We start from the raw sequence: 113,567 nt of genomic DNA on the forward strand, positions 1-113,567 counted from the left end.
ACGCCGACACATACCCGACTTCCTGGTGCTGCGCGAGAAGGACGTTCCGCTGGTCGTGGACGTCAAGCCGCGGCATCTGCTCACCCGGCCGAAGGTGAACTTCGCCCTCGGCTGGGCCCGCGAGGTCGTCCTGTCGCGCGGCTGGGATTTCCAGGTGTGGACCGAGCCCCCGAAGCGGAGCTGGAGAGCCTGCGGTTCCTCGCGGGCTATCGCCGCGAGTGGCTGTTCGAGGAGGACCTGCTCGCGGAGATCCGGGCGGCGGATCTGCACGGGGCGACGCTGGGGGATGCGTTCCGTGCCTTCCTCCAGCACTCGCCAGTCCGGGTGACGGGGGAAGGCGCTTCAGGACGAGGATCGGCCGCCCAGGGGGCCACGGTGCGGTCGTACGGCTCGATGCCCGTGCCCGTCACGGCCGCCCCCACAGATTCTCGGCATCCCAGTCCCGGCTCGCCTGACCGGCGAGGCGGGCCATGGCCTCCGGGGCGGGCTGCCAGTCCCGGGAGACGCGCGGAGCCTCGGCCGCGAGCCGGGTCAGCGCCCGCTCCCAGGACAGGACATCGGGGTCGTTGAGGAGCTGCTCGGCACGGCGGCTCACGATGCGACGGCGAAGGTGCTGGGCGAGGTCGGGCCGCACGTCCGGGTAGTCTCCGCTCTCCTCGCCGGGCCACGGCATCCAGGTTCGCCGGTAGACCCAGCCCTCGCAGAACATGCAGTGGGCGAGCCGGATGGCGTGCAGCGGCGCCCGCACGGCGACAGGCATCGGCAGCGGCTGATACACGGCCAGGGTGCCGCGGTGGCGGCAGTCGGGGTTGCGCCAGGTGCTCGGGCCCGCATCCATGCGCCAGAAGAGCTCCTCCAGGGGCACGGCCGGCCGCTCGGTCACCGCCAGCGGGTCCTCACACCAGGGCAGGACGTCGCGAAGCCACCACATGATCCGGCTGTTCCACAGCCGCCGCCCCAGTCGCTGCACCGCCGCCCCTCCGCCCGTGACCTGCGCCCACGGTACCGGGCAGCCTCGCTAGACGCGGATGCCGTTGCGGATCAGCAGGGCCTTGAGCTCCGGATCAGCCTGCTCATCGACGCCGCACAGCTCGCCATCGCGGAACGCCCACACGCCCCTCAGCCCGAAGTCGACCGCGACACACAGCGTCTCGCCCCGGTAGTCGAGCGCGTAGTACGTGCAGTGATCCAGCTCAGGAATCGCACGCTGCACCCGCGTGATGACGTCCACCTCGGAGGGCTCGGCAGCGCGCTGCGCAGGTACGGCGCTCGGGTCAACGAACTCGGGCCGGCAACCTCCGCATTCGAGGCGGAGTTCGCCGTCCGGGCCGGGGACCTCGAAGGGGAGCGTCTCGGGCTTGTCCTCGTTGCGGTCGCGGCGGAAGTCGACCTTGCCGCAGGCGGCGCAGGCGAGCCCGGCCTGCCTCGCGCGTCCCCTGCTCCAGTGCTCGGCCTCGTCGGGGAACTCCTTGACGCGGACCTCCATCGCCTCGAACGGCCAAGCACCGACGGGGGTCGGCCGGTAGTAACCGACTCGCATGATCGTGCTCCTCTCGGTGGTGTCGGTCAGCACAACAGGCGGCAGCCCGTTCCGGACACTCCCGCGAGGGACGTTCCCCGTTCAAGATCCGCTGATGGCGGCTCGAGGAACGCCAGCGAGTCCTCGACGTTCTCGATCGCCTTGGTACGGAGCCTCTCGATCCGCTCCGCCAGCGACCGGTACGCGGGACTCTCCGAATCCGCGAGCCGACGCCGCAGGCGCGCCTCGATGGAGTCGAGGACCTCCTGGTACACGTCATCAGATTTCGGCTCCAGCGCCTGCTGCTCGGAGAGCTTCAACTGCTCGGTGATCTTCTTCACCAGTGCCAGGCCTTGGCGAGCTCCTTTGTAACGTGGCCAGGCAGCTCACACTCGGCAGCACCACCCACCCATCCACTTAAGGTCATGGACCCGGTGGTGAGCGCACGTTGGGAAGACAATGCTTATGAGCTGGGCCGAGTCCGCGTACATGGAGGCATTTCAGCCTTCGAATGCCCAGTCCCCCCCCGCGCTCATCCATGGTGAATACAGGGCTACTTGGGCACGGCGAATGGCCGCGGGCCTTGCGTGTGTGACGCTGCGGCGCGGTGCCGTTGAACAGCACGACTCCACTTGCCGGGCCTCAGGGATGTCTTCACTTGCCTGGGCCCGTGGTGTGTCCGGCTGGTGTCACCGGGCTGCGAGGGGCAGTGCCGACTGTGGCACAGCCCCCTTGGTCATGGCCTCCAGGAACCCTGGGGGTTGCGTTCGGGCATGTGGCTGGGGTGGGCCAGTCGGCCGTTCGCCGCCTGGGCAAGCCAGGCGGCCCACCGTTCGATGAACTCGTCCAGATCCCCGAGGACGAGGGGGTGAAGGGCCAGGCCCTATCAGTCAGGGCGAGGACGGCTGGGGCCACCGTGTGGTGGTGGGGTCGCGGCGTCGTTGGATGGTGCGCCCTCGAGCCGGGCCCGGAGATGTCATGGCTGATCCTCCGGGGCCCGTGTCGTCTCGTGGAGCGAGACTCACTCTTCGTCGGTCAGGGCCTTGACAAACGACTCTTCGGAGTCCAGCGAGCGGAGCAGGGGGCCGAGGAGCCTTCGCGTCACCGTGCCCGGTGCGTCGCGCAGCTCGGCCAGGGTCACGCCAGTGCTCTCCTCGTACGTGTCGGCGCTGTACCTGTGGTTACTGGCGAAGATGGACGGCTGACTCCATCGGCGTCGGCCGCGGAGCCGGTTGGCTCCGATGGCTACCGCCCAGTTCCCGTGGTAGCCCACGTCATCGGAGATCAGGCGGATCAGCTCCAGCATGTGTCGGGTGAAGACGACGGCGGCAGCGTCGAAGATGACCTGCTCCGCATCACTTGGCGACTCGTACGGCCTGGAAATGCCCTCGGAAAGACGGGTCATGAGCAGCCGCAGCCCTCCATCCTCGAAGAGCTGAAGCTCGATGACGGACTCGTCGGAGGAACGGCCTTCCGGGGTGTAGACGCGGCCGGCTCCGAGCCCCGAGGAGCTGAGAGCCACTCCCCTCGCACGCCGGTGCCCCTGGTGGGCGGAAGACAGATCAGGGCTGAATCCCATCCCGGAAAGCGCTGCCCGGGTGCGAGGGGCTTCCAGGGCACGCTGGATCAGCGTGCGCAGGCGCTGGTTCCAGTCCAGGGCGCCGGTGATGGGCAGGCACATGTCCCGTCGTCCGGCGGTCGGCTGGGCGACCAGGAAGAGGTGGGACTGGGATCCGACGTCGCGCAGCGGGTCCTCGTCCATCTCCTTGCGCAGCAGGGTGAGGGTGTCGGCCTCGGTGTTGCGTCGCCGTGCGTGGAGTGCGACGACTTCGGCGTCGCCCATCTGGTACTTGGTCTTGTCGCCGCGGCCGAAGTAGCGGTTGTCGACCATGTGCGGTGCGACGGGGCTGGCCGGGATGTGCACGATGAGGTAGCCGGTCCCGTCGTCGGCCGCCGCGCTGATCTCCTCGGTGAGGATGGTCAGCGGCGGGTCGGGGATGCTCCGGGCCACCTGCTCGATCTTCTCCGGCAGTCCGTTCAGCGGCTGGGGGGCGAGCTCGAAGGTGCGGCTCTCCTTGTTCTCCTGGACGCCGATGATCAGGGTGCCGCCATGGACTGCGAACGAGGACAGGTCGCGTGCCAGTTCCTTGTTGTCGCCCTTGCTGTTCGGGGCCTTCTTCAGGTCCAGGTGGTGGCTTTCCTCGAACAGGCCGCCGTCGACGGCGGCCTGGAGGTCGGCCTCGGTCTTCGGCATCCACCGGGGGTTGTCGGAGGAGAGGTAGATCGATGTCACTATGGGGTCCCGCTTCCCGTGATCCAAGGCCCGGCACGGGCCGTAGCCCAGGGGGCTGAGCGCCAAGGGTACGGAGCGGGTCCGACAACGGACCTTCCGTTTCCCGGAACGCCCCGGTCCCTGACTGCATGGGTGAGTGTCATAAGTCCTCTCCCGGCTCCCGGTGTCCCGGGCGCGGTCATTCGATGGGCAGGTCGTCCCGGTAGGACCACACGCGGCCGGCGCTGAGGCTGTCGAGGTAGTCCAGCAGCGGTTCGATCTCGGGTCGGGTCGCGGTAGAAGAGGCAAGGACGGCCTTGGCCTCGGTCAGCGGCAGCAGGACCGCGCCGGTCACTTTGCCGTCCGGGTCGTGCACCGCGATCTCGCCGTCCCACTCGGTGCAGTCGAAGGTCAACACCACGGTGGAGGGGTACCTGTCGGTCGTGGTGTTGACCAGGTAGGCCAGCGGACCCACCGCCCTCAGGTTCAGGCCGGTCTCTTCCTTGACCTCGCGGACCAGAGCCTCGGTGAGGAGTTCGCCGCGCTCGACGCCGCCGCCGGGGACGGACCACATCTCCTTGCCGTCACGCTGTTCCTGGACAAGGACGATGTGGTTGCCTCGCCGCAGCAGCGCGGCAACGACCTGGACGCCGGGGCCACGTGCCGGTGCGGGAACCGGGGCGGCCGTGATGGCGGTGTCGTTGGTGGTCATGTTCGCTCCAGTTCGGTTCGCAGAGCCGCGGTGCACCCAGGGGAATTGGGTGAGGTCACGACCGTGCCAGTACAGGAAGTACGACAAGGCGATAACCAGCAGTGGAAGCCGCCGGGCTCGACGAGGGATAGGCGGTCTTGGCGCCTCTCCCCGGGATCCGGTCTGGTGAAGCCGTAGTGATCGCCGGATATGGGGTCGGGCTGGCCTCTACCCTGATGCGGTGCAGGGCGGCTGCAAGTTCCGGGGTGGTGAGGGTTGGCCGGGCTGTCGTCGGTTGGGGTGGATAGCAGGGCAGGCACGGGTTTCGTGATCATTGTGGTTCCTACGCCCGATGATCACGAGGTGGCCCGTGCCTGCTGCCATATCTTCTCCGGTCCCTGCCGTGCTGATGAGGCTGGGTCCGCTGGACGCCGGTCAGGTCGCCGATCTGCGTTCCTACCTCGATGCGGTGCCCGATCCGCGCTCGCGGCGGGGCCGTTGGTACTCACTGACCGCGATCTTGCTGGTGTGCGCCTGTGCGGCCGTGTCGGGAGCGAGGAGCATCGAGGAACTCGCCGAGTGGGGCCAGCGCGCCTCGAACGCACTCCTGGTAGTGATCGGGATCCGGCGTCACCTGCTCGGCTGGCGACGCACTCCGTCACCGGCCACGATCGGCCGGGTGCTGGGGACCGTTGACGGTGACGCCCTGGACCGGGCGGTGGGCGCCTACCTCGCCGACCGGCACCGCGTCGCCACCGAGCCGGCCCACAGGCCATCGCCCTCGGCGTCCGGGCGGCCGTGTGTGATCGCTGTCGACGGCAAGACACTCAAGGGATCAGCCCGTCTGACCGCGAAGCGCCGGCATCTGCTCTCCGCGGTCACCCACGCCCCGGTCGTCACCCTCGCGCAGGTGGAAGTGGGCGCGAAGACGAACGAAACCACACATTTCCAACCGCTCCTGGCACCGCTGGACCTGGCCGGCACCGTCGTCACCTTCGACGCGCTGCACTCGGTCAAGGCGAACGTCTCCTGGCTGGTCGAGACGAAGAAGGCCCACTACATCGCCGTGATCAAGACCAACCAGCCGACCGCCCACAGCCAGCTCGCGGACCTGCCGTGGCGCGATATTCCCGTCCAGCACACCGCCTCCACCACCGGGCACGGCAGGCGCGAGTCCCGCTCGATCAAGACCTGCGCCGTCCCGGACGAACTCGGCGGGATCTCCTTCCCCCACGGCCGCCTGGCCATCCGTGTCCACCGCCGCCGCAAGCAAACCGGCCAGCGCGAGACCCGGGAGAGCCTCTACGCCGTCACCAGCCTCGACGCCCACCAGACCGGCCCCGCCGGCCTTGCCACCGCGATCCGCGGGCACTGGGGGATCGAGAACTCCTCACACCACATCAGGGACGTCACCTTCGCCGAAGACGCCTCCACCGTCCACACCGGCACCGCACCCCGCGCCATGGCAACCCTCCGCAACCTCGCCATCGGTGTCCTGAAGACCCTCGGATCCGACAACATCGCCAAAACCACCCGAGCGATTCGAAACGAACCCGAACGAGCACTTCACATCCTGGGCATCACAACCGAACCAGACACCTACGGAACTTGATCAAGCCCTGGATGCGGTGAGCCAGTATTCAATGTCAGCCAAGGACGTAGTCGCGCTTGTGGAGCGGCTCGACGCCCACGGCGTAGATGCGTCTATCGGGGGCGGGTGGGGCGTGGATGCGCTGCTCGGGGAGCAGACGCGAGAACACTCCGACCTTGACGTATGGGCGCCGGCCGCACAGCGCAGGGTGAGCGCGGTGAACGGGTCCGCCCGCCCCTTGGCTTCAGCCATCACCGTTTCCAGGAATGCCTCCTCGGCCATCCCCGCCGGCTGGTTCACTCTGCTGAGGAGCGCGATCTGTTCCTCACCGAGGATCGCTCGCAGTCCCTGCCCCTCGTCCTGCACCGTGCCGATTCCCCCTTCATCAGGCCGTACTGGTGTGGTGAGCGCCTGCTGCGGGTGAAGATCAGCGGCGGCGGAGTTCGCCGTGCATGATGCCACTGACGAACATGTCGTACTCGGAATCCGTGAACAGATGTGCGGGTTTGTCGGGGTTCTTCGAATCGCGGAGGGCCACGATGCCGTCGTCGAGGAAGGCGACCTGGACGCAGTTGGTCCCGCCGCTGCTGAAGCTGCTGGTCTGCCACTGGGCGTCACGCAGCTGGGACTCGACCCAGGCCGGGGCGAGTTCGTTCTTGTTCATGCAAGATCCTTGGCGATGGTGGTGAGAAGTGGCAGCGACGCTTTCGGGGAGAGAGCGTCGGATTTGAGCAGGTCACTGGTGGTGCGGTACACCTCGACCGTTTCCGGCTCGTTGAGGTGGAGCGAGGCGCGCATGGACTCGATGCACACCAAGTCCCGCCCGGTCGGGAAGGACATGAGCATGAACGGCCCGTCCATCCCGGCGTGCGCGCCGGCCCGGTGCGGCAGGACCTGGATGGTGATGCTGGGAGCCGTGCGGGCGAGGTCGATCAGATGCTCTACCTGGGCGCGCATGACGGGCCGGCCGCCGACTTCCTGACGCAGGAGCCCTTCGGGAAGCACGGCCCAGATCTTCAGCGCCGGGTCACGCTCCAGCATGTTCGTCTGGTGCTCCTGGCGCATGGACACGAAGCCGTCGATGTCCTCCGGCGTCTTCCAAGCCCGGCTGCCCTCGGTCACGGCCCGGGCGTACTCCGGGGTCTGAAGCAGCCCGTGGATGGCCGCCGGGTTGAAGACGAACAGGTTGCTGGCGGTTTCCACCAGGGAGAGGTAGTCGCCGAGCGGGTCGTCGACGACACCCTGGTAGCGCTGCCACCAGTCGGCTTCCCCGGCCCGGCGGACCAGGCCGCGCAGTTCCTCGCGCAGTTCGGGGTCGATGATCTTGTATACCTCGAAAAAGTGCGGCAGCTGCTGGATCTTGAGGCCCTGCACCCCCTTCTCGATCTTGCTGACCGTGGAGAAGGACCGGTAGCCCAGATGGCTCGCCGCCTCCTCCTGCGTCCAGCCCAAGGCTTCGCGGATGCGCCTGAGTTCAGCACCCAGGCGTCGGCGCCGAGGTGTCGGCTCGACCGGCATCCCTCACCTCCTCGTCCATATCTACGCCAGACTAGCGGCTGGGCCAGTTCGTGAATATGCCAAGTCCCCGAGAGGAATGACTTTCCTCAAGGACTGCTTGTCGAAAGGGCAGTTGGCCGTCATTATCGAAGCTCGCCCAGCGGACGGTGGCGCCTCGGTTACACCGCGCCATCTCCGCCGTGGACGCACGTGCCACCTGGAGGGTCAGTGCCTGTGATGGCGGTCAGCCCAGTTCGGCAGCACCACATGGTGCTGCCCGCGATCGGTCCCGAGAGCATGGAGGGTGTCCGGGAGATCGTGCGGGTCCTCCTGCGGATGTGGCGCAAGAGCGAGCTGGAGTTCGTCACCGAGTTCGGCGTCACCGAGCTGCTGACGAATGTCCTGAAGCACACGCCGGGCGACTGCGAGCTGCTGGTGCGCGAGACGCCGGACGGCATCCTGGTCGGCGTCACTGACTTCGAGGACGCGCTGCCGACCGTGAAGGACCCCGACGGGGATGCCGAGGGTGGCCGGGGCCTGTTCCTGCTGTCCTGCCTGGCCGACGAGCTGCAGAGCCAGCCCCTGCTGTACGGGAAGCAGGTCTGGTTCCGCATCGGCCATGCCGCCGACCGGGAGGAAGGCCCATGACGGCCGCCGACGCGATGGCTCGGATCGAGTCAACTTCCTTATTGCGTACGGAAGTTCGAGCCCTCTCGTGCTTTGGTGGCACCCTCCCGCGAGATCTACAATCAGAGTCGTTTGCCCGGTTTCGGCCTCTAGCTGCCGGGCTGCACGCGGCCGTGCGCCGTGATCGCGGGCGCTGTGTCGCGTCCGGTCCTGACGAATCCAGAAGGGGCGTCCTCACTCGACTTTCGACGTTCTGACAGGCTCGGGGAGTCACGCGGCGGCGTCGGTGCTGGCCGCGGCCCATGCCTGCTGGACGGTGCGGATTTCCTGCTCGGTGGGCTGACCTGGGCGGGTGGGCATAAATCGGGCGGCGATGATCACCCGTCGGAGCTTGGCGACCATGTCGGACAGTGACGGGTCGGTCTTGGTGGTGTACCAGGGGGCGCGCTCGCGGTGCTCGGCCACGTCGCCGGGCTGGTGGCCGTGCAGTGCGTACCAGACGACCGTGATCGTGTAGCAGTACAGGGCGAAGGGCACGGTGCGTTCCACCGCGGCCCGGGTGCGGTTGTGGGCCTGGCCGGCTCCGAGCAGGCCGCGGGCCTCGGCGAAGGTGACCTCGATCGACCAGCGCCGCGCGTAACGGGTGATCAGCTCGGCCGGGCTGCTGGTCAGGTCGGTGGTGACCAGGGCCAGGTCGTAGCCGGTGTCGGTGGTGTCGTCGCGGAGCAGGATCACGCGCACGGTGCGGGTGTGGAAGGAGCCGTACCACAGGCAGGTGACCTCGGCCAGATGCACCTGCTCGGTACGTTGGTAGCGCGTGACCTGTACGGGAGCGAAGTCGGCGGTGGCCGCGAGCTGGGCGGGCGTGCCCAGTCGCGCGCCCTTGAGCGCGGGGCGCCCGCGTTTGCCGGTCCTGGGCGGGGCCTGGGCGAACAGGACCGAGGGTGCGGGCAGTCGGGTGGTGAAGGTGCAGGTCGCGGGCAGATCGCGTAAGGCTTTGCCGTGGTAGGCGGCGTCCGCGACGACATGAACGCGCCGGCCGTGGTGGCAGGCGGCCAGCAGGCGGATCATGGACGCGGCGATGTCGACTTTGCTGCCTTCCTGCCCGGGTCGCCACAGCCGGGCCATGACAGGAAGGCACACCGGCCGGGCCAGGAAGGGCAGGTCGACGACCAGGCCGATGACGACGAAGCAGGTCCCGCGCCCGACACCCCGGGGTCCGGTGGCCGCGCCGTTGTGCTGCCAGGCCGCACCGAAGACCTTCTTCCCGCGCCGCTTGAACAGCGTGTCGTCCACCGCCACCGTCAACACCGCACCTGCGGGCAGGAGTTGGCGCACGACCAGGTGGGACAGGGAGATGCCCAGGATGTCCGGGTTCCACGGGGCGCGGGAGAAGAAGGTGTGGGCGCGGTCGTGGGACCATGCGCGCGTCAACCCGACACCGGTGAGCATCCCGGTCACCGTGCACCGCCCGGTCTGCGCGATCAGACCCGTGACCAGCGCCGTGAAGGTTCGAAACGTCGGCGCGGTGAAGTTGCCCCGTACCAACTCCAGTACGGCGAACAGCGAAGCGGGCACAGTCGGCATCGCAGGTATCCCTCCCCGGGCGCGGTCGCCACACCACCGATGCTGCCGCGGCCCCGCCCACCACGGGCCCGGACACCCGGTGCCTCACCCGTCAAGGTGATAGCCACCGGGCTCCCCCGCCCCGGGGTCCGGCCTACCGGCGCGACCAGGACAACCGACGCCGCGGCTGCTCGGGGAAGGCAATGGCACAGTGGAAGCCGTCGTCACCTACGGCGCGCCGCAACGTCCGCGCCACCGCCTCGGGATCGTCATAGGGGCCGTTGACGTAGAAGGGCTTGCCATCGCGGCCGAAGCGGATCGGGCAGGGACCGGCGGGCTCACCGAGGACAGCGGCGGCGGCCTCGAAGTCCGCCTCGGGATCGAACCCGAGGCCGCGAGCGTAGGCGGCGGCACCGAACACCAGGGCGCGGGCAAGCTCGGCAGGAACCGGCACATGCCCCTCGAAGGCGCCGAAGTAAACCGCCCGGTGCCCGCTCAGTTGCCTCTCGCCCATCGGCTCCGGGGCAAGCGCGTTCTTCACCCCCAGACACCACACATCCAGCAGGAACCCGGCGACCTGCGCCTTCGCGGAGCGCGTACTGTCCGCGGCGACGAGCACGGCGACAAGGCCACGCACCTCCTCGGCGTCAGAAGCCCCAGGGTCCAAGGCCGCCCACTGCGGCGCGCCCTCAAGATCCACGCTGCGGCTCCAGCCGGCGTTCACCCAGCAACGCGGCTCGTCACGCACCGACGCCGAGACCTGCACGGCACCGTTGAGCACCCCGCCAACATCCCTGACGCCCACCCCCAACGTCCTGGCAATCGCCTTCACCGACCGACCCTGCTGGTCCAGTTGCCGTACCTGCTCTACAAGCCGCTCATCCACAGCCTCACCCTACGACCGCCGCCAAGACCGCAGGACCCAAACGCCAACAGCCACACTCGCCAGAGCGACCCGCGAAAACGTCGAAAGTCGAGTCCTCATGCCCGAGAAAGGAGCCCGTGTGACCCTCTCGCCACCAGGCCCGAACCTGTGCGCGTCCTGGGAGACGCTCGCCGACGGACTACAGGTCCAGCGCCTGGCCCTGCACCTGCCGCAGCTGCGTGAGCAACTCCTCGCACCGCCCAGCAGCATCGCCTTGTTCGCGCAGGCCCCGCCGAGCGCGCTGACCGCGTGCCCCGCCCCGCTCACCGAACCGTCGGCCGAGGCCGTGATCGACCGGGCGGGCCTTCAGCACTGGCTGCGCATGCCGGCCGAGTACGGAACGACCGACGCCGGGACGAACCCCTTGGCCGCGAGCGCCGACCAGGTCGCCGACACCCTGCTCGGGGGCGTCACCGATCCGGTCGTCCGCGCTGCGGTGGCCGCCGTGTGCACTGCGTCGGCCTGGTGGACGGGCGCGTTCGCTGTCATCCGTCACCTCGGCGTCCACCACACCTCCCTCCAGCCTGTCGTCACCGCGATCACTCTGGAGACGCTGCAGAGCGCGACGAGCATCGTGGCGCTCGGCACCGCCCAGCGGATCCTCTCCGAGCAGCTGCGGACCGCTTCGGCGGACGAGGCCGTACGCATGGCCTACTGCCGCGCGGTCACCGAGAGCATCGTCGTCGAGAGCCGGCTTCCCGGGCTGCTGGACGAGCTGGGCGAGCTGCGGCTGGTCGATCTGGTTTCGACGTCGATCCCGTGGCGTGGCCGGTTCACGAAGTACGCCGGGGGCACCGGCGCAGGGCAGGTGGAGTAACCCGATGGACCGCTACCCCTTCATTGTCGTCGAGGGCCTGGACGGCACCGGCAAGACGACCCTCCGCAAGGGCCTGTTCCGCCTCTTCGAGGGACTGTTCCGCGTCACGCCGCTCGCCGTGCTGACCACCAACTTCCTCAACCCGGCAGTCGCGCTGGACCTGGTGGAGGGCAAGTACCAGCCCACGCCTGAGAACCGGGACCGCTACCTGGCGGCACTCGCGGCGGACAAGCAGGCCACCGCCGACCGGCTGATCGCCCCCAGCCTGCTGGCCCGCCCGGTCATCGCGGACCGGTGGCTGCTGTCCGAGCTGGCCTTCTTCGCGGTCAAACACGACCGCGCCCCGAACGAGACGTACGCCCATCTCACCGAGCAGCTCCACCTGGTGCCCGACCTCACGCTCGTCCTGGACATCACACCTGAGACCGCGATGGAACGGGCTGCCGACCGCTCGGGGGACGCCACTCGCCCCGACTGGGATGTGATGGACGTTCAGGCCAAGGTCCGGGAGGTATACCAGGCGGTGGCCGACACGCCTGGCGCGTTCCCCGCCCTGGGAAGGGTCGTCCGGATCAATGCCGCGCAGGACCGCGCCACCGTCCTGCACACCGCCTGGGAGGCCCTGGCCCAGCACGGCCTGCTGCCCGACCGTGAAGGAGCCGCGTCGTGACCGCTGCCACCGAGCCTGACATAGCCCCGCTCGTCACGCGGCTCACCGCCGCGGCGGGCGCCCGCCGCCCGCTGCGGGCGATCGGCGCCGCGAGCGCGGTGGCCGCCAAGGTCGCCGTGGAGACCGGCTTCGACGCCCTGTGGGTGTCCGGCCTGGAGGTCTCCACGGCCTTGGGCCTGCCGGACGAGAACGTGCTGGGACCGCGCGACCTGGCCGACACCGTCCTCGCCCTCACGCGTACGGCGGCGCTGCCGGTGATCGTGGACATCGACAATGCCGGCGGCACCCCGGCCACGGCTCGCCGGTTCGCCGGTGACCTCACCCGCGCCGGCGCCGCCGCCCTCTGCCTGGAGGACAGCGCCTACCCCAAGGTCAACTCCTTCGCCCTGCACCGCAGTCAGGCGCTCGCTCGCATCGAGACGGTGACCGAACAGCTCTCCGCGATGCGCGACGTCGCCGGCACCCGGGTAGCCCTGATCGCGCGGACCGAGGCCCTGATCTGCGGCGCGAGCGTGACGGAGGCAGTGGAGCGGGCCGCAGCGTACGCGGCTTGCGGTGCGGACGCCGTGCTCATCCACTCCAAGGACCCCACTGGGCAGCAAGCCCTAGCCACGGCCGCCGCATGGACGGGCAAGGTGCCGCTGGTGACCGTGCCCACCGCGTTTCCGCACCTGGCCCCGGACGAGCTCGGCCTTGCCGGATTCGCCCTGGCCATCTACGCCAACCAACTCTCGCGCGCCGCGCTCGCCGCCATGCGGCGCGCCGCAGCCTCCTTCCAGACCACCGGCTCCTTCACCGCCGGCGGAACGCCACTGTCCGACGTCGCCGACCTCCTCCAGATCGCCGACCCGACCGCCCGCGCCTGCCTGTAAAAGGCGCCGGGCTCCGCTGCTCCACAAGGTTCCGCTCTGCTCCATCCCCGCACACCAGCACCCGCCGGGCAGTCAACCGCGGTGGGCTCGACGAGGGAAGGAACACCCGCGCCATGACGCCCCTGCCCCGCATCAGCGTGTCGGTCAAGGCCGCGATCGTCCACCAGGACCGCATCCTGCTCATGTCGTACGACGACCACTCCGGCTTCCACTACAACCTGCCCGGCGGCAAGGCGAAGGTGGGTGAGCCGCTGCGCGACGCAGTCGTGCGCAAGGTCAAGGAGGAGACCGGCCTGCGGGTGCGCACCTCGCGGCTGTTGTTCGTCGTCGAGTACGTCCCCGAGCAGTACAACGACGAGTTCGGCACCGTCCACAAGACCCAGCACAACTTCCTCGCCGAGCTCCTCGACGAGGACACCACCCCGCGCAAGTCCGATCCGCCCGACCCGATCCAGGTCGGCTTTGAGTGGGTGCCCCTTCAGGAGTTCGGCGGCAAGTACCTGCTGCCGCGGGTCAACCAGCAGCTGCTCGACGCGCTCGCCGGGGACCCGGCCGACCGCGACGTCCTCGTGGACCGGTGGTGACCATGCACCTCCCTCCCACCACCGAGCTGAGCCTCGCGGAACTGCACGACTGGCTCCTCGAACACCACGGCGACACCGTGGATGCCGACCGCCTGCCCGCCATCCGCACCGAACTCGAACAGCTCGCAGCCCATAACGTGCCCGGCGCCGTGATCGAACTCGGCTGCTACCAGGGCGCCATGGCGCTGTGGATGCGCGCCGTCCTCGACGCCACCGGACAGCACCAGCGGAGCGTCCACGTCTACGACTCCTTCAAGGGCCTGCCCGAACCCGGGGCGAAGGACCCGGACCTGTTCGAGACCGGGTACCTGCGCGCCGAGCCGGAACAGGTGCTCGCGCTCCACGCCCGCTGGGGCCGCACCCCGCCGGCGATCCACCCCGGATGGTTCATCGACACCCTCCCCGACCAGCTCCCGGAGCAGATCGCCTTCGCCTACCTGGACGGCGACTACTACGAATCCATCCACACCTGCCTCACCGCGTGTGTCCCGCGCATGGCCCCCGGCGGCACGCTGATCGTCGACGACTACGCCGACCTGGAGGCGAACCCGAAGGCATGGAACGGGTTGCCCGGCGTGAAGGCAGCCTGCGAGGACTACTTCCGCTCCGCTTCACCGCTTCAGGTCATCACCGGCGCCGGCGACCTGGCCTTCGGCCGCTACACCGCGCCCGCCGTCGGGACGCAGCAGTGAGCGCGGTGCGCGAGGCGCCTCTGCTCGTAAGCGTGCGGGGCGCGGCCGACACCGCGCTGTTGCGGCAGCGCCTCCCCGGCTGCGCGATCCGGGAGATCACCGCGCTCGCCACCGTGGATCCGAACCTTGCCGCCCGGGCCGAAGTGCTGGTGCTGCGGTCGGGGCACCGGCTGGGCACCGACCGCCTGAGCCAGTGGCCGGCGCTGCGGCACGTGATCCGGGCCGGCTCCGGACTGGACGGCATCGACATCGACGCCCTGGCCGCGCGGGGAATCAGCGTGCACCGCAACCCGGAGCCGGCCGCCGGCGCGGTCGCCGAATGGGCCCTGGCCGCACTGCTCGCGCTCGCTCGCCGGATCCCGTACGGGCACGCCGCCCTGCTCCAGGGGCGGCACGCGAAGCAGCACTGCCTCGCCCCGCCCGTGTCCCGGATGCGGCTGGCGATCTGAGGCGCCGGGCCGGTCGGCCGGGCCTGCGCGCACGTCCTCGCCCCATATGTCGCCGAAATCGCCTTCGCCGCCCGGCCGAGCCTGCCGGACAGCCTGCCCTCGCGCCCCGGCAGTGAACTGCCCGCCTGGGCAGACGCCCACGTCGTGGCGCTCCCGCTCACCGACGAGAACCGAGGCCGGTTCGGGACCGGGTTCCTCGCCGCGGCGCGGCGCCGGCATCCGCTGCTGATCTGCGTCGGCCGCCTCGGCACGCTCGACATCGATGCCTGTCTGCGCGCGCTTGCCGACGGTCAGTTCGGCGGTCTTGCCCTGGATCCCGTTGAGGAATCGGATCTGCCGCTGTGGCCGGCTGATGCCCTGCCCGGACCGCTGAACCTGATCGCCACCCCGCACATCGGCGCCCAGCGCAGCGACGTCCGTGCCCTCCTCGACCGCTGGGTCGCCATGACTGCCGCCGATGTCCTTGCCGGTGCAGACAGGACAGTCCGATGACCGCCGCCCCGTGGCTGGATACGCGACTGAAGGTCGCCGAGCATGCCGCCGCAGTGCTGGCAGACGAGTACGCGAGTGCCGACGTGTGGCTGGTGGGCGCGTTCGCCGAAGGTCTGGCCCACCAGCACAGTGACGTGGATCTGCTCCTGATCACCCAGAAGGCCGTCCCCGGGCCGGGCTCCCGCCTCATCCACGGCATCCGCGTCGACGTCCGGGCGGTGAGCGAGAGCACCGTGGACGACTGGCGCACGCTGCTCGACGCGTTCACCGTGACCCGCGACGGCATCGAGACGTTCCGCACCGTCCGAGCCCGGCTCAGCGACCTCACCCTCCTGCGCACGGCCCGGCCGCTCTCCACGGCACCGGACCGTGCGGCGATCCTGGTGCCCGAGCAGCGGGCGACCTATCAACGGTGGGCGCTCGCGGACCGATGCGAGGTGGCGGCGAGCCTGGCCGAGGACCTTCTCGGTCTGGCCCACAGCGGCCTGTACCCCCACGCTGACCTGGTGTGGGACCAGCTCGCCCGCGTCGTTGCCCAGGCCGAGACCGTCGCGGCCGGCGCTCCGCTGCTCGGTGAGAAATGGCTGCCGAGCCTGCTGAGCAGAGACGACGCTGAACCGTTCAGGCCCGTGCCCGCGTTGCCCGAGCCGCGGTGGCTGAGCGCCGCCGCGCACAGTCCCTTCTTCGCCTCCGTCCAGGCCCGCCTCGCCGACGCCCTGCTTGCGCTCTGGCCCACCGATGCCGAGCCGGAGCCGGTCGACGAGGCAGGGCTCGGCGGCTTCGGCTGGCTGCCGCAGCGATACAGCGACGGCTGGTTCCTGCGCCGCGGCGATGCCCGCGTCCCCCTCACCGCCGGCCGGATACGCGCCTGGCAGAAGTCCGCCGCACGGCGCGCCCGCAGCTGAACCCATCCGCCCACCCTCGACCGGGGAGGTCCCGATGCCCAGCACGCTCACCACCCCCACGACGACCGTCGGCGCCGAAGTGTGGCGGCCTCTGGAGGACACCGACCACGCCGCGGCGGTCTCCGTCGTCCTCAAGCTGCGCGGCGAGACCTGCGACGTCGACTGCCTGTACTGCTTCGAGAAACGCAAACTCGCCCCCGGCGGCGCCCAGATCACCGTCAAGCAGATACGCCGCGTCGGCCAGATCTTCGGCGAGCGGCCTCTCGCGATCGAACTGCACGGCGGGGAACCCCTGACCGTCGGCAAGGACGCCATGGCCGCGCTCCTCGACGAACTCGCCGCCCAGCCCACCGTGCACCGCGTCCACCTGCAGACCAACGGCGTGCGGCTGGACGGCGAGTGGCTCGACCTGTTCGACGCCCACTACCCGGGCCTGCACATCGGCATCTCCATGGACGGCGACGAACAGGGCAACTCCTGGCGGATCGGCTACGACGGCACCGCGATCTACCCGCACATCGTGAACGCGCTGAATCTGCTGGCCGAGCGCGGACGCACCTGCGGCATCGTCACCGTAGTCACCCCCACCGTCCTGAGCCGCGCCGCAGAGGTCATCGACCACATCGCCACCTTCGACGCAGTACGCGCCGTGCACCTCCTGCCCGCCTTCGACACCACCGTCACCGAGCCGCTCACGGCGGCCGGACGCCGTACCAGCCCCAGCCGTCTCCTCCAGGCCCGTGCGGTCGGTGCCGAGGGCGCGTCCTGGGCGATCACTCCCGTCCAGTACGCCGAGTTCGTCCTGGAGGCCGCCGCTCGCTGGATCGGCGCTGGCCACTTCCGGCGGATCAAACTCGACCCGGCCGTCGCCACGATCCGCCGGCTCAAGGGCCTGGACACCGCCCACTGCCACTTCGCCGCGCACAAGTGCTCCCACGTCTTCACCGCTTACCCCGACGGCCGTTTCGGCTCGTGCGACGAACTTCCCTGGCCCCAGGCCCACCTTCTGCCGCTCGCCGCCGCCCGCAGCGAGAGAGACGTCACCGCCGCCCAGCACGCCAACCCGCTGCTCACCGCCGGACAGGAGCTGATGACAAAGTGCCTCTCCTGCCCGTACCGGGCGGTCTGCGGCGGCGGGTGCACCGCGACCCGCTGGCGCATGGTCCAAGCGACCGGCAGCGATGACGCGTACTGCGACCACCGCGCACGCCTCATCGACGGAATGGCTCACCTGCTCGCCGCCCCGGACCACCCGGCCGACGCTCACTGCCTCCGCGCCCACTGGCGGCCCCTCGCCCCGAACGTCATGGACGACGTGGACGCCTTCCTTGCCCGCTGGGACGATCCGGCAGCTCCCCGTTCCCCGGCCCGGCTCCGGGCGAGCGACGACGGCAACATCAACGCCGTCGGCCTGCCCGGCGAGCAGGTGGCCGACGACCTCGATCCGCACCACCCCCAGTGGCGTGAGGGCATCGAGGAGCGGGTGTGGCCGCTGGTCGACACGATCACCCGCAGTTGGAAGACCGTCACCTACGACTCCTGCCAGGGACACGCCCACACCGGCACGGGCCTGGCCCCGGCCGCGTTCCGCGTCGGCCTGCTGCCGCGCACCCGCACCGAGTACGCCGCACTCGTCGCCCGACTGTGCCACACGCTCGCCGCCGCTGACGGCTATCTGCCTCCCGCCATCACGGCACATGTCGCACGCACCGACCTGACCAGTGCCCGCACCGGCCGCCGCCATCCCGTCCTCAAGTTCACCCTCACCCCGGCCCCCGGCAGCACATGGGCCGACTACTTCACCGGCCTCGACCAGGCCGTGCGCACGCTCACGCACGTTGCCCGTCACACCCCGGCGGTCACCGGATGCGCCTGCGCCCTCCGCCCGCCCCGCCCTACCCGGGAGGCACGATGATCCACATAGCGGAGACACTCACCGTCTCCAGCATCGAGGACTTCCTCACCCCCGAAGAGATCACCACCCTGATCAGCGCCGTGGATGACGCCCTCGGCGATGACGGCCTCCGCCGCTTCGATACCGGGCGCACCACCACCCTGCACTCCATCCCCGGCCACACCAGCGAGCAGGCCATGGCCGTCTACGAACCCGCCGGCCGCCTCGAAATCCACCCGCCGCCCGAGACCGCGGCGAAGGTCCTCGCCCACGCCGTCGAGCGGGCGATGCCCGCACTGCGGCGAGCCCTGCCCGCCCTGACCTCCTGCCGCGAATGGATGTACGTCGAGTACGCCCCCGGACAGCACATCACCCCGCACGTCGACGGCATCGCCCCCCACCCCGCCGACCCCGTCCGCCAGCTCGCCGGGATCAGCGTCGTCCTCGAACATGCTGAAGACGGCGGGGATTTCTTCGTCGAAACCGCCTCCCACCCCGCCCTGTGGAGCGACCAGCACGGCGGCGACGGCTACGACCCGGCCATGGCGTTCACCCACGACGGAGCCGACCACTCCGCCGACTGGTTCCGCACCATGCCGCGCACCCGCTGGAGCGTGCACCCCGCCCCCGGCACCGCGCTGTTGTACGGATCCCAGGTCACCCACGGCACCAAGCCCGTCCACGCGGGGCGCGAACGCAAGTTCATCAGCTGGCTGATCAGCGAAGCCTGACCGGCCATGTCCCCGCCCATCCGCAGCCCACCCCTCGCGGTCGGCACCCGAACCAGACCCTGCAACCCACGGAGGAAGAGATGACGACCGATGCGTGCGGCGAGTTCCTCGCCGCGGTGGACCAGCTGCGCGACGACGGTGGCACCGTGCGCCTGACCGCCCACACCTCCAGCGTCTCCGCTGACGCCTGGAGCGCCCCGGCCACCGGCGCAGAATCGGCGCCGACCACCCCGGAGGCGGACAGCACCAACTGATCGGGCTGGGCCATCCGGCCTGCCCCACGTCACAGCCCCGGTGCCGGCGCCCCACGGCCCGGCACCGGGGCCCGCTGCCAAGGAGCCTCCCTACATGAACGACATCGCCGCCGCCCTCGACCTGGACGCCATCACCACCCACCGCCGCGAACGCACCGCCGCCGCGCTAACCCTGCTCCACCCCGGTTCCGTCCCGCCGCCGGACGACGAGGCACTGCCCCTGACCTACGCCCTGGCACACCACCGGCTCCAAGGCGCCGAGAACGCCGCCCGCCGCCGCGACACCACCACACTCGACTGGTACCGCAACGCCGCCGGGCCCGCCCTGGCCCGCCTGGCCCACTCCTCCCGCCTCGGCCCTCGCATCGTGATCGCCCCGAATGAGGACGAGATGATCCGCGGCCCGCACTCCGACACCCCGTACTACCTCCTCGGCCCCGACACGACCGGCGCCGCCGAGTCCCTGGCCGTGCTGGCCGACGATGCCTTCGGCCACATCGCCGCCACCGGCCTCGACGCTCTCGTCGCAGCGCACGCCGCCGTGATCTGCCTGACCGGCCGCCGCCGTCCCGACCAGACCCTGCGCAGCTTCGCCATCACCCGCCTGCCGGCGACCGTCTTCACCGACCACACCGGTGACGCTGCCGTGCTGGGCCGCGACCTCGTCCACGAAGCCGCCCACAACTGGCTCAACGACGCCCTCGCCGCGCTCCACATCACGATCCCCGACGACGAGACGTACTTCTCCCCGTGGCGCGGCACCCAGCGGCCCGCGTACGGGTTCCTCCACGCCTGCTTCGCCTTCCCCCTCACGATGATCTACGCCGCCCGGGCCCGGCCCGGCGCCACCATGGCCACAACCGCCGTCCTCGCCGACCACGAACGCCAACAGCGGCCCCAACTGGCCGCCGCCCAGGACGACTTCACCCGCGCCGTGAAGTTGATTCCCGACCCCGGGCTGCGTGAACGGCTCGACACCGTCTTCCAGCACGCCCGCACACTCTGAACCACCCGCAGACCGCAGAGACTTCAAGAATCTTCTGGCGCACACCCAGCCTGCCGCTACCGTCGAGGCCGGCAGCTTCACCACATCAGGAGCCCGACGTTGGAGAGCTTCTTCACCCCCAAGTCGATCTGGCAGGAAGGAGGTTGCCGATCGAGCCGACACCTCGGCGTCGACGCCTGGATGCTGAACTCCGGCGTATCCGCGAAGCCTTGAGCTGGACCCAGGAGGAGGCAGCGAGCCGTCTCGACTCCCACCCCGTGTCACAGCCTGGCTGGCTGGCTGATCATCCTGGCACCGCGGCGCAGCTGGCATGGCCCGTAGCGGTGATGGTGGCCGGATCGTGCAGACTTCTGCTGCCATCGAAAGTGGTTGCCGGTTCTACGTCGCGGGCCAGGCGTACTCGCTGTAGGGGATACCGGTGGCGATGTGCCGCAGCGCGACCGCGAGGTACGGCGGCATTGGCTCGGGCAGCGCCGCTGTCTTGTGCCAATCCCAGCCCTCACACTTGTCTGGCTCGGGGTTGCCGATCTCGCCGTGCCACCGCTCTGTCTCGAAGAAGAATGCGATCCGCTGGTCACCGGCGTGCGTCGATACGTGGTGCATCAGGTGCACGAACCGGACGTCGGCCGGGTCGACGGCGGCGCCGGTCTCCTCGGCGAACTCGCGGGCGGCCGCCACGGCGGCGGGCTCCCCCTCCTCCAAGAGCCCGGCGGGCACCTGGAACATGCCCGGGAAGACGCGCTGTGTCTCCACGCGGCGACTCATGAGGATCTCGTCCCCCCGGCGGACGATCAGGTGCACGTCCGCGTAGTGCGCGGCGTAGGAGTAGCCGGACGGGGCGGTCTTCTGCGGCATCAACTTCCCTCCCCGTTCTGCAGGATCTCGACCCACGGGTGCGGCCCGTACACGACAGAAAGCGCCTCGGCCAGCCACGCCCGCGCCTCCCGGCCGAGGTGAGGCAGTACCTCGGCGAAATCCTGCGCGTCCTTCGGCCGAGGAGCCTTCGCCTTGTAGAACAGTTGGACCTCCGGCGCCAGGAACGGCGTACCGTCAGCGGCTGTTGCCCCGAGCCGCTCCACAGGCCGCCGGACCCGGCCGTCGCGGCGGGACACCCAGGTCTCGCCTTCGGCCTCGTCGAGCATCACCTGAATCCGCCACGGCGCACCCGGACCGGGCCGGCACCACACGTCGTGCACGCCGACCGGCAGCAGCTCTCCGGACAGCCACCGGCGCAAAGAGCCCGGCGGGTCCGCAGCCCACCACTCCCACTCGGTGAGGACCTCTTGAACCGCGAGCTGGTCTTGGCGCAGCAGCAGGACGTCGATGTCGTCGTGCTCCCGAAACGGCCGGCCCACAGCGAGTTCCACGGCGTAGCCGCCCGCAACCCACCAAGGGCAGGGCGTCTTCGAGAACAAGGCGACGACTTCGGCTAAGCCGGCGGGCTCCCAGTCCAGCCCGGGCTGTCCCTCCCGCATCACCGTGCCCTTCCCGTGCAACCTCGCCCCGCGTGGATGCAAAACCCTACTGCTCGGCCGCCAATGACACGCCGAGCTCCGCACAACGCCCGGGAAACCAGATGCCCCGCCTCGCCTCCGGCTCTTACCCTCCGGTCATGTCGACACCGAGCCCTGTTCAGACAGCGTCCGAGATCGTCACCTACTACGCCGCCGAGTACGACGAAGCCGACCGGCTCCACACCACCGCCACCGGCCGCCTCGAACTCCTCCGCACCCGCGAACTCCTCCGCCGCCACCTCCCGACCGCTCCCGCGCGGGTGCTCGACGTCGGCGGCGGTCCCGGCACCCACGCCCGATGGCTCATCAAGGACGGCCACACCGTCCACCTGATCGACCCTGTCCCCCGCCACCTCGACCAGGCCGCCATCCACGCCCCCGGATGCACCACCGAACTCGGCGACGCCCGACACCTCACCGCCACCACCGACTCCTACGGCGCCGTCCTGCTGCTCGGGCCGCTCTACCACCTCACCACCCGCGCCGACCGCGTCCGCGCCCTCGAAGAAGCCGCCAGAGCGGCGAAGCCCGGAGCCCTGGTCGCAGCCGCCGGCATCAGCCGCTACAGCCTCCTGCAGGACTACACCGTGCACGCCGAGCTCACCCCCGAACTCCTCCACGGCGAAGTCGCCACCGTCCTGCGCAGCGGCTCATACGACGGCAGCCGCGGCTTCACCACCGCCCATTTCCACACCGCCGCCGAACTCGCGGCCGAGGCCGCCGACGCCGGCCTGACCGACATCACCGTGACCGGCATCGAAGGCCCCGGCTGGGCCTACCTCCGCGCCGCCGAACGCACCGCCGGCACAGCCCTCCACGACTCGCCGCTGTTGCACGGCGCACTCGAGACGGCGCGGCTTGCCGACGAGCATCCTGAGTTCGCTGACGCATCCGCGCACCTGTTCGTCACCGGACGGGCCGCAGGATGAACCACCCACGGGGCGACCAGGGCTGCCGCCCCGGAAGGGCTGGCGCGTGCTCGATGGCGGCCTGGGCGGAGGTGAGCAGCTTGACGGCGGTGGTGTGGTCGCCGTCGGCGGCTGTCGCGCGGGCGTAAGTGTTGCGGTAGTACGCGAGCGCCTTGGGGTTGGTCAGCTTCCTGCCTCGCTGCTCGCAGACTTCGGCGAGCCGTACGGCGGTGGGGATGTGACCGAGGTCGATGGCCTGGTCCGCGCAGCCCGCGCAGGGCGGTGGCGGCGAGCCGGTAGCTGTGCAGGTGTACGGGTTCAAACCGGGTCCGGCAAAGATGTCAAGAGCGAGGCTGGTAGCCATCGTGGTCCGGTCGGCTCGCTGACCACGTCGGTCGGGCGCCGAGGGGACTATCCGCCACGGCCCTCGGCCGTGGCCTGCCGAACCGGTTCCGTGCTCCGCGGGCTGCCGTGGTGGCAGCGGTCACACAGCGTGCGGACCCCGGCGCCCCTGGGTGCCCACTCCGCTGCCGCCCGTGCGGCCGGTGCCCCGGCCGGCGAGCGGGGAGCCGGTCTGCGAGGTCTGCCATCGCCCGCTCGCCGAGCCCCTGGTGCGCTACGGGCGGCACATCCTGTGCTGATGAAAGCCGGTCAGCTCTGCTCGCGCTCCTCATTCACCAGCTCGTCGCACAGCTTCGTCAGCTCCCACGCGTGCTTCTGGAGCGCCTCCATGACCTTGACCAGCTTCTTCTCCCGCTTCGCACCGGACGCCGTGCCGTCCCGGTCGACGACGATCTCGCCAATGAAGTGCGAGAGGTGGTTCAGCACAGGGGCGGTCAGGCGGAGCTGGCTGATCGCATCGAGGTCCCGCCCGGCCACCGGCCCGGATTTCGTCGGGTAGCCGTTGGGCCGCCGCTCCGTCGTCCGGGTCTGGGTCAGCCGCAGCGAGGCGGCCACCAGCCGGGCCATCTGGACACTCTGCGGCCCCACCACCGAGGCCTCGGCATCGACCGGTCCGGGCGGGGCGTCCCCGGGGAAGCCCACGACACTCGCCCCGAGCAGCTTCAGGATCTCCTCGGTGCACCGCTTGGGCCGGGCGATGCCCTTCTCATCCAGCGGCAGCATGTCGAAGGTGTCGCGCTCGAATGCGCTCATCGTGTACGGCGTGAAGTGGCGTACGACGGTCACAGGGGGGCCGAACTCCCGCACACAGGCCCGCACCAGGCTCTCCGCCACGTTGATCAGACCCGCACCCAGCTGAAGGTCGGTGGCGATCACCAGATGCCCGCCGTCGTTCGTCGGCCACACCCGCAGCCGCACGTGGGTACGGTGGCCGTTGATGTCCGGGAAGTGCCAGGAGTGATCATCACGGATGGGGGACAGCCGCGTCGGGGTGGGCAGGTCGGGCACCAGCGGTCCTCTCGTCGTAGAGCAGGCAGACGCCCCCACCAGGCAACGTTCGCCCTGTTGTGAGGCGCTCAGTCGATCGGCAGTCCCAGGGCCCTGAGCGTCCCCGGGGAGACGTCCGCGCCGTCGAGGGCGTTGACGAGGCGGAGTGCCAGTTCCGCGATCACCAGGTCCTGCGGAACGTCGGGGACCGGTTCGCCGATGTCCCGCAAGAATGCAGCGACCCGGTCCCAGGAGTAGAGCACCGTCCCTTCACCGGATTCGGGTTCGGGGAAGCCCTGGTCCTGGGACATCTGAGCCAGCGACTGCGCGCCGTGTCCGCTGCGCTGAGCGGCTTCGTCGAGTGTCACGGTGTCGGGCAGGGTGACGCCGACGGCGTGGAGCCCATCGATGAGCCGGATGCGCTGTACGGCTTGGGCAACAGCGTCCAGGAGGGTCGGAGCCTCGATATCGCAGGCCAGCTCCCGCAGCATGGCTGAGTCCGCGCACTGCGGGTGAGCGTCAGGATCTTCTGGGGCGAGCGTGTAAGAGATCGCCCCGTCCGCGAGGGCATCGCAGTGATCGAACGCGTCAGCCTGCTCACGGGTGAGCGGCTGCTTGAGAAGAATGCTGAAACTCCACTCCATTTCGTACCTCCCTAGTGCGTGTGGGCTTTGACGAAGCGGTCGATTTTCTTCGCCTCGTTACCGGGGTTCTTGGGCGTGCCGGAGACAGCAAGGCGCGCTCCGCACGAGCAGCAGACGACCCATCCCCATCGGTGGCCATTCTTGTCTGGCACGACTGTGCAGCCGGCCCGCTTGGCGCGGTCAAGCGCACTTGCAACATCCGCGTTTTGGTGCCGTCCTTTGGAAACCACGCGCTGACCGTACCGGTGATCCTGCTCATGCCAGCGGGATCAGGTCACAGTCACGCCAGAGAAGAGAAGTTGACCGCTGCAGTCCTGCAGACCGGGCGGGTGGTCGCTATCCGGACGGCGCGTTGGGCCTCGGGGTGCCGCGGTCGGGTCACGTGACAGTGAATGCCGGCGCTGGTGCCACCTCCTGCCCTGCTGTAGGTCCCCCTCATTCGTGTGTTACTGCTGGCGGCCCGCGCCTGGCTGCTGCCTTCCAGCCGCCGCGACGAGGCCCGGCAACCGCCACAGGTTGCCGAGCTTCCGTGCCTTAGTCAGTCAACGAGGTAGTGGGCTTCGATGTAGGCGACGGTGGAGTCATACGGCTCCCCCACCGGCTTCAGCATGTACCGGCGGAAGACCGCGGCGGTGGCACGACGGACGCCTCGGTTGCGGGCGTCGGCGTTGTCCCATGACCGGGCGAGTGTGCGGGTGACCACCTGGTCGATCTCCTCGGCCAGGTTCCGCTCCGTGACGGTAAGGCCGGACGGTGCGTGGTCGTGGATGATCCGCGACAGGACGCCCACGTGGTCGTTGTCCAGCACAACGACAGCTTCATCGGGGTGCTTCTCGGCGTCCACGATGGCGCGGGCGACACGGAGAGCCTCAGACAGGAAGTCCAGTGCATCTTGGGAGTTCTGGATGATCCGGTCCCGCAGCTGCCTGATCCGCTCCGCCAGAGCGGTGTACTTCGCCGACCCCGGTTCGACGCCCCTTTCGAGGGCAGCCTTGATCTGGTCCAGGATCTCTGCCGCGGACGGGGGCGCCTCGTCCGAGCCGTCGTCCTTGTCGGGCTTGGGGCGGACGAGGGCCAGCAGCTCCTTGAGGATGGAGATGCCCTGGGCGTCCAGGACGAGGGCTTCCTCCTGGGAGGCTGCCACAGAGAAGGAGTGCACGTGAGCGTTGATTATCTCCAGGACCATGGGCCCTAGTTCGCCTAGCCGTTCCTTCCTTTCCTCGTCGGAGGACTTCTTGAACAGGGTCGTGTACACGGATCCGAACAGCCCGAAGCCATCTCGGTACTTGGCGACCCGCTTGTCGGTGTTGATGAGCGGGTACAGGCGGGCCAGGAGCCGGTAGTCCTTGGTGAACACCTCGGCCGCGCCGGGGCTGGCGTCCAGGAAGATGTTGATGGCTCGCACAGACTCGTATCCGTGGACGGTGAGGTCCAGACCGTCCACGTCGGCGAGGAGGTCTTCGATGCGGGCGAAGGTGGTGCGGAACTCGGCGACCAGCTCGGTCAGGTCGGTGACAAACCCGCCGCCCTTGGCGGCTCCCTTTGCGGTGGGGTCGACGACGGCTCGCTGGACCTCTTCGGCCAGGCCGATGTAGTCCACGACCACGCCATCGGTCTTCACGAACCCGGTCGGGGACACCCAGGTGCGGTTCGGGCGGGTGATCGTCTGGAACAGGTTGTGGGCCTTCAGTGGCTTGTCCAGGTAGAGGACGCCCTCGTTGGGGGCGTCGAACCCGGTCATCAGCTTCGCGGTCACCACCAGGAAGCACAGCGGATCGTCCGGGGTGAGAAACCGCCGCTTCTGCTTCTCCTCGTCGACCTCCGAGAGCTGGTACGGCCGCATGGCGGTGTCTTCGTCCTTGGAATCCTTGACGTGGATGTTCACCTCGGCGGTGATCCGCTCGTGCTTCCCGACCTCGGCGAGCACCTGTGACGCCTCGAACCCGGCCAGCAGCTCGTTGATCTTGTCCGTGTACGCCACGGCCAGCTCACGGTTGTAGGCGACGACCTGGGCCTTGAGGCCGTTGCGGTAGGCGCTGGCCAGGTAGTGGTCCACGATGTCCTGGCAGACCGTGTGGATGCGGTTGGGGTTGGCGAACACCGAGGTGAGACGCCCGAACTTGCGGGACAGGGCCTCGCGGTCGGGGTCGTCGAGGTCGAATTCATCGGCGAACTGGTCGAACTCGGCCTGCAGCGCCTGGTCGTTTATCTCGAAGGTGACCGGGTGCGGGTCCAATATGACCGGGACGGTCGCCTCGTCCAGCAGAGACCGGGACACCGAGTACCGGTGCAGCACCCTGTCCGGGTCTCTCTCCTCGCCGAAGAGTGCGAAGGTGTCGGTGGCGAGGTTCCTGACGGGGGTGCCGGTCATGCCGAAGAACTTCGCGTGCGGCAACGCTGCGCGCATCTGCCCGGCCAGGGACTTCGACTTGGCGGACTGAGTGCGGTGCGCCTCGTCAACCAGCACGATGATGTTGCCCCGGGGCGACAGGTTCTTGCCGGCGTCGGCGAATTTATGGACGGTCGTGGAGATGACGCCGCGCACGTCATCGGCCAGCAGGGAGCGCAGTTGCTGGCTGGTGGCGGGCTTGTGGAAGTAGGCGTCCCCCATCGCGGAGGTGAACACCCCTGAGGTCTGTCGGACGAGGTCGGTCCGGTCCGAGAGCAGGATGATGGTGGGCGACTCGGTGCGGGTGTCGGTCAGCAGCAGCGCGGCGGCGAACACCATCAGCAGTGTCTTCCCGGACCCCTGGTGATGCCAGATCAGGCCCTTCGACCCGCCCTCCAGGACCCGCTCGTGGATCAGGTGCGCGGCCTCCATCTGCGGGTAGCGGGGCAGGTACTTCATGTCCGCCCCATCCCCGGAGGTGTCGAAGAGGGCGAAGTTGGCGAGCATGTCCAGGATCGTGGCCGGGTTTAGCAGCAGCTCGACGGAGCGCCGCACGTCGGCCTGCCCGGACAGGTTCTCGTCGTCGGCGGTGGACCGGAACGGCTGCCACAGGTTCACGGGCGCGCCAGCGGCACCGAAGCGCAGCTTCAGCCCGTCGGAGGCGACGGCGAAGACGTTGGGGGTGAAGAACCACGGGTATTTGTTGGCGGCCGGGCGCTCGAAGTCGATGACCTTCAGGGCGTGCCACACGCCGTCGGCGTCCCGGAACTCCTTGTGCCCGCGCAGCAGGTTCACCACCAGCTCGTTGGCCCGCACCAGCCCGCCTTCGACGGCATTGACCGTGGCGACGATCTCCTCGACAACCGCGTCCACGTCGAACCCGGCGATCACCCCGGGGTTTAACCGGACCATGGCGTCCCGCAGCTGGCTGGCGATCACCGTCTGCGTCATCTCACGCGGCAACGATCTGCCCGCGGTGAAGCCCCAGCCCATCGGGAGAGACCACTGGATCATCAGGTTCTGGAACTCCCGCTCGCGAATGCCCTTCGCCACGGCTCAGACCTCCAACTCGGCGGACTCAATATCGATAGTGCGGTCCAGCAGACCCGACAGCAACCTCGCCCGGACTTTACGGAGACGGGCGGCCTCTGCGCGGATCGCAGCGACCTGCCCCTCGATTGCGTCTAGGGCGTCCGCTGCCTGCTCCTGCTCAGGCCGGGACGGGATGGGAAGCATCAACGACAGAAGCTGGTCGGGATTGAGGCGCTTACGGCGCTGCACGGTCCCGACGACCCGACTCTGCATTTCAGCCCACAATCGAGGTGTCCGGCAGACGTGCTTCATCCACGCTGGGGCAACGTCAGCGGAGAGAGTGAAGGTCGGGAACTCGTTGCTCGCCACGAAGCCTTCGAACTCGGCAGGGACCACCGTAATCGGCCCCTCCCAAGCAGTCAGCTTCCGCATTACCACCTGGTTCTCCCGAAGGACGTTCATCGCGGTGTACTCGGCATCAGCCCCGTCGAACGCGTCTTTGTCAACAAGCCCCTTGCCAGCATTGAGCACTCCAGCAAGGTGGTAAGTCGTCCCTGATTCCATTGGGGTCCGCACAACGTCGAGGTGCATCACGTCTCCGAGGGACCGGGACACTGCCTCGTCGCCCTCAGCGGTGCACCAGAGCAGAGGCGCAGCCGCCCGGTACACACCCTCCAGGGCCTCTGCTTCGTCGTCGAGTGCGGCGATCTGGTCGTCGACCGCACTGACAACTTCGACGATCCGCTCTTGCACCCGCTGAGGGGGCACTGGAATCTCGATCAGGCTGAGGCTCGCACCCGAGATCCGCACGACCTTCGTTTCGGATACGTACTTGACCTTCTGTGAATGGAACAGGGATGACGCGAAGAAGTACGAGACGTACGCAGGATCGAATCCGTGACGGAAGATATAGCAGTCATCGTGAACTGCAACGTCGTCGTCGCCCAGCCATGCAACCGCCTTTCCGACGTCATCAACGTTCTCGCTGGTCGCGGCGATGACCAGATCTCCGGGGTGAGCAAGGCGCATTCGCGCACGAGAATCTTCGGCCAGGAACGTGAGTGGATCCCTCGCGATAGCCCCAAAGTTAGTGTGAATCTGCGCGTAGTGAATACAGCCGAGCCCAGATTCCACGTAGTCGTTCTTCGTGAAACGACGACCGCGGACCAGTTCTCCAACTTCGGCGAGCGCCTTCTGGGCCCACTCCGACTGCTCACTCATCAAAGCCCTCGATTCCGGCGGACGCGAGGACCGTGAGCATCCGCTGCTCGACCTTCTGGCGTTCGGCGCGAGCAATGTTGTAGGCGTCGATGAGGGTGCCCAGGTCTTCCTGCTCGGCAGCGACATGTTTGATGTACCTGCCGATGTTGAGGTCGTACCCGTTCGCCACGATCTCCGACAGTGGAGCAAATCGTGCGGCCAGGCCGCCGGGGTCGACCGGATGGCCGTCGGCATCGAAGGTGGAGTGGTAGGCGGTCACCACGTTGGCGATGTCAGCGTCGGTGAGGATATTTCGGTTGGTGGCCTTAGCGAAGCGCGTGGAGGCGTCGATGAACAGCACGCCACCCTGCCGCTCTGGGGCCTTGGTGCCGGGAGCGCGGAAAACCACGACGCAGGTCGGGATAGTGGTGCTGTAGAAGAGGTTGGGCGGCAGCCCGATGACGGCTTCGAGGAGGTCGTCATCCAGGACACTGCGTCGGATGGCTCCTTCTTCGCCGCCGCGGAAGAGTACCCCGTGGGGTAGAACGACGCCGGCTCGGCCCTTCTTCGGGGCCATGCTGGCGATCATGTGCTGCACGAACGCCCAGTCGGCTGACTTCGCCGGCGCGGTGCCGCCGATGGCGCGGGGGTCGCTGGTCCAGGGCTTCCACTTCAGGCTGTAGGGCGGGTTGGCGAGGATCACATCGAACTGCGCGATGGACCCGTCAGGCTTCTTGAAGCGCGGGTCCTTCAGGGTGTCGCCGACCTCGACTTTGAACTGGGTGAGGTTGTGCATGAAGAGGTTCATGCGGGCCACACCAGCGGTGTCCTGTACGGCCTCCTGTCCATAGAGTTTGAGCGTGTAGCCACGACCGCCGTGGGCCTTCAGGAGGTTCGCGGAGGCGATGAGCATGCCGCCCGATCCGCAGGTTGGGTCGTACACCGACTCGAAGCCCTTGGGGTCCAGGACCTCGACGATCAGCTCGACGACCTCGCGCGGAGTGAAGAACTGGCCGGCGCGGGTGCCGGATCCGTCGGAGAACCGCTTCAGCAGGTACTCGTACGCCCCACCGAGCACGTCGTGGGACATGTTGCCCTCGTGCATCTTCGGGGTGCGATCCATCGTCTGCATGACCGCCGCCAACACCTCGCCCGACAGCACCTCTTCGGAGGTCCAGGTCATGGACCCGAACAGGCGGGAGAACTTGTCAGGGTTGGCCGTCTCGATCGCCTGCAGAGAGGCGCGGACCCGCTGGCCGAGGCCGGGCTGGGTGATGGTGCCGAGGATGGACGACCAGGATGCGCGACGCTCTTGGACGGTTCCGGGGTGGATGAACGGAATCTCGAACGACTGGTAGTCGCGGTACTCGATCTCGCGGGCTTCCTCGGCAGCGAGCCCGTCCAGAAGGTCCTTGTTCTCGGTGAGGAACTCCTGGTGGTGGTGCTCCCAGGTGTCCGACAGGTACTTCCAGAACATCAGCGGGAAGACGACCGAGGAGTACTGCGCTTCGGGCATCGCCACGCGCAGCTCGTCGGCGGCGTCCCACAACCGGTTCTCGATCTCCTGCTGGGTCACTGCCATCAGTCGGGGGTGTCCTTGCTCGTCAAAGGGTGGCGACCCGAAGGGCCGTGGTGTTCCTGCTGGTCACCCTATTTCGGGCGCGCCCCGCATGTACACGCTGGGCGTGTCCTGCCGGCTTGAACACACGCGGGGCGTTCGACACCCGCCTCGATCAGGCTGGTCGAAACCAGCCGCACCGGCTCGCCGCCGACAAGCAACTCCTTGGTGCGGTTGCTGGCTTCATGGTGACCTCCAGGCGCGGGCATACCCAATCCCTCACTATAGAAAGCGACTTCCGCGAACAACCTGCAGGTCGCCAACCTACGCGCCGCCACTGACATTGACAGGCCCACACAAACGGGTGAAACAGCTGAGCGGCGCCTGGAGCGCGGCTGCCGTGGTGCTGCGGCCGAGCCGGGACCAGGCTGGGTGACCGGTCGGGTAACGGGGCGCAGGCCGCGTGCGGCGAGCACCTGGTCCGCGTCGGCCAGCTCATCCCGGCTCTGCTGGACCCTGGAGAGCAGGCTTCGTTGGTTGTCGCTGGTAGTGGAGTCCGGGCGCGCGGTCGAGGTCGAGGACGAAGCCGTCTGCTGCTGGCTCTTCGCCGTCTGCTGGGGTGGTGGGGAGTGTGAGGGTGCAGGCGAGTGCGGTGTACGTCGTGGGTCCAGTGCGGGTGAGGCGGTCGCGGGTGCCCCGGTGCCACAGGTAGAGGGAGCCCGCGCTGTACGTAAGGCGGACGGTGCCGGGTACGTCCTGGCAGACGTACGTGCCCAGTGGGGTGTGCGGCGTGTCGCTGTCGGGGCGGTCCACGGGGATGGATTGTGGTGCGGGGCGGTGCTGCAGGGCTCGGGACAGGGTCTCACGTGGGTCGGCTTCGGGGTGACGGCCGAGTTCGGCGAGTGCGGTGGCCGTGACGTGGTCGGCCGCGATACCGGTGTGGTTGGACAGGCAGATGACGCGGAGTCCTGAGCTTGTGAGGTGGGTGGCGGCGGAGAACCCATGTTCGTGGCCGTAGTGGAAGACGGCGGTGCGGTCGGTGCGCGGGTCGGCGTACAGGCCGGCGCCGTACGTGAACGGATGGTGATCGCTGGGGCGGTAGCTGAGGTGCTGCTCGAACGGGAGGGTGGCGATGGCGGGTTGACATGCGTGCCAGAGGTGGTCGAGCCAGCGGTCGAGGTCGGAGGCGGTGCACCAGAGGGAGCCGGGGCCGGGCAGCGTGACCGGGCGCTGCTGGTGGAGCAGCCAGCCGGACATGGTCGGCTGGTAGCTGGCGGCGGCACCAGGGATGACCTCGCGCGGATCGGTCTTGAAGCGGGTGGAGGCCATGCCGAGCGGGGTGAAGACCTGCTGGTCGGCGATCTCGTGGAGACCGGTTCCGTGGACGTGCTTGAGGATTTCGCTGAGCAGGAGGTAGCCGGTGTTGCTGTAGAGGAAGCGGCCGGGTTCGACGGCGCGGTGCTGTTGGCGGCAGGCCAGTTGCAGCAGGTCGTCGGCGGTGTAGTGGTCGAGGTCGCGGAAGCCGGCGAGGGAGAGCAGGGATTCGGCGTCGCGGATGCCGCCGCGATGCTGGATCAGTTCGCTGACGGTCACGCCGGGGATGCGGAAGCGCGGCAGGATGTCGCTGACCGGCCGATTCAGGTCGAGGAGGTGGTCGCGAGCGCCGCGTACGCCCGCCGCCATCGTGTCGGCGCGGTGCTGACCGTCAACGAGTACCTGACCGAGCTCGCCGCGCATCTCTGCGCCGAGCTGGGGGTGCCCGGCAACGAGCCGGGCCGGGCACGGGCGGCCCGGGACAAGGCCGTCATGAGCGAGGCGTTCGTGGCGGCCGGGGTGCGCACCCCGTACACCGTTCTCGTCCGCGACTATGCCGGTCTGCGGGCCGCCCTGGCGGACCCGAGGCTCGGTTTCCCATGCGTGCTCAAGCCTCTGTCCGGGGCAGGCTCCGCAGGCGTCACGGTGGTGAGCGGCCCAGCCGGTGCGGCCGAGGCCACCCGCGTCGCCCGCGAGGCGGTCGGCATGTACGGAAGCGGCGGCGACCCGGGCGTCCTGGTCCAGGCGTTCGCCGTCGGGGCGGAGTACAGCGTCGAGTCCCTCACCCAGGACGGCACCACGACGCATCTTGCCGTGCCCCGGAAGCAGGTGACCGGCGGCGCTAAGAGGGTCGAGACGGGGCACAGCCTGCCTGTCTCCCTGCCCCCGGCCGTAGTGGCGGCCGTGTACCGGGAGTGGGAGGCGGCCATCCGGGCGGCCGGTATCCGGCACGGGGCCTCGCACACCGAGGTCATCGTCGGCGGGGACGGGCGGTGCACGGTCATCGAGGTCGGCGCCCGCCTCGCCGCCGGACACATCGGAGTCCTGATCCAACACGCCCTGGGCATCGACGTGTGGGCGGCGCTGCTCGATGTCGCCCTCGGCCGGCCTGCCGCGCTCGCCCCCGCCGCCTGCGGATACGCGACCGTGCGGTTCGTGATCAGCCCGCGCGCCGGGCGGCTGGCCTCCGTCACGGGTTTCCGAAGACGGGGCCGGGTGTCCCGTTCGTCCGCTGGCGGGCAGCGATCGGCGGCCTCGTCCACGAGCCGGGCGCCAACGGCCACCGGCTGGGGGCGTTCGTGGTCACCGGCCCAGAGGCCGCCGAGGTCGAGGAGCGGGCCGACGCACTCCTGCGGCGGGTCCGCATCCACGTCGAACCAGCCCCAGAGAACCCCGGTCAGGTCAGGCCGGAGAGCACCTCGGCCATTGCGCCGTAGCTCTCGCGGACCGCGTCCGCCTTGCCCAGCCGGTGGCGTTCGAGTCGGATCGCGCCCAAGTGCCGGGCCTCGTAGACCCGCGCCCGCCACACCGCTGCGGGCGAGCGGTCCAGCGCACCGTAGGGCTCCCAGAACACCATCCGCTCATCGTCCTTGGCCGTAGCCATGCGGATGGTCCAGTCAGCGGCCGGGTCACCAAATGAGGTGCGGTCGAAGTCCATGACGCCGGTGATCACCGGCTCGGGCGCTGCCGAGCCCAACAGGGCGTTGATCGTCCACAGATCTCCGGTCAGCAGCCTCGGCTCGACGACTTCGTCCAGCACACTGCGGTCGTGTGCTGCCGCCGCGGCGACCTTCCGTACGTCGGCCGCGTCCAGGCCGACGCCGTCCAGGTCGGCGGCGATCTCCTCCAGCGACGTGATCACCGCCTCGCTCCACGTCCCGTACCCCGGGCCGCCGACTGGACCGAAGTACGCGCCGCGCACGTCGTGCACGGAGCGGGTAATGGCGCCCATCTGCCGGAAGAACGTCGGCCACGCGGTACGCGGGTACGTCCCCAGGTGCTCCGGAGCCGGGACGCCGTCCCGGTACGTCTGGATCATCCAGTCCCGGCCGATCACCTCGTGCGACCAGTCCGCCGCGATCACTCGTGGCATCAGCGGCGCGATCACTGCCAGCCAGGGCACGGAGGCGTATTCGTTGCGCATCAACTGCTGCTCGGAACGGAACTGACGGCCCGGCTCCGGCGCCACCCGCAGGATCACCGGCCGGTCCTGGCCAGCCAGCTCGACCTTGTACGTGCTGTTGTACATGCCCATGCCCAACTCGACGGCGGACAGCGGGCGGCTCTCGGATCCGAAGGCCCGGTCGCACACCGACGTGATCTCCTCGGGGTCCAGCGACTGCTGGAACGCTCCGGCGGCACGCCTGACCGGACGGAACTCCATGAGACTCCTCGGAACTCGTGTGCGGACACCAACGCAGAGCGGCACCGCCCGGTCAGTACGAGGACGCTCCGGCTTGGCGCCTTGGCACGGCCCTGGACCGTACCCCAGCGATGCTATCGAGGGGTGCGGCGCCAGAGCCTCAGCCGCAGCGACAGGGAAGCTCCCCGGAATTGAAGATCCCGAAGTGCCCTCAACGCCGGGGTTGTGTCAACTACATGAGCCGTACGGCGCCATGAGGCTCGCACTGTGCGGCAGCTGCCGCACAGTGCGAGCCTCAGCGATCTGTCGACGCAGCCGCTCGATTTCGTCGTGCTCGGCGGCGAGCCGAGAGATGCCCAGAACCTTGCACTCGGTGAGCTCGTCGATCTCTTGATCGCGGGCGAGGACACGCACCCTCAAGTTGGCGACCTCGGCCTTGAGTCGCTCGATCTGTGCGTCGCGTGGGTTCGGTCACGTATTTCAGAGTGGCACCCGCAGGTCGCCCCGGAGGGCAACACCTGGCGATGCTCGGGCGTCCGACTGCGTGCTGCGCTCGATGACCGTCCCCCTCGCCCGCGCCGGGTGACGACGGCTCTTCTGCCGCATCAGCGCCGGTGCATGCCCGCTGTCCCTAGCACTTGCGGTGGCCGTGTGCGGAGGGGGGCAGGGCCATGTCCAGCAGGGTGTCGATGGTCTTGCCGTCGAGGCCGCTGTCCAGGTGGAAGGACCGGCGGAGCAGGCTGCCGACCTTGGCGGGAGACAGGCCCAGGCGTACGCGGGCCTTGAGGCAGATCGCCCCGAGGAGGTTCGCGCTGTCGCCGGGCCGGTGCTGGAGGTACCAGGTCAGCAGCTTCACCGAGCCGCCGGACAGGTCGGACAGAGTGATCTCCTCCAGGTTTTCGCCCTCGCTGCCCCTTCGTTCGACGACGTCCTCGGCCAGACGGCCCAGGATGGCCTCGACCAGCACGTCACGCACGGGTCCATGAGGGACGAGGCCCTGGTTACTGCCGTACATGAGGGCGGCTGCCGCGTCCCACGCGAGGTCATCGGCAACGTTCTGCGCCACGTCGCCTTTCATGTAGGGGCGTTTGCCTCTGCCCGGCTGCGGTTCTGTCAGGGTTTCGTGGAAGACGCGGCGCAGCCGGTTGTGGTCGGCCACGAGACCGGCGGGCTGGGCGGTGTCGTACACGGTGGTCGACGACAGCAGGGCTTCGGGGCCGTGTTTCCGGCGGTAGTTTTCGACCCAGTCCTGTGCGACCGGCACGGACCACCGCATGCTGCCGCCGGACTCGTCCTGTGGTTCGGGCAGCTCGTTGCGCCCTGAGCTGTACTTGGGGTCGGGCAGGTCGTCGGTGCTGATGGCCGCGATCTTCGCCAGCCCCGCCGTGTCGATCAGGCTGTCCAGTTCGGGTGCATGAAGGTCGACGATGCAGGCGCCGAGCGGCAGCACGCCCGGCTGGGACGCGCGGAGTTGCGCCCACAGGGCCAGGTGGTTCTTCCAGTTGGGCACGGGCTGATCGCTTGCGGTGAAGCTGGCGATCTTCAGGATGCTGGCGCTGTCGGGGTTGCTGGTGGAGTCCAGCAGGTCGGCCGCGGTGATCGTGGTCGGGTTGTCGACGGGCCGGGCGTCGTTGCGCTCGAAGGCCCAGTCCCATACTTGCCCGGGACGGTGCCAGCGTTCACCGTTCCACCAGTAGCCACCGTGCCGGTGGAGGAAGCCTTCGCGGCCGTGCAGCCAGTCGTGGTGCAGGTCGCTCTGGTCGCCGTCGTGGATGAGCAGCACAGTGCGGCCGTAGGGCGGGTGGTGGAACACGGCCCAGGCAAAGGAGGGGTTCTTGGGCTCGGTGGTGAACGCGACCCATCCTCCGTCGGGTGTGCGGTCGGCCCGGCCCCAGAGCCCTTCGCCTTGATTGCGGCCGGTGCGTTCGATCGCGTCGGGGTTGTCCAGGGGTAAGCGGCCGTCGTTGATGAACGGCAGGCCCGGGACGGGGTGGTCGGTGCTGGTGCCGTTGGCCACCGGGCGTATGCGGTACACGGCGGTTTCCCCCTCTGTGTGGCGGTGGTTGATCGGGATGAGGGAACGCTAGGAGCGTGTCTCAGTAACCGGCAACCCGCCTGCGGTTCGTGATTATTCATACGGGATGATCACGGTATGCGTGGTGGCGAGGGGCTGTTCGAGGTCGAGCCGGTCGGGAAGAAGCGGCCGCAGGGTCAGCTGGCGGCGGTGGACAAGACGTTTCGGCCCTTCGATCCGCATCAGGTCCTGCTGCTGCCGCCGTCGCTGGACGACTGGCTGCCCGAGGGCCACCTGGCCCGGTTCGTCGCCGACCTGGTCGATGAGGTGCTCGACCTCGGACCGGTCCTGGCGGACTACACCGAAAAGCGCGGCTACCCGCCCTACGATCCGCGGCTGATGGTACGACTGCTGATCTACGGCTACACCACCGGCGTCCGCTCCTCCCGGGCGATCGAGCGCCGCCTGGCCGACGATGTCGCGTTCCGGTTCCTGGCCGCCGGCCAGGAACCGGACTTCCGCTCGATCGCCCGCTTCCGCCGCCGCCACCTCGACGCGCTGGCCGGTCTGTTCACCCAGTCCCTGCACCTCGCACAGACACTCGGCATGGTCAAGATGGGACGCGTCGCGCTGGACGGCACGAAACTGGAGGCCAGCGCCTCCAAACACAAGGCGATGAGCTACGGCCGCCTGGTCGACAAGGAAGAGCGGATAGAGGCCGAGATCGCCGCTCTGGAAGCGAAGGCCCACGCCCTGCTGACCGACGCCGAGGCCGCCGACGAAGCCGAGGACGACACCTTCGGCGTGGACGGCAAGGAGGCGGACCTGCCCGCCGAGCTGGACCGGCGTGAGAAACGCCTGGCGAAGCTGCAGGCCGCCCGCGCGCAGATCGAGGCCGAGGCCGCCGCCAAGGCCCGCGCCCACGCCGAGGACAAGGAACGCCGCCGTCAGGAACGTGCCGCCAGCAGCGACGAGCAGGCCGTCACCGACGCCGGGGAAGCGGCCGCCGCCAAGGCCCGTCCCAAGCCCAAAGCCCAGGCCAACTTCACCGACCCCGACTCGCGGATCATGAAGAACAGCGACGGCGCCTACATCCAGGCCTACAACGCCCAGGCCGTCGTCGACGAAGAACACCAGGTCATCACCGCCGCCGACGTGACGACCAACCCCTCCGACGCACTGAACTACACCACGATGCTCGACCAGTCCGCCCACAACACCGGCATCCACCCCAAGCAGGCCCTGGTCGACGCCGGGTACTGCTCCGAGACCAACCTCGAAGCCGCGAACGAGCGCCAACTGGCCTGCGGCACCGACACCTTCATGGCCACCGGCCGACTCGCCCACGACGAGCAGGTCCCGCCCGCTCCACGCGGACGCATCCCCAAGGACGCCACGCTGAAGGAGCGCATGGCCCGCAAACTGCGGACCAAACCCGGCCGGAAGGCATACAGCCGCCGCAAAGCCATCGTCGAACCTGTCTTCGGACAGGTCATGACCTGCCAGAACGGCCGCCAGCTCCTCCTGCGTGGCGAGGACGGCGCCCGCGGTGAGTGGCGACTGCTCGCCGCCTGCCACAACCTCCGCAAGATCTTCCGACACTCCGGGCTCGCCGCCCAGGCCGGCTGACCAGCCAGGCCCCCCGGCCCACGCCACAGGCCCTACCAGCCGAACAACAGCCGGGAAGGACCCAACCACGGCCTCACAGGTGCACACGAAACGGCCGCGACCGATCCCATCGATCACGGCCAGCGAGCCCCTTGCTCGTTACCGAGACACGCTCCTAGCCCGCGGGCGAGCCGGATATGCCTCGTGGGACAGTCCCGTACGTTCCCGGCGGTGATCCTGGCCGATTTCGCTGCGTGGCGCGCGCCGAGTCTGGATCATGAGGGTGTGGAGGACTGGTCCGACTGCTTCGACCCTGACGAGTTGCGCATCCGTCTCGATGTGGCTCTGGAGGAGAACGCAGAGCTGCGCGAGGAGGTCGGTCGGCTGAGCGCGGACAACGCGCGCCTGCGCAGCCTTCTGGGCCTCGGTGTCCGAAGCGGTGCCTCGTCGATGCCGCCCGTTGCCGAGCCTGTGGCGCCGGTGCCCGTCAGCGGGGTCGGCGGGCTGCCGTATGCGGATGCCTCGTCGAGCGCCGAGGCGAAGATCGCCTTGTTCCGGGCCTTGTTCGCCGGCCGGGAGGACGTGTACGCGCGCAGGTGGGTGAGCGCGAAGTCCGGTCGGACCGGTTGGAGCCCGGCCGAGGACGACCCGTTCGACAGGAACAAGGACGATGCGGACCGGGTGTTCTGGCCGCTGACCGAGGAAACGGTCTACCGCCACCTCGATCCGTCCCGGCAGGGCCGCAGCGAGCTGCACATCGGCCTGTACCCGCTGCTGGCCGACGACACCTGCAGCCTGGTCGCGTGCGACTTCGACGGCAAGGACGGCAGCGACTGGCGCGCGGATGCCGCCGAATACGCCACGGCCTGCGAGCAGGCGGGCGTTCCCGCCCTGCTGGAGATCTCCCGTTCGGGTAAGGGCGCGCACGTGTGGACGTTCTTCACCGCTCCCGTCGCCGCCACCACCGCCCGCGCGCTGGGCATGGCGCTGGTGCGCCGGGCGATCGACGCCCGCGGCCAGATGGCTCTGTCCAGCTACGACCGTCTCTTTCCCGCCCAGGACTTCCTGCCGACCAAGGCCAAGGGCAGCTTCCAGTTCGGCAGCCTGATCGCGCTCCCGCTGCACGGCGCCTCCCGTGCCCAGGGAACCACTGTCTTCGTGGACCCCAGTACCTGGGCGCCCTACCCGGACCAGTTCGCCCACCTCTCGCGCACCGAACGTCTCACGCCGGCCGAGGTCGAGACGCTCGTCGACAAGCTCGGCCCGGTCAAGGCCGGACCGTCGGCGACCGCGCCCGAGCTCGGGCCCAGGCCTCGCAGGAAGGCCCTGGGCAAGGCGCCGGCCGTGGTGCCCGCGCGGCTGTCCGCGATGCTGGCGATCTCCACGGCCGGGCTGCCTCCCCAGCTGCTCGCGGCACTCAAGCACACGGCGTCATTCCACAACCCGGAGTTCTACCGCAAACAGAATCAGCGCTTCTCCACCTGGAATACACCGCGTCTCGTCTGCGGCTTCGACGGCACCGACCCGGACTGGCTCAAGTTGCCGCGCGGCCTGGCGGATGAGGCCGCACAGTTGGTCGCCGCCGCTGGCGGCACGCTCACCATCACCAGCGAACTGCCCGAACATCCCTCGATCGACGCACAGTTCACCGGCGAGCTGACCGAAGTCCAGCAACAGGCCGTTCAAGAGGTGGCCGCGCATCCCACCGGGGTCCTCGTGGCGCCTCCCGGCGCCGGAAAAACGGTCATGGCCTGCGCTTTGATCGCCCACCACCACATGCCGACAGCAGTGATCGTCAACCGCAGCGAGCTGCTGGACCAGTGGAAGCAACGCCTGACCGCCTTCCTCGACCTCGGCGGCCACCAGGTCGGCTCGCTCGGCGGAGGCAAGGACCGGCGCGGGCACGTCGTCGACCTGATCATGCTCCAGACCCTGTCCCACCGGGATGCCCCCACCGACCTGCTGGACGGATATGGCCTGGTCATCGTGGACGAGTGCCACGCCGTGGGGGCGCCGGGCGCCGAAGCCGCGATCCGCAGGGCGAAAGCCGGACGCTGGGTCGGCCTGTCCGCGACCCCCTACCGTGCAGACCAGATGGACCCGGTAATCACGATGCAGTGCGGCCCAATCCGCCACGAGATCGAAGACGCCAGCACCTTCGCCAAGCACCTCGTCGTGCACCCCACCACGTTCACCACCGACGAGCCCGGCAACGACGGCGCCTCCTTCCAGGCCATCTACACCGAACTCGCCCACCACGCCGACCGCAACGCCCAGATCGCCACGGACATCGCCGACGCCGCCCGGCGCGGCCGGTGCAGCCTGGCCCTGACCAACAGGGTGGAACACCTCCACCAGCTGGCCGAGGCCCTGAAGCCGCACGGCGTCGAGCCCCTGCTACTCCACGGCGGCCTGCCGGCAGCCGAACGAGCACGCGTCCGTGCCGCCCTGGCCCAGGACGACGCCAGACCGCTGGTCCTCCTGGCAATCGACAAGCTCGTCGGGGAGGGCTTCGACCAGCCTCGCCTCGACACCCTTTTCCTCACCAGCCCCATCTCCTTCAAAGGACGCGTCATCCAGCAGGTCGGCCGCATCATGCGCAACACCGAGGCGAGCAAATCCCACGTCGAAGCCCACGACTACCTCGACGCCGACGTCCCGCAACTGGAACGCATGCACCACCGGCGCCGCCGCATCCTCGAGCGCCGTGGCTTCACCACGACGCCGCCGGCGAAGCTGCCGCAGCCGCCGAGAACGCCGCGGCCGGTCGCGCAGACCACCGCGGCAACCGCCCGTACCACACCGGCCGTCGCTGACGTCCGGGCCTGGGCCCGCGACCAGGGCATCGACGTCCCGTCACGCGGCAAACTGGGTCTTCGAGGTTAGGCGGGGTTGAGGTGTCCGCGGGCTCGGCGGGTGGTGACGCAGCGTGTGCGTAGGCGCTGGCTGTCGGCATTGCGGAAGCCGAATGCGTTGCGGGCGACGAGCTTGATGACGCGGTTGATGCCTTCGCTCTTGGCGTTGCTGTGGCCGGTGTCGATGAACCCGGCGATCTCGGGCCACCAGCGGTCGACGGTGGTGGCGAGGGTGCAGGCTTCGGGGATGTCTGAGTCCGCGCACCAGGTGAGGAACTTCCATCGGGCGTGGCCTACTTCTTCGCGGTCGGCGCCGGTTCGGGCCAGGGCGAGGAGGGTGCGCAGGCTCTCCTTGGCGATCCAGGCGGTCAGCAGCGTCTGCCCGATCGGCCCCTCGTCCAGCAGCGCGTTCCACATCGTGGCGAACTGCTGGTCGGTGAGGTCCTCACGGTTGCGCAGCAGCCGTCGACGGGCCTTCCATTCCGGGTCGGTGGCGCGTCCACGCCGGCCCCGGATCTCGGCGGTGGTGCGACGCCGTACAGCAGAGAGCATCTTGTTCGCGAGCTGGACGATGTGGAAGTGGTCAACGACCACGATGGCATCGGGCAGGCCGGTGCGGATCGCGGCCCGGTAGGTGGCTGACATGTCGATGGCGACGTAGCGGATGTTCTTTCTCCACTCCAAAGGGGTGGTGGACAGCCAGGCCAGGACGTCGGCGGCGGCACGGCCCTCGACCTGCCCGAGCAGGCCACCGGCCCCGAGCGCGTCGACGAACCCGGTGTGCCACCTCTCGCGCACCAGGTGCCACTTGCCGGTGTCCGCATCCTGTTCCCAGCGCGGCCGTCCGCGCCGGGTCTCGTCGACGCCCAGCACCTCCACTTCCGGCAGCGGCGCCTCGGTGACCTCGCGGGCGGCCGCGCGGAAGGCGTCCATCACCGTCGGCCAGGACACGTGCAGGTCACGGGCGGCCTGGACCACGGTGGAAGCAGCATCCCGCACCCGCAGGGCGGCAGCCCGGCGCAGCCGGCCGGTGATCCGGGCCCCGGCCGGTATCTGCCGAACCTGCTCGGTGAACGACTTCCGCTCGCATCCGGACTCCCGGCAATACCAACGCCGCTTGCACCACACGAACTCCAATCCCCGTTCTCCGTAAGGAAGATCACGTGGACGGGTGTACACGAGGCCCTTCACATGTGACGCGAACACGCCGCAGGAGGGACAGGCCCGGGCGGCTTCGTCCGCTGTGGTCAGATGCACCCGCCGGGTGCCGTCCATCAGCCGCTCAACGCTCTCGACGGCAAGGCCGTCCAAGTCGAGCAGCACCGCCGTATCGTTGTCCAAGCCCGTGGTTTCTGGTGATCAAACTGCCGGAGAACAGTCATGATCGCCGATGACCACGGACGCCCTGCACCCACGAGCCGACCACCCCCACGCTCACCCTCCGTGAGAACCCCGGAGGACGAAGGCTCACCCACCCCGCCTAACTTCGAAGACCCGGCAAACTCCGCCAGGAGATCTGGGATGCCTGGCACACCGCTCACCCCGAACAGACGCACACCGCCGCCTCCGCTCAGTGACCCACCCGTGCACATAGGCGGGACAACTACCGGTGACGGGCGATCACAAAAGCGTGCGCCGACCAACGGAGCTACCTCGAGGCCACCACCTGGGGCACGCGCCGGCCCAGCCCGAAAGGCGTCTTCTTACCGTCGAGGACTCCGGCCTGGCTGAGCTGGCGCATCACGGCGCACAGCACCGACCGCGTCACATCGGATGGCCACAAGGAGGGCTGGCCCCAGAACTGCCGCCAGCTCGGACCATGCCCGTGCGCGTCGCGGAAGGCATCGAGCCACCCCAGGGCCCGCTCACGCCACACAGGATCACCGGTCAACCGTGCGGCACTCTCCTGCACCATCTTGCTGGACCTCCACCACACCCAAGGGTGTGCCTCGGGCCCGAGAACTTTCGCGAGGATCTCCAGCCCTACATCGGCAGTGATCTCCGGGCAGAGCGGGCAGTCCACCACAGCCGCGATGGACGCCTGGACGCTCGCCGCTCGGAACCTGTCAAAGCGATCAAGGCAGGTAGATCGTTTTAACGCTGTGCTGGGATCAGTGGGCCGTCTGGTGCCGGCTGGTTGATCCAGGCCGCTGCGGGGACCTTCGGGGGCTCCGGTGGCTTGCGGACGAAGCGTTCGGGGTGCTTCGCGTAGACCGCCTGGAGGACGTCGGCACGCATCTCGCGGAGCTGCTCGGCGAGACCGAAGTGCACGTCGTAGGGCGTGTGCAGGCCGATTCCGGAGTGCCGATGCTCCTCGTTGTACCAGGTGAAGAAGTGGGTGCACCACGCCCGGGCGTCCTCGAGGGATCCGAAACGCTCGGGAAAGTCGTGCCGGTATTTCAGGGTCTTGTACTGGCTCTCGCTGTACGGGTTGTCGTTCGACGTCTTCGGCCGCGAATGCGACTTGGTGACGCCGAGACCGGCCATCATCTGGGCAACGTTCTGCGCGACCATCGGGGACCCGCGGTCCGAGTGGATCGTCAACTGCCCCGTTTCAATGCCGTACTTGGCGATCGACTCGGACAGGAACCGCTCGGCGAGGTCCTTGTTCTCGTGGGCGGCGATCATCCAGCCGACCGTGTAGCGGCTGAAGATGTCGATGACCGTGTAGAGGCAGTAGTAGACGCCCTTGACCGGCCCCTTCAGCTTCGTGATGTCCCAACTCCACACCCGGTTCGGGCCCTCGGCGACCAGCTCGGGAACGGTCCGGGGCGGGTGGACGGCCTGGCGGCGGCGTTCACGGACCTCGCCGTGCCGTCGCAGGAGCCGGTACATCGTCGACTCCGAGCACAGGTAGACACCCCGGTCCAGGAGCACCGCGTAGATCTCGGCGGGCGCCATGTCGGCGAACTCCGGGGAATGGAGCACATCGAGGACCCGTATCTCCTCCTCGGGCGCGAGAGCGCGGGGGTGTCGGCGCCGTTCTGGCCGCGGCTTGGCCGGGGCGGGGCTTCGGCGGTGTCGGCGGTAGTAGGTGGCACGGCTCACGCCGAGCGCGGCGCATGCCTGGACGCGTCCGACCAGCCCGGTGAGCTCTTCAAGAGCCTGGTTGCGGGCGGTGTTGAACGCCACGGCCGCGAACTGGGCCCCGGTCACCGGTTCTTCTCGCCGTTCCTGTTCGGGGCGCTGTCCGTGGCGAACTGGTCGAGCAGCGCGGAGAGTTTTCCCTGGACCTCGATGACGGTGCGGGCCTTCGCGAGGTCGGCTTCCAGGCGGGCCTTCTCCGCCTTCAGCTTCGCGATCTCCTTGTCCCTCGGGTCCGCCTTCGGCCGTCCGGCCGACGCGGCGAGCGCGTCCCGGGCGCCCTTGTCCCGTTGCTGCCGCCACGTCGTGATCAACGACGAGTACAGACCCTCCCGCCGCAGCAGAGCGCCCTTGTCCTTCTTGTCCAACGTCTCGTACTCCGCGAGGATTCTCGCCTTGTACTCCGCGGTATACCGGCGCGGACCGGTCGAACGGGCTTCTACCTGCGGATCAGGGGTCCCGTGGTCATTCGTGCTGGCCACCCGGGCACTACTCCTTCTCCGCCCTCGACTCAATGAATCATCCAGTATGCCTGACTCGATCTACTTTGACAGAGAGGGGCTCGGTCCTGACGAGCGGCCACGCGGCTCTTCGCCGCAGACTTGGTCATGATGTCACCTTTCCGGCTGGAGCCAGGGAGCCTCAAGACGGCACGCGGCAGCCCCGGGGCTCCACTTCGCGCGGCGGCAAGCGGCGCCACGGCACCGAGGGACGGGCCTGGCGCGGCGGCAGTGTTTCGCCGTTTCTGACCGGATCTGGGGAAGGCATCACACACCCCGAGTGGATGAAGATGTTCTGGCAGACCCGCAAACTCGCCAGGACCACCGCGATCGGTGAACTGCGCCTGTCACACCTCAAACTCGAGCAACGCCACATCCGCGGACGCGCGCTCGACGCCATTGAGTCACAGGCCACACGAGCGGACTCCTCGCGAGCGCCAGCCCCGCCTACTTTTCCTTAAACGGGACGAGCCAGGCGTTAAAGGATAAGCGGGAAGCTTACTCCCTCAAGTGATCCGACGAGCTGACTGACAGGAAGAGGGTGCTGGTTGGGGGTGTCCGTCAAATGGCGGACACCCCCAACCCGTCCTTCACCTACTCAGTCGGCATGCTGCCCGGCTCACTGCCGCCAGGATCAGTCTCAGACGCCGACTGGCCATCCCCGGCATCGTCGCGAACGTCGTTCTGCCGCTGCCGCCCCTCGATGATCTGGAGCGCGAGCGACCCAGCGCCCGCGAGGGCAGAGATGGCGTTCAAAATGTCGTCGAGATTCAACCTCGGTCCTCAGGGTCGAGCAGGACCATCCCGCCGTTACACGGTCAGGCGCCCTCCACACCCTCCGGCTTGATGCAGCCGGCGGCGGCCCTGCACAGTAACTGCACGAGGGACCGCACATCCTGGCGCTCGCGGGACACGAGGCTCCGAGCGCAACAGCCCGCCCGGTGAACGGCACGGCCGGAGCGGCACATCCCGCTCCACGGCATACGAAGTCCGGACATCCGCTGCAGCCTCAAGACAGTCGGCAAGCGTGTCCAGGAGCATGTTCCACGCGATTGGCTCGACACCGAGCAAGGCGAGAACACGCAGGCGATCAAGCACACGCGCTGCCTCGGCCAGCGAGCTTTCACTGCCGCCGGCTCGGCCGACTAGGTCGCTGGGAGTCATCTCGCGCAGTTCGTCAAGGGAGATCTCGTCCAGCGCGCCCACAACCCACAGAGGAATGCGGGCTGACCTGAGCACCCGCGCGATGCGGTGATGGCCCTTCCCCCAAGCCTTCTGCCTGGCACTGAGTTCACTCATGACATCCGTGAGCCGCCAGAGGTGGACCATCCACTCCATCGGCATACCGAGGGCCAGAGCACGAACCGTGACGGCTTCGTCAGCCCTGTCCTCCTCAGCCAGTTTGTCTTCGGCCACAACCAGGAAGTCAGCGTTACTGCGGCACATTTCGGCGAACCTGGAGTCCTGCACGCATCTCGCCATGGACCGCAGCAGACGTGCCTGCTCCCGAGGACCTCGATGGACCACCGGGTGCTTGGCGAAGCTGTCATACCTGACGAAGTGGGGGTGCATGACAGTGCACCTCGCCCGCCAGACATTGTCGGCCACGTCCTGGGGCACGGCGGCCATCAGCCTCTGAGCCTCGGCCACCGAAAAGGAGAGCGCGAGGCCGCCTCTCGTCGCGAGACTCCCCCCGAATGGCTGCACACTGACACTCTATCGGCTGTCACGGCACGGGCCTTACTTCAGTGCCGGAGGCCGGGCCACCCATTTGGCTGGCACTCCGCTCGGCCTCCCCGGCGGGCCGCCCTCAGCAGGAAGGCCCGCCCCGCCTACACGTCTTCGTCCAGTTCGCTGCCGGGCGGAAGCTGGGACAGCTGACCGGCCACCTCGATGAGCCGATAGCGCCGTTGGCTTCGTTTGCCCGCGACATTGCGCAGGACGAAGCTCTCCAGCGCGACATCGACCTCCTGGTCCAGGTGCTCTTTCACCACGCCGACCAGGGACTCGTCGACGAAGCCATGGATCTCGGCACCCGCTGGAGTCTCGAAATAGAAGATCTGCCGTCGCGTTCGCAGGCCGTCGAGACGGCCCTGCATCCGGATGATCTCCCGCTCTTCGCGGATGATCTGAAGGCGGTCGCGAAGCGACTCAGCCTGGACTGCGGACAGACTCGAAACGATGCGTTCGCCTGTTCCCCGCTGCACCACCAGGCTGATGTCGAGGTGCGGATTCGGCAGCTTGAAGATCAGGTCGGAGACTGCCCGACGCACCACTGGCGAGGCGCTGAACAACGAGTCCAGCGACTCTTCGTCCTCTGGACCTTCAGGCAGGGCACGGACCAGTTCCACCGCACCGATCTCAGCCCAGGAGACGCCTGCCGGAGCCAGCCGGTCTCGGTCGTCATCGGCCGCTGGAGCATGAGGCTGCAGGTCGACGATGATCGAGCCAGCGGTGGAGGCCGCGACATCGAGCCGGGCGACTTCAAAGTCCAGCGGCAGCAACTTGACGACGTCTGCAACGCGGGCACGCCGGGCTTTGGCGAGCCGCGCCACAGCCTTCTGCACCCGCTGAAGGAAGTCGCCCACCTCGCTGGCGGCGATGAGACCGCCGTTATCGGGATTGGCAAGCCGGAAGTTGAGACCAGGACCGGCAGCGCTCTCCAGCAAGCCGAGGCCGCTGAACTTCTCAGCCGAAGCCTGCAGACCAGCCCGGGCGAGCCGGGACAGCGGATCACCGCCCTCGGTCGTCCGAAGGGCCCGAACATACGTGTCGCGAAGATCGTTACTCACCAGCTCACCTCCAGATATCCCTTGATCGCCCCGGGGATCGGTTGCCCGTCAGGCCCCTTCACCTTGGACCAGGTCGCATCCCAATACTCCTCCTGCTCGGGAATGCCGGCGACCACGGGGAAGCTGTCGATCAGACCTCCCATGGGCTGGACACGGTTGGCCCAGCCCCGTGGTTGCCCGATCTGCACACCCTGAAGCGTGAACAGAGGGATGAGCCGTTCATGATCCTTGTCTGACAGCGGCAGCGTCGAGTCGATGAGCACCGCAAGATCCAGATCATCTGGCGGCGCCGCCTTATGGGAGCAGAAGCCACCATCCACCCAGAACGTTCCCCGCTCAAGGACATCGCCGACCATGTCGGCATACAGCTCGAAGGCGCGAAAGATGCGCCTTCGATGATCAGCATGCGGAGCCTGCACCACAAAGATCTCTTGGATCTCAGCCATCGTCGCAGCGTGACGACCAGGCGGCAAAAGGCCACTTTCCGTGAGCGCTGGAATCACAATCCCCCCTCGCGTCGGCCCCCACCGACTCATTCCCCAAGCTCAGGCCGCCACCATATCCACACCACCTCGCGCCGGAAATAGAAACTTCACTCTCAGAGGGGACACATGGAGCCGCATTCCCTCCGGCCTCCCTGGTTCCAGACCTGCCGCATGCTGGCCCCCAGAAGCTCCCCGAGGCCCACCACCGACTCACTTATAGCTTCCTCAGTGCTGCCAGACCTCTTCGTACGTCTCGGTCTGCTCTGGCGGGTGACGGCGGGCCACGGGGTCACCGTGGGACGGCAGTAGGTGTCCCGCAGTTCCAGTACCCGGCCGTGCGCCTCCCCGTCCACCACACTCCCGGCACGGATCCGCTCCAAGTCCGCCCCGGAACTGTCGTACAGCACATGAAAAGCCCGCCCCGAACACGCCACCTCGGGGTTCCGATGTATTGCGGTGACCAGGGACGATGAGGGGCTGCTCGATGGCGGATTCCACGCCATGAGTGATCATCTTCCGGGTCCGCGGGCGGACTTCGCCCGATCCGGGGGTTTGCCAGCCGGCCGGGCATGACCGCCTCGCGGTGGAGCCAGGCTCCCGCTCGTGACCGCACCCGATGATGTCCACCACCTGCTGACCGGCGCAGGCCAGGTCCTCGACGACCTGCGCCACCAGGAAAAAGACCTGGAAGAACGCCTCGCCGCGGTGCGCGAGCGGCTGTCGGCCGGACAGGCAGTCCCGGCCCCGGTCGAGCGCTGGCGCTCCCTGTCCGCCGGACCGGTCGTGTCCGCACCGGTCGCTGACGGCCCGGTCGCGGACGCCGACGGGACGCAGCCACCGATGATCGAGCGAGTCGCGCTGCTGCCGGCCCAGGACCCGGCCCGTGCCTGGAGCCCGGAGCAGGTCCACCAGGCCCTTGAAGCGCCGGTGGCCAGCGTGTGCTTCGGCATGTCCCGGCTGGAAAAGCGCGGCCGTCTGGTCCGTGTGGACCACGGCGCCTACCGCGCGGCCCCGTCGGCCGGGCGGGGGTGAACCACCCGTGCTGGACTGGCAGTTCGTCCCAGAACCGGGTGTGTTCGGCTGGCGCACTGGTGTCCGCTACCGCATCGACGCCTACACCCCCACCGCCGCGGATGCCGGCCAGGCACTGCTGCGGGAGCGGATCGCCACCACGCTACGCAAGACCATCGCGCGCGCCGACCCGCTAGTTGCGCCCATCGCCCGCATCCTGGCCGCCGCCTTGTGGCAGGCCGCCGTCTTCGCCGACAGCCACGACCCGGGCCGGGGCGAGCAGGTGTGGATGTCCCCGCAGCCACGCTCCGGCCCTCCGCCCAGGGACGACACACCGCGTTCAGCAAGGACCGTTTCCCGTCCCGACCATGCGACACCTGCCGAGCGCCCCAGCAGCTCACAGACTGCAGCTGCGGCCGCTGTGGCCCTCCGTCCGATCCCCGCACTGGCCATCCACGCCGGGGGCACCGTCGCCCCTTCGATCGCCGCACACCGCGCAGGACTGGCTCGCAAGGCGGCAGCCGGTGCCGAGCAGGCACCGCGCTGGGCCCACTGCGGCTGCGAACCAGGAGGCGCTGGTGGGCGGGGATGCCGACTCCCGGGAACATGCAGCGGGTGCGGGCGAAGCAGATGGAGTAGGCCGCGGCGAGGAAGGCGCTGAAGGCCCAGCGGCGTGAGGAGAACGAGCGGAACCGGCTGGCCAAGGAAGCGTCTCCGAGGTGACTCATCAGTACACGAACGAGACTCGACGGGGACACCGATAAGACGCCGACTGATGCCGGTATACCTCCCAGAGCCCCGCGCACGTCCTCACGGTGTCTCGTGCGCGCCCCGGCAGTGTCGCACTGGCGTCGCACACAGAGCCTTCGGAGGACTCACCTGTGCAGGGATGTCGGGTGGCGTCTCCCAGGAGACACGACCGGGGCACCACAGGGGCGCCGTTCGCACTTCGCTGTGCCTCTTCTGGAAGGGCCCGGCTGGCGCTTCCGCCGGAGGAGCGGCTGGTGGCGCGGGCCGCGAGTATCGAGGCGAAGTGGGTCATGCAGCCCGCGGAGGTCTCGGCCGAGGAGGTCAAGGCCGCGCAGCGGGCCGCGATGAATCGCATCGAGGTGGTGGAGGCCGTCCGGGAGATCACCGTGGAGGTGCCGGGCCGCCAGGGCTTGCCGGGATTGCGGTCCGCAGGGGTCGGCACCCGCGGCACCTTCTTCAGACGGGGCACCTGGGTGAAGCGGCGGGTGTGGTAGGCGGAGGCGACACGACTGGTCGCCACGTGGCGGCCCCCGGTGCCCGCGGCGGGTCAGAAGGAGCCGGGCTCGATGATCTCCTCGCCCTCGTCGTGAGGGGGCTCAAAGCGGGCGTAGAAGTCCTCCAGCGCCGATTCCGAGACGGTCAGCACGTTGGCGTCCTTCCGCTCGTTGCGCTCGGCAAGGCGCCGCAGCAACTCATTGCGGGGGACGAGGAAGTACAGCAGCCGCGGGCTTCCGCCGGCCTCCTCGACGAGCTTCTTCCACTCGTCGCGGGCGGCACGCGTCCACAGTCCGTGGTCCAGCACCACGTCCTGCCCGGCGGCGACCCGCTCGACCAGCTCCTCGCGGACCTCGGCGACCACCGGGGTCTCCAGGGCGAAGTAGTCCCGCTCCGGGTAGTCCACGCCGTAGCGGCCGTGCCGGGCGTGCACCCGCTCGTCCACGGACAGCCGCACCGCCCCGGACGGCTCCAGCCGCCGCCTGGTGTACGTGGTCTTGCCCGACCCGGTCAGCCCGACCAGCAGATACACCACCGGCCCGCTCTGGCGGCCTGCCGCCTTCACCCCTGCTCCTCCTCACCCGCTGGGACTCCCTCCGCCCAGCCTGCCACCCTCCGCCCCGCCGCGCGGCCGATCCGGCCGCACCTTCACCCGGGAGGTCAGCCGTGATCCCCTGGGTCCTCAGACCTGTCGGTGCTCAGCCTTGCCGAGCGCCGACAGCACGCGCGTTGGATTCCCGATCAGGTCGAGCAGGGCGCTGGTCCGACGCGCCCACCGAGCTGGATCGTCGCCCTCGGCGAACGCTGCGGTCGACTTGAATTGATCCCGGAGGTTGACAGGGCGGCTGCAAGTTCCGGGGTGGTGAGGGTTGGCCGGGCTGTCGTCGGTTGGGGTGGATAGCAGGGCAGGCACGGGTTTCGTGATCATTGTGGTTCCTACGCCCGATGATCACGAGGTGGCCCGTGCCTGCTGCCATATCTTCTCCGGTCCCTGCCGTGCTGATGAGGCTGGGTCCGCTGGACGCCGGTCAGGTCGCCGATCTGCGTTCCTACCTCGATGCGGTGCCCGATCCGCGCTCGCGGCGGGGCCGTTGGTACTCACTGACCGCGATCTTGCTGGTGTGCGCCTGTGCGGCCGTGTCGGGAGCGAGGAGCATCGAGGAACTCGCCGAGTGGGGCCAGCGCGCCTCGAACGCACTCCTGGTAGTGATCGGGATCCGGCGTCACCTGCTCGGCTGGCGACGCACTCCGTCACCGGCCACGATCGGCCGGGTGCTGGGGACCGTTGACGGTGACGCCCTGGACCGGGCGGTGGGCGCCTACCTCGCCGACCGGCACCGCGTCGCCACCGAGCCGGCCCACAGGCCATCGCCCTCGGCGTCCGGGCGGCCGTGTGTGATCGCTGTCGACGGCAAGACACTCAAGGGATCAGCCCGTCTGACCGCGAAGCGCCGGCATCTGCTCTCCGCGGTCACCCACGCCCCGGTCGTCACCCTCGCGCAGGTGGAAGTGGGCGCGAAGACGAACGAAACCACACATTTCCAACCGCTCCTGGCACCGCTGGACCTGGCCGGCACCGTCGTCACCTTCGACGCGCTGCACTCGGTCAAGGCGAACGTCTCCTGGCTGGTCGAGACGAAGAAGGCCCACTACATCGCCGTGATCAAGACCAACCAGCCGACCGCCCACAGCCAGCTCGCGGACCTGCCGTGGCGCGATATTCCCGTCCAGCACACCGCCTCCACCACCGGGCACGGCAGGCGCGAGTCCCGCTCGATCAAGACCTGCGCCGTCCCGGACGAACTCGGCGGGATCTCCTTCCCCCACGGCCGCCTGGCCATCCGTGTCCACCGCCGCCGCAAGCAAACCGGCCAGCGCGAGACCCGGGAGAGCCTCTACGCCGTCACCAGCCTCGACGCCCACCAGACCGGCCCCGCCGGCCTTGCCACCGCGATCCGCGGGCACTGGGGGATCGAGAACTCCTCACACCACATCAGGGACGTCACCTTCGCCGAAGACGCCTCCACCGTCCACACCGGCACCGCACCCCGCGCCATGGCAACCCTCCGCAACCTCGCCATCGGCGTCCTGAAGACCCTCGGATCCGACAACATCGCCAAAACCACCCGAGCGATTCGAAACGAACCCGAACGAGCACTCCACATCCTGGGCATCACAACCGAACCAGACACCTACGGAACTTGATCAAGCCCTGGGAGGTTGACCGGCAGGCGGCCAGCCAGCGCCGCCGCGAGCTCACGGCCCAGGACAGCTCGCGGCGAGGCCGGCCGTATGAAGCGGGCCAGCTTGCCGGTCGCCGAGACGGGGGCGTCGGAAGCGGTCTCGAGGGCCGCGACGGCCTCTCTCACCCAGTCGGCGTCCCAGGCATCCGGGAGCGGAACTGTGACCTGCTGAACGCCGGCGATCGCTTCCCGCCCCAGCGCCAGGGAGAGCCCGCCGGGGTCCTCGTGGTAGTTGAGGTAGCGGGCACCGTCGACGCCTGGAGGGCAGACCTGGTCGAGGACGACGTCGCCGACGAAGTCGCTGGGATCGATGAGCCAGCCCTCGCGAACCACGACGGACGGATTCAGATGGACTCGGTACAGGTAAAATTGGTTGCGGTCGGCCTGGTCGCGGATCCGCCTGAGCATGTTGTGGACCGCGGCCTCGTACGTGCCGATGTGGAGCGCCTTCGCCCGCTGGCGTGCGGCCCAGGCGGCCACAGGCTCGTCGCCGCCCATCATCCTGCGGGTCTCGGGCGCGAGGACGGCGGCCGGATCGAAGTCCCTCGTCGGCCAGTCCGGCTGCGTGCTCGTGTGGTACCAGGAGACGGTCGCAACCCGGTCGTCGTCGAGCGCCGGGTCGTCGGGATCGACCGTCACCCGGGGCGCGTCCTCGTGCTCGCACGTCAGGCCGCAGCCGGGGCACTTCTCTCCGCCCTGCTCCCATCGGTCGATCCAGTCCAGATCGACGACGAGGCGACGGTCGCAGCCGCCGCACAGCATCAGCCGGTCGCGCGAGAAGTCGATCAGTCGTTCCATGGCTCCATTCTCCGGGAGCGCTCCGCGGGGCCGGCCAGACCCGGCACATGTCGAGCGGACGACCTGTCGTCGTTGGTGCTCGCGCTGCTCACCCGCCGCGTCGCCGCAGCACACCCCACGCCGACAAGGACAAGGCCCCATCATCTCCAGGCGCGCTTTCCGACGACGCCTCCTCTGCCATACGAGAGGCTGAACAGCACGTCCGCCACTGCTGGCAGCAGCTCCAATCACGGGTCGACCCGCCCGAGTGACCTGAGTGAGACAAAGAGGTAGCCAGCGTGGCGATCTGACCAGACCTGACGGGGTACCCCGCGGAGTCGTCCGGACGGATCTCCGAGAACGTCAACGTCCCGTTTGCCCGCCCTGTTAAGGGGGTGGGTCTGGGGTCACTGGGTCGTGCTCGGGATGCCCAAGACGTCGTACAGGTGCTGGCCGTGAGCCCACTTCTTCAGTTCGGGACGGCCCATGAGGATGAGGTCGTGGTGCGCGGCGAAGTCGATCGCAGGCTGGGTGAAGCCGTTGAGTCCGATCATGATCGGCACATCGGCTCCATGATGAAGGCGGGCCGTTCCGTTGAATTTCTGCACGTGCCCCGAGCCGACCGGCGCCGCGTACTGCTTGCATTGCAAGATCAGGAGCCGGTCGTCGTGGTTCCGGGCGCTGACGTCCACCCCAAGGTCGCCGGCTCCTCCCACCCGCCGTGTGCTGCGGAACCCGTCACGGGCCAGAAGATCGGCGCACGCCTGCTCGAAGCCCGCCGCGCTCATCGCGGCCAGCTGCTTCATCTTGAAGGTCAGCACATCCGGATCTACCGCCTCCCTCGGCGGAGAGCTGGAGGCGTAGTCCTCGTCCTGATCGACGTAGGCGTACGTGTCGGCGCTGAACAGGAACGAGAGCAGCTTCGCGAGGAGGATGAGCGAGGCTAGTGCGCCGACGACGATGAAGCCGGTCCACCAGGGATGATCGGCGATCAGCCCCCACAGATCCACGGTGATCCACCGGCTGACGTCTTCCGTGAGCCACTCCCACAGCATCTTGCCGATCGCCAGCGCGAGGACGGCGTACAGCAGGAACTTCAGCAGCGGGTCGAGGGACCCGTCTTCGTCGAACACCGCACCTCCAGAACGTCGATGATGGGGAAGTGCCTGTCAGGCAGCACGCTTGAACCGGCCGCGACGGGCGTGTGCCGGGAGCCCGATGAGCTCGTGCAGCGCCGTACCGGTCTCCGCCCAGCGCCGAAGCTTGTCCCGGTCGACCCAGTGGACGCTGTGCCGGTGGCCCCAGGCCATGACGTCTCGGGTGAAGGCGCCGTTGGTGACGACGACAGCGTGATCGGCTCGGTGGGCCGGTCCCGCCGTCCCCTTCACCGCGTACATGACCGAGGGCCCCACTTTCCCGCCTACGTGTGTGTGCGGGGGCTGCATCCGTCGGGCCGGGCGCGGCGGCCAGCGCGTGACGGAGAGGGATGCGCTCATCCTCGGGCGGTGATGCGCTCGCCGAGTTCGGCAGCGGCCGGGCTGTCGGGAAGGCCGGGCAGACGGGCGGCGATGTTGGTCAGTCCGTCGTTGATGCGGACGGACTGTACGCCGTCGGCGCAGTCGAAGAACTCGCTCCAGGTCGCCAGAGCCTGGGCAATGTTGCCGCGCTTGAGCTGGACGTGGCCGAGGTCAGCGAGCACGATCGCCCGGGTGCGTTTGCGGTCGAGGCCGTGGATGTCGAGCGCCAGGTGCAGGTGTTCCTCAGCGGCGGCGAGGCTACCCATCTGCGCATGGATCATGCCGGCCTCATGGGCCCACCGGCCGTGGCTGTAGTGGCTGGCCCACGACTGGCCCGGCTGGGTGGGGGCGCGCTCGATTGCGGTCTGGGCGAAGGTCAGTAGCTTCGCGGCGGTGGTGTGGTCGCCGTCGGCGGCTGCCGCGCGAGCGAACGTGTTGCGGTAATACGCCAGCGCCTTGGGGTTGGTCAGCTTCCGGCCGCGCTGTTCGCATGCCTCGGCGAGCCGTACGGCCGTGGGGATGTGGCCGAGGTCGATGGCCTGGTCCGCGCAGGACGGTGGCGGCGAGTTCGTTCTCGCCGGCCTCGGCGGCGAGCCGGTAGCTGTAGAGGTTGTACTGCTGGCTCAGGCCGTGGTTGCCCTCATCTCGGGCCATCCAGCCGATCAGGTGCACGAGCTCGCTGGTGGCGGCGAACAGCTCACGGCCGACTTTGTCGGCGTAGCGGCCGTCCAGCCAGCGCTTGACGTCGATGGTGAGGTAGCGGACGGCCAGGGCGTGCCCGCCACCGAGTTCGGAGGCGACGTCGCCCAGGGTGGTGGTCATGGTGCGGACGGCCGCCACCTCGCCCATGCCCACCGCGACGGGGCCGGGCCGGTTCGCGCGGCGGGTGACTGCCTCGGCGTCGGGCAGGTCGAGTGCGGCAAGCCCGACGGCAGCGGACGCTGTGAGGAACTGCCGTCGGTCCAACACGTCCCTGCCTCCCAAGCACATGACTGAGGCCACGGTATCGGCGAACGGCGCCTCATTCTCCCCGGATAGATCAAGCTGGAGGACCTGTTCGATGAACGGGAGCCATTCCGTGGGCACCCGTCGCTCGGTCTCCCACCGGTAGACCTGCTGCCGGTCGAGAAACCCGGCCTTCCCCCAGCGCGCCACCGACAGCTCGTCTGCGAGCTTCGCCTGGCTGCACCTGGGGCGTCTGGCTTGGCGTGCCGCGCGGATGCGCTCCCCGAGAGTCATGTCCGGCCGATCGTTGGTCCTGGTTCACAACGGGCCTACAACTGGCAGACATTGTGGCAGCTGTCCACGCTGCGCGTCTGCATGTTGACTCATCGTCATGGGGGCTTCCGGCAATGCCAACGGCGAGGACCAATCAACCGGGCCTCTCCAGCGCCCTGCTACCCGCACCCCTTCTTCTCCCGCGGTCGGCGGGAGGAGCGTCACATCAGGCACCACCTCACTGCGAGGAGTCACTGCTGTGGTTGAAACCAGGTACGTAGAAATCCCGCCGCCCGCCAGTCCGCTGGACCTGGGCCGTCCTCACTTCGTGGGGATCTGCGGGGCAGGCATGTCCGCGCTGGCCCACCTGCTCGCCGGCCGCGGCGCGCAGGTCACCGGCTCGGATCTGCGGATGGGCGAGGCTGCGGCCGCGCTGGAGGAGGCGGGCTGCCGGGTGCACTTCGGGCACGACGCCGCGAACACCGCCGGGGCGTCGGTGGTCGTGTGGTCCAGCGTCATCGACGCCGCCAACCCGGAGATCGTCGCGGCGCGGGCGGCAGGTGTGCCCGTGGCGCACCGCTCCCACGTCCTGGCGCAGCTCGTGGTCGAGGCGGACCGGTCGGTGGTCGTGGCCGGGACGGCACGGGAAGTCGACGGCCACAATGATGCTGGCCGACGCCGTGGGGCATCTGCTCCCGTCGTGGGTGGCCGGTGCCACGCCCGTCGGCTCCGTCAACGGGCACACCGATTCGAGCCTCCTGATCGCGGAAGGCGACGAGTCCGACCGGAGCGTGGCGCAGTACCGGCCGGACGTCGCGGTCGTGCTCAACGCCGACGACGACCACCCCGAGACCTTCGCCGGTACCGGGGACGTGGTGGGGACGCTGACGGACTTCGCGGTCGGCGCCAAGGCCCTGGTGGTGTGCGCCGACGACGCCGGGGCCCGCAAGGTGACCAGCCGGGTCCGCAGCCACGGCGGCGTGCAGGTGGTGACCTTCGGCGAGACTGCCGGCGCCGACGTCAGGCTGCTGTCCGCGGAGCCTTCTCAGAAAGGCAGCGCGGTCACCGTGCTCGACCTGGACGGCACGCGGGTGTCGTGGACGGTGCGCACTCCCGGCCGTCCGGCGGTGCTCGCGTCGCTCGCCGCGTACACGGCGGGCCGGGTCCTGGGCGAGCGGCCCGAGTCGCTGGCGGCTGGACTGTCTGGCTTCCGGGGTGTGCGGCGCCGGATGCAGCTGGTCGGCGAGCGGCGGGGCGTGCGGGTGGTGGACTCCTTCGCCCACCACCCCACCGCGATCGCCGCGGACATCACCACCGCGCGCGAGCTGGCCGGAGGCCGGGTGATCGTCGCGTTCGAGCCGTGCGGGTCGACGCGGGTGCGGGTCCTGGGGGCGCGGATGGGCGTGGCGCTCGCGGCCGCGGACGAGGTGGTGCTCCTGCCCGTCCGCGACGCCGTGCCCTCGTCGGCCAGCCTGGCGTCCCGGGGCGCGATGGAGGAAGCGGCCGTGGGGGCCGGAGCTCGCGTCCGCCAGGTCGGCGGCCTGGCCGAGGCCGCGGATGTGGTCGCCGCCCTCGCCGCGCCGGGTGACGTGGTCCTGACGATGGGCGTGGGCGAGGTGGCCGGTCTGGGGGCGTTGCTGCTGGCGCCAGCGGACCGGCCCCTTACCTTCGTCTAGCGGTCTCCGGCCATGGTGTCGGGCTGGGCCAGGCGTACCGCCGTGTGCTCCAGCTCGACACTGTGGGAGCCCTTGACCAGGACGATGTCCCCCGGCTGGATCAGGTCGTTGGCCAGGGTCAGGGCGTGGTCCCGGTCGTCGGCGCCGACGACCTTCAGCGGCGGGTTGTCCTGCTGGGCAGCCTCGGCCATGGCCCGCGCGTCGTCGCCACCGACCGCGATCAGCACGTCGATGCCGGCGGTGGCGACGAGACGGCCGACCTGCCGGTGCTCCTCGGCGCCGTCGGCACCGAGCTCCTTCATCTCGCCGAGGACGGCGATGGTCCGGCGGCCGTCCTTCATGGCCGCAAGGGCCGTGAAGGCTGCCTTCATCGAATCGGGGTTCGCGTTGAAGGCGTCGTTGATGATCCGGATCCCGTCGGGCCGGTCGGTGACCTCCATGCGCCCGGATGCGACCAGGACCGCGCGGGACAGCGCGGCCGCCGTCTTCTCCACGTCGGCGCCCAGCCCGATCGCGACGGCGGCGGCAGCCAGTGCGTTCGACACGTGGTGCACGCCGTGAAGGGAGAGAGCGACTCGCGCCTTGGTGCCGGCTGCCGCAAGGGTGAACGAGGCCCGGCCGGAGGCGTCGACGGTGACGGCCAGGGCCCGGACGTCGGCGTCGTTGTCGACACCGAAGGTCAGCACCCGGGCGGAGGTACGGGAGGCCATGGCGGCGACCAGCGGGTCGTCAGCGTTGAGGATCGCCAGGCCGGCCGTAGGGAGCGCCTCGACGAGCTCGCCCTTGGCCTGCGCGATCTGCTCTCGGCCGCCGAACTCGCCGACGTGGGCGGTTCCCACGTTGAGGACCAGGCCGACCGACGGCGGGGCGATGCGGGTCAGGTGGGTGATGTGGCCGATGCCGCGGGCGCCCATCTCGAGCACGATGTAGCGCACGCCCTGATCCAGGTGGGTCACGGCCAGCGGCATGCCGATCTCGCCGTTGAACGACTTGACCGTGGCGATCGTCGGGCCGAGCTCGGGGAGGACCTGCGCGATCAGGTCCTTGGTGCTGGTCTTGCCGGCCGAGCCGGTCAGCCCGATCACCGTCGCCTCGGGCACGGCGGCCAGCACGGTGCGGGCCAGGGCGGCGAGGGCGTCCAGCACGTCCTCGACGACCACGGCCGGGACGCCGACGGGCCGGGCGGCGAGGACCGCCACCGCCCCGGCTTTCACGGCGTTCGCCGCGAAGGCGTGCCCGTCGGTGTGCTCACCGGGAAGCGCAGCAAAGAGACCACCGGGCTCGATCGTGCGGGAGTCGACGACGGCGGGCGCGGTCATCAGCACGGACGGGTTCGGCACGTCGCACAGGCGTCCGCCGACGGCGGCCGCGACGGCTTCGAGCGAAAGGGGGATCACGAAACGCACTCCGAATCAGCAGGGCTTGCCCGGCACGGCCAAGCGCCCGCCGGTTCAGTCCATCCGACCGTAGCGCCTGCAAGTGCCGGCGCATCTGAGACCGGCCACAGCCCCGAGGAACAGGAGTACAACCTGATGACGATGCAGTCTCTTCAGCCCGGCCGGATCGCCGTCGTCTCCGGCGGCAGGTCCACCGAGCGGGAGCGGTCCTTGATGTCCGGCCGCGCCGCCCTGGAGTCCCTTGACCGGCAGGGCTACACCACGGCGTTTCTCGACTCCGCCGACAAGGACTTCACTGACCAGATCCGGGGCGCGGATGTGGCCTTCCTGGCCATCGCCGGGCAGTACGCCGAGGACGGCAAGCTCCAGGGGTTACTGGAATGCCTGAACATCCCCTACACCGGCTCCGGTGTGGCGGCCTCCGCCGTCGGAATGCACAAGGTCCGCGCCAAGACCCTCGCTGCGGCCGCCGGGGTGGCAGTCCTGCCCAGCGTCACCCTCCCGGCTCGCGACGGTGACGTGAGCACGCAGGCCATCACCGGCATGATCTCGTTCCCGCTGATCCTCAAGCCGCTGTCCGAAGGCGGCTCGATCGGGATGACGGTCTGCCGCGACACCGACCAGCTCACCGCCGCCCTGCGCACGATCGACCCGGCCGACGGCTGGTTCGCCGAGCCGTTCACCACCGGCACCCCGGTGAGCTGCGGGGTCCTGGAGATCGACGGCTTGCCCGTCGCCCTGCCGCCGTTGTCGACGATCCCCTCCGACGCCGACTTCTACGACTACGCCACCAAGCGGGACAAGACCAAGTACCGCTATGAGTGCCCGGCCGACCTCCCCGACTCCGCCCTCGAAGCGATCACTACCGCCTCGCTCACCGCGCACGACGCCCTGGGCTGCTCGGGCTACTCCCGATCCGACTTCATCGTCTCCCCGGACGGCCGCCCGGTCTGGCTGGAGATCAACACCCTGCCCGGCCTCTCGCACACCGGGAACCTCGCCACCATGGCGGCTGCGGCGAACATCGACTACGACCAGCTCATCCACCTGATCCTCGCCACCGCCACGACCAGCGGGGGGTACCGGCCGTGACCGAGCTGACCGCCCGCGACGTCCAGGACGCCGCCGCCAACCTCGAGCCGGTCGCCGCCCGCACCCCGGCCCTCTCCGCGCTCTCCCTCGACCAGGCTGCCGGCTGGCCGGTCGTGTGCAAGGCCGAGAGCCTCCAGCGCACCGGATCCTTCAAGTTCCGCGGCGCCTACCACCACGCCTCCTCCCTCCCCGCCAAGGAACGCGCCCGCGGCCTGGTCGGCGCCTCCTCCGGAAACCACGCTCAGGCTCTCGCGCTTGCTGGCAGACTCCTCGAAGTGCCGGCCACCGTCGTCATCCCCGCTGACGCCCCGGCCCCGAAGGTCGAAGGCATCCGCGCGCTGGGCGGCAGGGTCGTCACCTACCACCGGGACTCCGAGAACCGGGACGCCCTCGTGGCCGAGATCGCCGCCCGTGACGGACTGGCCGTGGTCCCCTCGGCGAACTCCCGGCACATCATGGCCGGCGCCGGGACCGCCGCCCTGGAACTGCTCACCGACCACCCCGAGATCGAGACTCTCGTCGTGCCGGTCGGCGGCGGCGGCCTCGCCGCCGGGACCGCCACGATCGCCAAGCACCTCTACCCCGGTATCAAGGTCATCGGCGTGGAACCGGAGGAAGGCGCCGACACCCTGTTGTCGATGCGCTGTGGTCAGCGCATCGCCCTGCCCGAGGTCCCGGCAACCATCGCCGATGGCCTGGGGCACACCAGCCCCTCACCGATGACGTGGGCCGTGAACTCCCGGCTGCTCGACGCCGTCGTGACGGTGACCGACCTGGACATCACCACCGCCATGGCCTTCGCTTTCCGGCACCTGAAGGTCGTAGCCGAACCGAGTGGCGCTTGCGTCCTGGCCGCCGTCCTCGCCGGCCACGTCCCCCACGAGTCGGGGATGATCGGGGTGGTGATCTCTGGCGGCGGCGTGGACCTGCCCACCTTCCACCGGCTGATCAGCCAGGCCACCCACCGGAAGGAACCCTTACGTGTCTGACCACCAGTTCGACACCGTCACGCAGTACGCCAGCCCGGATCTGATCGCCGCCTTCGCCTAAGAGGGCCGCGCTCACGACGACGATCCCCGCTGGGCCGAGTCGGGCGCCCCCGACCTCGAGACCTACGGCCGGTGGTCCGGCCACATGTGCGGCATCGCCTGCCTGCGCATGGCACTCCTCGCCCGTACCGGCAACGCGCCCACCATGTTCGAGCTCCTCGACGGCGCCCGGAAATACGGGGCGTACACCGAGGACGCGGACACCGACGCGATCCGCGGCCTGATCTACGCCCCGTTCGTCCAGTACGTGCGCGATGTCCACCCCCTTGACGCCGAGGTGCACCGCACCCTGACCGTGCCCGACCTCCTCGCCCTGCTCGACGACGGGCGCATCGTGATGGCCTCCGTACACAAGGAGATCCGCCGCCCCGAGAATCCCGCCCCCGGCAAGGGTGGCCACCTCGTGCTCGTCACCGGCCGCCAAGGCGACACAGTGCACTTCCGCAACCCGTCCGGCCACACCCCCCAGGCCCGTGCTGCGAGCCTGCCCGTCGCCACGTTCGCCGACTTCTTCGGCGGCCGGGGAGCGTCCTTGACCTGACGCTGCAAAGGCCGCTCCGGGCCGAGCCCGACGCGCAATGACAGGGCGGTGGGCGTCCATGCGAGGCGGCAGCCCTCGCGGGTCGGCAGGCCCTACACGCGACACAGAGCGTCTGTTCGGGTGAGTCTGGGCACCGCCAGGAGTTGTTCACGAGGGGCTGGACGTTGTGCTGTGCGTGAGCAGCTGCATGTGCGACTTCGGCGTCATCACGGGACCGGCGGGAAGGGCGGCCGGTTTCCTGCACCGCATGCAGGCCCGGGCCGCCAACGGTAGGAACCCTCCGCGTAACGACGGCACCTGCCGGGATGTGCTGGACATCCTGTCCGGCCAACTCCATGGCAGCGGACCGGTCCCGTTCGGGTTCGTCCACTGGGCCGATGGATTGGGTGTGCCTGTCGCCCGTTTGCGCGCGGTGGTCGCATGGCTGGTTGAGCACGAGTTCCTGGCGCTGCGTGCTCCCGCTCACCTGTCCCCTCCAGGCTTGAGGCACAACCCGTCCGGGTGAACCCCTGGCGGTGTCGTCCGTCTTGTCCCGTGAGGACGCTGGATGATGGGCGGGCATGGCCCGAGGCGGGCCACGTTCCGACCGCCGCCCGATCCGGCGTACAGGAACGCAAGGAGCGTGGCATTGCACCGGCCTGTACCACCGTGATCACACCCAGCAGATCGTCAGTGTTCGTAGGCGTGCCGGGATCGGGCAGGGGCACGTCAGGAAGGCACTGTCGTGAGCAGCCGCTCCTCGTGGGAGTCCCGCAAGTTGCGCTACTGGGCCGAGTGCAGTGGGCAGTCCCGCCGCGCCGGCCTTCGCACCAGCCACCCGGCACCCCCGGCCTCGCCCGCGCAGATGCGGCTGGAGAGCTACGTCCTCGAGGAACTGGGCACCTCTCCGGACCTGTGCGCACACCCCTTCGGCATTGCTTCACTGACCGGTTCCAGCACTTCCCTCACCCTGCACCTCGACCCTTACATGGGCCAGGCGCGCTACTCCTTCCCTGAGCACTGTCTGAGCCGTCTGCTGCCCGCAACTCCCGCACCGGGAAACGGGAACGATGTACCCGGGATTCCCGGCCTGCGGATGAGCGGCATCGAGGCCGGCGGCCGACAACTGCACCTGCACATGGTGAAAGACTCCGGGCCAGAGGCGACGCTCGTACTCGCTCTGCCCCGCGGGCTGAAAGAGAGCTGGGCCGATGTCGAACGCCGAAACCGGCACTGGCGCGAAGGCAACGGACAGCGACCGCTGTGGACGGCCCCGCGCCTCGATCCCGTGGAATGCGACTACCTCAACGCCTGTCCCAGTCGCGAAAGCACGCGAGCCACACGGGCCGCGGTGGGCAGCGCTCTGCTCCGGCGTATCGCGCTCTTCCACACCGTCACCGCCTTCTACCGCGTCCAGTGCTGGGACGACGGCGACAGCTGGAAGATCGACGCCCGCACCGGCCACCCCCGGGCCCTGTGGCACGACCAGCTCCTTCAGCGGCTGTGCCACCCACGATGGGGACTACCGGCACGCGTGGCCCACCGGTTCTGCCACTGCGCTGAACCAGACGCCCCCTACCAGTGGAACCACACCTGCGCCTTCTACTTCGACGGCCACACCACCGGCAAGGACGACCCCCTCTACCTCCGCGTCCACGCCAGCCCCGAAGGGCGCGACTACGACCGGCAGATCGCAACACTTCGCCAGGTCGGAGCACCAGAAGACTGGATGGCCCGCGCCTTTCCCCGGCGGGCAGTCCAGCACCACGACCAGCACTATCAAGCGGGACTGTTGCAATAACAGACCCGCCTGCCCCGACCGAGAGAGGGTCGCGCATGACTGGACCGGACCTGCCACCGCCAGCAGCCCCCATGACCGCAGAAGCCCTACTCTCCCGCTGGCCCACCGCCGCGCAGAAAGTTGAACTCCTCCACGGCGTGCTCGTCTTCACCGGCGACTTCGACGAGCGTGACCTGGAGACGGCAAGGCGCACCTACCCAAGCCGTCGCCCGGTGCTGAACGCCGATGGCGGCCTGGAGGTACATCCGGCCGGGTCGGGAGCCATCACACCGCTCGTTAGCCGGGCAGCCGGAGTTTCCGAGCCGGAGGGCGACGTGTGAACGGCCGCTTCATCCCGGCCACCGGCAGGCACGCCGATCGCCGTCGTCGTCACCCGCGACTGCGGTCTACGCCCCCGCGACGGCCGGCGTCACCGGCGGCCAAGGCCCACTTCACCGAGGCCTGCCGACCTTCGTCGACAGCCTGCGCGCCCTCACCCACCCCGTCGCTGTCGGCATCGGCGTCTCCACTCCAGCGCAGGCGGCCCTCGTCGGCTCCTATGCCGACGCGGTCATCGTCGGATCCGCATTCATCCGCGCCATCGAGGCCACCCGCGGGCCGGCCGGCGCCCACCAGGCCGCCGTCCTTGCCCAGCGCCTCGCCGACGGGCTGCGCCGAGCCGTGCCTACTGCGGCCCGAACTGACCCCAGCCGGGTCGGCTCGGCGACGGGTGACCTGTCGGTTAGCCTCGCGCTTTCACGAGTGGACCTGTCCATGCCTTGATCAAATAAGCAGAGAGTGCTTGACCTGCAACGATGGGACTTGTCTAGGGTCCTGTTGGCTGCACGGAAAGAAGCACTCTCCAGGTGAGCAAGCGTATCGGGTTGTACCCGCGTGTCCGCGTCGAGGGCGGTGGCGGTGGGGTGGTCTCGCAGGCCGGGGCGGTGCTGCTGGTCGAGTCGGTCCGCAAGTCCGGCCTGGACACCGCGATATCGGCGGCGCTGGCGCCGTGGCGCAAGCCGCGGACAGTGCACGACCCGGGCAAGGTCCTGCTGGATGTCGCGCTCGCGACGGCTCTGGGCGGGGACTGCCTCGCCGATGTCGCCATGTTGCGGTCCGAGCCCGACGTGTTCGGCCCGGTGGCATCCGATCCCACGGTCTCCCGGCTCATCGACGTCCTCGCCGCAGCCGGGCCGAAGGCGCTCACCGCGATCCGGTCGGCGCGGGCAGAAGTACGGTCGCGGGTCTGGGAACTGGCCGGGGTGAGAAGTCCGGCCGCCGACGGTCACGTGATCGTGGACATCGACGGCGTGCTGGTCCTCGCGCACTCCGAGAAGCAGGACGCCACCGCGACCTGGAAGAAAACCTTCGGTCATCATCCGCTCGTCGCGTTCGTCGACCACGGCCAGGCCGGTTCCGGAGAGCCGGTCGCCGCGCTGCTGCGGCCCGGCAACGCCGGCTCCAACACCGCGAGCGATCACATCGAAACAGCCCAACTCGCCCTGGCCCAACTCCCCAAGCACCTGCGGCGGGGCCGGAAGACGCTGATCCGCACCGACTCCGCCGGCGGGACCCATGCCTTCCTCGACTGGCTCTCCCGCCGGGGCCGGTGGCTGTCGTATTCCGTCGGAATGACCATTACCGACGCCATCCACCAGGCCGTCCTGAAGATTCCGAAGAAGGCATGGACCAGGGCTTGATCAAGTTCCGTAGGTGTCTGGTTCGGTTGTGATGCCCAGGATGTGGAGTGCTCGTTCGGGTTCGTTTCGAATCGCTCGGGTGGTTTTGGCGATGTTGTCGGATCCGAGGGTCTTCAGGACGCCGATGGCGAGGTTGCGGAGGGTTGCCATGGCGCGGGGTGCGGTGCCGGTGTGGACGGTGGAGGCGTCTTCGGCGAAGGTGACGTCCCTGATGTGGTGTGAGGAGTTCTCGATCCCCCAGTGCCCGCGGATCGCGGTGGCAAGGCCGGCGGGGCCGGTCTGGTGGGCGTCGAGGCTGGTGACGGCGTAGAGGCTCTCCCGGGTCTCGCGCTGGCCGGTTTGCTTGCGGCGGCGGTGGACACGGATGGCCAGGCGGCCGTGGGGGAAGGAGATCCCGCCGAGTTCGTCCGGGACGGCGCAGGTCTTGATCGAGCGGGACTCGCGCCTGCCGTGCCCGGTGGTGGAGGCGGTGTGCTGGACGGGAATATCGCGCCACGGCAGGTCCGCGAGCTGGCTGTGGGCGGTCGGCTGGTTGGTCTTGATCACGGCGATGTAGTGGGCCTTCTTCGTCTCGACCAGCCAGGAGACGTTCGCCTTGACCGAGTGCAGCGCGTCGAAGGTGACGACGGTGCCGGCCAGGTCCAGCGGTGCCAGGAGCGGTTGGAAATGTGTGGTTTCGTTCGTCTTCGCGCCCACTTCCACCTGCGCGAGGGTGACGACCGGGGCGTGGGTGACCGCGGAGAGCAGATGCCGGCGCTTCGCGGTCAGACGGGCTGATCCCTTGAGTGTCTTGCCGTCGACAGCGATCACACACGGCCGCCCGGACGCCGAGGGCGATGGCCTGTGGGCCGGCTCGGTGGCGACGCGGTGCCGGTCGGCGAGGTAGGCGCCCACCGCCCGGTCCAGGGCGTCACCGTCAACGGTCCCCAGCACCCGGCCGATCGTGGCCGGTGACGGAGTGCGTCGCCAGCCGAGCAGGTGACGCCGGATCCCGATCACTACCAGGAGTGCGTTCGAGGCGCGCTGGCCCCACTCGGCGAGTTCCTCGATGCTCCTCGCTCCCGACACGGCCGCACAGGCGCACACCAGCAAGATCGCGGTCAGTGAGTACCAACGGCCCCGCCGCGAGCGCGGATCGGGCACCGCATCGAGGTAGGAACGCAGATCGGCGACCTGACCGGCGTCCAGCGGACCCAGCCTCATCAGCACGGCAGGGACCGGAGAAGATATTGCAGCAGGCACGGGCCACCTCGTGATCATCGGGCGTAGGAACCACAATGATCACGAAACCCGTGCCTGCCCTGCTATCCACCCCAACCGACGACAGCCCGGCCAACCCTCACCACCCCGGAACTTGCAGCCGCCCTGGGCATGGACGCCGGGCTACGACGCCGACGGCACCGAGCGGCCCGGCGCCTGGGTCGCGGAGATCACCGACATCCCCGACCTGAGCACGTGGCCCAAGGGTATGCGGCTGATCGTCCGCAAAGAACGACCGCACCCCGGCGCCCAGTTGCGATTCACCGACCTCGACGGACTACGACTCACCTGCTTCGCGACCAACACCCAAGGCGGCCAGCTCGCCGACCTGGAACTACGTCACCGCCGCCGGGCCCGCTGCGAGGACCGCATCCGAAACGCCCGCGACACCGGCCTGCGCAACCTGCCCCTGCACGACACCGCCCAGAACCGGATCTGGCTGGAGATCGTCCAGATCGCACTCGACCTCCTCGTCTGGATGCCGATGCTCGCCCTGACTGCAGAAAGCCGCCGCTGGGAGCCCAAACGGCTTCGCCTGCGCCTGTTCTCTGCCGCCGCTCAGCTGGTCACCACCGGCCGCCGCCGCTGGCTCCGCTTCACCGCCCGATGGCCCTGGACGGATGTGATCACCCACGCGGTCCAGCGACTCGCAGCCCTGCCGAACCCCGGCTGACCAGTGACTCCGACCGTCCCGACGAGCCACAGCAACATCCCGGAGCCGTGGAACCCCGGCGCCCACCCGACGCGACAGCCGGGCCGCCAACCTGCCCCAGCCCACGAAATTCCGCACCTCGCAAGCACAGAGTCCCCGTCAGCGAACCGACGAGGACTCATGAACGATCGAGGTTAGTAGCGCTTTCCGGGCATCCCTCCACGTACCGGCATGGTTCATCAGGCGTTTCGAAGCGCTCCTGCGGGAAAGTTGTAGCTACCAGGAAGTAGGCCTCTAAGGTTCCGCCCAGCACACCAACTTGTTAACCCGCTCGTGGACGAGCACACACAGGAGCGGACCGCATGCTCGCGATGCGACCAGCCACACCAGAGGACCGACGCGCCCTCGAGGCCATGATCCAGGCCCGCTCCGAATGGATGAAGAGCAAGCAGCTGTCGAACTGGTCCAGCTGGGGACAGCACGTTCAAGATCTTGCCGGCAACTGCACTCGGCGGGACGGCGATATGTGGGTGCTGGTAGAGGACCACCGCCGCATCATCGGCTGCACCACGATCCTCCGGACTGCGGCTCCCTGGGCCTGGACGACCGCTGAAGCTGAGGAGACCTCCTTCTACCTCAACGGAACGGTCACGGACCCCGCCGAACGCCACCGCAAACTCGGAACCCTCATCGCCGATTGGGCCGTCGACCGTGCGGCCCGCGAGAACATCAGCTGGGTACGACGGGACTGCACTTCACCAGCCCTCGCCGCCTACTACGAGAAACAGGAATTCACCCTCGTACGTGAGGTCTCTACACCCGGCGGACGTACCTCATACGCCTTCGAGCGGAAGTCCGAGCGAGTGACGTCCCTCGCCGGATGGCTCATCACGGGCGAGTCGCCTACCGCAATTTCCAGAAGACGGGGAGATAGCCTCGCAGGAACTGCGAGATCGAATGCCGCCGAGGCCCGACGATTCCTCTCACGCTCCCTCCGCGGATCAGCCAAGACGCCCGTGCCGATTAATTGATGACTGCGTTGCGCCGCAGACCACTGGCCGAGGAACTGAGAGAAATTCTCTGCACTCACATTGTCGCCTGGTGCGACTACCCGCTACAAGCAGCGACCGGGCCGTCCCCAACGGCCCTGGGGACGGCCCGGTCGCTTGAGCACGTCGGGACGGGTTAGAGATCGAGCAGGAAGTCGAAGTCCGTGTCCTTCGCACCAAGCAGCCAGGCCTTCGCCTCAGCAGGAGTGAATACCTGGGGCAGCCGCCCCGGGTTCTGCGAGTCGCCGATCAGAACGTATCCGTCCTGGACGGCAACCTGGACGCAGTTCCCGCCGCCGCCGCTGTACTGGGACACCGTCCATTCGATCGACGCCAGGTCGAATGAGGACGGGTCCGGCTTCGATGTCACTGTTCTAGCTCCTTGATTCTTTTCTCGAGGCGCATGCGCGTCTCTGTGGGGTCCAGCGCCCGCTCCCACAAGTTGGTGAAAGCTGCGGTGTAGCGCTGTACGTCTTCATCACCATCGAAGTACACCGAACTGACCATGGTCTCCACCCACACAACCTGACGGGCAGCTTCGGGAAAGCCCATGAGGACGAACGCGCCTGCAGATCCCGGATGCAGGCCGATCAGGTCCGGCAGGATGCGGATGGTGTTGCGATGTTCCTCGGACTCAGCGCGGATCCGCTCCAACTGGCGTCTCAACACTGACCGGTCGCCGATGGTGTCGCGGAACGCGCTCTCGTCCACGAGAGCGCGAAAGTCCTTCGGTGCACCACCTCGGACCTGCTGCTGTCGGTCCATGCGAACGTCAACGAGGGCCTTCACCTCTGCAGGACGCAATTCGGGCCGCATCCGGCTGATGACGATCCGGGCGTAGTCCTCGATCTGGAACAGTCCCGGCCACACGTCGCGCTCATAGTTCCAGAGCTCAGCAGCGCGTCGCTCCATCTTCAGGAAGCCCTCGAACTGCATGGGGCCAAGGAGGTTGGCGTTCCTCCGCCACAGTGCGGGGCGCGGACGGCCGGCCGGCGTGGTGTCTGCGTTCAGGAGAGCCTGAATTTCAGAGCTCTCCGTGGCGCTGGCCTGATAGCACTCGAGCAGCGCCTCGACGAGATCGCGGGTGACACGGCGGCGCTGTCCCCGCTCCAATCGGCTCAGACCGCTGTTGTCGATCTTGACACCGCGTCGATGCAGCACTTCGTGGCCCGCGACGTCCCCTTGGGTGAGGCCGCGTCGCTCGCGCAACTCCTCAAGGCGCAGGCCGACTTCGCTGAGGGTCAACGACCACGGCGTCTTCGCTTCTGGCATGGTGGCCAGTCTGACGGCTCACCGGGCTGCCTACAAGCAATATGGTCGAGCAATTTGCTCGACCATATTGCTAAGCGCTCACCCGAGGGAGCATCCTAGCCAGGGTCACGAAGTGTGCAGCACCTGTCGCCATGCGTGGAGACCGTCCCGCTGCTCTGCTGCCCGTACACGCCCAGGGAGGGGCCGCCGCGATGCGTCGGACGCTGTTCAGCCTCCTGTTGAAAGACCGCGACCTACTCGGCTGGGAAGCGTTCTGCATCCACTTCACCGCCACTGGCCGGGAGCTCGCCCCCGAGAAGGGCAACCGTCGACTCGCCACGGCCAGCGTCGGGCGCACGACGTTCGACAGATGGGCCTCGGGCACCTGGTACGGCCGGCCCCGCGGCGAAGCGGCGCAGATCCTGGAGCGCATGTTCGGGCACACCGTCGAAGAACTCTTCAGCCCGGCACCCCACGCGAGCGAGCCAGCTGGGGGGCTGGAGTCGGTCCCCGCACGGATCGGTTCGCGCTGGCCCACGTCCAACTTGCTGCTCCCCGCTGGCGGTCCGGCGGGCATCTGGGAAATCGCTGGACGCCAACGTCTGGATGGCACCAGCGCCGCGGTGCACCTTCTTCCCGCCGTCAGGCGAGGCGACGAGGCCGACGTTCGTGACTTGAGCCAGGACGGGCTGTACCAGCTGGAGCGGTTCTTACGGCCGGCGCGCCGCGGGTTTCTTGTAGGTGTCGAAGAACGTCAAGACGACTTCAACCTGTACGTCCGCGACGCCATAGCTGCTCGCAGGCCCGCGCTGCCGGGACCGCCAGCTGTGGGAGGTTTGTCGATTCCCTCGGCTTACCTCCTGGACGACCTCACCTATGGCATCCTCTGGGCGCTCCTCCAGCTCGATGACGGCCTCTTGTCCGATGATCAGACGCTTGACGCCGAGCAGCACCTCCTTGACACCTACCTGTCCCTGCCCCGATCAGCGCCGAGCCAGCTGCTCGTCGACCTGACCGCCGTCGGCAGCAGTTGGATGGGATCCGCCTTCTGCGCCCGACACATCGAGCAGGAGCTAGCCGATGCGAACACGGTCCCGATCTTCTGGACGCGTGAGCAGAGCGGCGAAGAGGCGGCCTGCTGGCTGTTCTTCAAGCACAAACTCGACTACCTCCAATCCCTCGAACGTTTCCACGGGACCGCAGCGCAGACCGTCCGGGTCTTCTGTCTGCCCGAGACCGAGGTGGCGCGGTCTGAGACATACGAGAAGGTCTTGCTGCTGTTGGCGATCGCCCTCATGGAGCGCTGCGGCATCCGGGCCAGGGTGGTGCCGAACCCGGAGTACTCGGAGGTGGACGGAGTGGCCCTGATCCCCGGCCAGCGAGCCGTCGTTGCCAACTGGGTGCGGGTCCCTGGCGGAGCGCTGTGGGCTGCTGGCAGCACCTCGGCCCGAGGAGAGCTGCGCACGTACGCCACCGCTTTCGCTGACGCGCAGGAAGCCGACGTTCTGGTGGGCGAGGACTCGGAGACGCGTCTGCGATCACTAGCGGGCTACCTGGGCCTGGATTGGCGCTGGTTGACTGCCCGGTGCCGTGCTCTGGGCGAGTACGGCGTCGCCGGTCTCGTTCGCCCCCGCAGCCGTCTGCTGACCGTCGAAGCGCTGGATGAGACCCTGCTTTTTCTCGGCAAGCTCTCCTCGTCCCGATGAACCCGTCCGCGTTATCACCCCGCTGGAAAGGTCTTCCGTGCTCTCCGCTGATCGTGCCCCGAACAGCACCGTTCTGGTACTCACCCTGGGCGGCACCATCGCCATGACGCGCACCGCTGCGGCAGCCGGCGTCACACCGACCCTGACCGGCTCAGACCTGGTTAGCGCTGTGCCCGGGCTCCAAGACGTAGCCGAGGCAACCGTGGAGGACTTCCGGCAGATGCCGGGTGCCTCCCTGGACGTCGACGACATCGTCAGCCTCGTGGGTCGACTGCAACAGGCCGACGGCGAGGGGGTCGACGGCGTCGTGGTGACTCAAGGAACCGACACCCTTGAGGAGACCGCGTTCCTAACCAACCTCTACTACCAAGGCACCACGCCGGTGGTCTTCACGGGCGCGATGCGCAATGCCGCGACGGCGGGAGCGGACGGCCCAGCGAATCTTCTCGCAGCCGTCCAGACCGCCGTGAGTGCGGAGGCTCGGGGAACGGGTGTCCTCGTCGTCCTGGGCGACGAAATTCATGCCGCCCGCCACGTTCGAAAGATGCACACGACCAGCCCTGGAGCCTTCAATTCCCCGGGCACCGGGCCGCTCGGACACGTCGTGGAAGGGGCAGCGCGGTTCCACCGCTCGCTGAGTCCGACTGCACCCGTACCGCTGCCCATCGGCGGCCTGCCGCAGGTGGAGATCGTTGCCGCGTCGTTGGGCAGCAGCGGGACGTTGCTGGAGGGTCTGGCGGACAAAGTCGCCGGCCTGGTGGTGGCCGCGTTCGGCGCCGGCCACGTCCCCGAGACGTGGTGCAGTCGGCTGGAAGCGCTGGCAGCCGTGATGCCCGTCGTGCTCGCATCGCGTATCGGCACCGGCCCCGTCCTCACCTCGACCTATGCCTTCCCCGGCTCCGAGAGCGACTTGCTGGCCCGCGGCTTGATCAGTGCGGGCGCACTCGACCCATATAAGGCCCGTCTGCTCCTCATCGCCCACGTGGCCGCAGGCACGCCCCACCCAGAGATCGCAAAGGCGTTCCTCGACTACTCCTGACTCGCTCCCGACCAGCCAAAGGACGACTCTGACCATGCGCTACGCCCAGGTCCACACCGGCAGGCAGTTCATGCTTGCCCTCGACCACGGGGAAGACCTCCTGGACGGCCTCACCGAGTTCTGCACTGATCGGGGCATCCGAGCCGGGTACATCCCCACATTCGTCGGCGGTCTCCGCTCGGCCCGGCTGGTCGGTTCTTGCGAACCCCTCGCCGATCCCGAAGCCCCCTTGTGGGAGGAGATCCGGGTTGAGACGCTCGAAGCACTCGGCGGCGGAACGCTCGCATGGGACACGGAGAAGGACTGCCTGGCCCCTCACATCCACGTCGCGGCCGGCATCAAGGGGAAGTCGGCCGAGGGGCGAGTGTCGCACCTACTCGGCGCGAAAGTGCAGTTCATCTGCGAGATTCCGATCATCGAAGTCACCGGAGCCGCCGAGGGACCGGCGTTGACACGACAACGAAGCGCAGAGCTGTATGACGTACCCCTCCTCGGCTTCGGCACCGGAAGCTGAGGGCGGATGACGATGCGCAGGGTGATCCGCTTCCCGGAGGTGGTCGAGGCCCACCGCATGCGCATCTACGAGACGTTCACGCTCCACTTCGAGCGGGCGGCGAAGGAGGCGGCCCGACTCGACGGCAATCCCTCCCTCGCTTCCGTGTACGTCTCGCGGTCCACATGGGATCGCTGGATGGTTGGGGACATCAAGGGGCTGCCCCGGCAGGCGACATGCCGAGTTCTAGAGCACCTCTTCCAGCAGTCGGCCGAGCACTTGTTCGGTCCACTGGCGCCGGAAGCCGGACCACAGGTCCATGTCGGAGCGGCCGCGCCGACGGGGATCCACCTGGCGGCGTCGCCGCACCTAGCCGCCATGAATTCCTTCCGGCTCGCGGACCGCCAGCTCGGCGGCGGCCACGTCTACCGGTCCGTGGTGCACTACCTCAATACAGTCATCGCCCCGAGCCTCTTCAGCGCAGCGGACAGTCGCGAAGACGGCGAGAGCGCATTCGGTGCAGCGGTCGTACTCACGGAGATGGCAGCCTGGATGGCCCACGACGCCGGGCGGGACGACATGGCATCTGGACATTTTGACCGCGCCCTACGGCTGGCGCAGAGCCTTACCGACGTGACCGCGGGCGCGAACGTACTGGCCGGCATGAGCCACCTGGCCCTGCAGACCGATCAGATCGACGCCGCCGCAGAGCTTGCCCGCAGCGGGCTCGCTCGCCTCGCCACTGGCTCGCCAGTGCCCACCCTTGCCGCTCGTCTCTACGCCATGGAGGCGAGAGCCCTCGCTCAACTCAACGCCGAACGTGAGGCGCAGCGGAAACTAGACAGTGCACGCGAAGCCCTAGGAGCGTGTCTCGGTAACGAGCAAGGGGCTCGCTGGCCGTGATCGATGGGATCGGTCGCGGCCGTTTCGTGTGCACCTGTGAGGCCGTGGTTGGGTCCTTCCCGGCTGTTGTTCGGCTGGTAGGGCCTGTGGCGTGGGCCGGGGGCCTGGCTGGTCAGCCGGCCTGGGCGGCGAGCCCGGAGTGTCGGAAGATCTTGCGGAGGTTGTGGCAGGCGGCGAGCAGTCGCCACTCACCGCGGGCGCCGTCCTCGCCACGCAGGAGGAGCTGGCGGCCGTTCTGGCAGGTCATGACCTGTCCGAAGACAGGTTCGACGATGGCTTTGCGGCGGCTGTATGCCTTCCGGCCGGGTTTGGTCCGCAGTTTGCGGGCCATGCGCTCCTTCAGCGTGGCGTCCTTGGGGATGCGTCCGCGTGGAGCGGGCGGGACCTGCTCGTCGTGGGCGAGTCGGCCGGTGGCCATGAAGGTGTCGGTGCCGCAGGCCAGTTGGCGCTCGTTCGCGGCTTCGAGGTTGGTCTCGGAGCAGTACCCGGCGTCGACCAGGGCCTGCTTGGGGTGGATGCCGGTGTTGTGGGCGGACTGGTCGAGCATCGTGGTGTAGTTCAGTGCGTCGGAGGGGTTGGTCGTCACGTCGGCGGCGGTGATGACCTGGTGTTCTTCGTCGACGACGGCCTGGGCGTTGTAGGCCTGGATGTAGGCGCCGTCGCTGTTCTTCATGATCCGCGAGTCGGGGTCGGTGAAGTTGGCCTGGGCTTTGGGCTTGGGACGGGCCTTGGCGGCGGCCGCTTCCCCGGCGTCGGTGACGGCCTGCTCGTCGCTGCTGGCGGCACGTTCCTGACGGCGGCGTTCCTTGTCCTCGGCGTGGGCGCGGGCCTTGGCGGCGGCCTCGGCCTCGATCTGCGCGCGGGCGGCCTGCAGCTTCGCCAGGCGTTTCTCACGCCGGTCCAGCTCGGCGGGCAGGTCCGCCTCCTTGCCGTCCACGCCGAAGGTGTCGTCCTCGGCTTCGTCGGCGGCCTCGGCGTCGGTCAGCAGGGCGTGGGCCTTCGCTTCCAGAGCGGCGATCTCGGCCTCTATCCGCTCTTCCTTGTCGACCAGGCGGCCGTAGCTCATCGCCTTGTGTTTGGAGGCGCTGGCCTCCAGTTTCGTGCCGTCCAGCGCGACGCGTCCCATCTTGACCATGCCGAGTGTCTGTGCGAGGTGCAGGGACTGGGTGAACAGACCGGCCAGCGCGTCGAGGTGGCGGCGGCGGAAGCGGGCGATCGAGCGGAAGTCCGGTTCCTGGCCGGCGGCCAGGAACCGGAACGCGACATCGTCGGCCAGGCGGCGCTCGATCGCCCGGGAGGAGCGGACGCCGGTGGTGTAGCCGTAGATCAGCAGTCGTACCATCAGCCGCGGATCGTAGGGCGGGTAGCCGCGCTTTTCGGTGTAGTCCGCCAGGACCGGTCCGAGGTCGAGCACCTCATCGACCAGGTCGGCGACGAACCGGGCCAGGTGGCCCTCGGGCAGCCAGTCGTCCAGCGACGGCGGCAGCAGCAGGACCTGATGCGGATCGAAGGGCCGAAACGTCTTGTCCACCGCCGCCAGCTGACCCTGCGGCCGCTTCTTCCCGACCGGCTCGACCTCGAACAGCCCCTCGCCACCACGCATACCGTGATCATCCCGTATGAATAATCACGAACCGCAGGCGGGTTGCCGGTTACTGAGACACGCTCCTAGCTCTCGCACACACCGTGCCCGCGCCCCAGTGGGTGGCGCCGTTCGACGAAGCCGCGCTTGCCAGTGAGGCCGCCTCCGTACTCCTGGATCTCGGCGCGCTCAAGGCGGCAGCCAAGGAGGCGCAGCGCGCCCTGGCGCTACGGGACGCGAGCCGGGTCCGCAGCAGGGCTTTCGGTCAGGTCACGCTGGCTCGAGTCCTGCTCTCACAAGGGCAGCTGGACGCGGCGTGCTCGGTAGGCATGGATCTGCTGAGCGCCTGCCAGTCGGTGACGTCACTGCGACTGAGCAGGCAACTCGACGCTCTGCAAGCCGATTTCGACCTGCACCGGCAGGCGCCCGAGGTCCGTGAGCTCCTGTCGCAGATGACCGCCTCGGCCCAGCACCGTAGATTGCTGCTCAGCAGTCTTGTGCTCCCGGAAGGTCCGCAGTGAACCATGCACCCATGCCGGGTGATCCCGGCCGTGACGCCTATCTGGCCGAGGGAAACGCACAGCAGGCTCGGAAACGGGCCGCCGCCGACGCCCTGATCCGAGACGAGGGCGGGAGGTTGCTTCTGGTGAACCCGACCTACAAGGACGGGTGGGATCTTCCCGGTGGCATGGCCGAGGGCAACGAAGCACCCGAGGACGCCGTTCGTCGGGAACTCCGCGAAGAGCTCGGTCTCACAGTGGCCGGCCTGCGGTTCCTGTGTGTCGACTGGGTCGAACCCCACGGACCGTGGGACGACCTTCTCGGCTTCGTCTTCGACGCCGGTGTCCTGTCACCACAGCAGGCCGCCGAACTGAAGCCCAGCGATGAAGAGATTGCGGAGCACCGCTTCTTCGAGGTCTCAGAAGCCCTGCCGCTGCTACCGGACCGCCAGCGGGCTCGGGCTGCCCAGGCCTGGGCGGTTCTTGGCGACGGCGTCCCGCGCTACCTCCGCAACGGAATTGCTCTCTGAGCAGTGCGTCAGGCTACTCGGCCGGTCACACGTTGACCTCCACGGACGGGGCGCGACCCTCGGGCTGGATCAGCATGCTCCGGATGCGGGAGAAGACTCCGCCGATTTCCGCGAGCTCGTGCTCGGACAACGGCTGGCCGAGGAAGTGGTGGCCGTTCACGGCCGTCTGGTCGTCGCTGACGCCGACGACCGCCACAGCGTTCTGCACCTGCTGAAGGAGGAACCGCACGGCCACTCGGGCCAGAGCATCAGGGGACGATCCGAACTGGCCTGCCAGCTCTGCGAGGCCGTGAGTGATCGCTGACGCCATCGCTTGCGCGCAGTTGACCGCCGAGCCGCCCCAAGCAGCCACAGCGCGGTCTGTGCGGCCCCCGGCCAACGCACCATGGGCCAGCGGCGAGGCAATCACCAAGCCGACACCGCGGCGCGCGGTGAAGGCGCCGAGGTCCTCCCCCTCACCAAGGTCGGCCAGCGGCAGCAGGCCACTAGCCTGCGTCCAGACCACGTCCGGGCGGATCCGGTCGAACAGGTCCAGGAAGCGTCGCACCGAGCGGACCGAGGAGCGGAAGCCCGGGCCACGCAGACCGACAGCGCGGATTTGGCCGAGGTCGCGCAGCGCCCGCATCTGCTCGATGACCGGGTCGAGGTATCGGTCCCCGAGACCGAAGTCGTATGACTCAAGGGTGTAGAGGGCCAACTCGTCCAGGTACAGATTCTCCAAAGTCTGTTCCAGCTGGTGCCGGACCCGCGGTCCGGCATAGGGATGAGGAGCGGAGCCCTGGACCCGGCCGACCTTGCTGGCGACCTGAACCTTCGGGCCCCGATACTCCTTCAAGACTTTGCCTATGAGCCTCTCGGCGTGGCCGCACCGGTGACTGTCAGCCGTGTCGAACAGCGGCGCCTCAACCTCACCAGCGCCGGCCTCCAGGGCGCGGCGCAGCCCGTCGAGCAGTCGTGCGTCGTCTGGTTGGACGGCGCTGGGCGACCAGCGAGAGGATCCGCTGCTAACGCCCAGCGGGAGCACCGTCAGGTCCCGGGCCAGACGGCGGGGTGCGAGGTCGCTCGGTGTCATCGGTCAGCGTCTCCCGCTCGGTAGAGGAAGACCGCGATCACGCGCTTCCCCATGCTGTCGCCCTGGACTCCCCAGGCGCTCGCCAGTACATCCACCAGAAACAGGCCTCTCCCGCCTTCGTCGTCCTCATCGGCAGCCGGGGGTTTCCCGGGCACCGCCGCTGTGTCCTCACCGCCGTCCCGGACCTGGACAGTCACTCCCCAGTCGTACACGTCGAGGGAGATGTCGAGGGCCGCTCCAGCGTGCTCGAGGGCGTTGCCCACCAACTCGTCGGCCACCAGGACCACGTCGTCCGTGTACGTGTCGTCAGCTCGCCCCGCCAGAGCCTCGCGGACTATGCGGCGGGCGGCGCTCTGCGGGGCGTCAAGGCCGCAGAGGTCGATCGCAGCGTGTGTAGCGGGGCTGCCGCCGTCGCGGCCTTGGCCACATGGCAAGGCAGTGCTGGTGGAACCAAGCACGGGGATCACTCCTCGCTGCATTCACGATGCCCGGGGGCACGGACTGGCAAGTCCTGCTGAATACCGTGGCCCAAGTCGCCGCGCAGGCGATAGCGAAACCCGTCCCCACTTCTCCCCACTTCTCCGGCTCCCCCGCCTACTTCCGAAGTGGGAGGAGGCACCAATGTGGATGACGTCGTACAGAAGAGCGAGATTCACGCACTCCTCTTGTGCTGCGATCCGTCGATAAGGACGTCACCGCCATCCGTCCGGCGGGCGACTGGAGGCGGGAAGCGTGAAGAAAACCGCTCCTACCTGGCCTAATGCCGAGCATTCGGATCTGATGTCCGATCATCCCGTTCGCTCGCCGCTATCACTGGTGACGAATTCCCGTCAAGCACTTCCAGAGAAGTGGGGTGAAGTGGGCTAGCAAGTCGATCTTCAGCCACAAGGGTTCCGAGACCAGCATCACCACCGGAAGCGGTGACCGACTTCCACCCGATTGTCCGTTCCTCGATGGGGGCCGAGTGGAAATCAAGCCCGTTCTCCGCACGGCCGAAGTGGGGAGAAGTGGGGGCCGTTTTCGCTACCGGAACTTGCCAATGAGCGGCAACGCTATTCGCAGTTCTTCCGCCTCGCTGCCCACGGAAAGGTAGTCGTGATCACTCTCGTCCCGCCGGTCGTTGGCGCCCAGTTCGATGGCGAAGTCCGCGCGGCCAGCTCGGCAGGCCGACGGCTTGCGTCTCGGCTGCTTCGCCTCGGACGCCCCCTACGCGGCGGCGGCGACATCGTTGCCCCCCTGATCCACCAGGTGCTGGGAGACCCGTCCCAACCTCTTCCCCGTTGCCAGGGCGAGGTCGACCAGATGGTGGCCGTATTCCGTGAGCATCTGCCGGCGCTGGCGCTGGCAGCGGGCGGGCCGCGTCGGCTCGCGCTCCTCGCCAGCGCCGCCCCGTCCGACTACATGGGCTCGCGGGTGCACCTGATCCTGCTGGCCGAGACCGCACAACACCTCATAGCAGGCGCCAAGGCAGAGGCGAAGTCCGCAGTCGACCACCCCACGAGCGGGGCGCGCGCCGCCGCACGGCAGTACACCCCCGTGAACGCCGTACGCCAGCGCCCGCCCTCGGGCTCCGAGTCCTATTCCGAAGGCACCCGGTGTCACCCCGTCACCGCAGCCTCCGGAAGACCGGAGCGAGGCGCAGGGCCGTAGTGCTGCTGCCTCCCGGCTGCCGTGGTGAGTGCTCTCCCACGGCAGCCGGTCCCTCTGCCGGATAGCCAATCGTTCATCCCCCAATGCCGATTCTTCCGAGGACTCACCATGTGCCAGCACAAGCCCACCTGTCCCTCCGCCGAGGCCGCGGACCGCGAGGCCGCCGTCGTGGTCGCGGCCCACCCGGAACAGGGCTGGTTGTGCAACGGTGTCCTCCTCTTCGAAGACACCGGCGAGATCCTTCCCAACGGCAAGATCGTCGCTCCGCACCGGTTGACGAGCGCCGCAGCATGAACAGGACCCAGCACGAACAAGGGGGTCTTCCGGTGCCGTACATCGCCGCGTGGAGCGGGGAAAATCACCGGACTCCCGCCGTGGTACGTCACCCGAGCGGGCGAGGTATCGGCTTCGCGGACGAGATGCCTTACGACCGCGACGCGGACGGGGTGCTGTGGGTCAGGCAGTCCATCGCCCCCGGATCGGGCCGAGCGCTGTTCCCGAAGGTCCACGTGCTTCGCCAACGGCGTGCGGTGAGCCGGATGCTGTGCCAAGTCTGCGGCGCCGACACCCTGGAGCAGGATCCGGAGCGGCAACTCTTCGTTCTCAAGCAAGTCGGTCAGCCGGTGGCTGAGGGGGAGCTGACCACCGCTGCCCCAGTCTGCCCACCGTGTGCGCTCATCGCGGTCAAGCACTGCCCGCACCTGCGCGAACACGTGGCCGCCTGGGTCGAACGGCCGCTGGCCTGGGGTGTCGCCGGCATCCTCTACGACCCGCGGACACTGCTCATGGTCCCTGGCAAGGACCTCGTCAAGGTCTCCTACGAAGACCCCGCACTCCCCTGGCTGCTGGCGAGTCGTCAAGTGCTGTCGCTCCAGGGCTGCACCGCCGTCGATCTGAACGACCTTCGAGCGAAGGCTGTGGCTCGATGAACTCAGTGCTGCCGGCCGCGGCCGCTCGAAGCCGGCCCCGCCCTCCGCGCCTTCAGGTTTGTCGTTCGCGCGGTTCGTGGCACTGAGCGAGCCGCTCCCGTACCCGCCCCTGTTCCCCACCTTGCCTCGCAAGGCCTCGGGAGCACCCGCACCTATCGAGACGGATATTCCATGGCTGGGCGTATCGAGGACTACGCACTCATCGGAGACATGCAGACGGCCGCCCTGATCTGCCGGGACGGAAGCATCGACTGGCTCTGCTTGCCGCGCTTCGACTCCTCCTCTGTTTTCACCCGCCTCCTGGGAACCGGGGATCACGGCTACTGGCAGATCGGCCCCGCCCGCCCCGACGGCGCCCCGGCCCCGAATGCGGACCGACGCGGCTACCGCGGCGACTCACTCATCCTCGAATCCGAGTGGGACACCCCGACCGGCACCATCCGTGTCACTGACCTCATGCCTCCCCGTGACGGCCACAGCCCGCAGCTCATCCGGATCGTCGAAGGAATCAGCGGCACGGTTGAAGTCGCATCCGCCTGGTGCCCGCGCTTCGGATACGGAAAGCACCGGCCCTGGATCTACGAACATCAGGGCCGCACCGTTGCCATCGACGGGCCGGACGCCCTCTGGCTGGACGCCACGGTGGACACTGTCCAAAAGGAAGACGCCCTGGTCAGCCACTTCACCGTCAGCGCCGGCGATACGGTGAATTTCGCCCTCAGCTGGCACTCCTCCCACCACCTCACGACACCGGAAATCCCGGACACCTCGGCTGCGTTGGAGGCCACCGAAGAGTTCTGGCGGGAGTGGGTGGCGCGGTGCACCTACGACGGCCCGTACCGTGATGCGGTCGTCCGCTCTTTGATCACGCTGAAGGCCATGACGTACGCGCCGACCGGCGCGATCGTCGCCGCCGTGACCACCTCTCTCCCCGAGACGATCGGCGGCGTACGCAACTGGGACTACCGCTACACCTGGCTCCGCGACGCTTCGGTCACCCTGTCCGCCTTGCTGCGTACCGGCTACCGCGAGGAGGCCGAGGCGTGGCGGCAGTGGCTTCGGCGGGCCGTGGCCGGCAACCCTGACGACATTCAGATCATGTACTCGATTCTGGGCGAGCGGAATTTGCCCGAGCGGGAGTTGCCCTGGCTGCCCGGGTACGAGGGCTCCACGCCGGTTCGAGTAGGCAACGACGCTGCCGACCAACTCCAGCTCGATGTTCCCGGCGAGGTCATCGACACGCTGTATCTGGCCCATGTGCACGGCATCGCTCGGTGCGAGCGCACCGCGACCCTGCACCTCGGGCTCGTCGACTACCTCAAGCGGCGCTGGCAGGAGCCGGACGACGGCATCTGGGAAGTGCGCGGCGGACGACGCCACTTCGTGCACTCCAAGATCATGGCCTGGGTCGCGGTCGACCGCACGGTGCGCCTGGTGGAGGCTGGCGTCCTCGACGCTGACCTGGCCGAACTGGCCGAGCTCCGCGACGCCATCCACGCCGAGGTGTGCCAGAAGGGCTACGACTCCGAGCGGAACACGTTCACCCAGTCCTATGGATCCACCGAATTGGACGCGGCCCTGCTGCTGCTCCCGCGCACCGGGTTCCTCCCGCCGGACGACCCGCGGGTTATCGGCACGGTCGCCGCGGTACGCGGCGAGCTCTCGACGGACGATGGCCTGGTCCACCGCTATCCGACCGACGGCAACCAGGTGGGAGTCGACGGCCTTGCCGGTGACGAGGGGAGCTTCCTGCTCTGCTCCTTCTGGATGGTCGACGCCCTCGCGCTCACCGGCCAGCTGGAGGAAGCGCGGGCCCTGTTCGAGCAGCTGCTCGCGCTGTGCAATGACGTCGGCCTGCTCGCCGAGGAGTACGACGTGGCGTCCGGCCGCCAGCTGGGGAATTTCCCCCAGGCCTTCTCGATGATCGGCCTGATCGAGAGTGCCGTCCTGATGAGCGAGCTGGAGCGGACGGCTAGGCCGGTGATCGCCGCATGAACACGGTGCCCGCGATCGCGGACCTCTTCCCGGACACGATCACCGCCGACGCCCCGGTCGCTGTCGAGATCGGCCGCGACTGTGACACCGCGGCGATGCCCGAGCTGGCGGCACGCCGGATTCTCTCCCTGCTGGGTCACATCAACCCGCACCCGGTGGGCGCCGCGATGGCCCGCGGGAACGAGTGGGTACTGATCCTGCCGCCCCATTCCGGCCGCGGTATGTGCTGGCCCTGGCCGGTGGACCACCGCGACAGCGGAGTTCTGGCCGTGCCCCCGCTGAGCTCCGGCCCGGCCGAGGATCTCCACTGGGCCCGACTCGGCAACAACGAGGGCCGCGTCTACTCCGCCCCCCTGCCGCTGTATGCGTCCCTGCCGCTGCTCACGGCTCTTCGCCCGCAGCCTGAAGCGGGCCGCTTCGGCCTTGCCCCCGCCCGTTCACAGTCGACCCCCACTTCGCGCGAGGACCTCTCATGCTCGATTCGCTGGTGACCGCGACCGCACTGCTTGGTGGCGGATTCGCCACCACATCGGTGGGCCTCATAGTGCAGGCCCGCAGAAAGCGGGCCCTGGCCGCCCGGGTCACACCCCTGGAAGCCCAGCGGGATTCCGCGCTCGCATACGCCGGCGCGTTGGAGGCGGAGTCGAAGCATTTCGCTGAGGTGCGGATGCCCGCGTTGGTGGACGCCCTCGCCCGCGGACACCGTGGCGTGCCGGTGCCCGGACTCAGCCAGGAGCGTCTCGCCGGCAGTCCCATCGACCACGGCCATCAGACCGTGATGGGGCTGCTCCAGGAGGCCCTCACGGTCACCCGCGATCAGATCGGGCTCTCCGCGCGGTCCTCAGTGCGGGACATCATCGACGAGGCGCAGACGCACCTGCACCGCTGCCAGCTGAACGTCGTCGAAGAGATGGACCGCTACCCCCAAGGCACGACGTACCACCAGAGCCTGATGGGCTTCGACCACCTGGTCACCCAGGCCCTGCACACCCTCCAGCGCACGCGCATCCTGGCCGGCTCGTGGCCCGGTCTGCAGCGTGCGGACTGCACCTTCGGCGAGGTCGTCGAATCCGCGCGGGGACGGATCAACGCCTATCTGCGGGTGAGTTACACCTACGAGCCCGGCAGCGGCGAGACCTGGCTCGAAGGCCGTGTCGTCGAGCCGGTCACGGTGGCGCTCACCGAGCTGCTGTCCAACGCCACCGCGTACTCCGACGGCAAGGTCTTCGTCGAAGTGCAGGCGTTCCAGACGGGATTCTGCATCGTCGTCGACGACGGCGGCCTGAACATGAACGCCTATCAGCGTGAGGAGGCCGCCCGGAAGTTGTCGCGGCACACCGTGCTGGACGTGACGACTCTGCAGGACACACGCCAGCTCGGATTCGCCGTCATCGGCCGCCTCGCCGGCGAGTACGGCTTCGCCGCCGATGTCACCAGTACGTCCCCGTACGGCGGCGTGCGGGCCGTCCTTCGCATCCCGCGGGAACTCTTCGGACACGGTCCGACCGCAGAGGAGACCCAGGCGGAGCGCCGAGCAGCGGCCTCTCGGACCACAGGGCACGCCTCGGCCTCACCGACCGAGGCTCCCCCGGAAGGGGACCAGGCCGACCGACGGGGCGAGCCGTCGGACGGAAGTGTCCTGCCGCAGCGGCGCAGGCGCTCGCCCCGTCCCACGGCCCCCGTAGCCACCGGCGCGCCAGCGCCTGCCGAGGACCCCGAGGCGTTCACGCAGGGCTTTGCCCACCTGGCGGAAACCATCCGCGACCACGAGTCCAGCCCGACCGAAGGAGAGCAGTTCCGTGCCTGACCAGCAGCCCACCGCCGACACCCACGACATGTCCTGGGTCCTCAACCGACTCGCGGAGGAGAAGGGCGTTCTGCACGCCGTCCTCTTCAGCTCCGACGGCATGGTGCTGGCCCACTCGGACGGCGTCCACCGCGATGTGGCCGACCGCGCTGGGGCCAGCTCCTCGAGCATCTTCTCCCTCGGCCGGTCCATCGCAGAGCTCGCCGAAGCGAACGAGGACGAGAACACCCCCCGCAAGGTCATCATCGACCTGCCGAACCGCTGCATCCTCGTCTTCGGAGCCGGGCACAACACCGCGCTGGCTGTATCCGTCACCGCGGAGATGACCGCGCCCGAAGTGGCCGTCGCCTCCGGGGCGACGATCAAGGCCATCAAGGGCCTGGCTCCCGCGCTGTCCGCCCGGGAGCGGACAGCGTACGGAACGTCGTGACCCCCCGCGGCCGGCGGCGCGCCGGGATGGTGCGGCCCTACACCCCGACCGGGGGAAGGGCCGCGCCCACCCGCCGCACCCTGGACCTGGCCACTCTCCTGATCGCCGACCCGGACAAGCCACTGCACGGCCTGGACGCCCACTCCCGCCGGCTGATGCAGCACTGCCTGCCCGGAGTGCTGTCGCTGGCCGAGGTCAGCGCCGACCTGCAACTCCCGGCCGCTGTGACGAAGGTGCTGGTCTCCTCCCTCGTCGACAGCAGCCACCTCGTCAGCCGTGACCCCGTACCCGCCGCTCAGCAGCACGACAGACAGCTGCTGGAGAGGATCCGCGATGCGCTCATCAACCTCTGAGGGCAACTACCTGGCGCCCGGTGTCAGCCACTCGGTGAAGATCGTCGTGCTCGGCCCCTTCGCCGTCGGCAAGACCACGTTCGTCGGTGCGGTCTCCGAGATCAGGCCCACGTCAACCGAGGAACGGATGACGAAAGCCGGCGAGATCGTAGACACACTGCGGGGGTTGTCGGACAAGAACACCACCACGGTCGCGCTCGACTTCGGCCGCCTGACCCTGACCGACGACATCGTGCTCTACATGTTCGGCGGCCCCGGTCAGCCGCGGTTCGACTACATGATCGACGAGCTGATGCAGGGCGCCCTCGGCGGCGTCGTCCTGGTCGACACGGCGCGTATCACCGAGTCCTGGGACGCCATGGGGCGCATGGAAGAAGCCGATCTGCCCTACGTGGTCGCGGTCAATACCTTCGCGGCCTCCCCCCGCTACAGCGAAGCCGAACTGCGCAAGGCCCTGGACCTCCACCCGTCCACGCCCCTCATCGAGTGCGACGTACGGGAAAAGAGCTCGGCGAAGTCTCCGCTGATAGCACTCGTCTCCCACCTGCTGTCCCGTCCCAGCCTGGAGCCCGCCTCATGACATCGCCGCCCCCGCTCTCCGCGAGCGGCTGCCCCATGCTGCACGGGGCCGCTTTCGCCGCCCAGCCCCAAGCCACCTACGACCAACTGCGCAGCCAGGGACCCGTCGGCTGGGCCGAAATCGCCCCCACCGTCCACGCCCTGGTCGTCACGCAGCACCGCGCCGCCGTCACCCTCCTGAACGACACGCGCACGTACTCCAAGGACTCCCGCCGCTGGGCAGCCCTGGCCAACGGCGAAGTTCCGGGCGACAGCCCCGTGCTGGGCATGATGGCCTGGCGTCCCTCGGTCCTCTACACCGACGACCAGGAGCACGCCCGCCTGCGCTGGGCGATGGACGACTGCATCGCCCGCATCAGCCCCCACTGGCTCAGGGAGATCACTCAACGCAGCGCCCTGACTCTGATCGCCCGGATCATCGGGGACGGCCAGGCCGACATCATGAGCGACTTCGCCGACATCCTCCCCATGCTGGTGTTCGCCGAACTCCTCGGATGCCCGCCCGAGAAGTCCACCCGCATGGTGCGCGCGTGCCAGGACCTCATCAGCGCCGGCCCCGAAGCGGCCCAGGGCGCAGCCGACTTCGCAGGACTCCTGTACGAGCTCATCCAGATTCGCCGCGCCCAGCCCGGCCAGGACCTCACCTCCTGGATGATCAACCACGCCGCCGCCCTGACGGACGAGGAAGCACTCAACCAGCTGTTCTGCGCCGTCGGCGCCGGCATCATCCCCGCCGCCGCGTGCACCGCCTGGACCCTTCACCTGCTCCTGCGCGACGACGACTACGCCGGCAACCTCGCCGCCGGAACTCTCACCGTGCGCCGCGCCCTGGAGAAGGCACTGTGGCAGCGCCCGCCGATGGCGAACTTCTCCGTCCACTTCGCCCGCCACGACACCTACCTCCACGGGGCGTACGTGCAGGCAGGGACCCCTGTTCTCATCTCCCACGCGGCAGCGAACACCGACCCGGCGCTCCCCGACGGCCTCGGGTACGACAACCGCAGCCACCTCGCCTGGTCGGCGGGCCCGCACCGCTGCCCCGCGATCTCCCAGGCGACCACGATCGTCCAGACCGGTGTCGAGACCGTTCTGGACCAGCTCTGGGACATGGAGCTGATCTCCACCGACCCGGAACCCCTTCTGCGGCACGGCCCTTTCCACCAGTGCCCGCAGACGATGCCCGTCAGGTTCCGGCCCAAGTCGCAAGACCGTCTTCCCACCGCCGCTCTCGCAGGAGGTTCCTCGTGACCAGCACCCCCGCCCGGACCGCGACCGTGACACTCGACAGCAGCGGCGGCCGCCGCCTGTTCGCCCAGGCCGACGAGCTTCGGGCGGCCGGCCCGGCCGTCCGGGTCCGCATGCCGGAAGATGTCCCCGCCTGGTCGGTCACCCGCGGAGACGTCGCCAAGCGGCTCCTGACCCATCCCCATGTCTCCAAGGACGCCCGCAAGTCCTGGCCCTCCCACACCCCGGGTTCCATACCGTGGCTCTACGCCTGGGTCGACGTCGTCTCGATGTTCACCTCCGACGGCGACGACCACAAACGCCTGCGCCAACTGGTCAGCCGCGCCTTCACCCCCGGGCGGGTCGAAGCGATGCGCCCGGTCCTCCAGGCCATCGTCACCGACCTCCTCGACACCCTGGCCCACCAGGACGAGACCGCGCCCGTCGATCTGCGCACCCACTTCTCCTACCGGGTGCCCACACGCCTGATCTGCGACCTCTTCGGAGTTCCCGCCGATCAGCGCCCCGAGATGCTCCGCGTCATCGACTCCGTCCTCGCCACCGACGTCACTGCGGAGCAGGCCGAAGCGACCAAGCACGACCTCTACCAGGCCATGCAGACACTCATCGACGTCAAACGGGCCACCCCCGGCGAGGACATGACCAGCCTGCTGCTGGCCGCCCATGAGGAAGACGGTGACCGGCTCAGCCACATCGAGCTGATCTCGACCCTGATCCTGATGATCGGGGCGGGCAGCGAGACCGCCGTCGCCCTCATCAACGCCGCCGTACGCGAGCTCCTCAACCACCCGGACCAGCTGGCGACCGTTCTGGCCGACCCCCGGCGCTGGCGCGACGTCATCGAGGAAGCCCTCCGCCTCCACCCGCCGATCATGCACCTGCCCCTGCGCTACGCCACCAAGGACATCGACCTCGGCGAGGGCGTCATCATCAAGGAAGGCGACGCCATCCTGATCGGCTTCGGCGCCCACGGCCGCGACCCGGGCGTCCACGACGATCCCGAGGCCTTCCGCATCGACCGGGACGACAAGGACCACATGGCCTTCGGCCACGGCATCCACTACTGCCTGGGTGCCCCGCTGGCCAAGCTCGAAGCCGAGGTAGCGCTCCCGGCCCTGTTCGAGCGGTTCCCCCAGATCGCCCTGGCCTGCAAGGTCGAGGACCTCGAGCCGCAGCGCTCCTTCATCGGCACCGACGTCACCGCGCTGCCCGTCGTGCTGCACGCCTCGGCGTAGAAGCGGCGCCGCTACCGCGTCGGCGGAGACAGTGCTTGCCGTCCCCGCCGGCGCACCTCCACCACCCCGCGTTCGTCACACAACATCGCCGACCCAGGACTCCACATGACCACCGCCCTGCCCGCCACGACCCTCACTGCTGACCAGCGGCGCGTCGCCGCGCGACTCGTCTACGGCGTGTCCAACAAGGCGATCGCCAGCCAGGTCTGCCTGTCCGTGGATGGCGTGGCCAGCCACCTCGGTGCGGCCCGCAAGAAGATGGGCTGCCCGGGATCTTCGCGCGCCGTCCTCGTCCACACCCTTCTCGCCGCCCGGGAGGTTCCCCCACCGGCCGGCAGCGGGACGGTTCCGGCGTTCACCAAGCACGAAGTGACGGTCATACGGGCCATCGCCAAGCACACCCTCAACGCCGACATCGGGAATGCCATCGGTGTGCCGGCCGACGACGTGCGCGCCGAAATCGACGCCACCGTGGACAAAGGGAACGCCCGCAACGCAACCCACCTGGTCGGGCTGGCACACACGTGGGGCATTCTCGGCACCTCGGACACTCAGCCCGAGACCGAAGCAACGGCTACGGCGGAGCCCGCCCGATGAGCGCCCAGGGCAGCTTCCATGACGGCGACCGGCGACAATCTCCGACGGGCCGTAGGCCCACGGCGCCCGTATACGAGGTGCTGCCGATCAACACCGACGCCGCTCGCGCTGAAGCCGCGGCCCTGGCCACAGACCGCGCCCACCTGCTCGCTGGACAAGGCATAACCGTCTCCGCCGATCGCGCCAATGCCCTTCTCCGGGAAGCCGGCGCCCTTGGGTTCTACGAGGGCGGCATCCTCGTCGGCGCTCTTGTCCTGCACAGAGATCCGGATATGCGGCACTGGGGCGCCGACGGCCGCGATCCGGGACTTCTGGTCTCCCTTGACCCGGTGACGGCCGGGTCGAGCCAGGTCGGACGGATGATGACCCTGTGGCTTGCCGATTACGCGGCCAACAGCCGGCTGATGTGGATCTGGTGCGATGTTCCGTGCCAGCCCGGAGCCGCCGATGAGGCAGCCCAGTGGTTACTGAAGTACCTGTGCGACCTCGGGTGGGAGACCCGATCGCCGACCAGTCGGAGTCCGACCGGTGAACGCGTCGTCCGTCTGCGGCTGCGCGCCCACGCCAGACCCGCGCTGACAGAGGCGATCTCCGATCCGCACGCAGTCGGGCCCCCGGCGGTGAAGGCGCTATGACGGCGCTTCACCTCGTCCGCCCAAACCCGCTCCGAGAACCTCCACGCGCTGTCGATGCTGCGCTCCTGCAGCCCCGATCCCACAAGGACACATTGATGCGCTTGACGTCCTCCCCGTACGAATCCCCGTCCCTCACCTTGCCGCCGTGGGTACCGCCGCCTGGCGGCCTACGTACCTGGGGGTGCGGCGAGCACTTCGACGCCGTACGGCTCCCGGCAACCCTCGCACCTCCGCTGATCGCCTTACTACAGGCCGCCGGTGGGCACGGGCCGGTGCTCGCCGACCCCTACAGCGGCAGCTGGCACATCCTCCTCGACCCCGACACCGTCCGCCCCGGGCCGTGGGCCCGTCACGGGATACGCCTTCTGCGGCCCGGCACCCGCCTCACGATCCCCGCCGCACAAGTCACCGCCGGCACCGACCTGCACTGGCACACCCCGCCCGGCGCCGGCTACACCCACGCCGAGCTGCTCAACGGCGCGCTCACCGCTCCGTCCGGCCTCACCAGCACCCCGCGCCGCGCCGCCCCGCGCCCCAGGGCCAGCCGGTGACCAACAACGCCTCCATAGGCGCACCCGGCACCCTCCTCGGGCCTGCGCCAAGCCCTCATTCCGCCGGAAGCTCCGTGCACCCCACCACACCTCCGTACCTGATCCGTCACCTGGACGGACGTACCGAATACGAAGTGCTCAGCGCCCAGGTCATGACTTGGCGCCGAGAGCGCGAGCTGCCCGCGGAGAGCGCCCGGCCGATACTCGATTCCTTGCGCGACGAGCGCGAGATGGCCGTCCTTGTAGACACCGACGACAACGCCTTCGTCGCCTGCCTCCAACTCGATCGGACCGCTCTGGCCGCGCCGCCGTGGACGGACTCCGACACCGCTCAGCCGACACTGGCGTTGTCCTGCGCCGCTGCCGCCCCAGGCGTCGGCTACAGGATCGGCTGGCTCCTGACGATCTGGGCCCGCCATTACGCCGCCCTGTGTGACTACACCCGGGTGGCGTGCACCGTCCCCCTTCGCCACCACCGTGACTCCGCCGGCGAGCGCCTCATCGGTCATCTGGTGGACGAGTGCGGGTGGAACCGTCACCGGTCGGCGGGCCCGCCCGACGGACTGGTCGTCCTGCTGACCGCAGATGCGTGCCGCGCGGACAGTCTCGACGCCTTCATCACCACGGAGATCCCCGTACTGCCCGCAGTGTCCGCGGAGAAGGAGCCCGCTTCATGAGCAAGGTGACCCTGCCGGACAGGCCGAAAGACGGTCGGGCACTGCGGCGGCACGGCGCGGCCGTCCACTCCAGAGGGGGCGGTGCCGTGAAGACCCGGTTCTCCCTGAGCGGTGACCTCTGGCTACGGGTGTCGCTGCAGCTGACACGTCTTCTGCTCACGGTCCGCGTGCCGCCCCCGGGCTTCCGCGACATAGGGCCCTTCGCCAGCTTCAACACCCCCTCATCCCCCACCATGGCTCCGCCTGCGCGGGCTCAGTGCCGCCACGGGCAGACTGGCAACACAAAGCGCGGCCGTTGGTCGGCAGGACCCTCCAGGCCGGTGACACCGTGAGCGAGCCGTACGAGTCGAGCCCGAGTCACGCCGCGTTCGCTGCCGAACTGCTGAGCCGCGTGGAAATCACCAGAGAGCAGTGGCGCACGCCCGGGCCGGAACGCGTCCGCATGGCAGCAGATGCCCTCGCGGCCACCCAGAAGGCGCAGCAGGACAACGCCGTGGCGCTGCACCGCATCGTGGAGAGTCTCAGGCAGTGGCCGGGGCGCCGGACGGTGGGCCAGAACGCGTGCCAGGCGGCCGTGAGTATCGCGGTCCACTGCGACCACGATCCGGCTTTTCAGCAGAGGCTTCTGCGACTGCTCCAAGTGGCCGTAACAGCGGGTGAAGCCACTCGTGCCCAGCTGGCTCACCTGCACGACCGCTGCCTCGTCAACGCCAGGCAGCCCCAGCTGTACGGCACCCAGCACTGGTACCGCTCTGATGGGCAGCTCCAGCCGCACCCGATCGCCGACCTCGCGCAGCTCGACACCCGAAGGGCCGGCGCTGACCTGCCTCCCTACGCCGAGCAGGCCCGGCACCTCCGCGAGCGCCACGGGCCGCTCGGCTCCTTATCGACCTCCGCTACAGCGGACCCGATCCCCTTCTCCTTGCCCGAGAGGTGCGCGGCATGAACGAATCGATCACCGTTCTGAACTGGAATCTGGAGAAGGGCATCAACCTGGAGGCGGGCGCCCGCTGGGTCCAGGAGCAGCGCCCTGACATCTTCTTCCAACAGGAAGTCCAACCGGACCAGCTCGCCCGGGTGTCGGAACTCCTGGACATGGACGGCCATATCGCTGTCCCGCGACCCGGCAGCTCCAACGACAACGCGATCTTCGTCCGCCGCGATGGACCGCTGGTGTGCACGGAGGAATACCCGCAGGCATGGGCACCCTGGCACGCGCCGGCGAACCTCGCCGTCCGCCTCCGCGACGCTGACGGCACCCTCAGCCCCCGGCAGATCAGCGCCGTCAGCATGCACACCTGCTACTGGTCGCCCGAGCACCGCCTGACCGAGTCCCGCTGGTGCACCACTCTCGCCAAACCCGGCTGGCTGGCCATGATCTTCGGCGACTGGAACAGCTATCGCGTCGGCACGGACATCCGCTGGGACGACTACACCGACCAAGCCTTCGTCGCCAACCGCACCTACGACTGCGCCGGCCGGCGGCACACAGACGTGCGCCCCGACCGTGAACTGCTGGCGGCCGGCTACGTCGAGATGGCACGCCACGCCGCCGAGCACCTCGATCAGCCCGAAGCTCTGGCCCCCAGCTCCGGCTACCGCGACCACCCCGGCCGACCGAAAGGCCCCAGGTACTGCATCGACCGCGGATACCTCAGCGCGGAACTCGCCCCAGCCCTGACCAGCTTCACCGTCTGCGACAGCCCTGAATTGCGCCGGCTGTCCGACCACCTGCCTCTGCGTGCCGAGTTCGACTTCGCGCAGATGCGCACCATCCTGCACCGGTCTGCAGCGATGTATCAGCCGCACGACAACCGGCACGCCGCGTCGGTCCGCGGCCGCCACCCGGCGGCTGCCGGCGGTGCGGCATGACCATCACCGTGCGGCTGGGTACGTACAACCTGCTCAATGGCGGCGGTGAACGCTGGCGCGCCCAGGCGGAGTTCCTGCGGGCGCAGAACCTGGACGTCCTGTGCCTGCAGGAGGCGAAGAGGTGGGACGAGGGCGGCTACGCCCGCATGCTCGGCTTCGCCGAACTTCTTGGAATGCAGGCGCAGTTCGCCCCGTCGAATAGCCACAACTGCCACCTGGTCACGCTCTACCGGTGGCCCCGCGTGCGGTGCACGGCGTTCCACCCCGATGTCGCAGAAGGCACCTTCCACCACGTCGTCTCGCGGGCCCACCTCACCGTGGATGGCCGCGAACTCACCGTACTCAACACTCACCTGGCGCCCTTCAGCGGCAGCAGCCGCTCCCGCGAAGCCGACTGGCTGACCGAGTACGGCGCCGCCGGCCGGCGCGTCGTCCTGGCCGGAGACCTGAACGTCCAAGGTGTCGTCGACGAGGAGCTGGAGGACTGGGGAGTCATTCCGGCCGAACTGCACTCCCGCCACCGGTCGCAACTGGCCGACGGCAGCTACGGCGGCAGTGACCGCCTGGCGATGGCCAAGCTCGTGCACGCAGGCTTCATCGATCCTGTCGCGGCGCTCGGCATCCCGGTGCCACGCACGGCCGGCTACTGGAGCGACGCCGAGCGGTGGGACCACCGCTCGGATCACATCCTCCTCGCGCCGGACCTCGCTCCTGCCCTCACCGGGTGCGAGGTCCCCGATACCGAGGAAGCCCGGGGCCTGAGCGACCACCTGCCGTTCATCGTCACGCTCGAACTGCCCCAGGCGGATGCAGCTCTCACCCCCGACCGGTGAACCGCGCCGCCGCGCCCGTCCACCGTCGAGACCGTCAGCAAGGAGAACCAACACGTGACCGATGAACTGCGCGTCGTCTGTTGGAACATCGAGCACAACGGCCGCGGCCCGAGCGGAGGCGACGACCACCGCGACCTGGCCCGCGACATCCTCGCCGCCATCGAACCGCACATCGTGCTGCGCCAGGAGCTGACAGGCGCGTGGGACCGGGGGAAGGCCGACCTGTACGCCGAGGCCAACCGGCTCGGCGGCCTCACGCCGTTTATGGCCGCGCCACGCGAGGGGCGCAGCCGCAACCCCGTCGGCGTGATGGTCGATCCCGCCCTGTTCCTCGTCGACGGCGAGTTCGAGCACGACCTGGCGTGGAAGCCGATCTGCAATCCCCGTGTCCGCCTCAAGGGGTGTCCGAAGTCACTGGATCTGGCGTCGGCCCACCTGTGCCACTTCGACCCGGACATGCGCGCGACCGAGGCGAGGCGGCTCACCACGCTCGCCGACCACGGCCGGAGCGCCCTCGTCGGGATGGACGCCAACAGCTACCCGCACCAGACGGCGCTGGAGTCCGTGGCGCTCCCGGACTGGGACAAAGTCGCGGACCGCGTCCACTACCAGCACCGCACCATCGAGCGCGACGGCTGCCGCGTCTCGGACACCCGGCCGGATGAGATCCTCTCCGGCGGCGATCCGGTCTTCACCGATCTCGGCCTGCACGCCGCCACCACCCTCGGCCGGCCCGGCGCGCTCGCGGCGACGGCGAGTCTGAAGCGCACCGACCAGGGGGCGGCTCAGCGCATCGACCGCATGTACTGCACCCCCGATCTCGCCCCGGCCCTCATCGGCTTCGACGTCCTGGCGACCGACGAGGTGCGGGAGGTGTCCGACCACGCCCTGCTCGTCGCGCGGTTCGACCTCAACGTCCTCCGCCAGGTCCTCACGCCTGCCCGCTGACACTTCTATCTCTGGGGGAAATCTCCATGCTCATCAACGCGGCGATCTGCAACTTCGAGAACAACGGCGGCGGCGACCGCGCACTGTGGCAGCGGATGCACGACAAGTTGGCGTCGCTCGACCTGCATCTGCTCCTGCGGCAGGAGGTGTGGAACGCGCAGGACGACGGCAACGCGCTCGCAGACGCGGCCGAAGCCGTGCTCGGCATGGCCGGACTGATCGGCCCCGAGTGCTGCACCGCCCTCTACCACGACACCAACCTCTTCACCCCCGTCGGCGAGTTCCCGAAGACCGGCCCCATGTGGGTGCTCCCGCCGACCGTGCGCAGCCTGCAGCTCGCTGGCACAGCCCCTGGCGCGGTCCCGTTGATCGTGGGCTCGTACCACCTCAACTACGGCTCCACCACCACGCGCCTGTCGGAGGCCGAGCGGCTGACCCAGTGGAACGACAGATGGGTCAAGGTCGATGGCCGGCGCGTCCACTACCCGGCGCTGCTCGGCGGCGACAACAACAGCTACCCCGTGCCCGGCACCCCGGGGGATCCGGCCCTGCCCGTCCTGGAGGAGATCCCCGACAAGCCCCACCGGGCGCACCGCTCCTACATCGGACTGGACAACGTGCGCCGGATGGACGACCGACCGGACGACACCCTGCGCACCGCCGGCCTCCAGGACGTCGCCCGCCACCTCGCCACCACCGCGGGCAACACCGCCGCAGTCGCGCCGACGGTCGACGCCTACGAAACGCACGGGCCGGACTCGCGCATCGACCGGATCTACGCCAGCAAGCAGCTCCTGCCTGCCGTGCGCGAGGTCGAGGTCATCAATATGAAGGGCTTATCCGACCACCACACGGTCGTGGTGCGCCTGGACCGGGACACCCTCACCAACATCCTCAACAACCCGATCAGCCGCACGGCATGACCGAAGGCCACGGCGGAAGGCACACGCTCCGCATGCCCCGCTCCCTGGTCGCGCGCATTGCCGCGCCGCTCTGCCGTCCCTCGCCCCAGGGGTGTGCCGAGGACTACACCTGGTTCCGGCAGCGCCTTGCCGAACCGGACCTCCTCGACTGCGCGGTCGCTGTGAAGGTGGACGGCGACGTGCTCCTCGCGGTGCCCGTCGGCGGCACCCGCAGGGGTGGCTACCTGTCCGTGGGCACCGTGACCGACGCCGTGCGTGTCTGGGCGGCCCTTCGGGGTCGACCTGGCTTTCCGCGTATCCGGCTCGGCCTGTCGGTCTACTTCGACACCTGTCACACCGTCGACTGGGGCCCTCGACAGCCCTGGGACGACGCAGAGCGCGGCAAGTACTTCGGGTACGCGCCGTCCGCCATCCACGCCTTTCTCCGTCACGTCTCGATATACGACCAGCATCCCGAGCCCGCAACGGGCGAGACGGACCCGATCGGTGGGCGGACCGGGCAGCAGGATCCGCTGCTGTCGGCGACCCGGGGCACCTGGCCGGCGATCGGCACTCCTTCACCTCTCGTCATCCGCCGTATCTCGAAGGACCAGCGATGACCGTCAGCCGGACAACGCTGGTCCTGGAGAGCGTCGGCCCACAGGCCCGCCGAAGCCGCAGCAAGCCGAGGCACCCGGGCGCACGGGGCCCAGCCGTCGACGCTCCGGTTCTCTTCCTGTCCCCACCGGGATGGGCGGCGCGACGATGAGTCCGAGATCGGAGCGCAACGAGGTCTTACTCAAGCACCTTGAGATGCTGGACTGGTCGATGAGCGGCTTCGCCCGCCGGATCGGCGCACGGTGCGAAGCGATCCGTCTGCCCTATTCGGTGGTCACGAGCACCGTCTCGCGGTGGTGCAAGGGCGCGACGCCCGGCGACGACCTGGCAGCCGCCGCATGTTACGTGCTGTCGGCAGCGCTGAACCGGGTCGTGACGCCGGAGAGCTTGGGCTGGCCGTCTGACACCGGCCTGGTCGCGGCACAGTCGTTGGAGTACTTGGACGTCCCCCACGCCGTGCGCATGCTCTCCAAGCTGTGGGCCTTGGATGCCATGCGCAGGCGCAACGTGGTCAAGAGCGCGTTCTCTCCGAGCGTGTTCGGTCCTGCGTCGCGGGAGGCACTCGTGATGCCGGCGGACGCCGTTATCGGTGGCCAGGGACGGCACAAGGTCACGGCGGCGGACATCGACCTGCTTGACGAGCAGACCAGGTTGTACGGAAGGCTGGACTCGCAGCACGGCGGGGGCAAGTTCCGCGGGGTGTTCGCGTCGATGATGGACACGCACGCCACGCCGATGTTGAACGGGAGCTTCTCCGCGCGGACCGGGCGCCGGCTGTACGGCAGCGTGGTGGACGCGGTACTCGCGATGGCGTCGATGGCCTACGACGACCAGCTCCCCGGCCTGGCCCAGCGATACGACCTTCAGGCGATGCGGCTCGCCCAGGCGATCGGCGACCGCGCCCGCATCACCCGGGTCCACATCCACCAAGCCCGACTGGCTGCAACCCAGGGCGGGCGGGCCGACGTCCTCGCGCACGCCCGCAGTGCTGTCCTGGCGGCCGAGGGGACGCCTCCCCTCGTCAGGGCCTACGCGTGCGTGACCGAAGCGCGAGCATGGGCGCTGAACGAGCAGACAGACCATGTCGTGGCTGCGGTGAAGCGTGCCCGCGAGTTCTTCGCCCGCGCTCAGAGCAGCACCGGCCCGACCTGGCTGGAGTGGTTCGACCTGCGCGAGTTGGAGGGGCAGGCGGCATGGGCATTCGCTGTGGCAGGGCTGGCCGAACAGGGGGTACAGGCCCTGAAGGAGGCGTCGGCCCTTCCGTCGGACCGGACACGGGACACGGTTGAACTCCTGATCACCGAGGCCGAGCTGGCCCGGCTGCGCGGCGACTCGGCTGAGCACGCGACTGCCTCGAAGCGCGCCTCCCAGGCGTCCCAGCACCTGATGAGCCGGCGGCTCTCCGAACGTCTCGACCACTTGAAGGCAGGCGAGCCGCTACGCGGCTTCTGACCTGTGCTGTACGCATCCGAGGCCAGAGGCCGCCACGTCGTGCTCTGACCCGGCTGCGAAACCCGCCTGCCCTGGGCGTCTGTCAGCTTGTCGGGAACAGGCTCCGGTAAATCCAGTGGGCCCTGAAGGGACCGCCGTGGTGCGGGGATTCCAGGGAGCCGTGGTGGCCTTCTCCATTCGGGGTGTGCAGTGCGGCACTGAGTTGATAGTCCGGATGAACCCCGTCGTCGCTGAGAGCGGCCGCGAAAGTGAGTTCCAGGACGTCTCCAGGAGCGACGGGCCTGGGGCTGTCGAAGAGCGGCAGGTAGATGGTGGCCCAGTTCGTCTTCATGTGCAGGGCATCCAGTGGCTCTTCGTCCGGCAGGCACCAGAGATTGAGCCATGTGAGCACGCCGTCCACGCGGCCGGGCCGCGTGATGACCAAGCGCGTTGTCCTGCGCTGCTCCGTCCGCAGATCGCCGTTGAAGTCGAGCACCTCGACGGGCACGCCTTCGGAGAGCAGCGCCCCGATAGAGGGGTTTTCGACCCTGAGCCGCACGTCGAAGGGCGTGCCGTGCCAGTCGAAGATGCTCCGTAGGTACGGAAGGGATGCCTCGGCGAACGCCACCGGCTGCTCGGGAAGCAGATCGGACAGGCAGGCTGCTGCGGCCAGGGTCTCCGCGCGGTGGGGCACCACGAGTCCCCCGGGCGCCAAGAGGCGGCTCCGGGCATCGGTCAGGACGGCCGCCGCGCCTTCGGCGCCCGCCAGGGAGCCGATGATCTCCGCGACGCAGACATCGGCTCTGGGCGCGAACTGGAGGTTGGTCGACTGGCCGTGCAGGAGCGTGATCCGGTCCTGTGGGTCGAAGGCCGACAGGTTTGCCGCCGCCTTGTGGAACGCGTCCTCAATGACCTCGATGGCCACAGCGTGCCGGGCGCCCGCCTGGACTCCTTCGCGCGCCCAGAGAAGGTCTTGTCCAGTCCCGATGTCCAATATGCGCCTGTTGGGGGCGAGGTGGGACAGTGCCGTGCGGAAGCGCTTGTTGCGTTCGTCGTCGGTGGTCATGGTCGTGTAGAGGAACGGGTCGTAGATGGGGTACTCCCCCACGCTCGGCCACAGGGCGGGACGTCCTTCCTGCTCGGGTTCGGGGTCCACGCTCACGCGTACGGGGCGCCCGTGTGTCTCGATTTGGTGGATGTTGTGCATGGTCGGCCTTTCACGGTGGTGCTCAGCAGGGTTCGGTCTGGCGCCCGCAGGAGCTGTCGGGCCTGGTCTGCGTGTCCGAGTGCTGGCGGGAGGCTCAGCCGCTCGCATCGTCGGGCCAGGTGATCTTGACCGTGGTGTCGAGCGGAGGCCGTTCAGCGGAAGTGCCGGGCGTACAGCGGGTGCCGACGTACAGCCAGCCCAGCAGCTGCTCCCCATCGGCGACGCCGAGGTACTTGCGGACCTGGGGGGCCTGGATTGCGGACCCGGTGCGCCAGATCGATGCCCAGCCGTGGCTGTGCAGGAGCAGCGACAGCATGGTGACCATGCCGGTGGTGGCGGCCAGCTGCTCCCAGTCGGGAACCTTCGGATGGTCGGGTACAGGGCAGTGCACGATCGACAGGAGCAGCGGGGCGCGTAGAGGCTTCGCGGCGGCGCGCCGGGCCTGCTCCGGCGCGGCGGCTTCGCCGAGCACCTCACCGAGTCGGGCCCGCTCGTCGCCGGTCACCGCGATCAGCCGCCATGGGTGGAGTCGCCCGTGGTCGGGTGCGGTGGCCGCGGCCTGGACGAGGCGCTCCAGGTCGTGGCGGCCGGGCGCGGGCTCGGTCAAGCGGGGGGTACTGCGCCGACTGAGGACGGCTTCCAGAACCGGGTTCGGAGGCGGGGTCATCCCGTGGCCTCTCGGGCGGGGTCACGCTCGGATTCGGCGTGCGGGGACGGGGTCATCCTCGGGTCGTCGCCGGCAACGCGCCTGAGTATCGGGGCGGTGGCTGCGGTGGTGATGACGGTCATGACCACCAGGAGGGTGAACAGGGGCTCGCTGATGACGCCGATCTGGATGCCGATGCCGAGCACGACGAGTTCGGTCAGGCCGCGGCAGTTCATGAGCGTGCCGACGGCGGCCGACCAGCGCCAGTCGAAGCCGGTGAGCCGCGCTGCGCCGGCAGCGCCGCCCCATTTGCCGATGACGGCGATGCCCAGGATCGCCGCTCCCCAGCCCCACTGTCCGGCCGGCAGTGTGGAGAGGTCGGTGTGCAGGCCGGTGTCGACGAAGAACAGCGGCAGCAAGAGGGGAAGGACGACAGCGCGGATGCGGGCGGCGCTGCGCTCGACGGCCCGGAGGCCCCGGGGCGCGCATGCGCCGAACAGGAAGGCGCCGAAGGCGGGGTGCACGCCGATCTGGTCGGTGGTGTAGGCGCTGAGGCACAGTCCGGCGAAAAGCAGGACCAGGACGAGGTCGTCGGAAGTGCGGCCGGCGCGTTCGAGCAGGGCGCGCAGTGCCGGGCGCAGGGCGGTGAGGCCGGCGGCGAAGGCAGCGGTCAGGGCGAGGGTGGTCAGGGCCGACAGGGCGGTGCCGGAGGTGGACAGGGCGACGACCGCGGTGAGCAGGCACCAGGCGAGAGCGTCGTCGGTGGCGGCGCAGGCCAGGGCGAAGGCACCCAGGGGCGTGGTCTCCATGCCTCTGTCAGCGAGGATCCGTGCGAGGACCGGGAAGGCCGTGATGCTCACGGCGACGGCGACGAACAGGGTGAACGGCAGCCGGCCGACCCCGTCGGGGGCGAAGTGCGGGTAGAGCGCCGCGGCCAGGCCGGCGCCGAGGGCCATGGGGAGCAGGACGCCGCTGAGGCTGACGGCGGCGACCGCGCCTCGGCTGGTGCCCAGGGTACGGAGGTCGAGTTCCAGTCCGATCAGGAAGAGGAACGTTAAAAGGCCCAGGTTGCCCAGGGCGGAGGTGATGGGCAGGACCGAGGGCGGCAAGAGATGGTGCTGGACGCTGGGGGCGAGCCAGCCGAGCAGCGAGGGTCCGAGCAGGATCCCGGCCAGGACTTCGCCGATGACCGGCGGCTGGCCGAATAGCCGTACGGCGCTCCCGCCTACCTGGCAGGCGAGGACCACGACCGGGACGGCGAGGAGCACGGGCAGCAGCGAATCGGACACGGCAGCTCCGGGAGTCGGGGCGGATGGCCGCGCGGCGGGACGGCAGGCGGGCGCCGGGCGGGGGATGGAGTGGATCAGGCGCGGGTCAGCGGCAAAGTGGTGCAGCGAAGCGAGCCGGGGATGCGGGTGACCTCGGAGTAGTCGACGGCCAGGACCTCGAGTCCGCGGCCAGCGAGCTGCGCGGCGATGCGGTCGCTGCCGACGGCGATGATCACGGTTCCCGGCGCGAGCGCCAGGACGTTGGCCTGCACAGCACGGGCTTCGTCGTCGTGGACGTCGATGAGGTCGAAGTGCTGCTCGAACCAGCGCAGTTCGGCGGGCGGGAAGACGGCGCGGTGGATGAGGGCGGTGTCGGGGGCGACGATGGTGAAGTGGTCGTCCAGGTGGACGATGCCGTCGACGGCGAAGCGGACCGGGCGCACTTCGCGGGCGACGCCGTGGTGGGACAGAGCCTGTTGCAGCGCCGTGACGCCCTTGGGGGATGTCTCCTCACCGAGGCCGACCAGGACGGTGTCGGTGTGGAGGATGACGTCACCGCCCTCGATGGTGCCCTCGTCGAGATGAACGACGTGCGGGGCCTCGGTCATGAGCGCGGTGAGCGCGTCAGCCTCCGGGAGGCGGTGAACCGAGTTCAGGCGTGCCATGACCAGGACGTGGTCGATGACGAAGGCGATGTCGCGGGGGTAGTGCTGGACCGGGCAGCCCGGCGCCGCGTCGAGGAGGGTCACCTCCGTGCCGCGGCTGCGCAGCAGGTCGATCAGGGTGTCCTGCTGGGCGCGGACGGTGGCCGGGTCGTACGGCCTCCAGGAACTGGTGGTCTTCTGGCGGGCCAGGACGGGATGGACGTCGGGACCGTCGAGGTCGGGGGTGACATCGCCGGCGTAACGCAGAGCGACGTGGCGCAGGGCGCCGTACTCGCTGGTGGCGTGCGGGATGAGCACGATGAGCCCTCCTGGGTCTGGTGCTGGGCGGGTCGAACGGCGAGACGGACGCGGCGCAGACGAGCCCAGGAGGGGCGGGGTCCGGGGGCCGGCAGGTCAGGCTGCCGGCCCCCGGAGGTCTCGCGGGTGTCAGCCGACGGGGCTCTTCTTCTGGGTGTCTGGGACCTGGGGCAGCCAGCGCACGTTGTTGTCGCGGAAGGACTGGTTGACGGGGACGAGGTCGGCTCCGCTGGTGTTGTCCAGGGCCGTGACGACGATGCCGAGCTCGGGGACGTCGCTGTCGATCGCCGCGAGGCGGCTGCCGCAGTCCGGGCAGAATCCGCGCTTGGCCTCGCCCGGGAACGTCTCGAACCAGGTCGGCTCGACCCCGTTGGTCCAGGTGACACCGTCCGGAGCGAAGCCGGCCCACCACATCATCGGCCCGCCTCCGAGCTTCTGGCAGTGCGGGCAGCTGCACGTGTGCGGGTAGACGGCCGGCCCCTTGACGGTGAAGCGGATCCGTCCGCACAGGCATCCGCCGGAGCGCTCCTGGGCTGCGGCGACGATGTCGGGGGTGGCGTTCATCAGTTCATCTCCGAGGCACGGTGGGCGAGTTGAGCCCACCAGTGTGTCATTCCCTCTGCGATCGTGAGGAAGCCGTCGAGGGCCTGGGGCAGGTCGATGTGGAAGAGTTCACTCTCTCTGATGAATCGCGCCAGACCTTCGATGTGGGCAGCCTCGACGCTCAGCCCGCCGACCTGGGCGGCCTCGTGTTCGTCGTCGAGGTGGAGCTCGTAGTAGTAGTGCAGGGCCTTGAGCTCGCTGCCGCTGCCCTGACCGGTCAGCACGCCGTAGCGGTTAGTGATGTCGCGCAGGATCTCGGTCTCGGCGATCGCCACGGCCTCGGTCGCATAGTAGGCGCCCGCGATGTGGCTGGGCATGTGCGAGCCGACCATCCACTGGTGGAGGTTGACCAGCGTCTCGGTCTCGCGGGCGGGCACGTGGCCGTTGACGAGGAGTCCGAGATCGGACAGGAGCGCGTTGGTGTAGAGGACGTAGTGCGCGGGGACCTTGCCGCGCTCGCCGCCCTCTTCCAGGTGGTTGCGGCGCAGCTCGTGCGCGAGTTCGGGGCAGAACCCCTCCACGCTGGTGGCGGCCGCCTTGAGGTACTGCGCGTTGTAGCGGGCGAAGACGCTCAGCTCTTCGATGTACATCCGGGCCTGGCGCTCGTTGAGGTCGGCCGCGCCGACCTTCTCGGCGATCTTCCCGTACGTCCAGTCGACCATCGGCGTCAGGTGCGCGGTGACCAGGGCGTTGCCGGAGGTGAACTTGCCCAGCAGGGTGCCGTTGACGGCGCTCTGCGTCTCGGGGTTGGCCTTGATGTACGCCTGGATGAGGCTGTTGTCGGGGGTCATTTCTTGGTGTCCTCCGTGTCGGCGGGGCGGGGCGACAGCTGCAGGCCGCCGGTGGCTCCCAGGGCCCGGACGGCCGCGAGGAGTTCGGGGTTGTCAGGCAGAGCGATCGTGTCGCCGTCGTTGAGCGCGGCGACGGTGTCCCGGTCCAGGGCCGCGTCATCGAGGGCGATGCCCGTCTGATGGCCGCGCAGCAGGACCTGCCGGGTGTCGTCGCCGCTGTCGAGGGTGGTCACCTGGTAGGGGGCGATCAGCGTGATCTCGGCGCCGGGCGTCACCTGCTCGGGGTCGAAGGCGTCCGCGGCTTCCTGGCGGGCGAGGTCACCTTCGACGAGTTCCCAGCCGCCGTTGCTGAGCAGCGTGGCCCACCGCTGCTCGGCGTGCTGGCGGGCCTCGCCGCCGACGCGGTCGACGGCGAGGAGCAGCAGTTCGCGGCCGACGCCGGACAGCCGGTCGGCGACGGCGTCGAGCCCAACCGCCGTGTCCGCCATCGCGGAGGGCTCGTTGAGCGGGTCGTCGGGTCCCTCGCCGGCCAGCGCGGCGAGCACGTCCGGGATGATGCGGCTCTGCAGGATCTGCGCGTACGGGTAGGTGTAGAGCGGCATGGCCACCGAGACGGAGAAGGTGTCCTGGGTGCCGACGTGGAAGACCCGGCGGGGCAGGAACAGGGCGTCGCCCGGCTCCAGGAGGAAGTGCTCGGCCTCTTCCAGCAGCGCCTGGTAGTCGCCGAGGGTGGCCTTTTTGCCGCCAGTGAGCTTCTCGTACTGCTCGGCGGGCCAGCAGTAGAAGTTCTTGGCGTTGGGGCCGAGGTGGACGAGGAAGGCGTCCTCGTAGCCCTCGTGGATGCCGAACGCGGTCCCGCTGTAGTTGCCGGCGAAGGCGACCTGTTCGGCGCCGCCCAGGGGCAGGCCCCACCCGTCGATGACGCTCTTGAGGAAGGTGCCGAGGCCGGCGGCGAGGGCGGGGCTGATGGTCTCCAGGTTGTTGATGACCAGGGAGAACCGCTCGGCGGCGGCGACATCTTGCATCCACGGCACGAAGACGTCCACGCCCTCGTCCCAGGAGGGGGCGGTCAGTGCTTGGGCCAGGAGGTCGTCGCGGCGGTCCTCGCCGACGTAGACGCGCGCGTGCGCCTTGATGTCGGCGCTGGCGGCGTGGGCCCGGCGGATGGCCTCGAATCCCGCCAGGACGTCGTCCGGTCCGGCTGCGGCCGCGGGGATGATGCCCTTGAACAGGTAGGGCGTGGTCCGTCCGGTGGTGTGCTCGGGGAAGGTGCCGGTCCAGAATGCCTGGTCGGGGGGCCAGGGGTAGGTGCTGTTCATCAAGGGTCTCCTGATGTTCGGGCGGCGCGGGGCAAGGGGCCCGGGTGGCCGGGCGGCGGGATCAGGTGAGGTAGTCCTCGGGGCCGCCGCGGCGGACGGTGTCGAGCGTGAAGCAGTGGAAGCCGCCGCCGAACAGGCGCCGGTGGCGGTGGCGGACCGGGATCACGGTGAAGCCGCGGCGCTCCAGGACGGCGATCAGCTCCGGGTAGAGGGAGTTGACGACGACGGTGTTCTCGTCGACGGACAGCAGGTTGATGTCCATGTACCGGCTGCCGATGGGGATGACGAAGCCGAGGTCGCTGTAGTCCGGGAAGTTGCGGTCGTCGGTCTCGGGGGCGTAGATCACGTCCCAGGACTGCATGGCCTCGGGGAGAAATTTCAGGTACTCCGGTGAGCGCAGCAGCATCAGGCCGGGGCGCAGCGGGACCAGAACGCTGTCGATGTGGTTGTCCGCCATGGCGTCCAGGCGGTGGAATCGCAGGTCGCGCAGGTTGTCCCGGAGCCAGCGCAGGGCGAGTTCGTGGTTGAGGTTGGCGACGTTGACCAGGACGTCGCGGCCCAGGCGCATGCACTGCGCGCCGTCGAAGACCATCTCCAGGCCCAGGCCCTCGATCGTGCCGGCCATCTCGCCTTCGGTGGCGCGGGCGACGTCCAAGCCCTGGCGGGTGAAGTAGCCGGTGTCGAGGGAGTCACGGGTCAGGGCGGGCCGGGGCATGCTCAGCCAGTTCGCACCCCCGGCCTGGTAGTAGCGGTAGAAGGCCGGCTTGAGCAGGTCGTTCTCGAAGATGCGGGCGCGGACGTGGGGCGCAGTCTCCACGATGGTGTTGCCCAGGACGATGCTCTGGTCGCGGACGTTGAGCGGCGGGGTGGCCCTCGCGTCCCAGTGCGGGGAGCGGATGTCGACGTCCTTGCCCGGGGCCGCGGGCCGCAGAACGTTCACCCCGCATCCGGTCAGGGCATCGGCCAGGCCGGCGATGTCCTCGTTGAGCTCGTCAAGGAGTTGCGGGGGGATCGGCAGGAGTTCCTCCCCCGACGGGCTGGCATGCCCGTCGAGGGCGGGGGCGACGTTGTCGTAGAAGAACAGCCGCCACGAGGTGTCGGTGTGGTGGGCGTTGTAGTGATCAGCGCGGCCGAGGACCACTTCTTCAAGTCGGGTGAACTCGTCGAAGCTGTTCAGGGCCGGCGGGGCAGGGGCGGTCTGGGGCATGGCGGGCCGCCTCCTCGGCGGCGGGCGACGGCGCGCCCCTGCCTCCGGCGCGCGGGTGCGCGCTGGGAGGGGCGGTGCCGTACGGGGGTTCGGCGGGCGGGTTCAGGGTGCGGTCAGGCGGCCGAGGGGTGCCGGTGCGGGGTGCAGGCGGCGCTGGCGGTGGCGAGCCGGGCGATGATGTCCTCGATCACGCACGGCTGGTCGGGAGTGGAGCGCCGGCGGAAGAAGTAGCCGGAGCACCAGGGCACTTCCTCCCACCGCTGTAGACGCTCCGAGGTGAGGGCGCGGGCCTCGGGCAGGCGCCGCCAGGGGATCTGCGGACACCAGTGGTGGACGGGGTGGTACATGTCGTCGAGATGGCCGCCGAGCAGGTGCCGGGTGAGCCAGTGCGAGCTCCAGCCGCGGGTCTGCAGGAGGATGTCGTCGTTCTCGATCAGCCCGGCGTGGTTGCCCAGATCAGTGATCCACGTGACGACCGGCCGCACCAAGACGAGCGGGAGCAGCCAGTAGAGCAGGAGGTACGGCACGCCGCCCACGGGCCACAGTGCGGCGACGACGGCCGCCCAGATCAGGGCACGGGCGGCCAGCGCTCGCCACGCCTCCCCCGGCGCGCGGGTGACCAGGGTCAGCACGGCGGTCTTCGGCAGGCGCCACATGGCGTTGCGCACGATGACCCGCAGGACGAACGCGCGCCGGCTGGGCGCCCGGCCGGCGGCACGGATGTTGCCCGCGAGGTAGGACTGGAACATCGGATCGTCGTCGGAGCCGAGCTTGGCGTGGTGCACATAGTGGCTGCTGCGGTACGGCGCGAAGCCCTCACCGAGTAGCCCGGTCAGCAGGTATCCGATGACCCGGTTGCCGCGGCGGGTGACCATGAGCTTGGAGTGCACGCACTCGTGCCCGAGGTTGGACAGGTGGCGCTGGCGCACGCCGATGTAGCAGACGGCGATCAGCGGGCCGACGACGTGGCCGACGAGATGCCCGGCGATCGCTGCGGCGGCGATCGCGACAAGGTCCCAGGCGACATCCCACAGACCGATCGTCGGGCGTCCGCAGAGCTTCTCCAGGTCGGTGATGAGCTGCTGGCCGAGGGCCTTACGCACGGGGCCGGAGGCTCCGGTGCCGTTGCGGGTCCTGCTGGCGGGGCTGCCCATCAGGTCCTCCAGTCGATGTGGTGCGGGGTGGGAATGTGCCGTGCTCCGGCGCGCCCGCGGCTGGGCAGCGCACTGGCGGGCGCACTGTTGGCGGGCGCGCCGGAGGACGACGGAAGGGTGGTTCAGCCGCGGATCAGGCGGCGGTGAGGGCGCTGTCCGGGCGCATGCCGGCCTTGAGGTCGGTGGCGTCGGGACGCATCCCGAGCTTCAGCTCCGGGGCGTCGGGGCGCATGCCGGTCTTGAGGTCGGTGGCGTCGGGACGCATCCCGAGCTTGAGGGCGCCCGCGTCGGGACGCATGCCGAGCTTCAGGTCGGTGGCGTCGGGACGCATGCCGGCCTTCAGGTCCGGGGCGTCCGGGCGCATGCCGGCCTTCAGGCCGGTGTCCGGGGTCATTGCGGCGGTAGCGGTCATGGAGGTTCTCCCTCTTCGGTCGCGGGTGACCCCGCGAGTCCGTGTGATCGGCTGATGGAGCTGCCGGGCCGCGGTCGGGTGAGGTGCTGAACCGTCGGCTCGGACGTCATGGGCGCGAGCGCCCGCCGGTGGAAAGTCGCGCCGGAGCACGTCCGCTCCATCCGTGGATGAGCGTTGGATGAGCGTTGCGGTACGTGGTCGCGCTGGGCGCTTGGCCAGTCACGCTAGGGCTGCGCCGGAGGCAGCCGCAACGGCTATGGGCGTTGCGGCGGTTGCACGGGACCGTTGCGTGACCGTTGCGCGTCCATGCCACCTGAGCTGCGGAAACGCCGAAGTCTCGTCCTGGAACAGTGGCGGATCGGGGCCGTCGGGCGCTGCGATGCCAGCAGAAGGGCTTCTGCTGCGCGCGTCGCCGCGGCTAGGAGCGTGTCTCGGTAACGAGCAAGGGGCTCGCTGGCCGTGATCGATGGGATCGGTCGCGGCCGTTTCGTGTGCACCTGTGAGGCCGTGGTTGGGTCCTTCCCGGCTGTTGTTCGGCTGGTAGGGCCTGTGGCGTGGGCCGGGGGGCCTGGCTGGTCAGCCGGCCTGGGCGGCGAGCCCGGAGTGTCGGAAGATCTTGCGGAGGTTGTGGCAGGCGGCGAGCAGTCGCCACTCACCGCGGGCGCCGTCCTCGCCACGCAGGAGGAGCTGGCGGCCGTTCTGGCAGGTCATGACCTGTCCGAAGACAGGTTCGACGATGGCTTTGCGGCGGCTGTATGCCTTCCGGCCGGGTTTGGTCCGCAGTTTGCGGGCCATGCGCTCCTTCAGCGTGGCGTCCTTGGGGATGCGTCCGCGTGGAGCGGGCGGGACCTGCTCGTCGTGGGCGAGTCGGCCGGTGGCCATGAAGGTGTCGGTGCCGCAGGCCAGTTGGCGCTCGTTCGCGGCTTCGAGGTTGGTCTCGGAGCAGTACCCGGCGTCGACCAGGGCCTGCTTGGGGTGGATGCCGGTGTTGTGGGCGGACTGGTCGAGCATCGTGGTGTAGTTCAGTGCGTCGGAGGGGTTGGTCGTCACGTCGGCGGCGGTGATGACCTGGTGTTCTTCGTCGACGACGGCCTGGGCGTTGTAGGCCTGGATGTAGGCGCCGTCGCTGTTCTTCATGATCCGCGAGTCGGGGTCGGTGAAGTTGGCCTGGGCTTTGGGCTTGGGACGGGCCTTGGCGGCGGCCGCTTCCCCGGCGTCGGTGACGGCCTGCTCGTCGCTGCTGGCGGCACGTTCCTGACGGCGGCGTTCCTTGTCCTCGGCGTGGGCGCGGGCCTTGGCGGCGGCCTCGGCCTCGATCTGCGCGCGGGCGGCCTGCAGCTTCGCCAGGCGTTTCTCACGCCGGTCCAGCTCGGCGGGCAGGTCCGCCTCCTTGCCGTCCACGCCGAAGGTGTCGTCCTCGGCTTCGTCGGCGGCCTCGGCGTCGGTCAGCAGGGCGTGGGCCTTCGCTTCCAGAGCGGCGATCTCGGCCTCTATCCGCTCTTCCTTGTCGACCAGGCGGCCGTAGCTCATCGCCTTGTGTTTGGAGGCGCTGGCCTCCAGTTTCGTGCCGTCCAGCGCGACGCGTCCCATCTTGACCATGCCGAGTGTCTGTGCGAGGTGCAGGGACTGGGTGAACAGACCGGCCAGCGCGTCGAGGTGGCGGCGGCGGAAGCGGGCGATCGAGCGGAAGTCCGGTTCCTGGCCGGCGGCCAGGAACCGGAACGCGACATCGTCGGCCAGGCGGCGCTCGATCGCCCGGGAGGAGCGGACGCCGGTGGTGTAGCCGTAGATCAGCAGTCGTACCATCAGCCGCGGATCGTAGGGCGGGTAGCCGCGCTTTTCGGTGTAGTCCGCCAGGACCGGTCCGAGGTCGAGCACCTCATCGACCAGGTCGGCGACGAACCGGGCCAGGTGGCCCTCGGGCAGCCAGTCGTCCAGCGACGGCGGCAGCAGCAGGACCTGATGCGGATCGAAGGGCCGAAACGTCTTGTCCACCGCCGCCAGCTGACCCTGCGGCCGCTTCTTCCCGACCGGCTCGACCTCGAACAGCCCCTCGCCACCACGCATACCGTGATCATCCCGTATGAATAATCACGAACCGCAGGCGGGTTGCCGGTTACTGAGACACGCTCCTAGCTTGTGGGACCGCCGAGGAGCCGTGCACGAGGACGCCGTGGCGACCGGATTCCCTCCATTTGCCGTTGAAAACAGAGGCCTTGAGGAGCACACGTGCTCAACCCCGTTGTGATGAAGTCCGACCTGCTGTTCAGCCTGCGTGACACGCTGCGCTCAGAGACGTTCGTCGAGGTGGTCACCCCTACGGTGCGCAGAGCCGACCTCGGCCCGGGACGTCGCGTGCCGGTCGATCTCGACGGGGGCCGCTTCCTGCGGGCGATGATCGGCCCGGCGCTGCGCGTGAACATGGAGCACCACCGGCGGGTCTTCGAAATCGGTCAGTGCTTCCGGCCCGAGAAGCCGGACGAGCTGCACGCGCCCGAGTTCCAGATGCTCGACCTCTACGCCGCCGACGAGAATTTCGAGTTCCTGTTCGCGCTGGCCGAGCGCCTGGTCGTCCCGCACATCCGTTACACCCCCGAGCGGGTCTCTGTCGCCGGCCACATCCATGACGTCTTCGGCATCGACCTGCGCCGCGAGCCCCTCGGCGATCTGCCCGCACAGATGGCCGCCCACCTGGACATGGGTACCGAGGTGCCGTTCAAGACGGTGCTCGGCCGGTTCGTGGAGCGCGAACTGGAGACCCAGAGCACGGGTGCCGCACTGTTCCTGACCGAGTACCCGATCGGCGGGGACGAGCCGTGCGCCCGTCTCACACCGGGCACGACCGCCGTCCTCAACCGTTTCGAGGTCCTGATCGACGGCCTCGAAGTCGTGCACGGCTACGAGGACGAGCCCGACCGGGCCGCGTTCGTCGAGCGGGCCCGTGCGGTGGACCTGTACGACGACGAGCAGGCCCTGGCGTGGAAGGCGATCGACGCCGGGCAAGCGCCGGCCCACAGCGTCGGGCTCGGCATCGGCATCGAGCGGCTGTGTATGGCCGCCTCCGGCATCAAGGACATCAGCGTCTTCCAGCAGTCGGCCCAGTTCTGACCGCCACCCTTCCGAAAGGAGCCGCGATGTCCTTGTCGCTGCGCCCGCTCGACGACAGCGGCTTCGGCGCCGTCGTCGACTGCAACCTCGCGACCGAAGCCGAAGGACTCGCGCCCCAGCTGGCGCGAGCCCTGCACCAGCACAGGCTGCTGGTCGTGCCCCGCCAGCACCTGACCCACGCCGATCTCCTGACCGTCGCCTCCTGCTTCGGAACGGTGGACACGAGCATCGACCGTCGCTATGCCGTCGGCGGCTTTCCCGGGCTGACCGTCATCAGCAACATCGTCGAGGACGGCGAGTACGTCGGCATCTACGACGGGGACGACGAGGAGGAATGGCACGCCGACAACAGCTTCAAGCCACAGCTGACCGCCGTGACGCTGCTGTACTCGGTCATCACCCCCGAGGAAGGCGGCGAGACCCGCTTCGCCGACGCGACCCGCGCCTACACCGGCCTCCCCCCGGCGGCACGGCAGCGGATCGAGAAGATGCGCGCGGTGCACTCCATCCAGCAGCTCGGCGCGTTGCAGAGCCAGGCCAGCGGCGGGCAGTCGTCGGCCGCGGCCGGGAGCCTCGCCGGCCAGCCAGAGGTCGAGCACCCGCTCGCCCTGACCCATCCGGTCACCGGAGCCCGCTCACTGCTGCTCGGCTCCATGGTGATCCGCTGCGTCACCGGACTCTCCGATCAGGACAGCCGCGCCCTGATCGACGACCTGCTGGAGCACACGACCAGAGCGCCGTACCACTACAGCCATCGCTGGAGTCAGGGCGACCTCGTCGTGTGGGACAACCTCGCCACCCTCCACACCGCATCCCCGTGCGACAGCTCCCGCCACCCCCGCCTGCTGTATCGCGCTGCCGTTCGACAGCATGCCGCTTCCCGTGGCTCCGAGGGATGACCGGCGGCGAGAACACGCTGTCTGCGCTCGTCGCCAGCCCTAGTGTTTGCCCATGACCGCGAAGGCCGTGAAGGTGCCCCTGAAGGAAACCGCCCTCAACCTCGAGCGCATCACCCAGATCGGACACCAAGTGCACGGCGTGTGCCCAGACTTCGACGCCGGCGCCTTCGTACAGGACGTGATGTCCGACCTGCCCGCACTGGAGCTGAGAGACCGGATTTCTCGGACCAGCCAGGCACTGCACACCCACCTTCCGGTCACCGGCACCGAAGCCCTCGACGTCCTGCTGCGCTCGCTGCCGCCGACTCCCGAAGCCGCCGGCATCACAAACGACTTCGGGTGGCACACCTACTCCCCGCACTCCGACTTCGTCGCGCGCTACCTGCGCACCGGCGAGTACCTGGACCAAGCCCTCGACGCCCTCGCGCGCTTCACCCGGTACTTCTCGGCAGAGGTCGCCGTGCGGGACTTCCTCAACGACTTCCCCGACGAGACGATGAAGGCCGTTGACGCGTGGTCCCGCGACGAGGACCACCGGACCCGCCGGCTCGCGAGTGAAGCCACCCGCCCCCTCCTGCACTGCGCGCCCCGCATCTCCCTGCCCGACGATGCGGCGCTCCCTGTGCTCGACCGGCTCTACGCCGATTCCAGCACCTACGTCCGTACCTCCGTCGCCAACCACCTCCACGACCTCGCCGGCACGCAGCCCGAACTCGTCCTGGCCACCCTCGGGCGGTGGAAGGACACCGCCAGCGCCACCGACCGGCACTTCGCCTTCATCGCCAGGACGGCCCTGCGGAGCAGGCTCAAGAAGGGCTCGCCGGACGCCTACGCCTTCCTCGGCTACCCGCACGACGCACCTCTCGAGCTGACACCCCTCGTCCTGGAACGTACCGAGTTGGCCGACGGCGACGTGCTGACCTTCTCCGCCGCCCTCACCGCCACCGTGGCCGTCCCGGTGGATGTCATGTTCGTGATTTCCTCCACCACCCCCACCGGCAAGCCGCGCGAGAAGGTCTACTTCCTCAACCGCAACACCGTCCAGCCCGGTCGGCCGCTCCTTCTGGCCAAGCCGCACAAGCTGCGTTCGACGGCCACAACGAAGATCACTCCCGGCCCGTACACCGTCGCGATCCAGGTCAACGGCCGCCGCTTTCCCGTCGCGCCGTTCACGGTCGTCGCGGCATGATCCGCGACCGGCCTTCTACCTGATCTGAGCGCTCTCCACCAGGGCCGTGCCTCGTCCTCGCCACGGCCCGGTCAGCCATGCCCCACACCGGATCCCCGGCCAGCACGGCAATCCCCCGAAGGAGTGAGCCGACTGCGTCGAACAGATTTCAAGGGCCGCCGCCGCACCCTGCCCGCCCCAACAGCCCGATCAGAACGTGTGTTCACGAAATGAGCCGTGACGGAGCCCGATCCGACGCGTTCTTAGAGCACCAGTGCCACTTCCCCGCCCAGATGGAGGACATCATGAATCCCGCCCCCACCCCCGTGCATCAGCCCTCCGGAATCGAACGACGGCCCACCCCCGTGACGGTGCGCCGTGTTGACGACACCCGCTGCTCAGCACGTCTGGATACGAGGTGGGCGGCATGAGTGAGTCGACCGATGAAACCGCCGAGACCGTCCCGGGGCCGCGCCCCACCCCCCTTCCGCCCGCCCCGCCGGCCGCGTCACCGCAAGCCGCGCCGGGCGCCGGCGCGGAGCAGCCCTCCCCCGCCCCGGAGATGCGGTACGTGGACCTGACCGGCAGCCGCGAGGCGGCCGGCCGCTCCATCCGGATGCGGGACATGGCCCGGCGCCTGCCCCAGCTGGTGCGGCGTTCGCTGGCACTGGCCTGGCGCGTTGACCGGAAGGCCACCACCGGTCTCCTGCTGTGCCAGACGGTCGCCGGCGTCATGCAGGCCCTGGGCCTCATCGCGATCAGCGGAACCCTCACCGCACTGCTGACCAGCGCCGACGTCTACCACCGGCTCCTCCAGGCATGGCCGTCCGTAGCCCTGCTGGCGGCTGCGACCGGGGTGCGGGCGCTGCTGGGCATCACCGTCAGCTGGCTCTCCTCCCGACTGGGCCCGCTCATGTCGCGCGAAGCCGAGCAGATGCTGCTCACCGGCTGTGCCGAGGTGGAGCTCTCCGCCTACGACGACCCCGACTTCAACCGCGACCGCGAAGCCGCCGACCGCGGAGCACAGGTCACCGGCGACCTGGTCAACGAGGGCCAGGACCTTATCGCCTCGGCGGCCTCCTTCCTCGCCGGGGCCATCGTGCTGGCCGGGGTGAGCTGGGTGCTGCTTCCCCTTCTGGTCGTGGCCAGCCTGCCGCAGGCCCTCGCCCAGGTCAGCGCCGCCCGGGTCCGCTACCTGGCGAACCTCCGCAGCAACGGCGACAACCGCATGCTGTCGGTGCTGCGTTGGCACATCTTCACCCGCGAGGCAGCCGACCAGATCCGTGCCGGCACCATGGCCGATTTCCTGTCCGGCCGGTACCGGCAGACGGTCGCCCGGATCAACCGCGAAGACCGGACCGCGGCCGACCAGGGCGCCCGCATGTCGCTGTTCGGCGCGCTGTGCGGCGGCCTCGGATCGGCTGTCGTGTGGGCGGCGGTGGTGTGGCTGCTGGCCACCGGCCGCATCAGCGTCGGCCACGCCGGCACGGCCGTCTTCGCTCTGCAGACGGTGGGCCAGTCGGTACGCGGGCTGGTCGCCGTCGGGGCCCGTGCCGTGCGTACCGGCCTCTACATGGACGACTGGACCCGGTTCCTCGACTTGGCCGGCGGCTACACCATGCGCCGCGGCGAGCACCGGCCAGCGCCACCAAACGAGATCAAGATCAAGTCGGTCTCGCACCGCTACGCCGGGAAGGACCAGGACGCGTTGTCCGACGTCTCGCTCACGCTGCGCCGGGGCGAGGTCACAGCACTGGTCGGCTTCAACGGATCGGGGAAATCAACGCTGCCGAAGCTGGTCAGCGGCCTGTACCTGCCCACTGGAGGACAGGTGCTGTGGGACGGCGTCCCCACCGACGACGCCGACCCGCAGGCACTGTGGCAGCAGGTGGCCCTGGTGCCGCAGGACTACGCGCACTGGCCGCTGACGGTCCGCGAGAATGTCACCCAGGGGCAGCCCACGGCCCGCGGTGACGCGGCGGTCCTCGAAGCCTGTGAGGCCTCCGACGCGGACGAGGTCGTCGACAAGCTCGGCGCCGGCCTGGACACGCTCCTGGCCCGCGAGTGGCTGAACGGCGAGGAACTGAGCGGCGGCCAGTGGCAGCGCATCGCGCTCGCCCGGGCATTCTTCCGCGAGGCAGGGCTCCTGGTCCTCGACGAGCCGACCGCCAACCTCGACCCTCGCGCCGAATACAGAATCTTCCAGCGGCTGCGGGACCTGGCCCAGGACCGGGTGGTGTTGCTGGTCACGCATCGCATCACCAACGTCGCCGTGGCCGACCGGATCGTTGTCCTCGACGAGGGCAGAGTCGTGCAGGAGGGCACCTACAAGGACCTCGCCGCCCAAGAAGGCGGCCTGTTCCAGCAGTTGCTGTCCTACCAGGTCACCTCGGAGCCGGACGGCGAGAAGCACGGAACCCGCGCGTGAAGGGCCCCGACACCACTTCACCAGCTCCGCCCGGGCGCACGGCCCCCGCTGACCCGCCCACCCTCGACCCATCCACCAGCCCTTCCATGCTTCTCCGAGGTGTTGACGTGCCGATCACCCGCTCCCACATCCGCGCGACCCTCG

At 69.1% G+C, this 113,567-nt stretch carries 109 protein-coding genes and 9 pseudogenes (2 of these 118 running past the window's edge); 68 read left to right on the top strand and 50 right to left on the bottom strand.

Annotated features, from left to right (window positions below):
- On the top strand, positions 1–328 hold the 3' portion of the coding sequence (locus tag OHB41_RS09455; protein ID WP_266697421.1) for a TnsA endonuclease N-terminal domain-containing protein. The gene continues 56 nt to the left of window position 1, outside the view; the window shows 328 of its 384 coding nt (coding positions 57–384); its start codon lies beyond the left edge, outside the window; the stop codon is at positions 326–328.
- A gap of 78 nt (positions 329–406) precedes the next feature.
- Here the strand turns inward: OHB41_RS09455 and OHB41_RS09460 are convergent, their stop codons facing one another.
- The 5 genes from OHB41_RS09460 to OHB41_RS09480 form a co-directional block, all read right to left on the bottom strand.
- Entirely contained in the window at positions 407–970 is a 564-nt protein-coding gene (locus OHB41_RS09460; protein WP_266697422.1) for a hypothetical protein, read from the bottom strand.
- 48 nt (positions 971–1,018) lie between these two features.
- Positions 1,019–1,540: a hypothetical protein gene (locus tag OHB41_RS09465; protein WP_266697423.1), complete on the bottom strand. Its 522-nt coding sequence runs from the start codon at positions 1,538–1,540 to the stop codon at positions 1,019–1,021.
- A 26-nt stretch (positions 1,541–1,566) separates the two neighbouring features.
- Positions 1,567–1,860 carry a hypothetical protein gene (locus tag OHB41_RS09470; RefSeq protein ID WP_266697424.1) on the bottom strand — a complete coding sequence of 98 codons (294 nt, stop codon included), beginning with the start codon at positions 1,858–1,860 and terminating at the stop codon, positions 1,567–1,569.
- 680 nt (positions 1,861–2,540) lie between these two features.
- Positions 2,541–3,812: an AlbA family DNA-binding domain-containing protein gene (locus OHB41_RS09475; protein WP_266697425.1), complete on the bottom strand. Its 1,272-nt coding sequence runs from the start codon at positions 3,810–3,812 to the stop codon at positions 2,541–2,543.
- A gap of 178 nt (positions 3,813–3,990) precedes the next feature.
- Complete coding sequence (locus OHB41_RS09480) at positions 3,991–4,503, bottom strand: NUDIX domain-containing protein (protein WP_266697426.1); 513 nt, start codon at positions 4,501–4,503, stop codon at positions 3,991–3,993.
- A gap of 388 nt (positions 4,504–4,891) precedes the next feature.
- Between OHB41_RS09480 and OHB41_RS09485 the strand changes: the two genes are divergently transcribed.
- Positions 4,892–6,094: an ISAs1 family transposase gene (locus OHB41_RS09485; protein WP_266705556.1), complete on the top strand. Its 1,203-nt coding sequence runs from the start codon at positions 4,892–4,894 to the stop codon at positions 6,092–6,094.
- 94 nt (positions 6,095–6,188) lie between these two features.
- Positions 6,189–6,497 (top strand): nucleotidyltransferase domain-containing protein, encoded by a 309-nt coding sequence (locus OHB41_RS09490; protein ID WP_526025038.1) that lies wholly within the window; start codon positions 6,189–6,191, stop codon positions 6,495–6,497.
- 3 nt (positions 6,498–6,500) lie between these two features.
- On the opposite strand, the gene OHB41_RS09495 is transcribed toward OHB41_RS09490, so the two are convergent.
- Together OHB41_RS09495 and OHB41_RS09500 are read right to left on the bottom strand one after the other, a co-directional pair.
- Positions 6,501–6,737 carry a DUF397 domain-containing protein gene (locus OHB41_RS09495; protein WP_266697427.1) on the bottom strand — a complete coding sequence of 79 codons (237 nt, stop codon included), beginning with the start codon at positions 6,735–6,737 and terminating at the stop codon, positions 6,501–6,503.
- Positions 6,734–7,591 carry a helix-turn-helix domain-containing protein gene (locus OHB41_RS09500; protein WP_266697428.1) on the bottom strand — a complete coding sequence of 286 codons (858 nt, stop codon included), beginning with the start codon at positions 7,589–7,591 and terminating at the stop codon, positions 6,734–6,736. Before OHB41_RS09500 ends, OHB41_RS09495 begins: the two co-directional genes overlap by 4 nt.
- A 216-nt stretch (positions 7,592–7,807) precedes the next feature.
- Here OHB41_RS09500 and OHB41_RS09505 point away from each other — a divergent pair, with 216 nt between their 5' ends.
- Positions 7,808–8,218, top strand: coding sequence for an ATP-binding protein (locus OHB41_RS09505; protein WP_266697429.1), 411 nt, complete (start codon positions 7,808–7,810; stop codon positions 8,216–8,218).
- A 249-nt stretch (positions 8,219–8,467) separates the two neighbouring features.
- Here OHB41_RS09505 and OHB41_RS09510 read toward each other — a convergent pair whose 3' ends face one another.
- Together OHB41_RS09510 and OHB41_RS09515 are read right to left on the bottom strand one after the other, a co-directional pair.
- On the bottom strand, positions 8,468–9,784 hold the full coding sequence (locus OHB41_RS09510) for an IS701 family transposase (protein WP_266697430.1): 1,317 nt from the start codon (positions 9,782–9,784) through the stop codon (positions 8,468–8,470).
- A 133-nt stretch (positions 9,785–9,917) separates the two neighbouring features.
- Positions 9,918–10,649, bottom strand: coding sequence for a hypothetical protein (locus OHB41_RS09515; RefSeq protein WP_266697431.1), 732 nt, complete (start codon positions 10,647–10,649; stop codon positions 9,918–9,920).
- A 118-nt stretch (positions 10,650–10,767) separates the two neighbouring features.
- Between OHB41_RS09515 and OHB41_RS09520 the strand changes: the two genes are divergently transcribed.
- The 12 genes and pseudogenes from OHB41_RS09520 (at position 10,768) to OHB41_RS09575 (ending at position 20,054) form a co-directional block, all read left to right on the top strand.
- Complete coding sequence (locus OHB41_RS09520; protein WP_266697432.1) at positions 10,768–11,505, top strand: hypothetical protein; 738 nt, start codon at positions 10,768–10,770, stop codon at positions 11,503–11,505.
- A gap of 4 nt (positions 11,506–11,509) precedes the next feature.
- Positions 11,510–12,175, top strand: coding sequence for a dTMP kinase (locus OHB41_RS09525; protein WP_266697433.1), 666 nt, complete (start codon positions 11,510–11,512; stop codon positions 12,173–12,175).
- Positions 12,172–13,047: an isocitrate lyase/phosphoenolpyruvate mutase family protein gene (locus OHB41_RS09530; RefSeq protein ID WP_266697434.1), complete on the top strand. Its 876-nt coding sequence runs from the start codon at positions 12,172–12,174 to the stop codon at positions 13,045–13,047. The genes OHB41_RS09525 and OHB41_RS09530 overlap by 4 nt, the downstream gene beginning before the upstream one ends.
- A gap of 113 nt (positions 13,048–13,160) precedes the next feature.
- Positions 13,161–13,631, top strand: a complete 471-nt coding sequence (locus OHB41_RS09535) for an NUDIX domain-containing protein (protein ID WP_266697435.1) — start codon at positions 13,161–13,163, stop codon at positions 13,629–13,631.
- Positions 13,632–13,633: 2 nt separating this feature from the next.
- Positions 13,634–14,323 carry a TylF/MycF/NovP-related O-methyltransferase gene (locus OHB41_RS09540; RefSeq protein ID WP_266705757.1) on the top strand — a complete coding sequence of 230 codons (690 nt, stop codon included), beginning with the start codon at positions 13,634–13,636 and terminating at the stop codon, positions 14,321–14,323.
- 5 nt (positions 14,324–14,328) lie between these two features.
- Positions 14,329–14,772 carry a Rossmann-fold NAD(P)-binding domain-containing protein gene (locus tag OHB41_RS09545; RefSeq protein ID WP_266697436.1) on the top strand — a complete coding sequence of 148 codons (444 nt, stop codon included), beginning with the start codon at positions 14,329–14,331 and terminating at the stop codon, positions 14,770–14,772.
- Between the two features lie 12 nt (positions 14,773–14,784).
- Positions 14,785–15,264, top strand: a pseudogene (locus tag OHB41_RS09550) (NAD(P)-dependent oxidoreductase); the annotation flags it as partial.
- On the top strand, positions 15,261–16,169 hold the full coding sequence (locus tag OHB41_RS09555; protein WP_266697437.1) for a nucleotidyltransferase domain-containing protein: 909 nt from the start codon (positions 15,261–15,263) through the stop codon (positions 16,167–16,169). The pseudogene OHB41_RS09550 and the gene OHB41_RS09555, both read left to right, overlap by 4 nt.
- Before the next feature lie 34 nt (positions 16,170–16,203).
- Entirely contained in the window at positions 16,204–18,084 is a 1,881-nt protein-coding gene (locus OHB41_RS09560) for a radical SAM/SPASM domain-containing protein (protein WP_266697438.1), read from the top strand.
- The gene (locus OHB41_RS09565) at positions 18,081–18,794 is read left to right on the top strand and encodes a 2OG-Fe(II) oxygenase (protein ID WP_266697439.1); all 714 of its coding nucleotides are present in this window, start codon (positions 18,081–18,083) and stop codon (positions 18,792–18,794) included. The genes OHB41_RS09560 and OHB41_RS09565 overlap by 4 nt, the downstream gene beginning before the upstream one ends.
- An 80-nt stretch (positions 18,795–18,874) precedes the next feature.
- Entirely contained in the window at positions 18,875–19,048 is a 174-nt protein-coding gene (locus OHB41_RS09570) for a hypothetical protein (RefSeq protein ID WP_266697440.1), read from the top strand.
- Positions 19,049–19,142: 94 nt separating this feature from the next.
- The gene (locus OHB41_RS09575; RefSeq protein WP_266697441.1) at positions 19,143–20,054 is read left to right on the top strand and encodes an aKG-HExxH-type peptide beta-hydroxylase; all 912 of its coding nucleotides are present in this window, start codon (positions 19,143–19,145) and stop codon (positions 20,052–20,054) included.
- A gap of 378 nt (positions 20,055–20,432) precedes the next feature.
- Here the strand turns inward: OHB41_RS09575 and OHB41_RS09580 are convergent, their stop codons facing one another.
- Together OHB41_RS09580 and OHB41_RS09585 are read right to left on the bottom strand one after the other, a co-directional pair.
- Positions 20,433–20,909: an NUDIX domain-containing protein gene (locus OHB41_RS09580; RefSeq protein ID WP_266697442.1), complete on the bottom strand. Its 477-nt coding sequence runs from the start codon at positions 20,907–20,909 to the stop codon at positions 20,433–20,435.
- Positions 20,909–21,529 (bottom strand): nucleotidyltransferase domain-containing protein, encoded by a 621-nt coding sequence (locus OHB41_RS09585; protein ID WP_266697443.1) that lies wholly within the window; start codon positions 21,527–21,529, stop codon positions 20,909–20,911. Before OHB41_RS09585 ends, OHB41_RS09580 begins: the two co-directional genes overlap by 1 nt.
- A gap of 137 nt (positions 21,530–21,666) precedes the next feature.
- Between OHB41_RS09585 and OHB41_RS09590 the strand changes: the two genes are divergently transcribed.
- Complete coding sequence (locus tag OHB41_RS09590; protein ID WP_266697444.1) at positions 21,667–22,497, top strand: class I SAM-dependent methyltransferase; 831 nt, start codon at positions 21,667–21,669, stop codon at positions 22,495–22,497.
- Here OHB41_RS09590 and OHB41_RS09595 read toward each other — a convergent pair.
- The 7 genes from OHB41_RS09595 to OHB41_RS09625 all read right to left on the bottom strand — a co-directional run bounded on the left by OHB41_RS09595 (position 22,475) and on the right by OHB41_RS09625 (position 32,425).
- A complete protein-coding gene (locus tag OHB41_RS09595) occupies positions 22,475–22,840 on the bottom strand; it encodes a hypothetical protein (protein ID WP_526024904.1) in 366 nt (121 codons plus the stop codon). The genes OHB41_RS09590 and OHB41_RS09595 overlap by 23 nt on opposite strands.
- Positions 22,841–23,127: 287 nt before the next feature.
- Positions 23,128–23,886 (bottom strand): hypothetical protein, encoded by a 759-nt coding sequence (locus OHB41_RS09600; protein ID WP_103544542.1) that lies wholly within the window; start codon positions 23,884–23,886, stop codon positions 23,128–23,130.
- 68 nt (positions 23,887–23,954) lie between these two features.
- Positions 23,955–24,509, bottom strand: coding sequence for a hypothetical protein (locus OHB41_RS09605; RefSeq protein WP_266697445.1), 555 nt, complete (start codon positions 24,507–24,509; stop codon positions 23,955–23,957).
- A gap of 538 nt (positions 24,510–25,047) precedes the next feature.
- Entirely contained in the window at positions 25,048–27,951 is a 2,904-nt protein-coding gene (locus OHB41_RS09610) for a type I restriction endonuclease subunit R (RefSeq protein ID WP_266697446.1), read from the bottom strand.
- A gap of 3 nt (positions 27,952–27,954) precedes the next feature.
- Entirely contained in the window at positions 27,955–29,151 is a 1,197-nt protein-coding gene (locus OHB41_RS09615; protein ID WP_266697447.1) for a restriction endonuclease subunit S, read from the bottom strand.
- Positions 29,144–30,712 (bottom strand): type I restriction-modification system subunit M, encoded by a 1,569-nt coding sequence (locus OHB41_RS09620; protein WP_266697448.1) that lies wholly within the window; start codon positions 30,710–30,712, stop codon positions 29,144–29,146. The genes OHB41_RS09615 and OHB41_RS09620 overlap by 8 nt, the downstream gene beginning before the upstream one ends.
- Before the next feature lie 471 nt (positions 30,713–31,183).
- Positions 31,184–32,425 carry a serine hydrolase domain-containing protein gene (locus OHB41_RS09625; protein ID WP_353962917.1) on the bottom strand — a complete coding sequence of 414 codons (1,242 nt, stop codon included), beginning with the start codon at positions 32,423–32,425 and terminating at the stop codon, positions 31,184–31,186.
- 69 nt (positions 32,426–32,494) lie between these two features.
- Here OHB41_RS09625 and OHB41_RS52295 point away from each other — a divergent pair.
- Both OHB41_RS52295 and OHB41_RS52300 read left to right on the top strand, forming a co-directional pair.
- Positions 32,495–32,977 (top strand): annotated as a pseudogene (locus OHB41_RS52295) (ATP-grasp domain-containing protein); the annotation flags it as partial.
- Positions 32,978–33,075: 98 nt separating this feature from the next.
- The gene (locus OHB41_RS52300; protein ID WP_181007543.1) at positions 33,076–33,438 is read left to right on the top strand and encodes a hypothetical protein; all 363 of its coding nucleotides are present in this window, start codon (positions 33,076–33,078) and stop codon (positions 33,436–33,438) included.
- Here the strand turns inward: OHB41_RS52300 and OHB41_RS09630 are convergent.
- The 3 genes from OHB41_RS09630 to OHB41_RS09640 all read right to left on the bottom strand — a co-directional run bounded on the left by OHB41_RS09630 (position 33,399) and on the right by OHB41_RS09640 (position 36,399).
- Positions 33,399–34,385 carry a phosphotransferase family protein gene (locus OHB41_RS09630; protein WP_266697450.1) on the bottom strand — a complete coding sequence of 329 codons (987 nt, stop codon included), beginning with the start codon at positions 34,383–34,385 and terminating at the stop codon, positions 33,399–33,401. The genes OHB41_RS52300 and OHB41_RS09630 overlap by 40 nt on opposite strands.
- Positions 34,386–34,592: 207 nt before the next feature.
- Positions 34,593–34,784, bottom strand: a complete 192-nt coding sequence (locus OHB41_RS09635) for a hypothetical protein (RefSeq protein ID WP_266697451.1) — start codon at positions 34,782–34,784, stop codon at positions 34,593–34,595.
- Between the two features lie 211 nt (positions 34,785–34,995).
- A complete protein-coding gene (locus OHB41_RS09640; protein WP_266697452.1) occupies positions 34,996–36,399 on the bottom strand; it encodes a hypothetical protein in 1,404 nt (467 codons plus the stop codon).
- Between the two features lie 189 nt (positions 36,400–36,588).
- Between OHB41_RS09640 and OHB41_RS09645 the strand changes: the two genes are divergently transcribed.
- Complete coding sequence (locus OHB41_RS09645; protein WP_526025027.1) at positions 36,589–38,007, top strand: IS1182 family transposase; 1,419 nt, start codon at positions 36,589–36,591, stop codon at positions 38,005–38,007.
- 264 nt (positions 38,008–38,271) lie between these two features.
- On the top strand, positions 38,272–40,872 hold the full coding sequence (locus OHB41_RS09650) for a DEAD/DEAH box helicase (RefSeq protein WP_266697453.1): 2,601 nt from the start codon (positions 38,272–38,274) through the stop codon (positions 40,870–40,872).
- Here OHB41_RS09650 and OHB41_RS09655 read toward each other — a convergent pair.
- From OHB41_RS09655 to OHB41_RS09680, 5 genes and pseudogenes are all read right to left on the bottom strand, one after another.
- Positions 40,869–42,182 carry an ISL3 family transposase gene (locus tag OHB41_RS09655; protein WP_266696430.1) on the bottom strand — a complete coding sequence of 438 codons (1,314 nt, stop codon included), beginning with the start codon at positions 42,180–42,182 and terminating at the stop codon, positions 40,869–40,871. The two genes, OHB41_RS09650 and OHB41_RS09655, sit on opposite strands and share 4 nt — an antisense overlap.
- Positions 42,183–42,935: 753 nt before the next feature.
- A pseudogene (locus tag OHB41_RS09660) lies at positions 42,936–44,407 on the bottom strand (IS3 family transposase).
- A 612-nt stretch (positions 44,408–45,019) separates the two neighbouring features.
- On the bottom strand, positions 45,020–45,199 hold the full coding sequence (locus OHB41_RS09670) for a hypothetical protein (RefSeq protein WP_266697456.1): 180 nt from the start codon (positions 45,197–45,199) through the stop codon (positions 45,020–45,022).
- 1,058 nt (positions 45,200–46,257) lie between these two features.
- The gene (locus OHB41_RS09675; RefSeq protein ID WP_266697457.1) at positions 46,258–47,217 is read right to left on the bottom strand and encodes a hypothetical protein; all 960 of its coding nucleotides are present in this window, start codon (positions 47,215–47,217) and stop codon (positions 46,258–46,260) included.
- A complete protein-coding gene (locus OHB41_RS09680) occupies positions 47,214–47,753 on the bottom strand; it encodes a DUF6932 family protein (protein WP_526024905.1) in 540 nt (179 codons plus the stop codon). The genes OHB41_RS09675 and OHB41_RS09680 overlap by 4 nt, the downstream gene beginning before the upstream one ends.
- Positions 47,754–48,305: 552 nt before the next feature.
- On the opposite strand from OHB41_RS09680, the gene OHB41_RS09685 reads away from it, so the two are divergent.
- Both OHB41_RS09685 and OHB41_RS09690 read left to right on the top strand, forming a co-directional pair.
- The gene (locus tag OHB41_RS09685; protein WP_266697459.1) at positions 48,306–48,734 is read left to right on the top strand and encodes a hypothetical protein; all 429 of its coding nucleotides are present in this window, start codon (positions 48,306–48,308) and stop codon (positions 48,732–48,734) included.
- A gap of 983 nt (positions 48,735–49,717) precedes the next feature.
- Positions 49,718–49,957, top strand: coding sequence for a hypothetical protein (locus OHB41_RS09690; protein WP_266697460.1), 240 nt, complete (start codon positions 49,718–49,720; stop codon positions 49,955–49,957).
- Between the two features lie 53 nt (positions 49,958–50,010).
- On the opposite strand, the gene OHB41_RS09695 is transcribed toward OHB41_RS09690, so the two are convergent.
- Positions 50,011–50,523 (bottom strand): ATP-binding protein, encoded by a 513-nt coding sequence (locus OHB41_RS09695; RefSeq protein WP_266697461.1) that lies wholly within the window; start codon positions 50,521–50,523, stop codon positions 50,011–50,013.
- Positions 50,524–50,640: 117 nt separating this feature from the next.
- Positions 50,641–50,886, bottom strand: a complete 246-nt coding sequence (locus OHB41_RS09700; protein WP_266697462.1) for a hypothetical protein — start codon at positions 50,884–50,886, stop codon at positions 50,641–50,643.
- 74 nt (positions 50,887–50,960) lie between these two features.
- Here OHB41_RS09700 and OHB41_RS09705 point away from each other — a divergent pair, with 74 nt between their 5' ends.
- Positions 50,961–52,163: an ISAs1 family transposase gene (locus OHB41_RS09705; protein WP_266705556.1), complete on the top strand. Its 1,203-nt coding sequence runs from the start codon at positions 50,961–50,963 to the stop codon at positions 52,161–52,163.
- Here the strand turns inward: OHB41_RS09705 and OHB41_RS09710 are convergent.
- The 4 genes and pseudogenes from OHB41_RS09710 to OHB41_RS09730 all read right to left on the bottom strand — a co-directional run bounded on the left by OHB41_RS09710 (position 52,151) and on the right by OHB41_RS09730 (position 55,734).
- Positions 52,151–52,999, bottom strand: coding sequence for a hypothetical protein (locus tag OHB41_RS09710; protein WP_266697463.1), 849 nt, complete (start codon positions 52,997–52,999; stop codon positions 52,151–52,153). The two genes, OHB41_RS09705 and OHB41_RS09710, sit on opposite strands and share 13 nt — an antisense overlap.
- Positions 53,000–53,385: 386 nt before the next feature.
- On the bottom strand, positions 53,386–54,111 hold the full coding sequence (locus OHB41_RS09715; RefSeq protein WP_266697464.1) for a restriction endonuclease: 726 nt from the start codon (positions 54,109–54,111) through the stop codon (positions 53,386–53,388).
- A 36-nt stretch (positions 54,112–54,147) separates the two neighbouring features.
- Positions 54,148–54,423 (bottom strand): annotated as a pseudogene (locus tag OHB41_RS09720) (restriction endonuclease); the annotation flags it as partial.
- Between the two features lie 47 nt (positions 54,424–54,470).
- Positions 54,471–55,734: pseudogene (locus OHB41_RS09730) on the bottom strand (NsdA family TPR-like regulatory protein).
- 97 nt (positions 55,735–55,831) lie between these two features.
- Here OHB41_RS09730 and OHB41_RS52305 point away from each other — a divergent pair.
- Positions 55,832–56,305 (top strand): annotated as a pseudogene (locus OHB41_RS52305) (Mur ligase domain-containing protein); the annotation flags it as partial.
- A 70-nt stretch (positions 56,306–56,375) separates the two neighbouring features.
- The gene (locus OHB41_RS09735) at positions 56,376–57,389 is read left to right on the top strand and encodes a glutamate ligase domain-containing protein (RefSeq protein WP_266697467.1); all 1,014 of its coding nucleotides are present in this window, start codon (positions 56,376–56,378) and stop codon (positions 57,387–57,389) included.
- On the opposite strand, the gene OHB41_RS09740 is transcribed toward OHB41_RS09735, so the two are convergent.
- Positions 57,386–58,786 carry a UDP-N-acetylmuramoyl-tripeptide--D-alanyl-D-alanine ligase gene (locus tag OHB41_RS09740; RefSeq protein ID WP_266697468.1) on the bottom strand — a complete coding sequence of 467 codons (1,401 nt, stop codon included), beginning with the start codon at positions 58,784–58,786 and terminating at the stop codon, positions 57,386–57,388. The two genes, OHB41_RS09735 and OHB41_RS09740, sit on opposite strands and share 4 nt — an antisense overlap.
- Before the next feature lie 135 nt (positions 58,787–58,921).
- Between OHB41_RS09740 and OHB41_RS09745 the strand changes: the two genes are divergently transcribed.
- From OHB41_RS09745 to OHB41_RS09775, 7 genes and pseudogenes are all read left to right on the top strand, one after another.
- On the top strand, positions 58,922–59,878 hold the full coding sequence (locus tag OHB41_RS09745; protein ID WP_266697469.1) for a D-alanine--D-alanine ligase family protein: 957 nt from the start codon (positions 58,922–58,924) through the stop codon (positions 59,876–59,878).
- The gene (locus OHB41_RS09750; protein WP_266697470.1) at positions 59,875–60,867 is read left to right on the top strand and encodes a threonine ammonia-lyase; all 993 of its coding nucleotides are present in this window, start codon (positions 59,875–59,877) and stop codon (positions 60,865–60,867) included. Before OHB41_RS09745 ends, OHB41_RS09750 begins: the two co-directional genes overlap by 4 nt.
- A 145-nt stretch (positions 60,868–61,012) precedes the next feature.
- Positions 61,013–61,468, top strand: a complete 456-nt coding sequence (locus OHB41_RS09755; RefSeq protein ID WP_266697471.1) for a cysteine peptidase family C39 domain-containing protein — start codon at positions 61,013–61,015, stop codon at positions 61,466–61,468.
- Between the two features lie 724 nt (positions 61,469–62,192).
- Positions 62,193–63,248, top strand: a complete 1,056-nt coding sequence (locus OHB41_RS09760; protein ID WP_258040111.1) for a hypothetical protein — start codon at positions 62,193–62,195, stop codon at positions 63,246–63,248.
- 71 nt (positions 63,249–63,319) lie between these two features.
- Positions 63,320–63,568: a hypothetical protein gene (locus tag OHB41_RS09765; protein ID WP_181007734.1), complete on the top strand. Its 249-nt coding sequence runs from the start codon at positions 63,320–63,322 to the stop codon at positions 63,566–63,568.
- A complete protein-coding gene (locus tag OHB41_RS09770) occupies positions 63,474–64,010 on the top strand; it encodes a tryptophan synthase subunit alpha (protein ID WP_266697472.1) in 537 nt (178 codons plus the stop codon). Before OHB41_RS09765 ends, OHB41_RS09770 begins: the two co-directional genes overlap by 95 nt.
- An 83-nt stretch (positions 64,011–64,093) precedes the next feature.
- A pseudogene (locus OHB41_RS09775) lies at positions 64,094–64,924 on the top strand (IS1380 family transposase); the annotation flags it as partial.
- A 3-nt stretch (positions 64,925–64,927) separates the two neighbouring features.
- Here OHB41_RS09775 and OHB41_RS09780 read toward each other — a convergent pair.
- The gene (locus OHB41_RS09780) at positions 64,928–66,130 is read right to left on the bottom strand and encodes an ISAs1 family transposase (protein ID WP_266705556.1); all 1,203 of its coding nucleotides are present in this window, start codon (positions 66,128–66,130) and stop codon (positions 64,928–64,930) included.
- A 157-nt stretch (positions 66,131–66,287) separates the two neighbouring features.
- Between OHB41_RS09780 and OHB41_RS09785 the strand changes: the two are divergent.
- A pseudogene (locus tag OHB41_RS09785) lies at positions 66,288–66,860 on the top strand (transposase); the annotation flags it as partial.
- Positions 66,861–67,201: 341 nt separating this feature from the next.
- Positions 67,202–67,870 (top strand): GNAT family N-acetyltransferase, encoded by a 669-nt coding sequence (locus OHB41_RS09790; protein WP_266697473.1) that lies wholly within the window; start codon positions 67,202–67,204, stop codon positions 67,868–67,870.
- Between the two features lie 154 nt (positions 67,871–68,024).
- Here OHB41_RS09790 and OHB41_RS09795 read toward each other — a convergent pair whose 3' ends face one another.
- Entirely contained in the window at positions 68,025–68,258 is a 234-nt protein-coding gene (locus tag OHB41_RS09795; protein ID WP_103546323.1) for a DUF397 domain-containing protein, read from the bottom strand.
- Complete coding sequence (locus OHB41_RS09800; protein WP_200702425.1) at positions 68,255–69,160, bottom strand: DUF5753 domain-containing protein; 906 nt, start codon at positions 69,158–69,160, stop codon at positions 68,255–68,257. The genes OHB41_RS09795 and OHB41_RS09800 overlap by 4 nt, the downstream gene beginning before the upstream one ends.
- 191 nt (positions 69,161–69,351) lie before the next feature.
- Between OHB41_RS09800 and OHB41_RS09805 the strand changes: the two genes are divergently transcribed.
- From OHB41_RS09805 to OHB41_RS09820, 4 genes are read left to right on the top strand one after another with little or no spacing between them, the layout of a single operon-like run.
- A complete protein-coding gene (locus OHB41_RS09805) occupies positions 69,352–70,845 on the top strand; it encodes a hypothetical protein (RefSeq protein ID WP_266697474.1) in 1,494 nt (497 codons plus the stop codon).
- 37 nt (positions 70,846–70,882) lie between these two features.
- Positions 70,883–71,884: an asparaginase gene (locus tag OHB41_RS09810; RefSeq protein WP_103546320.1), complete on the top strand. Its 1,002-nt coding sequence runs from the start codon at positions 70,883–70,885 to the stop codon at positions 71,882–71,884.
- A 34-nt stretch (positions 71,885–71,918) separates the two neighbouring features.
- Positions 71,919–72,398, top strand: coding sequence for a PPC domain-containing DNA-binding protein (locus tag OHB41_RS09815; protein WP_103546319.1), 480 nt, complete (start codon positions 71,919–71,921; stop codon positions 72,396–72,398).
- Between the two features lie 6 nt (positions 72,399–72,404).
- Entirely contained in the window at positions 72,405–73,280 is an 876-nt protein-coding gene (locus tag OHB41_RS09820; protein WP_266697475.1) for an NsdA family TPR-like regulatory protein, read from the top strand.
- Positions 73,281–73,392: 112 nt separating this feature from the next.
- On the opposite strand, the gene OHB41_RS09825 is transcribed toward OHB41_RS09820, so the two are convergent.
- On the bottom strand, positions 73,393–74,811 hold the full coding sequence (locus tag OHB41_RS09825; RefSeq protein ID WP_526025027.1) for an IS1182 family transposase: 1,419 nt from the start codon (positions 74,809–74,811) through the stop codon (positions 73,393–73,395).
- A gap of 152 nt (positions 74,812–74,963) precedes the next feature.
- Here OHB41_RS09825 and OHB41_RS09830 point away from each other — a divergent pair.
- Both OHB41_RS09830 and OHB41_RS09835 read left to right on the top strand, forming a co-directional pair.
- Positions 74,964–75,383 (top strand): annotated as a pseudogene (locus OHB41_RS09830) (NsdA family TPR-like regulatory protein); the annotation flags it as partial.
- An 11-nt stretch (positions 75,384–75,394) separates the two neighbouring features.
- Entirely contained in the window at positions 75,395–75,892 is a 498-nt protein-coding gene (locus OHB41_RS09835; protein WP_103546318.1) for an NUDIX domain-containing protein, read from the top strand.
- A gap of 25 nt (positions 75,893–75,917) precedes the next feature.
- Here the strand turns inward: OHB41_RS09835 and OHB41_RS09840 are convergent, their stop codons facing one another.
- A complete protein-coding gene (locus tag OHB41_RS09840) occupies positions 75,918–76,916 on the bottom strand; it encodes an aldo/keto reductase (protein WP_266697477.1) in 999 nt (332 codons plus the stop codon).
- Between the two features lie 44 nt (positions 76,917–76,960).
- A complete protein-coding gene (locus OHB41_RS09845) occupies positions 76,961–77,422 on the bottom strand; it encodes an ATP-binding protein (RefSeq protein ID WP_258040110.1) in 462 nt (153 codons plus the stop codon).
- 844 nt (positions 77,423–78,266) lie between these two features.
- On the opposite strand from OHB41_RS09845, the gene OHB41_RS09850 reads away from it, so the two are divergent.
- The 22 genes from OHB41_RS09850 (at position 78,267) to OHB41_RS09955 (ending at position 96,272) form a co-directional block, all read left to right on the top strand.
- A complete protein-coding gene (locus OHB41_RS09850; protein ID WP_210539558.1) occupies positions 78,267–78,614 on the top strand; it encodes a hypothetical protein in 348 nt (115 codons plus the stop codon).
- Between the two features lie 108 nt (positions 78,615–78,722).
- Positions 78,723–78,908, top strand: coding sequence for a DUF5999 family protein (locus OHB41_RS09855; protein WP_190148956.1), 186 nt, complete (start codon positions 78,723–78,725; stop codon positions 78,906–78,908).
- On the top strand, positions 78,905–79,543 hold the full coding sequence (locus OHB41_RS09860) for a hypothetical protein (RefSeq protein WP_266697478.1): 639 nt from the start codon (positions 78,905–78,907) through the stop codon (positions 79,541–79,543). Before OHB41_RS09855 ends, OHB41_RS09860 begins: the two co-directional genes overlap by 4 nt.
- 171 nt (positions 79,544–79,714) lie before the next feature.
- Positions 79,715–81,538 (top strand): glycoside hydrolase family 15 protein, encoded by a 1,824-nt coding sequence (locus tag OHB41_RS09865; protein WP_266697479.1) that lies wholly within the window; start codon positions 79,715–79,717, stop codon positions 81,536–81,538.
- Positions 81,535–82,029 carry a hypothetical protein gene (locus tag OHB41_RS09870; protein ID WP_103546311.1) on the top strand — a complete coding sequence of 165 codons (495 nt, stop codon included), beginning with the start codon at positions 81,535–81,537 and terminating at the stop codon, positions 82,027–82,029. The genes OHB41_RS09865 and OHB41_RS09870 overlap by 4 nt, the downstream gene beginning before the upstream one ends.
- Positions 82,011–83,345: a histidine kinase gene (locus OHB41_RS09875; protein ID WP_266697480.1), complete on the top strand. Its 1,335-nt coding sequence runs from the start codon at positions 82,011–82,013 to the stop codon at positions 83,343–83,345. Before OHB41_RS09870 ends, OHB41_RS09875 begins: the two co-directional genes overlap by 19 nt.
- Entirely contained in the window at positions 83,338–83,775 is a 438-nt protein-coding gene (locus OHB41_RS09880) for a roadblock/LC7 domain-containing protein (RefSeq protein ID WP_024127134.1), read from the top strand. The genes OHB41_RS09875 and OHB41_RS09880 overlap by 8 nt, the downstream gene beginning before the upstream one ends.
- Before the next feature lie 26 nt (positions 83,776–83,801).
- On the top strand, positions 83,802–84,128 hold the full coding sequence (locus tag OHB41_RS09885) for a DUF742 domain-containing protein (protein WP_006378932.1): 327 nt from the start codon (positions 83,802–83,804) through the stop codon (positions 84,126–84,128).
- On the top strand, positions 84,109–84,708 hold the full coding sequence (locus OHB41_RS09890) for a GTP-binding protein (RefSeq protein ID WP_266697481.1): 600 nt from the start codon (positions 84,109–84,111) through the stop codon (positions 84,706–84,708). The genes OHB41_RS09885 and OHB41_RS09890 overlap by 20 nt, the downstream gene beginning before the upstream one ends.
- Positions 84,705–85,955, top strand: coding sequence for a cytochrome P450 family protein (locus tag OHB41_RS09895; RefSeq protein WP_266697482.1), 1,251 nt, complete (start codon positions 84,705–84,707; stop codon positions 85,953–85,955). Before OHB41_RS09890 ends, OHB41_RS09895 begins: the two co-directional genes overlap by 4 nt.
- Positions 85,952–87,187 (top strand): cytochrome P450 family protein, encoded by a 1,236-nt coding sequence (locus tag OHB41_RS09900; protein ID WP_266697483.1) that lies wholly within the window; start codon positions 85,952–85,954, stop codon positions 87,185–87,187. Before OHB41_RS09895 ends, OHB41_RS09900 begins: the two co-directional genes overlap by 4 nt.
- Positions 87,188–87,292: 105 nt before the next feature.
- A complete protein-coding gene (locus OHB41_RS09905; protein ID WP_190148949.1) occupies positions 87,293–87,784 on the top strand; it encodes a LuxR C-terminal-related transcriptional regulator in 492 nt (163 codons plus the stop codon).
- A 77-nt stretch (positions 87,785–87,861) separates the two neighbouring features.
- Positions 87,862–88,419, top strand: a complete 558-nt coding sequence (locus OHB41_RS09910) for a hypothetical protein (RefSeq protein ID WP_266697484.1) — start codon at positions 87,862–87,864, stop codon at positions 88,417–88,419.
- A gap of 95 nt (positions 88,420–88,514) precedes the next feature.
- Positions 88,515–88,970: a hypothetical protein gene (locus OHB41_RS09915; protein WP_024127140.1), complete on the top strand. Its 456-nt coding sequence runs from the start codon at positions 88,515–88,517 to the stop codon at positions 88,968–88,970.
- 152 nt (positions 88,971–89,122) lie between these two features.
- Complete coding sequence (locus OHB41_RS09920; RefSeq protein ID WP_229878000.1) at positions 89,123–89,647, top strand: hypothetical protein; 525 nt, start codon at positions 89,123–89,125, stop codon at positions 89,645–89,647.
- 328 nt (positions 89,648–89,975) lie between these two features.
- On the top strand, positions 89,976–90,593 hold the full coding sequence (locus OHB41_RS09925; RefSeq protein WP_052350916.1) for a DUF6624 domain-containing protein: 618 nt from the start codon (positions 89,976–89,978) through the stop codon (positions 90,591–90,593).
- Entirely contained in the window at positions 90,590–91,519 is a 930-nt protein-coding gene (locus OHB41_RS09930) for an endonuclease/exonuclease/phosphatase family protein (RefSeq protein WP_266697485.1), read from the top strand. Before OHB41_RS09925 ends, OHB41_RS09930 begins: the two co-directional genes overlap by 4 nt.
- Entirely contained in the window at positions 91,516–92,352 is an 837-nt protein-coding gene (locus OHB41_RS09935; RefSeq protein WP_200723513.1) for an endonuclease/exonuclease/phosphatase family protein, read from the top strand. Before OHB41_RS09930 ends, OHB41_RS09935 begins: the two co-directional genes overlap by 4 nt.
- A 54-nt stretch (positions 92,353–92,406) precedes the next feature.
- Entirely contained in the window at positions 92,407–93,300 is an 894-nt protein-coding gene (locus OHB41_RS09940) for an endonuclease/exonuclease/phosphatase family protein (protein ID WP_212728764.1), read from the top strand.
- Positions 93,301–93,326: 26 nt separating this feature from the next.
- Positions 93,327–94,223, top strand: a complete 897-nt coding sequence (locus OHB41_RS09945) for an exonuclease/endonuclease/phosphatase family protein (protein ID WP_212728765.1) — start codon at positions 93,327–93,329, stop codon at positions 94,221–94,223.
- 32 nt (positions 94,224–94,255) lie between these two features.
- Entirely contained in the window at positions 94,256–94,822 is a 567-nt protein-coding gene (locus OHB41_RS09950; protein ID WP_266697486.1) for a DUF6302 family protein, read from the top strand.
- Between the two features lie 145 nt (positions 94,823–94,967).
- Positions 94,968–96,272: an NsdA family TPR-like regulatory protein gene (locus tag OHB41_RS09955; RefSeq protein ID WP_024127148.1), complete on the top strand. Its 1,305-nt coding sequence runs from the start codon at positions 94,968–94,970 to the stop codon at positions 96,270–96,272.
- Positions 96,273–96,354: 82 nt separating this feature from the next.
- Here OHB41_RS09955 and OHB41_RS09960 read toward each other — a convergent pair whose 3' ends face one another.
- The 11 genes from OHB41_RS09960 to OHB41_RS10010 form a co-directional block, all read right to left on the bottom strand.
- A complete protein-coding gene (locus tag OHB41_RS09960) occupies positions 96,355–97,317 on the bottom strand; it encodes an SAM-dependent methyltransferase (RefSeq protein ID WP_258040108.1) in 963 nt (320 codons plus the stop codon).
- Positions 97,318–97,552: 235 nt separating this feature from the next.
- Positions 97,553–98,125 (bottom strand): nitroreductase family protein, encoded by a 573-nt coding sequence (locus OHB41_RS09965; RefSeq protein WP_006378663.1) that lies wholly within the window; start codon positions 98,123–98,125, stop codon positions 97,553–97,555.
- On the bottom strand, positions 98,122–99,393 hold the full coding sequence (locus OHB41_RS09970) for a cation:proton antiporter (protein WP_266697487.1): 1,272 nt from the start codon (positions 99,391–99,393) through the stop codon (positions 98,122–98,124). The genes OHB41_RS09965 and OHB41_RS09970 overlap by 4 nt, the downstream gene beginning before the upstream one ends.
- A 74-nt stretch (positions 99,394–99,467) precedes the next feature.
- The gene (locus OHB41_RS09975; protein ID WP_006378929.1) at positions 99,468–100,334 is read right to left on the bottom strand and encodes a dimethylarginine dimethylaminohydrolase family protein; all 867 of its coding nucleotides are present in this window, start codon (positions 100,332–100,334) and stop codon (positions 99,468–99,470) included.
- Between the two features lie 129 nt (positions 100,335–100,463).
- Positions 100,464–100,898 carry a GFA family protein gene (locus OHB41_RS09980; RefSeq protein ID WP_006378701.1) on the bottom strand — a complete coding sequence of 145 codons (435 nt, stop codon included), beginning with the start codon at positions 100,896–100,898 and terminating at the stop codon, positions 100,464–100,466.
- Entirely contained in the window at positions 100,898–101,728 is an 831-nt protein-coding gene (locus OHB41_RS09985; RefSeq protein WP_006378897.1) for a DUF3865 domain-containing protein, read from the bottom strand. The genes OHB41_RS09980 and OHB41_RS09985 overlap by 1 nt, the downstream gene beginning before the upstream one ends.
- Positions 101,725–103,047: a JmjC domain-containing protein gene (locus tag OHB41_RS09990; RefSeq protein ID WP_266697488.1), complete on the bottom strand. Its 1,323-nt coding sequence runs from the start codon at positions 103,045–103,047 to the stop codon at positions 101,725–101,727. Before OHB41_RS09990 ends, OHB41_RS09985 begins: the two co-directional genes overlap by 4 nt.
- Positions 103,048–103,108: 61 nt before the next feature.
- Complete coding sequence (locus OHB41_RS09995) at positions 103,109–104,254, bottom strand: inosamine-phosphate amidinotransferase 1 (protein ID WP_266697489.1); 1,146 nt, start codon at positions 104,252–104,254, stop codon at positions 103,109–103,111.
- A 113-nt stretch (positions 104,255–104,367) separates the two neighbouring features.
- Positions 104,368–105,408, bottom strand: a complete 1,041-nt coding sequence (locus OHB41_RS10000; RefSeq protein WP_266697490.1) for a fatty acid desaturase — start codon at positions 105,406–105,408, stop codon at positions 104,368–104,370.
- Positions 105,409–105,541: 133 nt separating this feature from the next.
- A complete protein-coding gene (locus OHB41_RS10005) occupies positions 105,542–105,820 on the bottom strand; it encodes a hypothetical protein (RefSeq protein ID WP_024127153.1) in 279 nt (92 codons plus the stop codon).
- A gap of 576 nt (positions 105,821–106,396) precedes the next feature.
- The gene (locus tag OHB41_RS10010; RefSeq protein WP_526025027.1) at positions 106,397–107,815 is read right to left on the bottom strand and encodes an IS1182 family transposase; all 1,419 of its coding nucleotides are present in this window, start codon (positions 107,813–107,815) and stop codon (positions 106,397–106,399) included.
- Between the two features lie 234 nt (positions 107,816–108,049).
- On the opposite strand from OHB41_RS10010, the gene OHB41_RS10015 reads away from it, so the two are divergent.
- From OHB41_RS10015 to OHB41_RS10035, 5 genes are all read left to right on the top strand, one after another.
- Positions 108,050–108,928, top strand: a complete 879-nt coding sequence (locus tag OHB41_RS10015) for an amino acid--tRNA ligase-related protein (RefSeq protein ID WP_006379091.1) — start codon at positions 108,050–108,052, stop codon at positions 108,926–108,928.
- Positions 108,929–108,954: 26 nt separating this feature from the next.
- Positions 108,955–109,827 (top strand): TauD/TfdA dioxygenase family protein, encoded by an 873-nt coding sequence (locus OHB41_RS10020; RefSeq protein WP_266697491.1) that lies wholly within the window; start codon positions 108,955–108,957, stop codon positions 109,825–109,827.
- 52 nt (positions 109,828–109,879) lie between these two features.
- Positions 109,880–111,016: a YhaZ family DNA alkylation repair protein gene (locus tag OHB41_RS10025; RefSeq protein ID WP_266697492.1), complete on the top strand. Its 1,137-nt coding sequence runs from the start codon at positions 109,880–109,882 to the stop codon at positions 111,014–111,016.
- 541 nt (positions 111,017–111,557) lie between these two features.
- Positions 111,558–113,423, top strand: a complete 1,866-nt coding sequence (locus OHB41_RS10030) for an ABC transporter ATP-binding protein (protein WP_266705759.1) — start codon at positions 111,558–111,560, stop codon at positions 113,421–113,423.
- Positions 113,424–113,530: 107 nt separating this feature from the next.
- A protein-coding gene (locus tag OHB41_RS10035) for an NUDIX hydrolase (RefSeq protein ID WP_266697493.1) crosses the window boundary here: on the top strand, positions 113,531–113,567 show its beginning. The gene runs 1,439 nt beyond the window's last position; only the first 37 of its 1,476 coding nucleotides appear in the window; its start codon is at positions 113,531–113,533; the stop codon falls past the right edge of the window.

Source organism: Streptomyces sp. NBC_01571 (assembly GCF_026339875.1).
Classification (GTDB): Bacteria; Actinomycetota; Actinomycetes; order Streptomycetales; family Streptomycetaceae; genus Streptomyces.

What these genes read in the sequence shown, in the direction of transcription:
- OHB41_RS09505 (WP_266697429.1), top strand. Translation starts at nt 7,808, where the DNA reads ATGGCGGTCAGCCCAGTTCGGCAGCACCACATGGTGCTGCCCGCGATC.
- OHB41_RS09960 (WP_258040108.1), bottom strand. Translation starts at nt 97,317, where the DNA reads ATGACCACCGACGACGAACGCAACAAGCGCTTCCGCACGGCACTGTCC.
- OHB41_RS09820 (WP_266697475.1), top strand. Translation starts at nt 72,405, where the DNA reads ATGACGATGCGCAGGGTGATCCGCTTCCCGGAGGTGGTCGAGGCCCAC.
- OHB41_RS09615 (WP_266697447.1), bottom strand. Translation starts at nt 29,151, where the DNA reads ATGAGTGAGCAGTCGGAGTGGGCCCAGAAGGCGCTCGCCGAAGTTGGA.
- OHB41_RS09570 (WP_266697440.1), top strand. Translation starts at nt 18,875, where the DNA reads ATGACGACCGATGCGTGCGGCGAGTTCCTCGCCGCGGTGGACCAGCTG.
- OHB41_RS09915 (WP_024127140.1), top strand. Translation starts at nt 88,515, where the DNA reads ATGCGCTTGACGTCCTCCCCGTACGAATCCCCGTCCCTCACCTTGCCG.
- OHB41_RS09800 (WP_200702425.1), bottom strand. Translation starts at nt 69,160, where the DNA reads ATGCCAGAAGCGAAGACGCCGTGGTCGTTGACCCTCAGCGAAGTCGGC.
- OHB41_RS09735 (WP_266697467.1), top strand. Translation starts at nt 56,376, where the DNA reads ATGATGCTGGCCGACGCCGTGGGGCATCTGCTCCCGTCGTGGGTGGCC.
- OHB41_RS09700 (WP_266697462.1), bottom strand. Translation starts at nt 50,886, where the DNA reads ATGATCACGAAACCCGTGCCTGCCCTGCTATCCACCCCAACCGACGAC.
- OHB41_RS09770 (WP_266697472.1), top strand. Translation starts at nt 63,474, where the DNA reads ATGGCGGCCTGGAGGTACATCCGGCCGGGTCGGGAGCCATCACACCGC.
- OHB41_RS09590 (WP_266697444.1), top strand. Translation starts at nt 21,667, where the DNA reads ATGTCGACACCGAGCCCTGTTCAGACAGCGTCCGAGATCGTCACCTAC.
- OHB41_RS09955 (WP_024127148.1), top strand. Translation starts at nt 94,968, where the DNA reads ATGAGTCCGAGATCGGAGCGCAACGAGGTCTTACTCAAGCACCTTGAG.
- OHB41_RS09935 (WP_200723513.1), top strand. Translation starts at nt 91,516, where the DNA reads ATGACCATCACCGTGCGGCTGGGTACGTACAACCTGCTCAATGGCGGC.
- OHB41_RS09855 (WP_190148956.1), top strand. Translation starts at nt 78,723, where the DNA reads ATGTGCCAGCACAAGCCCACCTGTCCCTCCGCCGAGGCCGCGGACCGC.
- OHB41_RS09895 (WP_266697482.1), top strand. Translation starts at nt 84,705, where the DNA reads ATGACATCGCCGCCCCCGCTCTCCGCGAGCGGCTGCCCCATGCTGCAC.
- OHB41_RS10030 (WP_266705759.1), top strand. Translation starts at nt 111,558, where the DNA reads ATGCGGTACGTGGACCTGACCGGCAGCCGCGAGGCGGCCGGCCGCTCC.
- OHB41_RS09510 (WP_266697430.1), bottom strand. Translation starts at nt 9,784, where the DNA reads ATGCCGACTGTGCCCGCTTCGCTGTTCGCCGTACTGGAGTTGGTACGG.
- OHB41_RS09620 (WP_266697448.1), bottom strand. Translation starts at nt 30,712, where the DNA reads ATGGCAGTGACCCAGCAGGAGATCGAGAACCGGTTGTGGGACGCCGCC.
- OHB41_RS09705 (WP_266705556.1), top strand. Translation starts at nt 50,961, where the DNA reads ATGAGGCTGGGTCCGCTGGACGCCGGTCAGGTCGCCGATCTGCGTTCC.
- OHB41_RS09765 (WP_181007734.1), top strand. Translation starts at nt 63,320, where the DNA reads ATGACCGCAGAAGCCCTACTCTCCCGCTGGCCCACCGCCGCGCAGAAA.
- OHB41_RS09500 (WP_266697428.1), bottom strand. Translation starts at nt 7,591, where the DNA reads ATGCCGGTCGAGCCGACACCTCGGCGCCGACGCCTGGGTGCTGAACTC.
- OHB41_RS09875 (WP_266697480.1), top strand. Translation starts at nt 82,011, where the DNA reads ATGCTCGATTCGCTGGTGACCGCGACCGCACTGCTTGGTGGCGGATTC.
- OHB41_RS09885 (WP_006378932.1), top strand. Translation starts at nt 83,802, where the DNA reads ATGGTGCGGCCCTACACCCCGACCGGGGGAAGGGCCGCGCCCACCCGC.
- OHB41_RS09465 (WP_266697423.1), bottom strand. Translation starts at nt 1,540, where the DNA reads ATGCGAGTCGGTTACTACCGGCCGACCCCCGTCGGTGCTTGGCCGTTC.
- OHB41_RS10020 (WP_266697491.1), top strand. Translation starts at nt 108,955, where the DNA reads ATGTCCTTGTCGCTGCGCCCGCTCGACGACAGCGGCTTCGGCGCCGTC.
- OHB41_RS09555 (WP_266697437.1), top strand. Translation starts at nt 15,261, where the DNA reads ATGACCGCCGCCCCGTGGCTGGATACGCGACTGAAGGTCGCCGAGCAT.
- OHB41_RS09850 (WP_210539558.1), top strand. Translation starts at nt 78,267, where the DNA reads ATGGTGGCCGTATTCCGTGAGCATCTGCCGGCGCTGGCGCTGGCAGCG.
- OHB41_RS09480 (WP_266697426.1), bottom strand. Translation starts at nt 4,503, where the DNA reads ATGACCACCAACGACACCGCCATCACGGCCGCCCCGGTTCCCGCACCG.
- OHB41_RS09870 (WP_103546311.1), top strand. Translation starts at nt 81,535, where the DNA reads ATGAACACGGTGCCCGCGATCGCGGACCTCTTCCCGGACACGATCACC.
- OHB41_RS09950 (WP_266697486.1), top strand. Translation starts at nt 94,256, where the DNA reads ATGCCCCGCTCCCTGGTCGCGCGCATTGCCGCGCCGCTCTGCCGTCCC.
- OHB41_RS09755 (WP_266697471.1), top strand. Translation starts at nt 61,013, where the DNA reads ATGTGCGGCATCGCCTGCCTGCGCATGGCACTCCTCGCCCGTACCGGC.
- OHB41_RS09985 (WP_006378897.1), bottom strand. Translation starts at nt 101,728, where the DNA reads ATGACCCCCGACAACAGCCTCATCCAGGCGTACATCAAGGCCAACCCC.
- OHB41_RS09745 (WP_266697469.1), top strand. Translation starts at nt 58,922, where the DNA reads ATGACGATGCAGTCTCTTCAGCCCGGCCGGATCGCCGTCGTCTCCGGC.
- OHB41_RS09495 (WP_266697427.1), bottom strand. Translation starts at nt 6,737, where the DNA reads ATGAACAAGAACGAACTCGCCCCGGCCTGGGTCGAGTCCCAGCTGCGT.
- OHB41_RS09930 (WP_266697485.1), top strand. Translation starts at nt 90,590, where the DNA reads ATGAACGAATCGATCACCGTTCTGAACTGGAATCTGGAGAAGGGCATC.
- OHB41_RS09815 (WP_103546319.1), top strand. Translation starts at nt 71,919, where the DNA reads ATGCGCTACGCCCAGGTCCACACCGGCAGGCAGTTCATGCTTGCCCTC.
- OHB41_RS09595 (WP_526024904.1), bottom strand. Translation starts at nt 22,840, where the DNA reads ATGGCTACCAGCCTCGCTCTTGACATCTTTGCCGGACCCGGTTTGAAC.
- OHB41_RS09945 (WP_212728765.1), top strand. Translation starts at nt 93,327, where the DNA reads ATGCTCATCAACGCGGCGATCTGCAACTTCGAGAACAACGGCGGCGGC.
- OHB41_RS09585 (WP_266697443.1), bottom strand. Translation starts at nt 21,529, where the DNA reads ATGCGGGAGGGACAGCCCGGGCTGGACTGGGAGCCCGCCGGCTTAGCC.
- OHB41_RS09485 (WP_266705556.1), top strand. Translation starts at nt 4,892, where the DNA reads ATGAGGCTGGGTCCGCTGGACGCCGGTCAGGTCGCCGATCTGCGTTCC.
- OHB41_RS09565 (WP_266697439.1), top strand. Translation starts at nt 18,081, where the DNA reads ATGATCCACATAGCGGAGACACTCACCGTCTCCAGCATCGAGGACTTC.
- OHB41_RS09805 (WP_266697474.1), top strand. Translation starts at nt 69,352, where the DNA reads ATGCGTCGGACGCTGTTCAGCCTCCTGTTGAAAGACCGCGACCTACTC.
- OHB41_RS09780 (WP_266705556.1), bottom strand. Translation starts at nt 66,130, where the DNA reads ATGAGGCTGGGTCCGCTGGACGCCGGTCAGGTCGCCGATCTGCGTTCC.
- OHB41_RS09965 (WP_006378663.1), bottom strand. Translation starts at nt 98,125, where the DNA reads ATGACCCCGCCTCCGAACCCGGTTCTGGAAGCCGTCCTCAGTCGGCGC.
- OHB41_RS09905 (WP_190148949.1), top strand. Translation starts at nt 87,293, where the DNA reads ATGACCACCGCCCTGCCCGCCACGACCCTCACTGCTGACCAGCGGCGC.
- OHB41_RS09890 (WP_266697481.1), top strand. Translation starts at nt 84,109, where the DNA reads ATGCGCTCATCAACCTCTGAGGGCAACTACCTGGCGCCCGGTGTCAGC.
- OHB41_RS10000 (WP_266697490.1), bottom strand. Translation starts at nt 105,408, where the DNA reads ATGGGCAGCCCCGCCAGCAGGACCCGCAACGGCACCGGAGCCTCCGGC.
- OHB41_RS09920 (WP_229878000.1), top strand. Translation starts at nt 89,123, where the DNA reads ATGACTTGGCGCCGAGAGCGCGAGCTGCCCGCGGAGAGCGCCCGGCCG.
- OHB41_RS09790 (WP_266697473.1), top strand. Translation starts at nt 67,202, where the DNA reads ATGCTCGCGATGCGACCAGCCACACCAGAGGACCGACGCGCCCTCGAG.
- OHB41_RS09575 (WP_266697441.1), top strand. Translation starts at nt 19,143, where the DNA reads ATGAACGACATCGCCGCCGCCCTCGACCTGGACGCCATCACCACCCAC.
- OHB41_RS09990 (WP_266697488.1), bottom strand. Translation starts at nt 103,047, where the DNA reads ATGAACAGCACCTACCCCTGGCCCCCCGACCAGGCATTCTGGACCGGC.
- OHB41_RS09540 (WP_266705757.1), top strand. Translation starts at nt 13,634, where the DNA reads ATGCACCTCCCTCCCACCACCGAGCTGAGCCTCGCGGAACTGCACGAC.
- OHB41_RS09580 (WP_266697442.1), bottom strand. Translation starts at nt 20,909, where the DNA reads ATGCCGCAGAAGACCGCCCCGTCCGGCTACTCCTACGCCGCGCACTAC.
- OHB41_RS09860 (WP_266697478.1), top strand. Translation starts at nt 78,905, where the DNA reads ATGAACAGGACCCAGCACGAACAAGGGGGTCTTCCGGTGCCGTACATC.
- OHB41_RS09710 (WP_266697463.1), bottom strand. Translation starts at nt 52,999, where the DNA reads ATGGAACGACTGATCGACTTCTCGCGCGACCGGCTGATGCTGTGCGGC.
- OHB41_RS09605 (WP_266697445.1), bottom strand. Translation starts at nt 24,509, where the DNA reads ATGGAGTGGAGTTTCAGCATTCTTCTCAAGCAGCCGCTCACCCGTGAG.
- OHB41_RS10005 (WP_024127153.1), bottom strand. Translation starts at nt 105,820, where the DNA reads ATGACCGCTACCGCCGCAATGACCCCGGACACCGGCCTGAAGGCCGGC.
- OHB41_RS09680 (WP_526024905.1), bottom strand. Translation starts at nt 47,753, where the DNA reads ATGAGTCGGTGGGGGCCGACGCGAGGGGGGATTGTGATTCCAGCGCTC.
- OHB41_RS09995 (WP_266697489.1), bottom strand. Translation starts at nt 104,254, where the DNA reads ATGCCCCAGACCGCCCCTGCCCCGCCGGCCCTGAACAGCTTCGACGAG.
- OHB41_RS09835 (WP_103546318.1), top strand. Translation starts at nt 75,395, where the DNA reads ATGCCGGGTGATCCCGGCCGTGACGCCTATCTGGCCGAGGGAAACGCA.
- OHB41_RS09535 (WP_266697435.1), top strand. Translation starts at nt 13,161, where the DNA reads ATGACGCCCCTGCCCCGCATCAGCGTGTCGGTCAAGGCCGCGATCGTC.
- OHB41_RS09560 (WP_266697438.1), top strand. Translation starts at nt 16,204, where the DNA reads ATGCCCAGCACGCTCACCACCCCCACGACGACCGTCGGCGCCGAAGTG.
- OHB41_RS09980 (WP_006378701.1), bottom strand. Translation starts at nt 100,898, where the DNA reads ATGAACGCCACCCCCGACATCGTCGCCGCAGCCCAGGAGCGCTCCGGC.
- OHB41_RS09525 (WP_266697433.1), top strand. Translation starts at nt 11,510, where the DNA reads ATGGACCGCTACCCCTTCATTGTCGTCGAGGGCCTGGACGGCACCGGC.
- OHB41_RS09630 (WP_266697450.1), bottom strand. Translation starts at nt 34,385, where the DNA reads ATGGAGTTCCGTCCGGTCAGGCGTGCCGCCGGAGCGTTCCAGCAGTCG.
- OHB41_RS10025 (WP_266697492.1), top strand. Translation starts at nt 109,880, where the DNA reads ATGACCGCGAAGGCCGTGAAGGTGCCCCTGAAGGAAACCGCCCTCAAC.
- OHB41_RS09865 (WP_266697479.1), top strand. Translation starts at nt 79,715, where the DNA reads ATGGCTGGGCGTATCGAGGACTACGCACTCATCGGAGACATGCAGACG.
- OHB41_RS09625 (WP_353962917.1), bottom strand. Translation starts at nt 32,425, where the DNA reads ATGCGCGGCGAGCTCGGTCAGGTACTCGTTGACGGTCAGCACCGCGCC.